Here is an 83,915-nt window from a genome sequence, read left to right as displayed (position 1 = left end):
ACGATGGGAACGCACCGTCGGCCGAAGCCGCCCAGCCGCGCCCGGATCGCCACGCTCGGCATGGCCGCCGGCGCCGTCAGCCTCCTGCCGACGCAGAGCCAGGCGGCCCCCAACCCCACCGTGGACGAGGTCCGCAATGAAGTGGAGCGGCTCTACGAGGAGGCCGAGGCCCCCACCGAGGAGTACAACGCGATCCGCGAGCAGCAGAAGAAGCTCCAGCGCGAGGCCGACCAGGCGCAGGACCGCCTGGCCCGCAAGCAGCAGGAGATCAACGAACTGCGCGAGGAGATAGGCCCGTTGGCGGCCGCGCAGTACCGCAGCGGCGGTATCGATCCGAGCGTGCAGCTCTTCCTGTCCGGCGACCCGGACGACTACCTCGACAAGGCCCAGATGCTCGACCGCACGAGCAACCGGCAGGCCGAGGCCCTGAGGGCGATGCAGAGCAAGCAGCGCGAACTCGCGCAGGAACGCCTGGCCGCCCAGAAGCGCCTGAAGGCCCTGGAAGACACGCGCACCAAGGCCGCCCGGACGAAGAACGAGGTCCAGGACAAGCTGGCGAAGGCCCGCAAGCTCCTGAACAGCCTGACCGCCGCACAGCGCGCCAGGATGGAAGCCGACCAGGAGCGGGACGACGCCGCCGCAGGCGCCAGCGACAGTGCGGCGACGTACAACGGCCCGGCGAGCGGCCGCGCCAAGGCCGCCCTCGACTTCGCGTACGCGCAGCTCGGCAAGCCCTACGAGTGGGGCTCCACCGGCCCCAACTCCTACGACTGCTCAGGCCTGACCGGCGCTTCCTGGCGCGCGGCGGGCGTCTCACTGCCGCGTACCGTCAAGCAGCAGTACGACGCGGGCCGGAAAGTGGCCAAGTCCGATCTGCAGCCCGGCGACATCATCTACTGGTACAACGACAACCAGCACAACGGCATGTACGTCGGCAACGGCAAGGCCATCCACGCGCCGCGCACCGGCAAGAACATCGAGATCGTCCCGCTGGACTCCATGCCGTTCTTCGCCGCCAGCAGGCCCTGAGCACCAACACCCCCACCGCCCGAGGAACGTTTGTGACGGCACGCCCGGCCGTCCGCCCTCTGCCCTCTGCCCTCTGCCCTCTGCCCTTCGAGCCATCGTGAGCTCCGGGAGATATTTACTAAGGTACTTAGGGCGATCGGGTAACGTAGACGCCGCAACCCCAAAGCGGGGGACCGGAGGGGGACATGACCGGATACAGCGACGCCTACACCCTGAGCGGCATCAGCGACACCATGTACATCGCGTCAGACGTCAAAGAGAACGAGGGCGGGCTCCTGTCAGGGCTCTCCACCGTCAATCTCATCACGATGGCGCTGGTCGTCGCCCTTGTGGTGATTCTGACCGCAGAGCTGATATGGAGGGAGAGGCGCCAGCGCAGGCAGGAAGAGCGGGACGACGCCGGCTCCTCAACCCGGTCCCGGCGAGAGTGACATCTCACCGCAACCGCCCGTGCGCCGACCAGGACAACGCACTGATGCACTTAGCGGAACGCAGCACCCGCCTCCGTCGCGCATCCCATTCCGCACGGAACGACGCCTTGCCGTTGATGACCCGTACTGTTCCATGCCGCCGGTCAGCTTGATCCGGTGCGGACGCCTGCCTTGACCTCTCGCCCATGTCCCCCATGCCGTGGCCCTCGCGCCGGGCGCGTCGGCGATGAAGCCGCGGTACGCAATCCCACCCGCCACCTGAACACCTTCCAACTCCGAAACGTACTAAGGGCACTAGCAGTTAATGCCCCACGCAGCGCCTCGCGGTGCTCCGTACGACGAGGCGGCGTCGGCAGCGCAGGCCCCGCCAGCTCGGACGAACGGGAAGGTGAAGATGGGAATGCTCGCGCTCAGTTGGGCCATCGCGTTGGTCTCCGCACTGGTGGCCGCCGTCAGCGCGGTCCGGGTGGTGACCAGCAGCGGCGAGACGCGGTTCTCGGCGTGCGGCGACCTGCTGATGGGGCTGTGCATGGCGGCCATGGCCCTGCCCGCGACGGTTGGCTGGTACGCGGGCTACGGCATGTGGTGGTCAGTGGCCTTCGGCCTCCTCGGGCTCGGGGCTGTGGCGATGGCGCTCAAGCACACGCGCTTGTCCGGGTGGAAGCGTGGCCGTCACTGGGTGCACCTCATCGTCGGCAGCTTCGGCATGATGATCATGACGCTGGCCATGACGAGCACGTCGTCCGGTCCGGTGCTCGCGCTGGGCAGCGGGCACTCCATGGCGCACATGCCGGGCATGGAGAACACGGCGAGCGCGCAGGGCGCAGCGGGCACGCACGAGATGGAGGGCATGGAGTCCATGGAGGGCATGGGTTCCATGCAGGGGATGGGATCCGCGCGCGGAATGGACATGCCCGGCATGACGCATGCCGCGGCTGGCGCCGGTTCCTCCGACGGGTCCGGTTCCGTATGGCGGTTCGTGATCGCGGCTCTCGCTGCCTACTTCCTGCTGTCGATCGTCGCGTCCGTGTGGGCCAGGGTCCGGGGCACCCGGCGAGGCGGCCGGAGTGCCGGCTCCCGGGGAGGCTGGACCCGCTGGCTGCTCGCCATGCCGGACACCGTGCTGGTCTATCTGGCGTCGTTGACGCTCTCGGTGTGGGACAAGACCAGCATGGGCCAGCCATCGGGACACGGACGGCGCCGCAAGCTCGGAGCCGCGCCGGACGCGGCGCTGGCAGCGCATATCGGCATGGGCGGGACCATGTCCGCGATGCTGCTGATGATGGTCGCGTGAAAGCCGGCCGAGTCGTCCGCGACCCGTAAACGCCGCGACGGGACCCGCGCGGCACCGCTGCCGGCACCAGCATCCGTGGAACGGAGCGGATTCAGCACGGACCCGCGCGGTTCGGCAGGAGCCCGTATCGCTCAGTACGGACCCGCACCTGCGAAGCCGTTTCGTGTCCATCACCCGGGACGGAGACAATGGACATACGCGATCCCCGCGCTCGGGCGGCCTCGGACTCCGTACCCCCCAGCCACAGGCCGCGTACGGGCGCCCGTCCGAAGGGGCCGGTCCGATGTCGCATCCATGCCTCCGCAGGCGCACCGTCCCGCTGGCGCTCGGAGCAACAGCCGTCCTGCTGTTCGCGACCGCCTGTTCCGACGGGGACGAGGAACCCGCCTCGACCGCACCCAGCGTCACGATGGAGAACTTCGCGTTCAGCCCGGCGAATCCGGAAGTGCGGCCCGGCGAGAAGATCACCGTGGTGAACGAGGACTCCTCCGCCCACACCGTCACGGCCGCGAAAGGCGACGCCTTCGACACCGGGAACATCGCCGGCGGAGATTCCGGGTCGTTCACCGCCCCCTCCCAGGCCGGTCGATACGCCTTCGTCTGCACCCTCCACCCGAACATGACAGGCACTCTGATCGTCCGCTGAGCCGACAGGACCCCGGTTGGCGCCCATCCACCCATCCCCTCCACGGACGCCGGCCGAGGTCACAGCCGAGCCAACAAGCCTGGAGCAGTCACCGGACACGACGAGCCGCAGCCTCAGACACAGCCCAACGCCCTCGTGAGCAGGACGACTTCGACAGACCTCACCCCGCACACCGACCGGCAGGGGCGGTCGAGGCAGTCAGCGGCAGCTCTCCCCACCGGCCGCGGCAAAGGCGGGAAAACCCCCTGGCCTACATACCCCCCTGGGGTATATAGTTCTCGACCGTGAGCCCGAGGACGGGCCGCTGTCGAGGGGAATGGGGATGAAGAACATGGACCACAGCACTCACCGCACCGGCACCGCGCACGACACGGCCGCCCACGAGGGCCACCACGGTCATGCCGACCACGCGATGTCCCACGGCGCGCACGGGAGAGTGTCCTGGGCCATGGCGGCGAAGGCGACACTGCACTGCCTGACCGGGTGCGCCATCGGCGAGATCCTCGGCATGGTCATCGGCACCGCCCTGATGTGGGGCAACGTGCCGACCATGGTCCTGGCGATCACGCTGGCGTTCCTGTTCGGCTACTCGTTCACGCTGTTCGCCGTACGCCGGGCCGGCCTGGACTTCAAGACCGCGATCAAGGTGGCGCTCGCCGCCGACACCGTCTCCATCGCCGTGATGGAGATCGTCGACAACACCATCATCGCCCTCACCCCGGGCGCGATGGACGCCCATCTTTCCGACGGGCTGTTCTGGTTCGCTCTCCTGGGCGGATTCGCCGTCGCCTTCCTGATCACCACGCCCGTGAACAAGTGGATGATCGGCCGCGGCAAGGGCCACGCCGTCGTCCACGCCTACCACTGACAACCTGCCCCACCCACGCGCCGCCCGGGACACCCCACAGCACAGGGGTATCCCGGGCGGCGCGTTTGCACCACCGCACCACCCTCTCCGGGTGGAACTGGCCCGTCGGCTGCGACTGCAGAAGAGCACCGTCAGTCGGCTTGTTGGGCAGCTGACCGCCCGCGGCCGGTGGAACACGCCCCGACCCCGACGACGGCCGCACCGTCGTCCTGCGCCTCACCGCCTCAGGACAGGATCCGGTCAACCGGCCGGTGCACCAGAAACTTCACCGACAGCAGCAGCACGACTGGCGGGCATCCGGCGACCAGCACCGGTTCCACTCCAGAGCCGGCGCCGCCGCGATGCTCGCGGCCGGCGACACCGCCTTGTCCCACAGAAAGGCGGACCACCCAGCGTGGACTGGGGAGCCCACCGCACCAGCATCATTCCTCGTCCGGCACCAACCGCAGCGAAACCGAGTTGATGCAGTACCGCTGGTCCGTCGGCGTCGGGTAACCCTCGCCCTCGAAGACGTGGCCCAGGTGGGAGCCACAGCGCGCGCACCGCACCTCGGTCCGCACCATCCCGTGCGAATGATCGGACACAAGTTCCACGGCATCCGAGTCGCGTGCGTCAAAGAAGCTCGGCCAGCCGCAGTGGGACTCGAACTTCGTGTCGGAGGTGAAGAGTTCGGCGCCGCAGGCGCGGCAGGAGTAGACGCCCTTCGTCTTGGTGTCGGTGTACTCGCCGGTGAACGCGGGCTCCGTGCCGGCCTGGCGCAGGACCGCGTACTCGGCCGGGGCCAACTCGGCCCGCCACTGCTCGTCCGGCTTTTCGATGTCGTACGACATGAAGCTCAGTCCCTCACTTCGACTGGAGGCGGTCCAGGATCCGCGGGCCCAGGTCGGTCACATCACCCGCGCCCATGGTGAGAACGAGATCGCCCGGCACGGCCATTCCCGCGACCACGGTGGGGGCGTCCGCCTTGTCATGCACCGCCGTCACCTCCGCGCCCGCCGCCCGTGCCGCGTCGACGATCAGCTCGCTCGTCACGCCGGGGATAGGGTCCTCGCGCGCCGGATAGATGTCGAGGACGATCGACGCGTCGGCCAGGGACAGTGCCTGGCCCATCTCCCGGCCCAGTTCCTGGGTGCGGGAAAAGAGGTGCGGCTGGAAGACGACGAGGATGCGGCCGGCGGCGCCCGCCCGCATGGCCTCCAGGTCGGCGGTCATCTCCGTCGGGTGGTGCGCGTACGAGTCGATGACCTGCACACCCGCCGCCTCGCCCTTGAGCTGGAGGCGGCGCTTGACTCCGGTGTACGCCCCCAGCGCCCCTGCCAGTTCGGCCGCGGGGACGCCGAGCGCGACGCCCGCCGCAAGCGCGGCCACCGCGTTGCCCGCGTAGTGCCGGCCGGGGACCGAGACCGTGAAGGTCAGCTCCTCGCCGTCCAGCAGGACCGTGACCTCGCTCTTCAGGCCGTCCGGCACGATCGAGACGATGCGTACGTCCGCGTCCTCGGCCTCGCCGTACGTCACGACCCTGGGCCCACCGGAAACTCGCGATGTCAGCTCCCGCGCGCCCTCGTGGTCCGCCGAGATCACCAGTGTGCCACCGGGCACGATGCGGCCAGCGAATGTCTCGAAGGACTCGTAGATCTCGTCCATCGAGGCGTAGTTGGCGTGGTGGTCCAGCTCCACGTTCAGCACGATGGCCACCTCGGGCGCGTACTTGTGGAAGCTGCGGTCGCTTTCGTCGGCCTCGGCGACGAAGATCTCGCCGTCGCCGTGCAGCGCGTTCGAGCCGGGGGCGTCGAGGTCCCCGCCGATCGCGTACGAGGGAGCCAGGCCGAGCTCCGACAGCGACACCGCCAGCATGGACGTGGTCGTCGTCTTGCCGTGCGTGCCCGCCACCGCGAGGGGCCGCAGTCCCTCCATCAGCGAGGCGAGTGCGTCCGACCGGTGGACCACCGGGATCCCGAGCTCGGCGGCCCTGGCCAGCTCCGGATTGTCCGCACGGATCGCGGACGAGACCACCACGCACGTGGCGTCATCGGCAAGGTGCTCGGCAGCGTGCCCGATGTGCACGGTCGCGCCCAGCGCCCGCAGCGCCTCAGCCGTCGCGGACTCCTTGGCATCACTCCCCGCCACCTTGGCCCCACGCTGAGCAAGAATCTTCGCGATCCCCGACATCCCGGCCCCACCGATCCCGATGAAGTGCGGTCGGTCCATGGCGGTAGGAAGGCCGGCTGCCATGCGTGTTTCTCCCAAGGGGTGCGGTACGACGACGATCGCGCCCACTCAGGTGGCGCGACCCCAGCCTATTCCGTGCCGCACTCGCCTACCGGCGGGAGGGGGCGTAGGCCGGTGCGTCGTATGCCCGTCGCTTAGGTTCGGTCCCGGAGAACCAGGACCTTGTACCAGGCCAGGGCCGTATGCCCACCCTGCGACGGGCTGACGCACCGGCCCACGGCCCCGCACCCACCACCCACCCCAGGGGCGCGGGGAACGGCGCGACCAGCCACGACGCACCCGCAGTCGGCATACGAACCCAGCCCCTACGGCGCTCCCTGCTCCAGCCCAGCGCAGCGGATGCGCGCTACACCTTGCTGTGCGAGAAAAGCTTCAAAACCGGCACCCCCACCTTGTGCCGAGCCCGCGAGGCCCAGTCGCGGTGGAAGAACTCCTCCACGTAGTGGGGATCGGTGAGCACGATCACCTCATCGGCGTCGGCCTCCTCGACAAGGGACTTGAGCGAATCCAGCGGATGGTGCTCGATCAACCGCCCCACCGCCTGCGCCCCCGCCGCCCGCAGGGCAACCAGCGAGACGTCGAGGGCCCGCTGCCCCTCACTGACCGCCTGCTCACCGGCGGGTGCCTCCAGCTCGCGCGCCGCCTCGTCCAGCGAGCCGAGCGCCACGTCGTCGATGGCCCGCAGCAGCCGGGCCGCCTGCTCGCCGCGGGGCTGGAGCAGCACATGGAAGGCCACCTCCTCGTCCCCGTGCAAACCGGTGACGAACTCCACGTCGGCGGACGTGAGGGCCTTCTCGATCATCAAAACGCTTGTGAACACGACAGGCGCCCCTTCTCCTCCGAGGGCCGTCGTTGGCCCTGCCTCCTCCGTGGACCCGTTCCAGGCCCGCGAAAAACATCCTGCCCCGTACCCGTACGGATACCGCGAGAACCAGTGTGCCCCCGCGAGCAGAACCGGAACGGTCAATTCCGCTGCGTCACGTCCGACGGTATCGACTGAACAGGAACCCGGCCTCCTCCAGCAGGGACGTCAGCTCGAACCGCCTGGGGACCGCCACCCGAGGCCCTCCGGCGATGCGCTGCGCGTCCCCCGCCGTGAGCATCGGCGAGACCGCGAGGCACAGCTCGTCGAGTACCCCCGCCGCGACCAGTTGACCGAGCAGCCGCGGGCCGCCCTCGGTCAGCAGCCGGTGCAGACCGCGTTCGCCCAGGGCGCGTACGGCCCGGGCGGGGTCCACACCCATGCCGTCCCCGGCGATCACCACCTGGACGCCGGCCTTCTCGGCGGTCGCGATCCGGTCGGGAGCCGCCGCGGCTCCCGTGAGCAGCAGCGTGGGCACCAGGGGCGAGGTGAACAGCGGCAGCGTGAAGTCCAGTTCGAGGCTTGCGCTCACCACCGCGATCGCGGGCGCCGGGCCCTGGCCTGCCGCCTCGCGGAGCGCGGCGAAGTCCTCACGCGCGCGTGCGGGCCGGTACCCCTCCTTCCGTACCGTCTCCGCACCGACCAGCACCACATCCGCGAGCCCCCGCAATGTGCCGAAGATCCGCATGTCGGTGGCGCTGGAGATGGGCTGTGAGCGGCCGTCGTGCTGGGCGGCGCCGTCGAGCGTGGAGACCATGTTGGCCCGCAGCCAGGGCTCACGGCCACCAGGACCGTGCTCGGGATACACATAGGCCGCGGCCAGCTCGGCCGGGCTCCACTCGCGGTCCGCGTCGCCCCCGGGGGGCGCTGTCTCGTCGGTCACAGGGAACAGGCGTCGCATATCGGCAGTGTGGCACGCCCCGTAGAGTGAGTAAGCGTGTCCACTTCCACCGCAGCCTCCGGGACCGGCCCGAGTGCCGATGCGACCCCGCTGTCCCTGTGCGCCCGCGAGCCGCACGTCCCCGCGGACCGGCTGGTCGCCGAGATGGTGCCGCCGCCGCGTTTCGACTCGGTCCGCTTCAGTACGTACATCCCGGATCCGAACCAGCCCAGCCAGAGCGAGGCCGTCAGGGTGCTCGACGGCTTCGCGACCGGGCTCGGCGGGGCGCACGCCAGTGGTGCGGGCAGGCGCCGCTGGTTCTCCCGCAAGCCGGAGGCCCGGCCTGAGGGCCCTCGCGGTGTCTACCTCGATGGCGGCTACGGCGTCGGCAAGACGCACCTGCTCGCCTCGCTGTGGCACGCGACCCCGGCGGAGCCCACGCTCAAGGCCTTCGGCACGTTCGTGGAGCTGACGAACCTGGTCGGCGCGCTCGGTTTCCAGCAGACCGTGAAGACCCTGTCCGGTCACCGTCTGCTGTGCATCGACGAGTTCGAGCTGGACGACCCCGGCGACACCGTCCTCGTGTCCACGCTGCTGGGCAAGCTGGTCGAGGCGGGCGTGGCGCTCGCGGCCACCTCCAACACGCTGCCCGGCAAGCTGGGCGAGGGCCGGTTCGCGTCGGCCGACTTCCTGCGGGAGATCCAGGGGCTCTCCGCGCACTTCCGCGCGCTGCGCATCGACGGCGAGGACTACCGCCACCGCGGGCTGCCCGAGGCCCCGGCGCCGTTCTCCGACGAACAGGTCACCAAAGCGGCGTACGCCACCGAGGGCGCCGCGCTCGACGACTTCCCGCACCTGCTGGCGCACCTCGCCCGAGTGCACCCCAGCCGGTACGGCGCGCTGACCGACGGCCTGAAGGCGGTGTGCCTCACGGATGTGGGGCCGGTCCCGGATCAGTCGACCGCGCTGCGGCTCGTCGTCCTCGCCGACCGGCTGTACGACCGCGAAGTGCCGGTCCTCGCCTCCGGGTTGCCCTTCGACCAGTTGTTCAGCGAGGAGATGCTGAAGGGCGGTTACAGGAAGAAGTACTTCCGTGCCATTTCCCGGCTCACCGCGCTGGCCCGCGACGCGAAGCCATTGGTGGAGAGCTGACCCCGGGAACTCTCACCGGCCCCTTCAGGTTCTCTTCAGGGTGAAACGCTAAGTTAACCCTGCAAACAACTTCACGCGTTAGCTTGGTTGTTGACGTGAGAAGCCTTGACCGGAGAGCGACTGAGAGGGGGCGCATGTTACGAGGCACGACGGCCCGGACGCTGTACTGCGTACTCGCCGCCGTCCTACTGACCCTGCAGCTCTTTGCTCCCACCGCCTCCGTCGCGTCCGCACACCCGAGGACCGAAATCGCGGCCGACGCCAAAGCGTTCGACTGCGGCGAGGGCAAGCATCTCAACGCCGAGACGCCACCCCTGAGGGTCCGCGACCGGCAGCGCTCCGCGGACTCCGCCCAGGAGAATCCGGCGCGCGCCCTGTGCGCCCGGAATCCCGCGGCCGAGCACGGGGACACGGCACACGCCGTGGCCGCCGAGTCGCTCCGTACGAGCAGATCGTCAAGAGCCCACTCCACGGCGGTACTTCAGGTCTTCCGTTGCTGATCTGACCGCCGGGAACGAACCGTTCACGACCCACCCTCACCACGCCACGTCTGCCGAGCGCGCGACGTGGGGGTCGTGCCGACGTGCCCGCATGCGCTCTGTCTCGTCAACCGACGTGCCGTCACGCACGCCAGGTACACACCGACGCGCCCTCATGGCGCGCCAGGAGGAACTGACACATGCAGCCCCTCATCGATCACGCACGCTCCTACCGCAAGCAGTCGGCTGAGCGCCCGGAGGAGTTCGCCCGCCTTGCCGAAGGCCAGTCCCCGCAGGTGCTGTTCATCACCTGCTCCGACTCGCGGGTCGTCCCGGCCCTGATCACCGGAGCCCGGCCCGGTGAACTCTTCGAGCTGCGCACCGCGGGCAACATCGTGCCCCCGTACGCCTCCGAGCAGCCCACCAGTGAGGCGGCCACCATCGAGTACGCGGTGGAGGTCCTCGGAGTCGACGACATCGTCGTCTGCGGCCACTCCCACTGCGGTGCCGTCGGCGCCCTGGTCCGCGACGAGGACCTGACCGCCGTACCCGCCGTCCGCGACTGGCTCGCGCACGCAACACCCAAGCCGACAGGCACGGTTGAGGACCCGACCGTCGCCGACGCCGTTCAGGGCCACGTACTGACCCAGCTGCTGCGGCTCCGCTCGTATCCCTGTGTGGAGCGACGCCTGACAGCGGGTGACCTACGCATGCACGGCTGGTTCTACGAGATCCACACCGGCTCCGTACTGGCCCACGACGCCCAGTCCGACGTCTTCACGGAGCTCTGAGGGCCACCATGCGCGACAAGTACCCCTATCTGCGGCAGGATTTCGCCGCCTCCCTCGTCGTCTTCCTCGTCGCCCTGCCGCTGTGCGTGGGCGTCGCCGTCGCCTCCGGCGTACCGGCCGAACTCGGCCTGGTCACCGGCATCGTGGGCGGGCTCGTCACCGGATTCCTGCCCGGCAGCAGCCTGCAGGTCTCGGGTCCGGCCGCCGGTCTGACCGTGCTGGTCTTCGAGGCCGTACGCGAGTTCGGGCTGCCCGTGCTCGGTGTCATCGTGCTGGCCACCGGAGTGATCCAGCTCCTCATGGGCGCTCTGAAGTTGGGGCGTTACTTCCGGGCCATCTCGGTGGCCGTCGTCGAAGGCATGCTGGCCGGCATCGGGCTCGTCCTGATCGCCGGGCAGCTCTACTCGGCGGCGGGCGTGGAGGCCCCGGCCTCCGGTCTGGCCAAGCTGGCCGGGCTGCCGGGGCTGCTCGCCGACTCCGCCGGATCCACCGAGGCGCTGGCCTCGCTCGGTCTCGGGGCCGGCACAATCGCCGTACTCGTCCTGTGGAAGCACCTGCCGAAGCAGGTGCGCACGGTGCCCGGGGCGCTCGGCGCGGTCGCGCTCGCCACGATCGTGGCGCTGGTGTTCTCGCTGCCCGTCGCGACCGTCGAGGTCCAGGGCCTGCTCGACTCGATCCAGCCGCCGGGGCTCGACGCCTTCGGTGAGCTGGCGAGCGTGGGCCTGCTCGGCACAATCGTGGCCTTCGTGCTGATCGCCTCGGCGGAGTCGCTCTTCAGCGCCGCCGCCGTGGACCGGCTGCACGACGGACCGCGCACCGAGTACGACAAGGAACTGATGGCGCAGGGCGCGGGCAACACCGTCTGCGGTGTGCTCGGCGCGCTGCCGATGACCGCGGTGATCGTGCGCAGCTCGGCGAACGTCCAGGCGGGCGCGCGGACGAAGGCGTCCCGTGTGCTGCACGGCGTATGGCTGCTGCTGTTCGCGGCGCTGCTGCCCGCGGTGCTCGCCTACATTCCGCTGCCGGCGCTCGCGGGCATCCTGGTGCACGCGGGCTGGAAGCTCATCCCGCTGCGGGGGATCGCGTCGATGTGGCGTGATCACCGGGGCGAGGCGCTGATCCTGTGCGTCACGGCCGTGTCGATCGTCGCGGTGAACATGTTCGAGGGCGTCCTGATCGGGCTCGGCCTGGCCGTCGCCAAGACGGCCTGGGAGGCCTCGCACATCAAGCTGGAGATCATCGACAAGGGAGCGGGTCCGGTCCAGGCGTACCTGTCCGGCAACGCCACCTTCCTGCGGCTGCCGAAGATCCTCGACAGCCTGGAGGCGCTGCCCCAGGACCGGCCGGTGGAGCTGGACCTGTCCGGACTGCACCACCTGGACCACGCCTGCCGTACGGCCCTGGAGAACTGGGCCGAGCGGCACAGCGCGACCGGAACCGAGCCGGTGAAGGTCAACACGCCCTAGCCGACCGTCCGCGCCGGCGATCAAGATCCTGGTCCGAGGCTCGACCGGAGCCTCGGGCCAGGCATATTGTGAAAAGAGCGACATAGGCCCACGTAAGCGACGACTCGAACGACGGGGCCTCGACCGGCAGGGGGTCGTCATCATGCTTGAGGAGTTGCTGGCCGCGGGCGTGGCGGCCGGGAGCGCGGGGCTGGTGTACCTCGCGGCGGCGGCACGGATCGTCAGGCAGTACGAGCGGGGTGTGGTCCTGCGGCTCGGGCGGCTGCTCGGTGAGCCGCGTCGGCCCGGATTCACCATGATCATCCCCGCCGTCGACAAGCTGCACAAGGTGAACATGCAGATCGTGACGATGCCCGTGCCCGCCCAGGAAGGCATCACACGGGACAACGTGACGGTGCGGGTCGACGCGGTGGTCTACTTCAAGGTCATCGACGCGGCCAACGCGATCATCCGGGTCGAGGACTACCGCTTCGCGGTCTCGCAGATGGCGCAGACCTCGCTGCGTTCGATCATCGGCAAGAGCGACCTCGACGACCTGCTGTCGAACCGCGAGAAGCTCAACCAGGGCCTGGAGCTGATGATCGACAGCCCGGCGGTGGGCTGGGGCGTGCAGGTCGACCGGGTCGAGATCAAGGACGTGTCCCTGCCGGAAACAATGAAGCGGTCGATGGCCCGGCAGGCCGAGGCCGACCGGGAACGCCGGGCCCGGATCATCAACGCCGACGCGGAACTCCAGGCCTCGAAGAAGCTGTCGCAGGCCGCCGGGGTGATGGCCGAACAGCCCGCCGCGCTCCAACTCCGGCTGCTGCAAACGGTCGTGGCGGTCGCCGCCGAGAAGAACTCGACGCTGGTGCTGCCGTTCCCGGTGGAGCTCCTGCGGTTCCTGGAGCGGGCGCAGCAGCCCCAGGCCTCTCCAGCCCTCGACGAACGGGGAGAGCCCACGACTCCGCCAACTGCCCCGCCACCCATCCCGTCTGACAACCAGTCATCCCCCGTGTCGCCCGACGATCAGTGAGACGCCACGCTACGCGCGTGGTTCACGCGGCCCCCACCGCGTGGTACACACGTGCGGATCACACAGTCCTGTCCGCCAACAGGAAGGCCGCCCCATGTCCGCCACACGACGGCAAGTACTCGCCCGCTCCGGTGCCCTGGGAGCGGGCATCGCGTTCTCCGGTGCCCTGTCCGAACTCTTCGCCGGTTCGGCCACCGCGCTCGGCCGCTCCGGATACGGCCCCCTCGTCCCCGATCCCAAGGGCCTGCTCGACCTGCCGGAAGGTTTCCGCTACCGCGTGCTGTCCCGCGAGGGCGACGAACTCCGCTCCGGCGAGGGCAAGGTGCCGAGCAACCACGACGGCATGGCCGCCTTCGCCGGAGGTTCCGCGGGTCGGCACTCAGGCCGCGTCCACCTGGTCCGCAACCACGAGAACCGCAACACCGCGACTCTCGCCGTCCCGACGGTCAAGGGGCTGACGTACGACCCGATGGGCAAGGGCGGCTGTACGACGCTGACGCTCGACGAGCACGGGAAGGTGCTCGGGGAACGGGTCGCCATCGCCGGTACCGCCGTCAACTGCGCGGGCGGACCGACCCCTTGGGGCACCTGGCTGACCTGCGAGGAGAACGAGGACAAGGCCGGCACGAACGGCTACACCAAGGACCACGGCTTCATCTTCGAGGTCGACCCGGCGGATCCGTACCGCACGGGTGCTGTGCCGCTCACCGCGATGGGCCGCTTCCAGCACGAGGCGATCGCCGTCGACCCGAAGCGCGGCATCGTCTACGAGACCGAGGACGCCTTCGAGAAGCCCTTCGGCCTCTTCTACCGTTTCCTGCCCAACAAGCCGGAGGGCGGCAGGAGTTCACTCCGCGCGGGCGGCCGGCTCCAGGCGATGCGCGTGCCGGGCGTGCCCGACCTGTCCACGATCCAGCAGACGGGCGCCACCTTCGACGGCGTCGAGTGGGCGGACGTACCGGACCCGCTGGCCGCCCAAACCCCCATCCGCCTGCAGGACTTCGGCCCCAAGGGCATCACCCACGCCCAGAAACTGGAGGGCTGCTACTGGGGCGGCCGGAGCGTGTACTTCGTCTCGTCCTTCGCCCGCAGCGCCGAGGGCTCCGCCGCCGATCACTACGGCCAGGTCTGGCGCTACGACCCCGCGGCCTGCCGCCTCACCCTGGTGATCGTCTTCGGCCCCGACACCGACGTACAACTGCCCGGCGAGTCCCCCGACAACATCGCCCTCGCCCCCAGCGGCGGCCTGATGGTCTGCGAGGACGGCGAGGGCGCCCAGCACGTGTACGGCGTGACGCGGCGAGGCGAGGTGTACGCGATGGCCCGCAACCGCCAGGCCATCGGTACGCCCGAGGAGCCCGAGTGGGGCGAGTTCGCGGGCGTCACCTTCTCCCCGGACGGCAGGACGATGTACGTGAACTGCTATCGACCGGGGACGACGTTCGCGGTGACGGGGCCCTGGCGAAGGTAGCCCCACCACGCGGTGCCGGGCCCGGGCCGTCGGCGGCTTCAACGACGAGCTGCCGGGCCCGTGGACGAGGCGTCAGGCCGGGCGCGTTCGATGGCTTTGTCCGCTGGACCGCAGCAGTGCAGCGCCCGTGGGAGTCAGGGTGTGCAGGACGGACGGCCCGTGGCGGCGGCTGATGAGGAGGCCCGCATCGCGCAGTACGGCAGTGTGGCGGGTGGCGGACGCTGCGGAGACGCCCGCGGCGCGGGCCAGTTCGCCGGTCGTGGCACCCACCGCGGTCGCTTGGAGAATGACGGCGCGCGTCGCGCCGAGGAGTGCGGAGAGCGGGGCCCGTGTCTGCTGGGCGTCGGCTTCGTCAGTGCGGGGGGCTGCGTGACGCAGTGGGTATGCGAGGACGGGCGGGAGGCCGGCGTCGGCCAATGACACCGGGTCGCCCCAGCAGAAGTACGAGGGCACGAGCGTAAGGCCGCGCCCCTGCAGGTACAGATCGCGGTCCTCGGCGTAGTCGACCTCCAGTGTGGGACGCCGCCAGCGCATATACGGCCCCAGCCCGGCCAGGAGCCCGTCGGTGCCGCCGTCCAGCAGGGCCCGGGCCCGGGCGGAGCGGTCAGCGTCGATATGCGCCTGTATGTGATCACTGTGGGGAAGGATGGCGACGTCGTAGTAGGTCCGGATCATTTGGACGAATTCGTTGCGTTTCCCGTTGTCGGCTAATTCCAGGACCCAGGCAGGAGCTCCGCTCACCCGGTCCAGGATGCTCAGTTCACGCAGCACCCGTCGGCGGGGGGTGCCGAGGATCGCTTCCAGGCCGGCGTCCAGGCCTTCGGATGCTTCGCCCGGTGTGAGGAAATCCGGGAAATAGGTGCCTCTCGGATAAAGGGGCAGCAATACGTTGCGGACGACGGGTGCAAGGCCCTTGTCGTGCAGATCCGCCCGAGCGGTCCGATGCCAGTCGGCGTACGACCACAGACCTTGGCGTCTTTGGAAGCGGAGCAGGCTGAAGAAGACTTCCCAGAGCGGATCCGGTCTGGACGCGACGTGGAGGCGCGCGAGATCGGCATCCGTGAAGTGGATGCGGAGCATTCAATTCCCCTCATTTACCAGGGCTTTTGCACTCAGGCGCAAAAGTATGTCGATGCCGCGGGAGAGCTGACAAGGTGCTCTCGAAACCCGTTCACGGGCTGACTCACAGCACCGCCGACAGGGTTCAACAAGGGAGGGGACTTGTGAGGAGTTCATCCGTTTTCGGCATTTGGGCACGGCGGACCGCGGTTACCGTCGCGGCGGTCGTCTTGGCAGGGGTGAGTTTGCCGTCGCCGGCACACGCGAGCGTATCTCAGGGTGGCGTGTACGGCTCCGGAGTGGTGACGGACGACTGGGGGGACGAAGGGCCGCTCTCCACCACGAGGAACTCGCACAACAGCGTGGTCGGCCTCTGGCAATGGGTCTTGTGGGCTGACGGATACCTGCCGGAATCCGGCGTCGACTGCCATTTCGGAAGCCAGACGCGAGCAGCAACGATGAAATGGCAGGACGACCGCGGCCTCGATGATGACGGGATCGTAGGCCCGGCGACGTTCGGCAGAGCGGACAACAACCTCTACTGGGACGAGATCGAGATCCGCTACAACGGAAAAGTCCGGGACCTGGGCAGCATATACAGGACCACCTCCGGCATGTGGTACGGCAGCGGCGTCGGACGCTTCGCGTACACCAATGCCGACATTTGCGGCTGAGCTTGAACAGATGGGCCCCGCCCGCCACCCGCACGTGGCGTCCGGGCCCATCGCCCGCATGCGTGCGGCCAACTGGCAACTCTGTGCGAGAGCGCTTCGCCCGGTCGAGAATCCTGGCCCCGTGGTCGCGCTCGCGAGCACCCTTCTTTTCCCTATGACCGCCACCCACGTTGGGGGAGACACCATGCGCACGCGCACCCACCGCTTGGCCCTCGTCTGCGGCACCGCCGTACTGGCCGCCGGAGGGCTCCTCACCGGCGCCCCAACGGCGAGCGCCGCGGCGGCCGAGGCCAACTGCAACTACATCGACGACTCCGCCCGGCCCACGGTCAGACCTGGTGACACGGGGGATGCGGTTCGCCAGGTGCAGTGCCTCATCAACTACTACAGCGGCTACTCCAACTGGCTGGAAGAAGACGGGGGTTACGGCTCGTACACCCTGGAGGCCATCCACTGGGTGCAGACCTGCAACGCCACCACGGGCGGTGCGGACGGCATCGTCGGCCCCAGCACATGGTCCCGGCTCTACACCCCCAAGCCCGACTGCGACCTCGACCTCTAGCCGCATACCGCGTATCCACACGCTGCCCACTTCCCGTTGTGGGAGCGGGCAGCGTCGCCCGGCCCGGAAAACCCAACAGGAAGAACCCCACGATGAGACTCTCGGACTTCCCTGGCTCCCGGAGCACAGGACAGGCGGCTTCCCCGTTGCCTCGGCGCACGTTCCTGACGGCCCTCGGAGCCGCTGCGGCGTTGAGTGCGGTGCCCCGCCCGCCCTCGGCAGCGGCTGCCACGTCCGCCGCGTACACCCTGCTGACCCGTGCGGACTGGGGCGCGGACGAAACACTGCGCTTCGCCGCCGACGGCACTGAACTCTGGCCGCCGCAGTACTACCCCGTCCAGACACTCACCGTTCACCACACCGACGACCGCAGCACCAACCCGGACCCGGCCGCGGTGATTCGCGCGATCTACCGTACCGACGTGCTCGTCGATGGCTATGGCGACATCGGCTACAACTACCTGATCGACAAGAACGGCCGCGTGTACGAGGGGCGCTGGTCCGGCACCGATGGCACGGCCGCGCATGATGCTGCGGGGCGGCTCGTCACCGGGGCGCATATCCAGGGGTACAACTCCGGCAACATCGGCATAGCCCTTCTGGGCACGCTGACCGCGACGCCCCCGTCGCCCGCCGCACGCAGCACGCTGGTCCAGCTCCTGGCCGAGCTCGCCGAGCGGCACGCGATCGCCCCGTTGGGCAAGGTGGTCTACCGCAACCCCGTCAGCGGAGTCAGCCGGCCCGCGCCGGCCATCGGCGGGCACCGCCATTGGGCGGATACCGACTGCCCCGGCACGGTGTACACCGCCATGCCGTCGATCCGCGAGGAGGTCGCCGACCTGACCGCCGGGTGACGCTCACCGGGCTTCTTCCAGACATACTTTTGCGCCTGGGCGTAAATGCCGTGGTCAGCGGCTGGAATTGAATGCTCGGCATCCAATTCACTGGTGCCGGGTCATGGCTTGCGTGATGCGTCTAGTGCTGAGACGCTCTCGCCGATGGGGAGGCGACGGCGAAGGGGGCGCTTCGGGGGCCGGATGAGGCGTGGCGGCGCCGGGGACGGCGCCTCTCGGACGGCCCGTCGAAAGCGGGAGGGCAGCCACGAGCGACCCTCACGAAACCGGAATTCTACCGAGGCCTGGAATGCCGAAATGTCCGCCCGGCCGCCCGGAGTTCTGCGATTCATCACCACTGCTGCTCAAAGCGATCGGATTCTCGTGTTGGACGGCAAAGACGTCGACGTGGAGGCTGGGGCGTGCCGAATGAATCCCCAGGAGGAACCTCCATGCAGACACGCACCATCGGCGAGGTCCAGGTCGGCGCGATCGGTCTGGGCGGCATGCCGATGTCCATCGAGGGGCGCCCCGACGAGCGGCGTTCGGTCGCGACGATCCACGCCGCGCTGGAGGTGGGCGTGACCCTGATCGACACCGCGGACGCCTACCACCTGCACGCCCACGAGGTCGGCCACAACGAGTCCCTGATCGCCCGTGCGGTGGCCGAGTACGGCGGCGACACCTCCGAGGTGCTGATCGCGACGAAGGGCGGTCACCTGCGGCCGGGCGACGGCTCATGGACGCTGAACGGCTCGCCGGAGTACTTGAAGAAGGCATGCGACGCGTCGCTCAAGCGGCTCGGCGTCGAGGCCATCGGGCTCTACCAGTTCCACCGGCCGGACCCGAGGGTCCCCTACGCGGAGTCGGTCGGGGCGATCCGCGATCTGCTGGACGCGGGAAAGATCCGCTTCGCGGGCGTCTCGAACGCTGATCCCGATCAGATCCGGCAGGCAGGCGAGATCCTCGGCGGCCGGCTGGTGAGCGTGCAGAACCAGTTCTCGCCCAAATTCCGCTCCAGCGAGCGGGAGTTGGAGCTCTGTGCGGAACTGGGCATCGCGTTCCTGCCGTGGAGCCCGCTGGGCGGGATCGCACAGGCCGGTGAGCTGGGCTCGCGGTTCGCCGTGTTCGCGGACGTGGCGCAGGCGCACGGAGTGAGCCCGCAGCAGGCGTGCCTGGCGTGGATGCTCGCGAAGGCGCCGGTGGTGATCCCGATTCCGGGTTCCTCACGCCCCGAGACCATTCGCGACTCGGTCGCCGCGACGGAGCTGAAGCTGTCCACCGAGGAACTGGCCCGACTCGACGCGGCGTGACGAGCTGACGAGGAGCGCGGCGGAGGCGGACTCACCGGTGCGGGCATCCGTCGCCGCGGGTCCGGCCTCGGCCTACGCTGGAGCCATGAGCGACTACTGCGGCACCGGTGGCTCTGAGGCCGCCCGGGAAGCCCCGGAAGCTCCGGCGAGGGCCGAGGGCCCGCCATTCGCCGAGTGCGTGCTGTGCCAGAAGCCCACGGAGTACCCGGAGTCGTACAAGGGGATCACGCTGTGCCCCGTCTGCGAGTGGCAGGAGGGGCAGCGCAACGCCTGCTCCGGGTGACGGCGATCAGCCTCGGCGGGTGGTGAGCGCGCAAGCCACCGCAATGGCCGCCGCTGCCATCGCGCCGGCACCGATCAGGCGTGCGGCAAGCTCCCTGCGGCCACCTACCTACCGCACGCACCCTCGACTCTCGACCTCTGATTCTGACGCTGGTGTCAGGTAATCGCTGCAGCTATCGGGCTTCTGGGCGATTTCGTCGCGCAAGCTGCGACTCCACTGTCGCGAGTCGTGCCGAGAGTTCCCCGCAGAGACTCTCAAGTCGAGCTACTCGGTGAGCGAGTTCATCGGTTGGTTCCAGCCCAACCCTCTCCGTGCCAGGGTCCAGGATGAATGTCTCCAAGTACTCATCGTGAAGCTGCAGACACCCTTCGCGTCGAAGGTGCTGAATTCCTTGTCGCACCTCATCGCTGGTGGCGCCGTAGAGCTCTTGGAGCTCCGACTCCGAAGGAAGGACATCTCCGAACGTGTACTGCCGGCTTCTCAAGCCTTCCTTCACGTGCCGAACCAAAGCTTCCGCACTCGGTGTCGAATCGGCTCCGGCACGCCCTGGAAGCCGTACCGGCAGTAGGTCCGGCGGCCGTTCTGTCTTCACTTCCGGCATGTCTCATGGCCTCTCGTCAGTGGACGCAACAGTCCCACGCCGAAGCGTTTCCCCAACGCTGAGGGTGGCCGGCACCGTGATGTTCAGGCTCCGCGGATGGCCGAAGAGAGCTGACTCGAATCCGATGAGCCTGTCGCGCCTCCGGACCCCCCGCCGCGCCCCGGTCCGGAACCGCAGCGGGGCAGGCTGACACAGTTGCCGTACCGGCCGCGCGAACACTGAGCGCCCCCAACTGCGTGAGCTGGGCCCGTAGTTGGGGCCTCGTGCTGGTGCGCCCCGACCTGCGGGTTTGCACGATGCGAGCGCAGAACTACGGAGGGTTGCACCCTTGTGTGGCTACTGAGGTGCACAAACCGTGGGTCGACTTGCCGTTGGCGCCCTCGACACGGACCAGTGTGCAGGGGGCCAGTGCCAGGTCGACGCCGCGCAGCACCCCAGGGTCGCCGAGGCCGTGACGGCGGCCGATTCCCTCCAGAGAAACTCCCGTTCCATGCGGACCATCCCCGCCCATACGTTCGGCCGCGCGCAGAGGAACCGATCTTCCGCCTGGCAGACTGGAGGGCGTGAGCAGCGACCAGACGACCACCCCGGGCGGCCAGGCCGGCAGTGAGGACACCCCCTTCCGCCATGAGTCGACCGCCCGCGACCAAGTGCCCCAGTTCGTACTGCCGTTGGTCGTCCGTATCGAGCGGACCGAGCCCCCGGCGCGTACAGACGCACTCGAAACCGCTGCCCGCGCCGTCCTGGTGATGCTCAGCGACGAGCGGTCGCTCGGGGACGGCGAATGGGCGCAGGCCATGCGGGACTGGGAGGACGCCCGGATCCGCAAGGTGGTGCGGCGGGCGCGCGGCGCCGAGTGGCGGCGGGCCGAGGCGTTGCCGGGTATCACGGTCATGGGCAGGTCTGCCGAGGTACGCGTCTTCCCGCCGGTCCCCCTCGACGGCTGGCCCAAGGACCTGGCCCGCCTCCAGGTCTCCGGCACGGATCTCGACGACCCGGAAGCACCGGGGGACCCCGACGCGACGGCCCCCGTGCTCTGGATGAGCCCCGATGTCGACATGTCTGCCGGAAAGGCGATGGCCCAGGCCGGTCACGGCGCCCAACTCGCCTGGTGGGAACTCCCCGACGAGGCCCGCAAAGCCTGGCGCGACGCCGGCTTCCCCCTCTCGGTCCGCACTTCGCCTCCCGCCCTGTGGGCCCAACTCACCACGAGCGGACTCCCGTTGGTACGCGACGCGGGTTTCACGGAGATCGCGCCCGGGCTGACGGTCGCAGTCGAGGGGTACGACCGGGCCGGCGCCCTGCCGGAAGGCGTGCGTCGACCGGCCGCCTGGCGCTGAGCAAAGGGCTTGCTGCGAGCTGCCGCTCGCAGCAAGCCTTCCTTCTAGCCCAGGGTGACCCGCAGGATGCGGTCCGCGCCGTCCGGCTGGCCTCCGGGGGCGTCGGCGTTGGTGGTCGTCAGCCACAGCTGCTCGCTGCCGGGCACCTTGAGCACCGTACGGAGCCGGCCGTAGGTACCGACGTAGTACGCCGTCGCCGTGCCCACGTTCTCCGTGTCGCCCTCGATGGGGATGCGCCAGAGGCGCTGGCCGCGTTGTGCGGCCATGTAGACGACGTTGTCGGCGATGGTGATGGCGCTGGGCGAGGCCTCGCCCGTGGTCCAGGTCTTCTTCGGGTTGGTCATCCCGGCGACCGAGCAGGTGCCCTCGCAGGTGGGCCAGCCGTAGTTGGCGCCGGGCTTGATCAGGTTGAGTTCGTCGAAGCGGGTGCTGCCGAACTCGGCCGACCACAGCCGCCCGTTGCGGTCGAAGGCGAGCCCCTGCGGGTTGCGGTGGCCGAGGCTGTAGACGTGGTTGCCGAAGGGGTTGCCGGGGGCCGGGTCCCCGGAGGTGGTCAGGCGCAGGATCTTGCCGTTGAGGGAGTTCGGGTCCTGGGCCAGCGCGGTGTTCTGGGCGTCGCCGGTCGTGGCGTACAGATAGCCGTCGGGGCCGAAGGCGAGCCGTCCGCCGTTGTGGTAGCGGGCCTTGCCGATGCCACGGAGGATCACCGTGTAGCCGCTGAGCGAGGTGCCGTCGTACGTCATACGGGCGATGCGGTTGCCCTCGGCGGCGGTGTGCATGAAGTACACGTGGTGGTTGGTGGCCCAGTCGGGGTCGACGGCGACACCCATGAGTCCGCCCTCGCCGTCAGTGGTCTGGCTCTCGGGAACGGTCCCGACCTGGGTCTTCGCGCCGTCGGGGGCGACCGTCCAGACCCGGAAGTCGTCGCGCTCGGTGACCAGGGCGCCTGAGCCGTCGGGCAGCCAGTCGACGCCCCAGGGGATGGTCAGCCCGGTGGTGAGGGGGGTCACGGATGTCGGTACGCCATCAACTTCCGTCGCGGCGGTGGAAGTTGCGGTATCGGCGGCCTGGGCAGGTACGAGTCCGGTGAGGCTCGCGAGTAACAACCCGGTCAAGGACAGAGCCGTGCCCGTGTTCAGCGCTCTACGGGTTCTGCGGGTTCTGCGCTTGTCGGTCGGTCGCATCGAGTCTCCAAGAGTGGGGGGCCGTCTCAGAATCGCGACCTGACGAGACACGGTCAATCGCTTGTACGAAATCGCTTGCCACGGGGAACCACGCGCCGCCAACCTCCCCGCGGTGCTCAGCGGTTGACCGCGAACACCGTGCCACTGTCGTTGCCCACATAGACCGTGCCGCCGGTCGCCGCGGGTGAGGAGCGGATGTCCGCGCCGGTGCGATACCTCCACCGCTGCTTGCCCGTGGCCTTTTGTACGGCATAGAGGTTGCCGCTCTTGCTGCCCACGTACACGACGTCGCCGAGGACGGTCGGCGAGGAGTAGACGATGCTGCCGATGGTGAACTTCCACCTCTGCTTCCCGGTGAGGGCGTCGACCGCGTACAGGTTGCCGTCGTCGCTCCCCACGTAGACGACTCCGTCGGATACCGCAGGCGAGGAGCCCACGCCGCCCCGTGTGGCGAAGGTCCACAGGTGTTCGCCGGTATCGCAGTTGACGGCGTAGAGGTTGCCGTCGTAGCTGCCCGCGTAGACGACGCGATCGGCGATCGCCGGTGAGGACTTGACGTCGCCGTCCGTGTCGAAGGCCCAGGCGCGTTCTCCGGTCGCCGCGTCGATGCCGTACAGCCGGGAGTCCTCGCTGCCGACGAAGATCTTGCCCCAAGCGACCACCGGGGAGGAACGGATCCGGCCCTCGGCGGCGAAGGCCCACTTCCGGTCGCCGGAACGGGCGTCCACGGCGTACAGCCGGCCGTCGTCGCTGCCCGCGTAGACCACTCCCCCGGCGACCACAGGTGAGGAGTTGACCTCTCCACCAGCGCTGAACTGCCAGCGCTGGTCGCCGGTCTTCACGTCGACGGCATAGAGGTGGTAGTCCGCGCTGCCGAAGTAGGCGAGGCCCCCGGCCACGGCGGGACAGGTGTAGACGCCGTTGCCGGTGCTGAACGCCCAGCGTCGCTTGCCGGTTTCGGCGTCCAGTGCGTACATGCTCCCGTCCTTGCTGCCGGCGAACACCAGCCCGCCCGCGGCGAGAAGGGCGGGCGCCACCGGGCCGCCGGTGCTGTACGTCCATCTCCGGTCCCCCGGGGCCGGGGCGGTCCCCGGGTCGTTCAAGGGGTCGTTGCTCGCGCTCTCATCGGGGTCGTCCTGGTCGCCGCGCCCCAGCCAGTAGGTGCCCGCGCCGACGGCGGCGACTGTGCCCGCTCCGGCGAGCGCGATCAGCACGCGGCGACGGGTGGGCGTATCGGGATCACGGTCTCCCCCGCCCCCCGGAAGCGGTCCGCCGGTCGGAAGCGGTCCGCTGCCCGACGGCCCGGGTGGTGACGGCTGCGGTCGCAATCGCGCGTCCGTCCAGGTGGGCGAACCGCTCGGGGGTACGGGGCCGGGGGCGCCCGGACCGGAGTACCGCGGGCCCTCGGGCGAGGCGACGGTCGGTGTCCGGAGCGCCTCGGGTGCCCCCGCGGTTTGCCCGGACGGCTCCTGCGGCAGGCGGGGATCCACCGCGACCCCGGCTCCCCCGGCCCCGGCTGTCGCGGGCCGCGGGCCCGTCGGTGACACCTCGTTGCCGATGCCGGCCTCCTCGGCCCGCCGCACCGAGGCGGCCACCGGCGCGGGCAGCCAGGCCCCGCCGTGCAGGGCGAGGGTGACTGTGTCCTTTCCGTACTGGCCGTACTGGCCGTACTGGCCGTACTGGCCGTACGCCGCCGTGGGCGACGGAAGGATGCGGTGGGCGAACTCCGTGAGCAGTTCCGCGACCGTGGGCCGGCGTGCCGGATCCTTCTCCAGGCAGTGGGCGAGGAGCGGGCGCAGCCCTTCCGGTACCGCGGACAGGTCGGGCTCGTCATGGACCACGCCGAAGCCGATCCCGGCCGCAGGGCCGGAGCTGAAGGGCGCCTCGCCACAAGCGGCGAAAACAAGCACGCTCCCGAGGGCGAACACATCGGCGGGCGGACCGGCGCGCCCACCCGTCAGCTGTTCGGGCGACATGAACGCGGGCGTGCCGACGACGACTCCGCTGCGGGTCAGCGAACTCGAACCGGCACTGATCGCGATCCCGAAGTCGATCACCTTGGGCCCGTCGGGAGCCAGCAGCACATTGGAGGGCTTGAGATCCCGGTGTACGAGTCCCGCCGCATGGATGGCCTGGAGCGCCTCGCTCAGACCGGCGCCCAGCGCGAGCACCGAGGATTCGGGCAGCGGACCGTGCCGCGCGATGGTGGCGTCGAGCGAGATACCCGCGACATGGACGGTGGCGAGCCACGGCGGGTCTCCATACGGATCCGCGTCGAGGACCGCGGCCGTGAACGCCCCGCTGACAGCGCGGGCGGCAGCCGCCTCCCGGGCGAACCGCTGCCGGAACTCGGGGTCGTCGGTGAGTTCGGGCCGGATCGTCTTGACGGCGACCGCGCGCCCGCCCGGTGACCGCCCCAGGTAGACGCGCCCCATCCCGCCGGCTCCGAGGCGGCCCATGATGTGGTACGGCCCCACCTGCCGCGGGTCGCTGCTTTCCAACGGCTGTGCCATGGGCCCCCCTGACCCCGCCGGAGGGTCTCGCCCCCGGATGTCTGTCCCGTCCATGATGTCCGGCAGGCGCAGAATACGCACCTCACTGTGCGCTCGGACGCGGGCGGACTACGCGGGGGTTGGGAACTGCTGCCGGTGTACTGAGCGGGTTCCACAGCACGCGGCACCACCCCTGCTGCTGAAGAGCCGAAGGGGCCTGGAGTTACGGTAAGTCGCCGTGAGTTGCCGGGAGTTGCGGTGGATGTCCCTGAACAGACCTTGTCACCCGATCTATAGCATTTCATTGCAACGGACACCCTTGACATCCTGCGGGCTGTTTCGCCACGTTTGAGCTCTGCCGAGTAGCAGAAAACGGCAGGACGGACGCGGAGAACGCGTGTTGGGGGAAACGGGGGGCGGTCGCCCATGCGATCGATCAGCAGTGATGGCGACATCACAGACATCAGCATCCACAGAGCCGAGCATCTCGACGCCTCGCTCAGCCGGGCCTGGCACAAGGCGATGGACGAGTCGCCCGACTACGCCAACCCCTTCCTGGCACCGGAGTTCGCGGCCGGGATCGGCGGTTGCCGCGGTGGGGCGCGGGTGGCGGTCCTGCACGAGAGAGGCGAACCCGTCGGCTTCTTCCCGTACGAACGCAACTCCCTCGGCGTCGGCCGGGCCATAGGTCTCGGACTCTCAGACTGCCAGGCCCTCGTGCACCGCCCCGGGATCACCTGGGACACCGAGCAACTGCTGCGCGCCTGCGGGCTGTCCGTCTTCGAGTTCGACCATCTCGTCGCGGAGCAGAAGCCGTTCGGCAGGCACGTCACGGGCACGTTCCCCTCACCGGTGCTCGACTTGAAGCCCGGCGACGGCGACTACGCCCAGTGGCTGCGGGCCACGTACCCGGGGATCGCCAAGACGACGCTGAAGAAGGAACGCCGCCTGGGGCGCGACCTGGGCGAGATGCGGTTCGTCTTCGACGAGCGCGACCCGCGGGTGCTGCGCACGCTGATGCGGTGGAAGTCCGCGCAGTACCGCAGGACGGGACGGATGGACCGGTTCGCGCGGCCGTGGATCGTGGACCTGGTGGACCATCTGTTCCAGGTGCGCGAGGAGCACTTCACCGGTGTGCTGTCCGTGGTGTACGCGGGCGACCGCCCGGTGGCCGCCCACTTCGGGCCGAGATCGCGCACGGTGTTCGCGGCCTGGTTCACCGCGTACGACCCCGAGTTCCGCTACTACTCGCCCGGCCTGATCATGCACCTGCGGATGGCCGAGGCGGCGGCCCGGGACGGCGTACGGCTGATGGACATGGGCCGCGGTGACAAGGAGTACAAGGACTGGCTCAAGACCCGCGAGCTGCGCGTCGCCGAGGGTTTCGCGACCCGCTCCCACCCGGTGGCGACCGCGCACCGGCTGTGGCGCAGACCGGTGCGCGGCCTGCGGAACACGGTCCTGGCCCATCCCACCCTGCGCGAACCGGCCGACCGGCTGCTGAAGACGGTCGGCACCTTGCGTACGTCGGGCCGGACGGGCTCCGGCAGCGCCGTCCCCCGCCCACGCTGAGCAGGCTTCTCCCCGCCCCCGGCCGTCCGAGGGCGGGGCGGGGCGGACTGATCGACGCGCACGCGAGAGCACTCGCCCTGCGAAAAGGCACCCTTGCACGCCCCCGTACGCCCCAGCGCACGACCCCTCGACGGCCCTTTGACGGCCCTTCGACAAGAAGAGGTGACCATGCCGTACGGATCGCGGCTCGCCGCGACGATGACACGGCGGCTCGGACGCGAATGCGTCTACACGCCCTCGGCACGGCTGGCGCTGTATCTGGCACTACGACGCTGGTGCCGGCCCGGCGCACGCGTGCTGATGTCACCGGTGAACGACGACGTGATCCTCTTCGTGGTCCTCGCGGCCGGGCTGCGCCCGGTGCAGGCCCCGGTGTCCATGTGGGACGGCAATATCGACCCCGCCGCCGTACCCGAGTCGACCTGGCGGAACGTGGACGCCGTTCTGACCACGAACCTGTACGGCTTGCCGGACCGCGTCGTCGAACTGCGGCGCCGCTGCGAGGAGTTGGGGATCCCCCTGCTCGAGGACGCGGCACACGCGATCGGCACGCATGTGGACGGGCAGCCGATCGGGACGTTCGGGAAGGCGGCGGCATTCAGCCTGTCCAAGCATGTGGCGGCGATGGCCGGCGGGTTCCTCGCCGTCGAGGACGCGCGCACCCGGCGGGAGATGGAGCTGCTGCGCGACGATCTGCTCGAACCGGCCCGCCTGCGCACCGACCTGGCCGCGGCACTGCGTCCGCTGGCGCGTTCCGCCGTACGCAGCCTCCATCTGGTGCGTCCCGCGTGGCGCACCATGCAGCGCCTCGGTCTGCTGGAACGCGACGACTTCCGCATGCCCCTGCACGCGCCACGGCTGGCCCGCAGCGCTCGCGAGGCGCCCAGCCTGAAGGCATACGAGCCATGGGTACGCGTAGACCTTCACGACTTCCGCTCCCGCCACGGAGCGCTGGTCCGCGGCCAGTTGAAGCTCCGCATGGCGGGCCTCGACGCGAACCTCGCCCACCGCAGGGTCGGCACCTCCCTGCTCTCGGGCACCGTCTGGGCCTCCCCGGCGCTGCGCGACCGAGCCACCCAGGAGGGCCTTCCTCCCGTCTTCCGGGTTCCGCTCCTGGTCCACGACCGCGACGCCCTCGTGGAACGCCTGGTGAACCACGGCGTGGTCGCCGGATACATCTACGATCCCCCGCTCGACGACTACGCGGGCTCGGAGTTCACCGAACCGTCCCCCGCCCCGTCGGCGGCCCGCTGGTTCGCCTCACACGTACTCCCGGCCGACCCGCTCCTGGCCCGCAGGATCACCGCCGCCCTGACCAGGGAGCAGGCGACGACCGCGTACCCGCCCCTCCTGGCGCCATTGCCGGGCCCGACGCCACGGACGCCCTTGGGACAGTGAGCGGCACCCCGGCCTCGGCTCGGCGTCGCCGAGATCCGGAACCTCGAAGCCGACCCCAGCGTCAGCGTCTTCAAAATGGAAGACACACCGTGATCGCGCCATGACGCCTTGTAGCTCCGCGTGGGACTGTGAACTGTCGGCGGTCCGCCGGCGGACCGCCGACACAGGAGGTCACGACCATGAGCGACGACACATCCGAGCAGACCCCGAACGCCGAACGGCTGGCCGAGGAGATCCTCACGGGCCTGCGCTCGGCCCTCGAGATCTTCACCGTCGAGGTCGGCGTACGCCGAGGCCTCTACGAGGCGCTGGCCGCGCACGGCCCCATGACGCCCCGCGAACTGTCCAGGACGGCGGGCATCCATGCGCGGTACGCCCGCGAGTGGCTGGAGCAGCAGGCGGTCGCCGGGATCCTGACCGTGCCCGGGCCGGCCACCTCCGCTCCCGACGACGGCTACGACCGGCGTTTCTCCCTGCCCGCCGAACACCGTCGCGTACTGCTGGACCGCGACGACCCGTGCTACATGGCGGCCGGTCCGCAGTTCATCGCCTCGATCGCCGAGACCCTGCCCGAGGTGCTGGAGGCCTTCGCCACGGGCGGGGGCGTGCCGTACGAGCGCTACGGCCGGGGCACCCGTGAAGGCATCGCGGGCCTGAACCGTCCCATGTTCCAACCGGAGACGCTCCGCTCCTGGGCCGCAGCCCTGCCGGACGTCCACCGCCGGCTCACCGACGGCTCCGGCGCCCGGGTGCTCGACCTGGGCTGCGGCCTCGGCTGGTCGACGATCGCCCTGGCCCGCGCCTTCCCGACAGCCCGGCTGATCGGCATCGACCTGGACCCCGCCTCCGTCGAACAGGCCCGGCGCAACGCCGACGAAGCCGGGCTCGGTGATCGGATCGCCTTCGTGCACACCGACGCGGCCGGGGCGGGCCTCGACGGCGCCGTGGACCTGGTCACCGTGTTCGAGGCGCTGCACGACATGGCGGACCCGGTCGGAGCGCTGACCTCGGTGCGCCGGCTGCTGACTCCGTCAGGCGCCGTGCTCATCGCGGACGAGAAGGTGAGCGAGGACTTCACCGCTCCGGGGCCGGACGTGGACCGCCTCAACTACGCCTTCAGCGTGCTGCACTGCCTCCCTGCCACCCGCGCGGAGGGCGCGAAGGTGGAGGCGGGCACCGTCCTGCGCCCCGCAACGGTACGCGCGTACGCCCGTGAGGCGGGATACAACTCGGCGGAGGTACTGCCCGTCGCCCACGACCTGTGGCGCTTCTACCGCCTTTCGCCTTGATCCACCCCGCCGCCCCTACCCGGCGAACCTCAAATGTTGCTCTGAACGTCCCTGCCGCTGGGTTCGCCCTCGCGTTCTGGGGCCATGACCCCGTCATGCATCGACTGGGTACGGGAATCGGATGGCGGCCAGAAATCGCCGAGGCCGTCGAGCGCATGTCCGGCATCGACTGGGTCGAGGCCGTCGCGGAGAACGTGTGCCCGGGACACATCCCGGAGTCACTGCGGCGCCTGCGCGACCGCGGCGTCACGGTCATACCGCACGGCGTCTCACTCGGCCTCGGCGGCGCCGAACGGCCCGACGAGGACCGCCTCACCGCCCTGGCCGAGCGCGCCGAGGCGCTCGCCGCACCGCTCGTCACGGAGCACATCGCGTTCGTTCGCGCGGGCGGCCTCCTCACCGCCTCGCCACGACTGGAGGCCGGGCACCTGCTGCCCGTGCCGCGTACCAGGGACGCGCTCGACGTCCTGTGCGAGAACATCCGCATCGCGCAGGCCGCCCTGCCCGTGCCGCTCGCCGTCGAGAACATCGCGGCGCTCTTCTCCTGGCCGGGTGAGGAGATGACCGAGGGGCAGTTCCTGTACGAACTGGTCGACCGTACCGGCGTACGTCTCCTCATCGACGTGGCCAACCTCCACACCAACCACGTCAACCGGGGCGAGGACCCCGCCAAGGCCCTCGACGAACTGCCGGTCGAGGCCATCGCGTACGTCCACGTCGCCGGCGGCTTCGAACGCGACGGCGTCTGGCACGACAGCCACGCCCACGCCGTACCCTCGGCGGTCCTCGACATCCTCGCGGACCTGGCGTCCCGGGTGCGCCCACCGGGCGTACTCCTGGAGCGGGACGAGAACTTCCCCGAACCGGCCGAGCTGGAGCGGGAGTTGGCGGCGATCAGGGAAACGGTGGAGAAGGCGAAGGCTCCGAACGCAAACGGCAAGCCTTCAGGCGTACGGGACGGGGGCGCCCCGCAGGACACCACAGGCACCGAAGCTCCCCGTCAGTGCCTCGCCGTCGCCCAGGCCGCCCTGCTCTCCGCGCTCGTCGCCGGAACCCCCGCACCCGAGGGCTTCGACCGGACGCGGCTGGCCGTGCAGGCGCGGGCGCTCGCCTCGAAGCGGGCAGACGTCGTCGCCAAGGTCGCTCCGGAACTGCCGGAGATCCTGGCGGGGGCGTACCGGACGGAGTTCCTGGCCTACGCGCAGGGCCACCCGATGACGGATGGCTACCGGCACGACGCGCTGGCCTTCGCCGAGCACCTGCTTCTGCACGGCCGCCTCGAAGACGCCGACGTACAGCGGGAGTTGAGCGACTGGTGGCTGGAGCGCTCGGGCCCCGCCCCGCTGTCGCGACGCCCGGCGGCCCGGCTGGCGCGGGCCACGCGACGGGTTCTGCTGAGGCGTTGAGGCGGCTGCTCAGGCCAGGCCCGCGACCAACTCGCCGATGTCCTTACGGCGCCCGGTGTAGAACGGGACTTCCTCGCGGACGTGCATCCTGGCCTCGGAGGCGCGCAGGTGGCGCATGAGGTCGACGATGCGGTACAGCTCGTCGGCCTCGAAGGCGAGGATCCACTCGTAGTCGCCCAGCGAGAACGAGGCGACCGTGTTGGCGCGCACGTCCGGGTAGCCGCGGGCCATCTTGCCGTGGTCGGCGAGCATGCGGCGGCGGTCCTCGTCGGGCAGCAGGTACCAGTCGTAGGAGCGCACGAACGGGTAGACGCTGATGTAGTTGCGCGGCGTCTCGTCGGCGAGGAACGCGGGGATGTGCGAGCGGTTGAACTCCGCGGGGCGGTGCAGCGCCATGTTCGACCAGACCGGCTCCAGGGCGCGGCCGAGCTTCGTGCGACGGAAGAGGTTGTACGCCTCCTGGAGCTGGTCGGAGGTCTCCGCGTGCCACCAGATCATGAGGTCGGCGTCGGCGCGCAGCCCGGACACGTCGTACGTGCCGCGGATCGTGACGTCCTTGGCGGCGAGCTGGTCGAAGAGCTCCTGGACCTCGTCCGCGTAGCCGGCGCGGTCCTCGGGGAGGACGTCTCGCAGCTTGAAGACGGACCACAGGGTGTAGCGGATGACCTCGTTCAGGTCCTTGGCCAGCTTGCCCTTGTTCGGGATCTTGGCGGGGTCGGTGATGGGGGCGTCGTCACTCATGGGGTTATTCTCCCGCTCCGCCGTGCAGACTCTGCACCGGGTTCTTGATCAGCTCGTCCAGTCCGCCGCGGTCGCCCTTCAGCTGGTCCACGGCGGCGTACGCGCTCGCGATACACGCCGGGATCCCGACTCCGTCGTACGCCGCTCCGCACACGGCGAGGCCCGGCAGCTTGCCGACGTGCTCCCGGATGCGGGCCACGCGCGCGTGGTGCCCGACGGGGTACTGGGGCAGGCCGTCGGTCCAGCGCGTGACGCCGGCCGCTATGGGCGTGGCGTCGAGGCCGGTGGCTTCGCGCAGGTCGTGGCGCGAGACGTCGACGAGCTCGCCGTCCTCGCGTCCGAGGATCTCGGTCTCGCCGAACCGCCCCACGGACGTCCGCAGGACCATCACATCCGGGTTCTCCTCGTCGATCCACCCCCACTTCTGGGAGGCGAACGTCGATGCCTTGATGGTCCGCCCGTCAACGGGCGGCACCAGAAAACCGCTCCCTTCAGGGAGGCGGATGTCACCGCGCCGGTAGGCGAGCGTGATGAGCGCCATGGAGGCGTAGTCGACACCGGCGAGCTCAGCCGCGGCAGCGGGCGCTTCGTCGCGCAGCAACGCGGCGGCCGCCACGGCGGGAACCGCGACGACAACGCCGTCGGCGTGCAGCACGCGCCCTGCGGCGACGACGCGCCAGGCCAGTCCACCAGATCGCCCAGCCGCCTCCCCCGCGGACCTGCGCAGCTCTGTCACCTGCGCCCCGGTGACGATCTCGCCGCCGCGCGCCCGCACCGACTCGGCCACCGCGAGCGGCAGTTGGCCGATGCCGCCCTCGATGCCCATGAAGACGGGGCCGGTCTGCTGCGCGGCAGCCGCCCGGGACTGGATGCCGCGGACCGCCTCCGTCAACGACGTGTGCGTACGAGCCGCCTCGAAGAGCTGGGGGACGGCCGAGCGCATGGAGATGCGGTAGGCGTCGCCCGCGTAGACGCCGCCCAGGAGTGGCTCGATCAGGCGGTCCACCACCTCACGGCCGAGGCGGGCCGCCACATACTCCCCCACTGCCACGTCTTCGCCGATCTCCGTGCGCGGCAGGTCGGCGTCGCGCTCGATGCGCTGCACGCCCTCCGCGGAGAGCAGTCCGGCGAGGGCCGACGCGGTGCCGGGCACACCCATGACGTGACCCTTGGGCATGGGTCGCAGCGCCCCCCGCGTCCAGATCGACGCGCTTGCCGTCGCGGGCGGCCGCAGCCGGGCGTCGAGGCCCACCTCGCGCGCGAGCGCCACCGCCTCGGGGCGCCGGGCCAGCATCGACTCGGCCCCGAAGTCGACCCGCGCACCCGCGATCTCGCCGGGGAGCAGCTTGCCGCCGAGCCGGTCCGAGGCTTCCAGGACGGTCACGCGCGCGCCGCTGTCCAGCAGCCGGTGGGCGGCGGCCAGACCGGCGATGCCGCCCCCGATGACGACGACGTGACCGGGTCCCGTACGAGTGTCTGCGTGCATGTCTCCACTGTCCCACTCCCCACTGACATCCCTTCGGCCCCCTTTCGGCCCTCCTTCGGCCCGCGGTGTCCATGACGAGTCCGGACCGTGACCTGTTCGGGACCGGATGCTTCCAACGTCCCGCCCCGCTCCGGCGTCGAAGGAGCGTCAGTCATCACGAGACTCTCGGGGGTACGCAGACATGCAGACGCGTGGCACCACGCCCAGGCACGAAACATCCAGGCTCCGATCCGTACGATCCCCACGGCCCGTCCGCACTCTCGCGACCCTCGCGGCACTACTGTTGGCCGCCGCCCTCGCGCTCACTGGGTGCACCGGCGCGAACGACGCCGGCTCGACCTCGGACAGCGGCGGTAAGCCCGCCGCCCGCGCCGACGCGGGCGCGGCCGGCCTCCAGCAGGAGGACAGCAGTGACAAGGACCAGAAAGCCACCGCGCCACCGAAGATGAGCGCCACCCACATCATCCGTACCGCTTCCCTGACCGTGCAGGTCAAGGACGTACCCAAGGCTCTCGCCGAGGCCCGTACCGCCGTCGAGAACGCGGGCGGCATCGTCGGCAACGAGACCACCGACCGCGACCGCAAGGGTCGTGAGCACTCGCGGGTTGTCCTGCGGGTGCCCACGGACCGGTACGAGGAGGTGCTCGCGGACCTGGAGGGCTCGGGCAGGCTGATCAACCGGACGGCGAAGGCGCAGGACGTCACGGACCAGGTCGTCGACGTGGAGAGCCGCATCAAGACGCAGCGCGCCAGCGTGATCCGGATCCGCGAGCTGATGGACCAGGCGACCAAGCTCAGCGATGTGGTCACGCTGGAAGGCGAGTTGAGCACCCGGCAGGCCGATCTGGAGTCCCTGCTGGCCCAGCAGGCGTCCCTGAAGGACCGTACGAGCCTTGCCACGATCACCCTGTCGCTGTCCGAGACGCCGGTGAAGGCGGCGGAGGACGAGGACCCGGGGCTGGCGGACGCGCTCTCGGGTGGCTGGAACGCGTTCGTCGCCACGTTCCGCTGGATCGCGATGGCGCTCGCCGCAGTACTTCCCTTCGTGGTGGGCGCGGCGCTGCTCCTACTGCTGTGGGTGCGTTTCCTGCGGCACCGGCTGCCGCGCCACCCGGCCACGGCGGACGCGGGAACGGGTACAGCGGGCATGCCCCTGCCGGCCGCCCGGCCGGCACCGGGAGAGGAGGGCCGGCAGGACTGAAATGCCGCACCCCCGTAGCGTGTTCGTATGAGCATGAGCCGTACGAGAGAACGCCTGGTGGTCGTCGGAGGGGACGCGGCCGGCATGGCCGCCGCGTCCCAGGCGCGCCGTATGAAGGGTCCCGACGAACTGGAGATCATCGCGTTCGAGCGCGGCCACTTCAGCTCGTACTCCGCATGCGGCATCCCGTACTGGGTGGGCGGCGACGTCGCGGACCGGGACCAGTTGATCGCGCGCAGCCCCGAGGAGCACCGGGAGCGCGGGATCGACCTGCGGATGCGTACGGAGGTGACGGCGCTGGATGTCGCGGACAGCCGGGTCCGCGCCCGTGACCTGGAGTCCGGGGCCGAGGCGTGGACGTCGTACGACAAGCTCGTGATCGCGACGGGCGCCCGGCCGATCCGTCCGCCGCTGCCCGGCATCGACGCCCCGGGGGTGCACGGCGTGCAGACCCTCGACGACGGCCAGGCCCTGATCGACACACTGGCCCGTACGTCCGGCCGGCGCGCGGTGGTGGTCGGCGCCGGCTACATCGGCGTGGAGATGGCCGAGGCTCTGGTGAACCGCGGGTACGAGGTGACGGTGGTCAACCGCGGCAAGGAGCCGATGTCCACGCTCGACCCCGACATGGGCCGGCTGGTGCACCAGGCCATGGAGGGCCTGGGCATCACGATGGTGAACGACGCCGAGGTCACCAAGATCCTCACCGGCGAGGACGGCCGGGTCCGCGCGGTCGCCACGGAGGACGCCGAGTACCCGGCGGACGTGGTGGTGCTCGGCATCGGCGTACGCCCGGAGACGACGCTCGCGCAGGCGGCGGGGCTGCCACTGGGCGACCACGAGGGGCTGCTGACCGACCAGGCCATGCGCGTACGCGGCTACGAGAACATCTGGGCCGGCGGCGACTGCGTGGAGGTCCTCGACCTGGTCTCCGGCCGCGAACGGCACATCGCCCTGGGCACGCACGCCAACAAACACGGCCAGGTGATCGGCGCGAACGCCGGCGGCGGCTACGCCACGTTCCCCGGCGTCGTGGGCACGGCGGTGAGCAAGGTCTGCGACCTGGAGATCGCCCGCACCGGCCTCCGCGAAAAGGACGCACGCAGGGCAGGGCTCCAGTACGAGAAGGTCATCATCGAGTCCACCAGCCGCTCCGGGTACTACCCGGGCGCCGCCCCGATGACGGTGAAGATGCTCGCCGAACGACGCACCGGCCGCCTGCTGGGCGTCCAGATCGTAGGCCGCGAGGGCGCGGGCAAACGAGTGGACATCGCGGCGGTGGCCCTGACGGCAGGCATGACGGTAGAGCAGGTGACAGCTCTGGACCTGGGCTACGCGCCCCCGTTCTCCCCGGTCTGGGACCCGGTACAGGTGGCGGCGCGCAAGGCGGTGGGAGCGATATTCGGCAGACGGTGACTGCCTGACTTGGGATCGGTGCGGGCGCGCCCCGTAGGGGCGCGGGGCTGTGACACATGCGGCTCCGCCGCGTGGGCGCGACCAGCCACAACGAGCCTGCGGCCGACAAACGACCCCTGCAGCTTGCCCAATGCGGACCCACACCTGAAAACGCAAACGAAACCCAAGCGCCCCCCTGCTCAACCGGCGGAGCGTACGCGTGGCCCTCCGCGCCGGCCACGCGCACGCGCTCACGGCCCAGGGCGCCGAAGACGCCTGGGGGACGTCGGGCCCCCGGTTGCCCTGAGGGCCCGGGGCCCTGACGACGTCTCAGGCACCCTGAGCCGCTCCAGGAGTGGTTCCGTTGATCTTCTCTATGGCCTGCCGAGCCTGCTCGCCGGGAGACCGCGGCAACGACGAGACCGGCGACACCTGCGGCGGCTGCGGCGCCGCCTGGGGCCGCGCGTGCGAACCGGGCTGACGGCTGCGCAGCCGGTGGCTGGCCGCCTCGTCGAGGGTCACGGGACGCTGCATGCTCGCGGCAAGCCGACCCGCTTCCTGGCCGAGCGCGGCCACGTCCTCCCACGACAGTCTGACCACGAGGGCTACTTCCGCCTCGCCGTCCGGCGTGGCGGTCATGGTCGGAGTGACTCGGTCGTTCATTGACCTGTTCCTCACGTGTTGCTGGGATCACGGCGGTTGCCGAAACATACGCAGACGCCCGCGCTCCCGTTCACACCCGTTCAGAGCGGCCCGGTCGCGGGCAGAAGTACCTTGTGGTCATCCCCGTCCATGATGTGAACCCGGCACGCCGCACACCGTTCGTGACGTACGCGCTGATCGGCGCCAACGTCCTTGTCTTCCTGGCCACCCCGGGCGTGGCCGCCTCGCTGGTCGGCGAGAGCAGTCTCACGCAGCTGTGCCAGCTCCAGGCGTTCCTGGACGAGTGGGCAGCGGTGCCGCGCGAGATGCTCCAGGACCGGACGCCGACCGTCGTGCCCACCGGCGATGTGGCCGTGGGCCCACAGGGTCCCGGCTGCGTGGTGGGTCCGCCCGACTACGACAAGTCGCCCCCGCTGTCGGTGCTCACCGCGATGTTCCTGCACGGCAGTTGGCTGCACCTGCTCGGCAACATGCTCTTCCTGCTGATTTTCGGCAACAACATCGAGGACCGCCTCGGCCACGTGCGCTACCTGCTGTTCTACGTGGTCTGCGGCTACGCGGCGGCGTATGCCTTCGCCCTCGTCAACGCCACCTCCGGCGACCCGCTGATCGGCGCGTCCGGTGCGATCGCCGGTGTCCTGGGCGCGTATCTGGTTCTGTATCCGAAGGCCCGTGTCTGGGTCCTCGTACCGTTCCTGATCTTCCTGCCGCTGCGACTGCCCGCCTGGCTCGTACTGGGCTTCTGGTTCGGCCTCCAGGCGGTGTACTCGTCCGGCGCCGGCGTCTCCGAGGCCGGCACCGTCGCATACCTGGCCCATGTGGCCGGCTTCGTGGCAGGCATGCTCCTCGCCTGGCCCCTGCGCCCGGGCACCCCGCCACCACCGGAGCCGCGCGGCCTTCTGTGGGGCAGGCAGGCCCGGCCGCGGCAGACCTGAGACCTCGCTAGCGGGCGGTGCGTGTGTGGACGTACTCGACGAGCCGGGTCAGCGCGTCCGGTTCCGTGCTCGGCAGGACGCCATGGCCGAGGTTGAAGATGTGGCCCTCCAGGCCCGCGGCGGCGTCGAGGATCTCCTGCGTCTTGGTCTCGACGGCCTCCGTGGTGGAGAAGAGGACCGCCGGGTCGAGGTTGCCCTGCAGCGCCTTGCCCGGGCCGACGCGGCGCGCGGCCTCGTCGAGCGGGACGCGCCAGTCGACGCCGACCACGTCCGCGCCCGCCTCGCCCATCAAGCCCAGCAGTTCACCGGTGCCGACCCCGAAGTGGATGCGCGGGACGCCGTACGACTTCACGGCCTCGAAGACCTTCGTGGAGGCGGGCATGACGGAGCGCCGGTAGTCGGCCGGCGCCAGCGCGCCGACCCACGAGTCGAAGAGCTGCACGGCCGAGGCGCCCGCCTCGATCTGCACCTTCAGGAAGGCGGCTGTGATCTCCGCGAGCCGGTCGAGCAGTTCGGCCCACAGCTGCGGGTTGCCGTACATGAGCGCCTTGGTGTGCTCGTGGTTGCGGGACGGACCGCCCTCCACGAGGTAGCTGGCGAGCGTGAACGGCGCGCCGGCGAAGCCGATGAGCGGGGTCTCGCCGAGTTCGGCGGTGAGCAGACCGATGGCCTCGGTGACGTACGCGACGTCCTCGGGCGTCAGGTCGCGCAGCTGCGCGAGATCCGCGCGGGAGCGGATCGGCTTCTCGACGACCGGGCCGACGCCCGGCTTGATGTCGAGGTCGACACCGATGGCCTTGAGGGGGACGACGATGTCGCTGAAGTAGATCGCCGCGTCCACGTTGTGCCTGCGCACCGGCTGCAGCGTGATCTCCGCGACCAGCTCGGGCCGCATACACGACTCGAGCATGGGGATGCCCTCACGCACCTTGCGGTACTCGGGCAGCGACCGCCCGGCCTGCCGCATGAACCACACCGGTGTATGCGGCACGCTCTCGCGCCTGCACGCCTTCATGAAGGCGGATTCGTACGTGGCTGTCGGCTGGCCCGTCGGGCGGTCGTTGGCACTCACGCCGAAAGTCTCGCACGCCGTACGGACACCAGGCCTCGCGGGGCAACGAGCGCCCCACAGGGGCGTGGGGCTGTATCAATTTTGCGGCTCCGCCGCGTGGGCGCGAGCAACCCACGACAACCGCAGCCGCCACACACCCGAACCACCTCCGACGAACCGCCCACGTCACAGCCAGGCAGGCCCACAAATACAACGAAACCGAACCGTTCCCCGCCCAACCGCCGGAGGCACGGGTGTCTGTCCCTGCACGAAGGCGTCGTTCCCCTTAATCTTCCCCGCATGGCTGCGGCTCAAGGACGACTGTCGGACGGCACTGGCGGAATGGACGACGCAAAGGAAGCCAGGGACGACAAGGAAGCAGTACAGAAGGGGGCGGACGCGACTCCGCTGCCCTTCCGCACGGCCGTCGACGCGCTCGGCACGGCACGGCTGCGGCCGGAGATCGAGATCGACCCGACCAAGCCGCCGCAGCGGCTCGCCCCGTTCGCGTACGCGCTGGAGGCCGCGGTCGTCGACGGCGACGAGGATCTGGCGGACGGCCGGCTCATCCTCCTGCACGACCCCGCCGGGCATGAGGCCTGGCAGGGATCGTTCCGCCTGGTCACGCTCGTACGCGCGGAACTGGAACCGGAGATCGCCGCCGACCCGCTGTTCCCCGACGTCTGCTGGTCCTGGCTGACCGGCGCCCTCCAGGCACGCGGCCTGTCGTACGGCGAACCCAGCGGCACCGTCACCCGGGCGAGCTCCCACTACTTCGGCGGGCTCTCGGAACGTCGCCCCGCCTCCCAGATCGAGATCCGCGCCTCCTGGACCCCCCGCGAGGGCCTGGGCGGCGTCCCGGACACGGCCTCCCATCTCGCCGCCTGGTGCGACCTGCTGAGCCAGATCGCCGGCCTGCCCCCGGCGGCTCCGGGTGACCCATCGGTCGTGACGCTCCCTCAGCGGCGCGGCCCCCAGGCCCGCTGAGCCCAACCCCGCTCCGCCTGATCACCCCTGATCGCCTCTTCTGATCAACCCTTCGGGTTTACCGCCCGGCCCCTCACCCACAAGCAGCAATCTCTTTGTCGATACGACCACTTTCAGCCGCGCAACGAAGCGGAGTGGACTCGTTCGGTCTTCGGGTGATCGACCATCCGTCCGAATTGCACGGATTGTTACTCACCAAATCGTGATCATTCTCTAAAGGCAGACGCGTTTGGTGCCGAAGACCTCTGTGACCTTGAAAGCACGGTTCCCCCCGGTTCCCTCCCCAGAGCCGGCCCCGTCCCACACCCCCCACCCCCAGGAGGCCTGGTGTCCGTTCTCCTCGAGCAGCCCGCAAGCCTGGTCGCCTACCGCCCGAACAAGCCCACCGCGATGGTGGTCGTGGCCGACCAGCGCGTGCGCTCCACCGTCACCCGCCACCTGTGGGCCCTCGGAGTACGCGATGTGATCGAGGCCTCGTCCGTCGCGGAGGCTCGTCCCCGCATCGGCAACCCCCGTGACATCTGCGTCGCGGAAGTCCATCTGCCGGATGGCTCCGGCCTCACCCTCCTCTCCGAAACCCGAGCCGCGGGCTGGCCCAACGGCCTCGCCCTCTCCGCCGCCGACGACATCGGCGCCGTACGCAACGCCCTGGCGGGTGGCGTGAAGGGATACGTCGTCACCGGCACGCGTACGAACATCGGCCTGCCCACCCGCCCCGGCGTCGCCCCCATCGGCTCGGCCGCCGCCGCCCGTATGCACCGCCGCCCCCCGGGTACCCCGAGCCACCCGGGCGGCTACCGCGAACTGTCCGGCCGCGAGGTCGAGGTGCTCCGGCTAGTGGCGGAGGGCCAGTCGAACAAGGCCATCGGCGTCTCGATGGGTCTTTCCGCCCTGACCGTCAAGAGCCACCTCGCCCGTATCGCCCGCAAGCTCGGCACGGGCGACCGCGCCGGCATGGTGGCGGTGGCCCTGCGCACCGGCATCATCCACTGACCTGACTGCTGTACACATCCCAGACGCCCGTCGACGGAACGTTCCGTCGACGGGCGTTGTGCATCTCCCCGACGACATCGCCCCTTGGGCGATCAGCGGCGTCGCAGTGACGGGTCGAGCAGCGCGGGCGGAGTGTCGTACTTCTCGTCCGGGGCCAGGTCGGTGCCGGGGGCGACGATGGTGTCGATCGCGTCGAGTACGTCGGCGGAGAGCACGGTGTCTGCGGCGGCGAGCTGTGCGTGCAGGTGGTCGAGCGTGCGGGGGCCGATGAGCGCGCTGGTCACGGCCGGGTGCGCGGTCGCGAAACCGAGTGCGAGCTGGATCATGGTCAGACCGGCCTCGTCGGCGACCTTCGCCAGCTGCTCGACCGCGTCGAGCCTGGCCCGGTTGGCGGGGATGCCGGTGTCGAAGCGGCCGGGCATGAACGTCGAGCGGCTGGTGGTGATGTCCCGGCCCGCGCGGATCGCGCCCGACAGCCAGCCCGAGGCCAGCGGGCTCCACACCAGCACACCGAGCCCGTACTCCTCGGTCACGGGCAGTACATGGGTCTCGATGCCGCGCTGGAGGATCGAGTAGCTGGGCTGTTCGGTGACGTAACGGCTCAGGTGATGCTCGCGGGCGGCCCACTGCGCCTGCACGATGCGGTAGGCGGGGAAGGTCGAGGAACCGAAGTAGCGGATCTTTCCCGCGCGCTGCAGGTCGGTCAGGGCCGACAGGGTCTCCTCGTCGGTGGTGCTCGGGTCCCAGCGGTGGATCTGGAAGAGATCGACGTGGTCGACGCCGAGGCGGCGCAGGCTGTTGTCCAGCGCGGTGACCAGCCAGCGGCGCGAGCTGCCCCGGTGGTTGCGCTCGTCGCCCATCGGCATGGTCGCCTTCGTGGCCAGCACGATGTCGTCGCGGCGGCCGGCGATGGCCTTGCCGACCATCTCCTCGGACTCGCCGTCGCTGTACATGTCGGCGGTGTCGATGAGGTTGATCCCGCCTTCGAGTGCGGCGTCGACGAGGGCGGTGGCCTCCTCCTGGGTAGTGCGGCCGATCTTGCCGAAGTTCATCGCGCCGAGCGCGAGGGAGCTGACCTGCACACCGGTGCGGCCCAAGGTTCGGTACTGCATGACCGTGTTCCTCCATGGCTCTGGCATCATGAGTAAACGGAACGGCGTTCCGGAATGACGGGAACGATACGGAACACTGTTCCGTTTTACAAGCTCGGCATGCACGGCAGTGGAGGGAGCGGCGCGGTGAACGACAGCGACGAGGGCTCGGGGCACAAGGCGGCCCCGCCCAGGCGGAAGGACGCCCGGCGCAACAAGGAGGCCCTGCTCGACGCGGCCGCCTCCGTCTTCGTCACGTCGGGCGTTGAGGCGCCCGTACGCGACATCGCAGCCGAAGCCGGCGTCGGTCTTGGCACGATCTACCGCCACTTCCCGACGCGGGCAGATCTCATCATCGCCGTCTACCGGCACCAGGTCGACGCCTGCGCCGAGGCCGGTCCGGCCCTGCTCGCGACCAGCGCGACTCCGCACGCCGCACTGGGCCAGTGGATCAACCAGTTCGTCGACTTCCTGGTCACCAAGCACGGACTCGCCGCCGTGCTGCAGTCCGACAACGCCGGCTTCGAGGCACTGCACGCCTACTTCCTCGACCGCCTCGTGCCCGTCTGCACCGGGCTGCTCGAAGCAGCGGCCGAAGCCGGCGAGATGCGCTCCGACCTGGAGGCCTACGAGCTCATGCGCGGCGTCGGCAACCTCTGCATCGGCGCGGACAGCGACCCCGACTACGACGCACGCCGGCTGGTCGAGCTCCTCATCGCGGGACTGCGCCACACGGAGACCGATTCTGGCCGGTCAGAGCCCGCGCCGACCGACAGTGCGGGTCAGGCGCGGGGCCGGGCAGATACGCTTGACATGTGACCGACGCCCAAGAGACCGCAGCAGACACATCACTGCGAACCACCGGAGGCGCCCCTCCGGACGACGGCGGATCCTCCGAAGCAGAGGTGCCGATTCCGTTGCTGGAGCCCCGGGACGGTATTCCGCCTGTGATCGCCGATGAGGCGTCGCTCGCCGAGGTGATCGCCGCGTTCGCCGCGGGCAGCGGTCCCGTGGCCGTTGACGCCGAGCGTGCTTCCGGTTACCGGTACGGCCAGCGAGCGTATCTCGTGCAGTTGCGCCGGGAGGGTGCGGGCAGCGCGCTCATCGACCCCGTCGCGTGTCCCGATCTGTCGGGTCTCGGCGAGGCGCTGGCCGGTGTGGAGTGGGTACTGCACGCTGCCACGCAGGATCTGCCGTGTCTCCGCGAAATAGGCATGATCCCCAGCCGCCTCTTCGACACCGAGCTGGCCGGACGGCTCGCCGGGTTCCCGCGCGTCGGCCTCGGCGCGATGGTCGAGGGCGTCCTGGGTTTCGTACTCGAGAAGGGGCACTCCGCGGTCGACTGGTCGACGCGTCCGCTGCCCGAGCCGTGGCTGCGTTACGCCGCGCTCGACGTGGAGCTGCTCGTGGACCTCAGGGACGCGCTGGAGAAGGAGCTCGACCGGCAGGGCAAGCTGGAGTGGGCCCGGCAGGAGTTCGACGCGATCGCCTCGGCGCCCGCGCCCGAGCCGCGCAAGGATCCGTGGCGGCGTACGTCCGGAATGCACAAGGTGCGCCGGCGGCGGCAGATGGCGGTCGTAAGGGAGTTGTGGCAGGCCAGGGACAAGGTCGCGCGGCGCCGTGACATCTCGCCGGGCAAGGTGCTCGGCGATGCGGCGATCGTCGAGGCCGCCCTCGCCCTGCCGACCAATGTGCAGGCTCTCGCCGCACTGAACGGCTTCGGGCACCGCATGGGCCGGCGTCAGCTGGAGCAGTGGCAGTCGGCCGTGGACCGCGCGAAGGCGCTGCCGGACCATGAACTGCCGCAGCCAGGGCAGCCGGTGACCGGGCCTCCGCCGCCGCGCGCCTGGGCCGAGAAGGACCCGGTGGCCGCGGCCCGGCTGGTCGCCGCGCGGGCGGCGGTGTCGGCGCTGGCGGAGACCCTGACCATGCCTCAGGAGAACCTGATCACCCCGGACACGGTGCGCCGCGTGTGCTGGGAGCCGCCTGCCGAAGTGAACGCCGAGTCCGTCGCGGCCGCGCTCGCCGGGTACGGAGCGCGGCCGTGGCAGGTCGAGCAGGTGACCCCGGTCCTGCTGCCGGCGCTCAATTCGTCGCACCCCGAGTCGAGCGAGTGAAGCCGTTGTGGATTTGACTTGCTCTTCCTTCTGAGGGAGGAAGATTCTGGCCTGCTCGCTCGGTGCTGTGCCGCCACGCGGCTGGGCATCGGGCGGGCTTCCTTGGCTTCCTGCTTCGTCGCACTGCGCCAAAACGGGTTCTGGTCCTACCGGGCCGCCTTGCAGGCGAGCGTGCCTGTGAGCATGGTCCGGCAGTACATCAAGCAACAGAACCAGCCAACTTGACCGGTCGATTCCGCACGGGCCGCCCTGTACGGCAGACCACATCTCGCGCCACCATCATGGACATCGACGCGCGCCGGTGCGCCCAAGCGGGCGCCGGGTCGCATGAGGCGCCCACCTCTGTTCTGACGCCGCGGGGGTCCACGGCACCGCCAGATCGCTCCACTCGTAACACCGGATGAGCTGACCGGCGCATGAACAGCGCGGGTGCGTTGTGGCTGCTCGCGCCCAGCGGCGGAGCCGCAAATCGACACAGCCCCGCGCCCTTAGTCGGGCGTGGTCACCCTGACGCGTAAAAGTAGTCGTGTGACCTTCACCGCTCCCGTGTCTTGGACTGGGCAGCACGGTTACCCGCAAGTAGCATGGGAGTGAGCGCGCGCTCAGGCGTGTGTGCCGCGCAGCAGTGCCTACCCCGCATCTGGAGGAGAGCCATCGTGCCTCGTACCGTCAGGGACGTCGTCTTTGTCGACGGCGTCCGTACACCGTTCGGCAAGGCGGGCCCGAAGGGCATCTACCACGAGACCCGTGCCGACGACCTCGTCGTGAAGGCGATCCGGGAGCTGCTGCGCCGCAACCCCGGTCTCGACCCGAAGAAGGTCGACGAGGTCGCCATCGCCGCCACCACGCAGATCGGCGACCAGGGCCTGACCATCGGCCGTACGGCCGGCATCCTGGCCGGGCTGCCGCAGTCCGTCCCCGGTTACTCGATCGACCGTATGTGCGCCGGTGCCCTGACCGCCGTCACCACGACCGCGGGCTCCATCGCCTTCGGCGCCTACGACGCCGTCATCGCCGGTGGTGTCGAGCACATGGGCCGCCACCCGATGGGTGAGGGCGTGGACCCGAACCCGCGGTTCGTGAGCGAGAAGCTGGTCGACGAGTCGGCCCTGTTCATGGGCATGACCGCGGAGAACCTGCACGACCGCTACCCGCACATCACCAAGCAGCGCGCCGACGAGTACGCCGTGCGCTCGCAGGAGAAGGCGGCGAAGGCGTACGCAAACGGCAAGATCCAGGCCGACCTGGTGCCGATCTCCGTGCGCCGGACCAATGAGGAGGCGGGTGAGACGGGCTGGGGCCTGGTCACCGCCGACGAGCCGATGCGTCCGGGGACCACCCTGGAGAACCTGGCCGGTCTGAAGACGCCGTTCCGTGTGCACGGCCGGGTCACGGCCGGCAACGCTGCGGGTCTGAACGACGGCGCCACCGCCTCGATCATCGCGTCCGAGGACTTCGCCCGCGAGAACGACCTGCCGGTCAAGATGCGCCTGGTCTCGTACGCCTTCGCGGGTGTCGAGCCCGAGGTGATGGGCTACGGCCCGATCCCGGCGACCGAGAAGGCCCTCGCCAAGGCGGGCCTGTCGATCGAGGACATCAACCTCTTCGAGATCAACGAGGCCTTCGCCGTCCAGGTCCTGGCCTTCCTGGACCACTACGGCATCGCGGACGACGACGCGCGCGTCAACCAGTACGGCGGCGCCATCGCGTACGGCCACCCGCTGGCCTCCTCCGGCGTCCGCCTGATGACGCAGCTGGCCCGGCAGTTCGAGGAGCAGCCGCACGTCCGCTACGGCCTGACGACCATGTGCGTCGGCTTCGGCATGGGCGCGACGGTCATCTGGGAGAACCCGAACTTCGAGGGGGACAAGTGAACACCACCGCTGAGCTTTTGAAGGGCGCGGCCGAGCTGTTCCCCGACGAGGTCGTCACGCAGGCGCACGTACGCCACTTCGACCTGCCCGCGGGCGCGGGCCGTTTCGCGCTCATCACGCTGGACAACGGCCTGGACCACACCAAGCCGACCACTTTCGGACCGCAGTCGCTGGCGAACCTGGACACCGCCATCGACCAGGTCGAGCGGGAGGCCGCGGCCGGCGAGATCGCCGGTGTCGGCATCACCGGCAAGCCGTTCATCTTCGCGGTCGGCGCCGACCTCAAGGGCGTCGAGCTGCTCAAGAAGCACGAGGACGCGCTGGCCATCGGCAAGGGCGGCCACGAGGTCTTCAAGCGCCTGGCCGCGCTGGCGGTCCCGACCTTCGCGTACTACAACGGCGCGGCGATGGGCGGCGGCGTCGAGGTCGGCCTGCACTGCAAGTACCGCACGGTGTCGAAGGCGCTCCCGGCGTTCTCGCTGCCCGAGGTCTTCCTGGGCCTGGTCCCCGGCTGGGGCGGCTGCACGCTGCTGCCGAACCTCATCGGCGCGGACAAGGCCGTCTCGGTGATCATCGAGAACTCGCTCAACCAGAACAAGCAGCTCAAGGGCCAGCAGGTCTACGACCTCGGCATCGCGGATGCGATCTTCGAGGACGCGGACTTCCTGGAGCAGTCGCTGCTGTGGACGGCCTCCGTCCTCAAGGGCGAGATCGTCGTGGACCGTCCGGTCATCGACCGCGGCGAGGCCTGGGACCAGGCTGTCGCCAAGGGTCGCTTCATCGCGGACGGCAAGGTGCACGGTGCGGCTCCGGCCGCGTACCGCGCGCTGGACATCATCGCCGCGGCCAAGAACGGCGACCTCCAGCAGGGTTACGACGCCGAGGACGTGGCCCTCGCCGACCTGATCATGGGCGGCGAACTGCGCGCCGGTATCTACGCGTTCAACCTGGTCCAGAAGCGCGGCAAGCGCCCGGCGGGCGCCCCGGACAAGAACCTGGCGCGTCCGGTCACCAAGGTGGGCGTCGTGGGCGCGGGCCTCATGGCCTCGCAGCTCGCCCTGCTGTTCCTGCGCCGCCTTGAGGTGCCGGTCGTGCTGACCGACATCGACCAGGAGCGCATCGACAAGGGTGTCGGTTACGTCCACGCCGAGATCGACAAGCTGCTCGGCAAGGGCCGTATCAACCAGGACAAGGCCAACCGCCTGAAGGCCCTGGTCACCGGTGTCCTCGACAAGGCCGAGGGCTTCTCGGACGCGGACTTCGTCATCGAGGCCGTCTTCGAGGAGATCGGCGTCAAACAGCAGGTGTTCGCGGAGGTCGAGGCGGTCGCTCCGGCGCACGCGGTCCTCGCCACCAACACCTCCTCGCTGTCCGTGTCGGAGATGGCGTCGAAGCTCAAGAACCCCGAGCGGGTCGTGGGCTTCCACTTCTTCAATCCGGTCGCGGTCCTGCCGCTCCTGGAGATCGTGCGGGGCGAGCAGACGGACGACGCCTCGCTGGCCACGGCGTTCGCCGTCGCCAAGAAGCTGAAGAAGACGGCGGTTCTGGTCAAGGACGCCCCGGCGTTCGTCGTGAACCGCATCCTCACCCGCTTCATGGGCGAGATCCAGAACGTCATCGACGAGGGCACCCCGGTCGAGGTGGCCGAGAAGGCCGTCGAGCCGCTCGGTCTGCCGATGTCACCGCTGGTCCTCCTTGAGCTGGTCGGCCCGGCGATCGGCCTGCACGTCTCCGAAACGCTCAACAAGGCGTTCCCGGACCGTTTCACGGTCTCCCCGAACCTCAAGGCGGTCGTCGAGGCGGGCAAGCGCGGCTTCTACGTCTACTCCGCCGAGAATCCTGCGAAGCCGGAGCTGGACCCGGAGGTCGCCGCGCTGCTGAAGCAGGGCGACACCGTCCTGACGGAGGACCAGGTCCGCGCCCGCGTCCTGGACGCGGTGGCCCAGGAGATCGGCCTGATGCTCGACGAGGGCGTCGTCGCCGAGGCCCAGGACATCGACCTGTGCCTGATCACGGGCGCCGGCTGGCCCTTCCACCTGGGCGGCGTCACCCCGTACCTGGACCGCGAGGGCGTCTCCGAGCGCGTGAACGGGAAGCGGTTCCTGGAGCCGGGCGTGGCCAGCGTGCCCGCTTAGCGCTCGGCTGGAGCAGTCGGGGAGCTGCGGGCCGTAAGTAACAGCCCCGCGCCCCTGAAAGGGGCGCTGATGCCCGGCACACCAACTGGTGTGCCGGGCATCGGTGTTACTCAGGGACGACCTTGCGCCACGCCTCCAGGGCGAGCCCCGGCTCTGCCTTCCTGCGGGTCATCAGGAGTTCCCCCTCGGCCCCCTTGTCCGGCTGGAGCGTTGCCGCCACGAGGTCGCCCTGGTGGTCCTTGCTCAGCGATACCTGGGCGTCCGGGGGGAGTTGAGGGCCCGACTCTGTCCACCAGGCGCCCGCGGACTCCTGCTCGGTCGGGTAGGCGGCGAAGGCGACGCGGCCGCTTCTGGAGCGTTGGGCGAGGAGGGTGCAGTCGACTCCGTCGAGGGTGAAGCGTATGGCGGAGACGGGTCCGGGGCCTGCGCAGGGCAGGAGCGCGATGGGCTCGGCGCCGGGGCGCCAGGCGCACAGGGTGTCCGACTCGTCCGTGAAGAAGAGGGTCACGTGCTCTTCGGAGGTGGCGAGGGCCCGCAGCGTGCCGGGGCGGGCCGACGCCTTCAACGGCTCGTCGTCGAGCGCGGGTATGTGGCCGGGACCCGCCTGCGTCCAGCGCAGGATCCCTGCCGGCGAGGTCGCGTACAGCTCGACGCGGCCTGACAACCTTGTCACGGCCGCCAGTTCGCCCTCCACCTCACGGCCTTTCAGATCGCGCCACGGGCCCCAGCCGCCGCGCTCCTTCTGGCCGCGCATACTGACGCCACCCCCCGCATTGGGCACGAAAACATGGGCGCGGCCCTCCGCGTCGACCGCGACGGCCGGAACGCCGGTCTGCACCCCCGCCTTGTTGGGGTGCCCGAGCCGGTTCCAGTCGAGCGCGGCGAGATGCGGGCGGAAGTGCGTGGTGTGGACGAGTCCCGCCTCCTGCGGGCCGGTGGGACGCCAGGCCACCAGGTGGGCGTAACCGTCGGTTCCCTGGCCCACGGCGAGCACGGGATGCAGACGCTGATCGCCGCCCACCGTACGGGGCGCGATCCACGAACCGCCCGGGGTTCGCTGAGCCCAGCACCACACCGCCTCGTCCCGCGGAGCGTAAGCGCTGAGCCGACCGTCCCGGCCGCGTATGAGCCAGGAACCGTTCACTGTACGGACCATCGACACTCCCCCACTCTAGTCGGGCCCACCAGGACCGCCCCGTGCGACCCTGGCCTCATGAACGCCCCTCTCCTCATGATCGTCGACGCCGCCAACGTGGTCGGTTCGGTCCCCGACGGTTGGTGGCGGGACCGCCGCGGAGCGGCCGAGCGGCTACGGGACATGCTGGTGCCGTACGCCGACGAAGGGGTGCCCGGCTTCCCCGGACCCCTGGACGTGGTGCTCGTGGTCGAGGGAGCCGCCCGCGGGCTGTCATCCGTTGCGGGCGTACGGGTCGACTCGGCGCCCGGCAGCGGCGACGACCGCATCGTGGAGCTGGCCGCCGAGGCTGCGGGTCGCCGCTGTCTGGTGGTCACGGCCGACCGCGAACTGCGGGGCAGAGTGGGCGTGTTGGGGGCGGAGGTCACCGGCCCGCGAACCGTCCGCCGCTGACCCGTCGTTCGCCGCCGGGCACGTCTGCGGCAGGACCGCGTCTACGGAGTCTCGCCGCCCGTCGGCGGCTTGAGCACGTCGTCGACCGTGGTCTCCCTCTCCTTACCGAGGCGGCTGCGCGTACGGCCGTAGAAGAAGTAGACGAAGAAGCCGGCCGCCATCCAGATGCCGAATCGCACCCAGGTCTCGGCGGGCAGGTTCAGCATCAGCCACAGCGAGGCGCACACCGACAGGATCGGGATGAACGGCACCCAGGGCGTGCGGAAGGCCCGGTGCAGGTCGGGGCGCGTCTTACGGAGGATGAGCACGCCGATCGCGACGACCACGAACGCGAAGAGCGTGCCGATGTTGACCAGCGCGGCCAGTTCGTTCAGCGGGGTGAAGCCCGCGAGGATCGCGATGACCACGCCGAGCAGGATGGTCGGCCGGTGCGGGGTCTTGAAGCGGGGGTGGACGCGCGAGAAGAAGCGGGGCAGGAGACCGTCGCGGCTCATCGCGAAGAAGACACGGGTCTGCCCCAGGAGAAGGATCATGCAGACCGTCGTCAGGCCGACCGCGGCGCCGAAGCTGATGAAGCCCGCGTACCAGGGGTGTCCGGTGGCCTTGAACGCGTCGGCGAGCGGGGCGTCGACGGAGAGTTCGCTGTAGTGCTGCATGCCGGTCACGACGATCGACACGGCGACGTACAGGGCCGTACAGATGAAGAGGGAGCCGAGGATGCCGCGCGGCATGTCGCGCTGCGGGTTCCTGGTCTCCTCGGCGGCCGTCGCCACGACGTCGAAGCCGATGAAGGCGAAGAAGACGACCGAGGCGGCGGTGAAGATGCCCATCACGCCGAAGTTGGAGGGCGCCCAGCCGAACATCAGCTGGATCAGCGGGGCTTCGAGGCTCTCCCCCGGCGGCACGTCCTGCGCCTTCGGGATGAACGGGTCGTAGTTGTCGCCCTTGATGAAGAAGGCGCCCGCGATGATCACGACGAGGACGACCGTCACCTTGATGGCGACGACGAGCGAGGTGATCCGCGCGGACAGCTTCATGCCGAGGACGAGGATGACGGTGAGCACCAGGACCAGGGCGGCGGCGAGGATGTCGAAGCCGAAGCCGTCGGCGCCCTCTCTGCTGCCCAGCGCCGCGGGCATCTCCCAACCCGCGTTGTCCATGAGCGACTGTATATAGCCGGACCAGCCGACGGCGACCACCGCCGTGCCCAGCGCGAACTCCAGGACCAGGTCCCAGCCGATGATCCAGGCGGGCAGTTCACCGAGGGAGGCGTACGAGAAGGTGTAGGCGGAGCCCGCCACCGGGACGGTGGAGGCGAACTCGGCGTAACAGAGCGCGGCGAGCGCGCAGACGACGCCGGCCGCGGCGAAGGCCAGGGCGACGGAGGGGCCGGCGTTGTTCCTGGCCACCGTGCCGGTGAGGACGAAGATGCCGGTGCCGATGATGACACCGACACCGAAGACGGTCAGATCCAGCGCGGACAAGGACTTCTTGAGCGCGTGCTCCGGCTCCTCGGTATCGAGGATGGACTGCTCGACCTTTTTGGTCCTGAAGAGTGTGCTGCTCACGGGCTTACCTCCCACGCGTGGCGTCCTCGACATGATCGAGAGGGGGCGTGGTGCGTATGCCCCGGCGCAGGGGTTTCACGCAAATGGGCCGGTTTCACCACCGCAACGGATAGGTGAGACCGGCCCATTGGGAGCCGCCATGTAGCCGTCAGTCGCGGGCCGGCTCCGCCGAGTCGATGCCGGCGGTCGTGCGCTCGGTGGGCCCGTCGAGCTTGGCGACCAGGCCGGTGACCTGGCGGGCGATGTCCGGGGCGGTCAGTCCGATCTCCGCCAGGACCTCCTTGCGGGAGGCGTGGTCGAGGAAACGCGGCGGGATGCCGAAGTCGCGCAGCGGGATGTCGACGCCCGCGTCGCGCAGGGCCTGCGCGATCGTCGAACCGACGCCGCCGACGCGGGAGTTGTCCTCGACGGTGACGACCACCCGGTGCTGCTCGGCGAGCGGGGCCATGGCCTCGTCGACGGGCTTGACCCAGCGCGGGTCGATGACGGTCGTGGAGATGCCCTGCTTGTCGAGCAGGCCGGCGATCTCCAGGCACATGGGCGCGAGCGCGCCGACGGAGACGAGAAGGACGTCCGGGGCGTCGGTGCCGGGCGCGCGCAGTACGTCCATGCCGCCGATACGGCCCACGGCGGGTACGGCTGGACCCACCGCGCCCTTGGAGAAGCGGACCACGGTCGGCACGTCGTCGATGTCGACGGCCTCGCGGAGCTGGGCGCGGACCTGGTCGGCGTCGCGGGGCGCGGCGAGCCTGAGGCCGGGTACGACCTGGAGGATCGACATGTCCCACATGCCGTTGTGGGAGGCGCCGTCGGTGCCGGTGATGCCGGCGCGGTCGAGGACGAAGGTGACACCGCACTTGTGCAGGGCCACGTCCATCAGGACCTGGTCGAAGGCGCGGTTGAGGAACGTCGCGTACACGGCGAAGACGGGGTGCAGGCCACCGGTCGCCAGGCCCGCGGCGGAGACGGCGCCGTGCTGTTCGGCGATGCCGACGTCGTAGACGCGGTCGGGGTACGTCTTGGCGAACTTCTCGAGGCCGACCGGCTGGAGCATGGCGGCCGTGATCGCGACGATGTCCTCGCGCTCCTTGCCGAGCTTGACCATTTCCTCGCCGAAGACGGAGGTCCAGTCGGCGCCGGAGGAGGCGATCGGCAGGCCGGTGTCGGGGTGGATCTTGCCGACGGCGTGGAAGCGGTCGGCCTCGTCCTGGAGGGCGGGCTGGTAGCCGCGGCCCTTCTCGGTGAGGCAGTGCACGATGACCGGGCCGCCGAAGCGCTTGGCGCGGGCCAGCGCGGACTCCATGGCCTCGATGTCGTGGCCGTCGATGGGGCCGACGTACTTCAGACCGAGATCCTCGAACATGCCCTGCGGGGCGATGAAGTCCTTGAGGCCCTTCTTGGCGCCGTGCAGGGTCTCGTAGAGGGGCCTGCCGACGACGGGCGTGCGCTCCAGCAGGTCCTTCCCCCGGGCCAGGAAGCGCTCGTAACCGTCCGTGGTGCGCAGAGTGGCGAGGTGGTTGGCGAGGCCGCCGATGGTGGGGGCGTATGAGCGCTCGTTGTCGTTGACGACGATGACCAGGGGGCGGTCCTTGGCGTCGGCGATGTTGTTGAGCGCCTCCCAGGCCATGCCGCCGGTGAGGGCGCCGTCGCCGATGACCGCGACGACGTGATCGTCCTTCTTCAGGACCTGGTTCGCCTTCGCGAGGCCGTCGGCCCAGCCGAGGACCGTGGAGGCGTGCGAGTTCTCGATGACGTCGTGCTCGGACTCGGCCTGCGAGGGGTAGCCGGACAGGCCGCCCTTCATCTTCAGTCTGGAGAAGTCCTGACGGCCCGTGAGCAGTTTGTGGACGTAGGACTGGTGGCCCGTGTCCCACAGCACCTTGTCCTTCGGGGAGTCGAAGACACGGTGCAGAGCGATGGTGAGCTCGACGACGCCGAGGTTGGGGCCGAGGTGGCCGCCGGTCTTGGAGACCGCGTCGACGAGGAAGGTCCGGATCTCCTCGGCCAGCTGGTCCAGCTGCTCCAGACTGAGCCGGTCCAGATCGCGCGGTCCCGTGATACGGGTCAGCAGCGGCACCCGTGCCTCCTTGCTGTAGAGCTGTTCGAGCTTTGCCGGGCTCGTCGAGTGTAAATGTCGCCCACGCACAGGGAAGAGCCCGGCACCGCCGTTGGTGCCGGGCTCTTGCTTGTAGGGGACTAAGCGCGACCGGCGGTCCGCTGTGTCTTCCGTGTGACGGAGTCGATCACGACCGTGGCCAGCAGGACACTGCCCGTGATCATGTACTGGATCGGTGTGGCGATGCCCTCGAGGGCGAGCCCGTACTGGATCGAGGTGATCACCATGACACCGAGCAGCGCGTTCCACGTACGGCCGCGACCGCCGAAGAGGCTGGTGCCGCCGATGACGGCCGCCGCGATGACGTTCATCAGAAGGTCACCGGCGCCCGCGCTCTGGTTGGCCGCGGCGATCTTCGAGGCCCAGAACAGACCGCCCACCGCCGCGAAGAAACCCGCGATGGCGAACACCGAGATCCGTACCCCCGTGACGTTGATACCCGCACGCCGGGACGCCTCGACGCTGCCGCCGAGTGCGAAGATCTTGCGGCCGTAGCCCGTACGGCGCAGCACGAAGTCGGTTACCACCAGGACCGTGAGGAACAGCAGCAGCGCCAGCGGCAGGCCCTTGTACTGGTTGAACATGATCGCGGCGGCGAACGCGACGACCGCCAGCAGGCCCGTGCGCAGCACGACGTCGACGAGCGGCCGGGACGGGACGCCCGCGGCCTCGCGACGGCGGCTGTCCAGGAACGACGTGACGAAGAAGACGGCGACCGCGACGGTGGCGAGCCCGTATGCGGCCGCGACGTCCGAGAAGTAGTACGTCGTCAGCTTGCCGATCACACCGTCGCCGTCGAGGTTGATCGTGCCGTTCTCGCCCAGGAGCTGGAGCATGAAGCCGAGCCAGAACAGCAGGCCGGCCAGGGTGACAGCGAACGCGGGCGCACCGATCCTCGCGAAGAAGAAGCCGTGGATCGCGCCCGCGACCGCGCCGCCCCCGAGGGCCATGAGCACGGCCAGCCACTCGTTCATGCCGTGCGTGACGCTGAGTACGGCGGCGATGGCACCCGCGACACCGCTGACGGAGCCGACCGAGAGGTCGATCTCACCGAGCAGCAGCACGAAGATGATGCCGACGGACATCATGCCGGTGGCGACCATCGCCACGGCGATGTTGTTGAGGTTCTCGGCGGACAGGAAGTTCGAGTTCAGGCTCTGGAAAATGGCGGCGATGGCGATCAGGCCGATGACGACCGGGAGCGAGCCCAGGTCACCGCCGCGGATCTTGCGCTTGAACTCGATGGCATAGCCGGCGAAGCCGCGTTCACGCACGAGCAGCCGTGGGTCGACGGCGACGTCCGCGCCGGCGGCGGCCTCCGGGTTCTCGACCACTACGTCGGTGGTCGTCGGGGCGGTGTCCTGTGTCTTGTCGATACTCACTTCTGTACCTCCCCGATGCCGCGCGCCGCGCGACGGGTCACGGCGTTGTCCGTGGCGCCCGTGATGGCGGAGATGATCTCCTCCTGCGAGGTCGACTTGACCTCGAACACGCCGTTGTTGCGGCCGAGGCGCAGTACGGCGACCTTGTCGGCGACGGCCTTCACATCGGCCATGTTGTGGCTGATGAGGAGCACCGCGTGGCCGCGCTCCCGCAGTCGCTCCACCAGGTCGAGGACCTGCGCGGTCTGCTCGACACCGAGGGCCGCGGTGGGCTCGTCGAGGATGACCAGCTTGGGCTCGCCGAGCATGGAGCGGGCGATGGCCACGGTCTGCCGCTGGCCACCGGAAAGCGAGGCGATCGGGATGCGCACACTGGGGATGCGGATCGACAGCGTCTGCAGCAGCTCGCGGGAGCGGCGCTCCATCTCGACCTCGTCGAGCACGCCTCGCCTCTTGAGCTCGCGCCCCAGATAGAGGTTGCCTACGACGTCGATGTTGTCGCACAGCGCGAGGTCCTGGTAGACGGTCGCGATGCCCAGGTTCTGGGCGTCGTGCGGCTTGTTGATCTGGACGGACCTGCCGTCCCACTCGATGACGCCCTCATCGATGGGGTGCACGCCGGCGATCGTCTTGACCAGCGTGGATTTTCCGGCACCGTTGTCGCCGACCAGGGCGACCACCTCACCGGCGTGGACCTCGAGCTCTACGTCGGTGAGCGCCTGGACGGCACCGAACCGCTTGGAGACCCCGCGCAACGCCAGCACAGGCGTAGCGGACACGTAAACCATCTCCTTCGCCGCCTGACCCGGCGGAGAGGTAGTGCAGAAGTTTGGGGAGTTGTTCCGTCCGGCGCCCCGCGCGAGCTTGCGGGGCTGTTGGTGGCGGGGCGCCGGAGGGGCTGCGAGGACCTGCTACTTGAGGCCGATCTTGTCGCAGGCGGCCTTGAACTTGGCCGTGCAGATCTCGTCGACCGTGTAGATGCCGTCCTTGATGACCGTGTCGTTGATGTTGTCCTTGGTCAGCGAGATGACCGGGACGAGGACCGACGGGACGCCCTTGGTGGTCGGGCTGTCGACCTCGGTCTTGGCGATGGAGTCGAGCTTCTCGCCCTTGGCGAGGGCGACGGCCATCTCCGCTGCGATGTCCGCCTCTTGCGGGTAGGGCTTGTAGACGCTCATGTACTGCTCACCCGCGACGATGCGCTGCACACCGGCAAGCTCGGCGTCCTGGCCGGTGACCGGCGGGATCGGGTTGACACCGGCGGCCTTCAGGGCGGTGATGATGCCGCCCGCCATGCCGTCGTTGGCGGAGTAGACGCCGACGATGTTGTTCTTGCCGATCGCGGAGATCGCGCCCTCCATGTTGGCGTTGGCGTTCTCCGGCTTCCACTCCTTGGTGTCGTACGACTTGGCGATGGCGACCTTGCCCTCGAGCTGGGAGAGGGCGCCCTTCTTGAAGAGGGCGGCGTTCGGGTCGGTGACCGCGCCGTTCATCATGACGATCTTGGCGGAGGGCGTGGCCTTGTCGCCGAGGGCGTCCAGGAGCGCCTTGCCCTGGACGCGGCCGACCTCTTCGTTGTCGAACGAGACGTAGCCGTCGATGTCGCCCTGGGCGAGACGGTCGTACGCGACGACCGGGATGTTCGCCTCCTTGGCCCTGTTGACGGAGTTCTCGATGGCCTTGGAGTCCACCGCGTCCACGATCAGCACGTCCACCTTGTTGGTGATCATCGTGTCGACCTGCTGGTTCTGGGTGGTGGCGTCCTGCTTGGCGTTGGCGTAGACGATCTCGCCCTTGTTGTTCGTGAGCTCCTTGACCTTCTTCTCGATCAGGGGCTTGTCGAACTTCTCGTAACGCGCCGTCTGGTTCTCCGGGAGAAGGAGACCGACCTTGATCGCGTCGCCCTTGTTCGTGGCGGCTTCGTCGCTGTCGCCGCCGGCTTCCTCGGCGCTGCCACAGGCAGCCAGCGAGATGGCCATCGCACCTGCGGCAACGGCAACAGCGGCACGACGCATACGCGTATTCACTTCAGATACCTCCCTGACGAGGCCGCGACAGTGCGGCCGAGGTGGCTGGCAGTCAACTCGGCCATTAGTGCGACGTCAAGAAGTAAATCCTTAACGAGATGGCAACGGTGCCATCCGTTCTCTAAGTGAAGGCAGGAGTGGCCGTGGGGAGGGTTCCATCCAAAAGGGTTGAATCCCCCATCTCGCTGAGTGCGAGAGCGAGAGCCCCGAGGACCTCCGCCCGGCCACCAAGTGCCCCTGGAAGAACGGATAGTTGACGCGCCGCGCTGGGGATCGCGTAACGGCCGACCGACTCCCTTATGGGCCCGAGCACCAGCTCACCGGCCTCGGCGAGATCACCGCCGAGGACGACCCGGCTCGGGTTGAGCAAGTTGCAGAGATTGGCGACTCCACTGCCGATGTGTCGGCCGACGTCGGCGATCACGCGACGGCAGCCAGGGTCGCCGTCCCGCGCCAGCCGTACGACGCCTTCCATGGTCAGATCCGTGCCGTGGCTGGACTGGAGCAGCGGCAGTACGTAGCGCGCGGCCGTGAAGGTCTCCAGGCAGCCCCGGTTTCCGCAGCGGCAGACGGGGCCGGACTCATCAAGAGTAATATGACCGATTTCTCCCGCCGTGCCACCCGGTCCGCGGTAAATACGTCCGCTGATCACCAGGCCGGCGCCGACACCGCTGGCGACCTTGATGTACGCCAGGTCCCGCACCCCCCGACCGCTGCCCCAGACGAGTTCGCCGAGGGCGCCGAGGTTGGCGTCGTTGTCCACGTGCACCGGTACGCCGAGCCGCCCCCGCAACTCCTCGGCGGGCTTGGTGCCGGTCCAGCCCGGCAGGATCGCGGTCGAGCCGAGGGTGCCGGACTCCACGTCGATCGGCCCCGGCACACCGAGGCCCACGCCCGCGATCTTGCCGCGGTCGACGCCGGTGGCCGCGATCAGCCTGCTGACCAGCTGTTCGGCCCGGTCGAGGCCCTGCGCGGCGGAGGCGTCCACATCGAGGGGTTCGGATTCCTCGGCGAGCACCTGATGCGCTAGGTTCCCGACTGCGACGCGCAAATGCGTGTGCCCGAAGTCGACCCCTATGACGATGCCGGCGTCACCGCTCAGGCTGACGCTGCGGGCCCGCCGTCCGCCCGCCGATGTGGGCGTGACCTCGACCGTTCCGCCTTCCTTGAGCTCGCGGACGATGTTGGAGACCGTCGCCGCGGACAGGCCGGTCGTCCTCGCGATCTCCGCCTGCGTGAGCGATCCGGCCAGGCGCACGGCGCGTACGACCCGCTCGAGATTGGCTCGGTGCAGCGACGACTGCGACCCCGGAGTCTCCACGACGACCTCCTGCGTACGGGGTCGCCTCGGCAAGACCCCGTCTATGTGCAACTAGTGAACTCTAAGCTGAGCTGTTTGGGCTGCCTCCCGTCAATAGGTTGAGCGGAGGGGCACGTGCCGGGGCGCCCGCACACGCGAGGGTGGCCCCGGCACCAATCCGGGACCACCCTCGCAAAAGCGACCGGACGGACGAATCCGCTACTTGAGCGCGCCCGCCGTCAGACCCGCGACCACCTGGCGCTGGAAGATGATGTACGCGGCGAGGACCGGGAGCATCGCCATGACCAGGCCCGCGAATAGTCCGGACCAGTCGCCCTTGTAGCCCTGGCTGACGGCGAGCTGCACGAGGCCCTGCGTGAGGACCTTGCGGTCCTCATCGGTGTTCAGAACCGTCGGCAGCATGTACTGGTTCCACTGTCCCAGGAAGTTGAAGATGCTGATGCTGATCAGTCCGGGCTTGGCCATCGGCAGCATCACCTGGAAGAACGTCCGCGTGTGCGAGGCGCCGTCCACGAATGCCGCCTCGGCCACCGAGGTCGGCAGCGTACGGAAGAACGCCGTCATGAAGAACACGGTGAACGGCAGCGAGTACGCGATGTAGACCAGGATCAGCCCGGGCAGTGTGTTCAACAGCGAAAGGTTCTGCATGACGTAGAAGAGCGGAACCAGCGCCAGGATGATCGGGAAGCTCATCCCTCCGATGAAGAGGAAGTAGATGAAGCGGTTCCCGGGAAACTCGAAACGCGCGAGGACGTACGCCGCCATCGAACCGAGCAGCATCGTGCCGACGAGCGAGAACCCCACCACGATCAACGTGTTGAGGAAGTAGTCGCTCATGTTCGCCTCGGTCCAGGCGCGCGACCAGTTCTCGAAGTGCAACGAGTCCGGCAGCGCCCAGGGCGAACTGAAGATGTCCCGGTCCGTCTTGAACGAGGTCATCACCGCCCACAGCAGCGGCATCACGACCATGAACGCCCAGAGGATGAGCATGCCGTGCGAGAAGAAGTTGAGGGTCCTGCCCTCGGACGGCTTGTCCAACGGCCCGGGTACGGCCGTCGTCTTGGTGACGGGCGGCCGCTCGTCCGGGGTGACGTCGGCGGGAGGGGTGTCGGTCGTCTTCATAGGTCAGTACTCCAACCGCTCGCGCCGGCCCAGCCTCATCACGACCGCCACGAACAGCAGCGTCACGATGAGCAGGGCAACACCGATCGTCGTCGCATAGGCGGCCTGGCCGTCACGGAACGCCTTCTGGTAGACGTACAGCGGCAGAACCGTCGTCGAATAGTCGGGGCCGCCGCCGTTCGGCCCCACGGTCATGATCTGCACCACCGCGAAGGACTCGGCGCCCAGCGCCAGGATGCCCATGTACGCCCAGCCGGACTGCACGGTGTCCCAGAGCAACGGCAGGGTGATCCTGAAGAACGTGGTGATGCGGTTCGCGCCGTCCAGGAGCGCCGCCTCGTAATAGTCCTTGGGAATGGACGCCATTCCGGCGGAGAACAGCACGACGAAGAATCCGACGGTGCACCAGACGAGAACCGCGAAGACGCACCACAGCGCGAGATCGGGATCGCCCAGCCAGTTGGGCTGGACATTGTCCAGACCGACCGCCTTGAGCGCGGAGTTGAGCGCACCGCTGTTGGGGTTGTACGCGAACTGGAACAACAGCGCGACGATCGCGATCGACAGCACCTGCGGGAAGAAGTAGACGACCTTGTAGAAGGCCGAACCGCGTACGCCCGCGATCGCGGCATTCTTCCTGCGCCGTCCGCCGACATTCAGCATGAAGGCGAAGAACAGCGCCAGTGTCAGCGTCACCAGCGGCAACAGCACCACGAACATCACGCTGTGCTGGAACGACTTCCAGAAAACCTCGTCGTCCAGCATTCTCGTGAAGTTGGCGAAGCCCACCATCTTGAACTCGGGGCTCAGACCGCTCCAGTCCGTGAACGAATAGTAGATGGACTGGACGAAGGGCCAGATGACGAAAAGGGTGTAAATCGCCAGGGGGGCCGACAAGAACCCCACGATGAAACGGTACTTACCGTGCTGCATTCCTACCGACCCGATCTTCCCGCGCCGCCGCCGACACCACGCATCGAGAGCGGGGGACCCCGGTCACGCCCCGGAGCCCCCCGCCGCGCTCACTGGTGCTTGTAGTGCTGGATGGAGTCGTCCTTGGCCGCCTCGTCGGCGTAACCCTGGATTTTCTTGATCGCCTCGGCCGGGGTGAGCCGCCCGGCCATCATCTCGCCGAGGCCACCAACGCCGATCTTCTCCTTCTGCAACGCCACGTACCAGTCCTGGAGGCGCGGGTTGACCACGTTCTCGCCGGCCTTCTCCAGGGCCGCGACACCGGACTTCAGACCCGGGGTCAGCTCGATACCGTCGGTGCCGCCGTTGAACGCGGACAGCGACTTGACGGACGTGGTGAAGTTCTTCGACGACTCCTCGCTGAGCATGATGCGCAGTTGCTCCATGCCGCCGTCGGGGTTCTTGGACTTGGCGGGGACGATGAAGGGCTCGCCGCCCGACGCCCAGATGGTGCCGAAGGGCATCTTGTCCGAGCTGTCGATGCCGGTGGGCGCGGACACCGCGAGGTCGAAGTCCTTCGGCATGGTCTTCGCCGCCTCGTTCTCCACCCACGAGCCGTTCGGGATGAAGAGCGCCTTGCCCTCGGTCCAGGCCGTCTGCGACTGGATGTGGTCCAGGCCGGGCGTGCCCTCGAGGATGTAGCCCTTCTTGTAGAGCTCGTAGTAGGCCTCGAAGCAGGTCTTGACCGCGGGGTGCTTCCAGGCGTTCGGCTCAAGGTTGTCGATGGCGTCGAGAGTCTCCCGGCCGCCGACCTTGGCGATCATCGGGTAGAGCGAGAAGGGGATGTAGTACGGGTGCTTGCCCGCGTACGTCCAGCCCGCCATGCCCTTCTTCTTGGCCTTCGCGCAGACCGCGAGCATGTCGTCCCAGGTCTCCGGGTACGTGGCGTCCAGCGAGTCCAGGGCCTTCTGGGAGTACCACACGCCGTACACGGTGTACGCGTAGTACATGATCCAGACCGGGTCGCCGTCGAACTGGCCCATCTCGACGATGCCGGGCCGCAGCGTGTCGCGGACCTTCTTGTTCGGGTCGTCTACGGACGGCGCGTCCAGCAGCGGAGTGAGGTCGGCGAGCTGCTTCTTGCCGACGAGGACGCCCATGTCCATCTGCTCGGCACCGGAGTTGTCGATCAGGTCCGGCGGGGTGCCCTGGTTGAAGCGCGGCTGGAGGACCGACTGGATCTTCTGCGTCGAGGAGAACTTGACCTTCGCGTCGGGGAACTTCTGCTCGTAGACCGCCTTCGCGTCCTCGGCGTACTTCGTACCGAAACCGCCGTCGAAGATGACGATCTCCAGCGGAGCGCTCTCGTTGACGGCGAGCGGGTTCTCCGCGGTCTTCTTGCCCTTGTCGACCTTCTCCTCGCCGCCGCTGTCACCACCGCTGGCGCACGCGGACAGGAAGCTCATCGTGGGCACGGCGATCAGGCCGAGTGCGGCGGACCGCTTGATCAGATCACGCCGGCCCAAACCTTCATGGCCGCTGTGGGCGGAAGTGGATCCCATGCTCAAGTCCTCGCCTTCTCCAGGACTCAGGCGGTGAACCGGATCCTCCCCGGCACCGCGATGATGTGCTGCTTTTTCCCGGCGACGCATGGCCGAAAGCGACTGCGTCACGGGCCGGACTCCCGGCCCTGAGGCCGGGTAGGACGACGTACTCGGTGCACCCCTGAGAGGGGTTTCGGTGGAACTCGGGTCGTGCGGTTGCCCCGCGGATGGAGGAGCGACCATGCGGACGCTGACAGGTATAGTCCACTTCACGATGCGGGGGCAAGATCGAATGCAGGTTCGGTCGGCAGTCTTTCCCGAGTTGAGATCTCGCGGATATATGACACACCCTTGGATTCCCCGTGGACCCTTTGAACCTCTCCTGACCTCGGCCAATTGAGTGATGCCGGCAACCTGCGGCTCCTGGCATCGCATACGCCTCTTCAACACTCTTGACACCACTGACCACTTGACGCCCTACTGGACCCCGCACAGCGGATTGACAACGTTGTCCACTTCGCGAGGGATTCTGGTAGATGCAGCGCAGATCTCGGCACAGATGGGGTTCCACGGCATTTCTCGGAGCGACGGCATTAGCCCTGGTGGTGGCCTCGCAGGGCGCCGCCGTCGCCCGGCCGGGCCAAGCGGCGGCGGCCGACCGGGAGTTCGCTTCCTCATTCGAGGCGGACGATCCGGCCCCGGACTGGCTCAATACGGTTGATACGGCACCTGACGGTACGAAACGCTCCTCGGGCGTGGACGGCGGCTACAGCACCGGCATCCCCGGCAATGTCACCGACCACGTCACCGACGTCCGGGCGAGCGGCGAGAACACGGGCGGCGGCGAGGTCAAGGAGAACCTCGTCGACGTCGAGTCGAGCACCAAGTGGCTGACTTTCGCCCCCACCGGCTGGGTGGAGTTCGATCTGGACGCCCCGGCCAAGCTCGTCACCTACGCGCTGACCTCGGCCAACGACCACGACGAGCGCGACCCCGAGGACTGGACGCTGCAGGGCTCCACGGACGGCAAGGACTGGAAGACCCTCGACAGTCGCACGGGCGAATCCTTCGGCGAGCGCTTCGAGACGAAGTCGTACGACCTCGCCGAACCGGCCGAGTACCAGCACTTCCGGCTCGACATCAGCAAGAACAACGGCGCCTCCGACGCCCTGCAGCTCGCCGATGTGCAGTTCTCGACCGGCGGCGGCGAGGAGCCCGCACCCAGGGACATGCTCTCGCTCGTGGACAACGGGCCGAACGCCTCCCCGACCGCCAAGGCACGCGCGGGCTTCACCGGCAAGCGGGCGCTGCGCTATGCGGGCAGGCACCAGGCGGACGGCCGCGCCTACTCGTACAACAAGGTCTTCGACGTCAACGTCGCGGTCGGGCGGAACACGGAGCTGGCGTACCGGGTCTTCCCGTCGATGGCGGACGGCGACCGCGACTACGACGCCACGAACGTGTCCGTGGACCTGGCCTTCACGGACGGCACCCATCTGAGTGACCTGCGCGCCACCGACCAGCACGGGTTCGCGCTGACGCCGCAGGGGCAGGGCGCCGCCAAGGTCCTGTACGTCAACCAGTGGAACAACGTCGTCTCGCGGATCGGCTCCGTCGCGGCCGGCCGGACGGTCGACAGGATCCTGGTCGCGTACGACTCCCCGAAGGGGCCCGCGAAGTTCCGCGGCTGGCTGGACGACATCGCGCTGCGCGTCAAGCAGCCCGAGAAGCCGAAGGCGCATCTGTCGGACTACGCCTCGACCACCCGCGGCACCAACTCCAGCAACGGCTTCTCGCGCGGCAACAACTTCCCCGCGACGGCCGTGCCACACGGCTTCAACTTCTGGACGCCGGTCACCGACGCGGGATCGCTCCGCTGGCTGTACGACTACGCACGGGCGAACAACGCGGACAATCTGCCCACCATCCAGGCGTTCAGCGCGAGTCACGAACCCAGCCCCTGGATGGGCGACCGGCAGACCTTCCAGGTGATGCCCTCGGCCGCCTCGGGCACGCCGGACACCGGCCGCACGGCCCGCGCGCTCGCCTTCAAGCACGAGAACGAGACGGCGCGCCCGTACTACTACGGGGTCCGCTTCGAGAACGGCCTCACGGCGGAGATGGCGCCGACGGACCACGCGGCGGCCCTCCGCTTCACCTATCCCGGTGACGACGCGAGCGTCCTCTTCGACAACGTCACCGACCAGGCCGGACTGACGCTCGACAAGGAGAACGGGGTCGTCACGGGCTACTCGGACGTGAAGTCCGACCTGTCGACGGGCGCGACCCGGCTGTTCGTGTACGGGGTCTTCGACGCGCCGGTGACCGACGGGAGCTCCTCCGGCGTCAAGGGCCACCTGCGCTTCGACGCGGGCGCCGACCGCACCGTCACCCTGCGCCTGGCGACCTCCCTCATCAGCGTCGACCAGGCCAAGGACAACCTCCGCCAGGAGATCCCGGACGGCACGTCCTTCGACACCGTCAAGTCGCGCGCCCAGAAGCAGTGGGACCGGATCCTCGGCAAGGTCGAGGTCGAGGGCGCCACACCGGACCAGCTCACGACGCTGTACTCCAGCCTCTACCGGCTGTACCTGTACCCCAACTCCGGCTTCGAGAAGGTCGGTTCGAAGTACCAGTACGCCTCGCCGTTCTCCCCGATGCCCGGCCCCGACACACCCACGCACACCGGGGCGAAGATCGTCGACGGCAAGGTGTACGTCAACAACGGCTTCTGGGACACGTACCGGACGACCTGGCCGGCGTACTCGCTGCTCACACCGGGCCAGGCGGGCGAGATGGTCGACGGTTTCGTGCAGCAGTACAAGGACGGCGGCTGGACGTCGCGCTGGTCCTCACCGGGGTACGCGGACCTGATGACCGGCACCTCGTCGGACGTGGCGTTCGCGGACGCCTACGTGAAGGGTGTCGGCTTCGACGCGAAGTCGGCGTACGACGCGGCCGTGAAGAACGCGACCGTCGTCCCGCCGTCGTCCGGAGTCGGCCGCAAGGGCATGACGACCTCCCCCTTCCTCGGCTACACGAGCACCGACACCAAAGAGGGCCTGTCGTGGGCGCTGGAGGGCTACCTCAACGACTACGGCATCGCGAAGATGGGCCAGGCCCTCTACAAGAAGACGGGCGAGAAGCGCTACAAGGAGGAGTCCGAGTACTTCCTCGACCGGGCTCAGGACTACGTCAGCCTCTTCGACTCGAAGGCCGGCTTCTTCCAGGGCCGCGACGAGAAGGGCGACTGGCGGGTCGAGTCGTCCGAGTACGACCCCCGCGTGTGGGGCTACGACTACACCGAGACGAACGGCTGGGGGTACGCCTTCACCGCGCCCCAGGACTCACGCGGCCTCGCGAACCTGTACGGCGGACGGTCGGAGCTCGCGGAGAAGCTCGACGAGTACTTCGCCACCCCAGAGACCGCCACGCCCGAGTTCAAGGGCTCGTACAGCGGCGTCATCCATGAGATGACCGAGGCGCGGGACGTACGGATGGGCATGTACGGGCACTCCAACCAGGTGGCCCACCACGTCAACTACATGTACGACGCGGCCGGTCAGCCCTGGAAGACGCAGAAGAACGTGCGCGAGGTGCTGTCCCGCCTCTACACCGGCAGCGAGATCGGCCAGGGTTACCACGGCGACGAGGACAACGGCGAGCAGTCGGCCTGGTACCTCTTCTCGGCGCTCGGCTTCTATCCGCTGGTGATGGGCAGCGGTGAGTACGCCATCGGCTCACCGCTGTTCACCAAGGCGACCGTGCATCTGGAGAACGGCAAGAAACTGGTGGTCAAGGCCCCGAAGAACAGCGCGAAGAACGTGTACGTACAGGGGCTGAAGGTCAACGGCCGTACGTGGACGTCGACTTCGCTGCCACACTCGCTGATCTCCCGCGGCGGCGTTCTGGAGTTCGACATGGGGCCGAAGCCGTCGTCGTGGGGCACGGGGAAGAACGCGGCGCCGCCGTCGATCACCCAGGACGACAAGGTGCCGTCGCCGCGGGCCGATGTCATCGAGGGGGAAGGGCCGTTGTTCGACAACACCTCGTCGACGGGTGGGGCTGCGGCCTCCGTCGATCTGCCAATCCCCAAGGTAGCTGAGGCAGTTCAGTACACGCTGACCTCCTCCGACCGCGCGAAGGCACCCAAGGGCTGGGTCCTTCAGGGCTCCCCCGACGGCAGCACGTGGAAGGACCTCGACAAACGCTCCGGCGAATCCTTCACCTGGGACAAGCAGACACGCGCGTTCTCGATCGCCAAGCCGGGGACGTATGACCGCTACCGGCTGGTCCTCGACGGCGAGGCGACGCTGGCGGAGGTGGAGCTGTTGGCCTGAGGTACGCCGGTCCAATCCCCCACGGGAAAGGCGGGCGCGGAGGAACTCTCCGCGCCCGCCGCGCGTCAACGGCGTGCCGTGGCAGTCTCACTTCGGGTGACGCTACCGTCGTACACAAGACCATGACGCGCACCGGCGTCCACACTCTCGTCCATGGGAGCAGTGATGACCACACCCCAGCGGGGACGGGCCACAGAGGACAACTGGATGTTCCCGCCGACCCTCGGTTGGACCTTCGACCAGGTCAAGCACTTGGAGCTGCCCTTCGACTGGGAACTTGTGGACGGAGTGATCGTGGCCCGTGGGCAGACCAACGTCTGGCACAACGAGGTACGGGACGGCATCGGCGACGCCCTCAAAGCGGCACGCGTATCGCCGTATCGGGTCCTGACCGAGGAGTGCGTGATGGTGGACGACCAGAACGTCTCCAAGCCCGACGTGATTGTCTACGATCCCCGGGAACTGAACCTCTTCGAGGCTGACTGCATCCCCGTGGCAAAGCTCGCCCTTGCCATCGAGGTGGTCTCCCCCGGTTCCCGCCAGGACGATCGGGTGCGCAAGCCCGCGCTCTTCGCCACAGCCAAGGTTCCTTGCTACTGGCGCGTGGAACTCGACCGGGATCAGCAGCTCACCGTGCACGAGTACTGGCTCAACGCGGACACGCGCTCGTACTTCCCTGCTCCCCTGCACCCAGTGCACCACGACAAGCTCGTCACCGAGATGCCGTTCCCGGTCGAGATCGATCTCGACGCACTCGTCGCGTTCTGACAAGCCGCTCCCGTCAGCCGACCCGACACGCGAGAGCGGTCGCCGGATCACCCCCGGAGCCCTCGACCACGTACCCGAACGTCGCGCTTTCTCCCGGATCCAGCGAGCCGTTCCAGTTGGCGTTGTGGACCATCACGTTCTGACCGGAATAGGTCGCGTTGCCGCTCCACAGGCTCTCGACCTTCTGACCACTGGGCAGCGTCCAGTCGACCATCCAGCCCAGCATCGGGACGTCGCCGGTGTTGGTGACGGTCACCTCGGACTGGTAGCCGCCGTTCCAGGTGCCCGTCGTACGGCGGGTCGCCGAGCACTGGCCCGGAACGGGCTCGTTCGGGTTGCCCGGCTCCTTGATGCCGGTCACCTCGCCGTTTCCGCCGTCGAAGACGACGTCGGAGCAGGAGTAGAAGGTCTCCTGGCTGTCGGAGCGCTGCCACACCATGTAAATGAGGTGGCGTCCTGACTTGCCGTCAGGGAGCTTGCCGGACCAGGAGTAGTTGGCTTCTACCGTGCCCGGGCTGCCGTTGAGCGGCGGGTGGTCGACGGTCAGGAACGGCTGCTCCTCCATGTCGTCCCAAGTGAGTGTCTTCTTGGGGTCGAAGCCGTCCTTGGTGATGTAGACGTAGAACCAACCGGGGTGCGCGGCCCATGCGTTGTACGAGAAGTCGACGGTCGCGCCCGAGGTCAGATGGGTCAACGGCCAGTTGTCGCTGGGGGTGTTGAAGCCGGTGAAGTTGGTGTTTCCGCCGCTGCACAGTTCGCCGTCGGGCACGAAGCCGCGGGTGCGGCCCGCACCGTCCGAGCGGAGTACGGAGAACCAGTTGTAGAACGGCGTCGTGCCGCTGACCTGCTGCGCCGCCTTGCAGGCCGGGTTGACGGGCTTGATCTCGCCGGTGTCGGTCAGGCCGTCCTGCCAGCACAGGAAGGTGCGACTGCCGGGCTTCATGGGGGTGCCGTGAGCCTCCGCCTCACCGCCGGACGCGACCACGAGGCCGAGCGCGGGGACGGTGACGACGAGGGCGAGCAGCACAAGGAGCCATGCTCTGAGGCGAGTTGGTGCCGGTAATGGAAGTAATCGAGGACTACTCATGACGTACGTCCCTTCGCGCTGCGGATGTGGGGTCGCTGCGGTTCTGTGAGGACGTGCGGGTGAGGTGGGAGCGCCCCGGTGGCTCGGGCAGGTTCCGGTCCGCCCCTCCATGGGAGCGCTCCCACCTCACTCGGGGTGAAAATAGCGCCGAGTGGCCGACTTGTAAACGCCTGGCGCACGAGGGCCGCACCTCGGTGGGTGCGGCCCTCGGGGTACTGGTGCCGTCAGTGGTGGTGCGGGGGAGGTCAGGAGGTGCCGGCGCGGTCCGGACGTACGGAGAAGGCCGTGTCGCCCGCCACGGCCACGATCGCGTCCTTCACGAGCAGCACGCTCGGGATCCTGTCCTGCGCCGACGTCCCCGGGTCGTCCAACTTGTCCGTGGTCCACCGTACGGCGCCGGTTTCCCGGTCGAGGGCGAGGAGACGGCCGTAGCGGTTGACGAAGTAGAGGCGGTCGTACGTCGTCGACAGCACCGGCACCGACAGGTTCTCGATCTGCGTCCCCCGCTGCCACAGCCGGGCGCCGTCGGTCACCCTGTTCGCGGTGACGGTTCCGTCGGGCCGGACGAAGTACACCACGCCGTCGATGAGGGTGGCCGTGCCGCGCGGGGTACCCGCCAGCGGGGTCCGGACGGCGGCACCGCTGGTCGGGTTCACCCGCACCAGGGTCTTGTACGCCTCGTCCCGCCCGTCGTTGGACTCCCACTCCGCCTGCTGCGGCAGCGCGAACAGCGGCTGCCCGTCGACGGCGCCGAGCGGCACCGCGCCCAGGGGCAGGGCGTCGAGTTCTTGGGGCGTGCCGTCGGCCGGGTCGAGGCGCAGCAGGCCGGTCTGGCCCTGGGTGGGGTCGTCCGCGTCGGCGCACACGCCGTAGGGGACGCCGCCCAGGACCAGCGCGTCGCAGGCGGTGCCGGCCGACGATGTCGCCGGTGTCCGCCACAAGTCCTTGCCCGTCCGGGCATTGACGGCGACGAACTCCGCTGCCCCCTCCGGCATCGCCAGGACGCCGCCGTCGAACAGGGCGACGGTGCGGCCCGCGTCGACCGCTCGTGTCCAGAGCCGTTTCCCGGTGTCGGCGTCGAGTGCGAACAGCCGCCAGGTCGACTGCACCTCCGTCACGTCCGGCATGTCGGCCCCGTACACGATCCCGTCCCGGACGCCGAGGGGCCGGTCCGTGGACTGGGGGCTGCTGCCGAAGCGCCACGCGACGCGGCCCGAGGCGGCGTCGATCCGGGCGACCGTGAAGCCGGTCCCCGCGCAGTACACCGAGGATCCCCCGGCCACACAACCGGAATCCACACTGTCCACGTTGACGATCACGGACTCGTCCTTCACGGCCCGGACGAGGCTCGCCTGCCAGGGCTGCCAACCGGTGGGAAGCGCCGGGCCGGGGGACGCGGACCTACGCGCACCGGGCGTGCCCTCGGTGGTCTTCACGTTCGACACCAGGTGGTACACCGACACGCCGACCACCGTCACGGCGAGGGCCACGGCCAGGACGACGAGTCGACGCGCCCGGCTGCCACGGGGGGCGGGACCTGCCACGGCCGTCGTGGCACCGTGCCGCCGCGCGGCCCGCCGGCCTCCCGGCACAGTCGGCGGACCCGCCGCTACCGAGGTGGCGGCCGCGGTGTCCGAGAGAGTCATGAACAACTGGTGCAGATCGGCCAGTTGGGGCCGCGCGGCCGGGTCCTTGTCCAGACAACGCTCGACGATGCCCAGCAGCGGCTCGTGCACACCGTCCAGGGCGGGTTGCTCGTGTACGACCTGATAACCCGTCATGTACGGGCTGGCACCGTCGAAAGGACGGTTGCCCGTGGCCGCGTACACCAGCAGTGAACCCAGCGAGAACACGTCCGAGGCCGCGGTGACGTCCCGGGGCGAGGCGAACTGCTCCGGAGACATGAAGGGCGGGGTGCCGATCAGTCGTCCGGTCACGGTGAGGGCCTGGTTGTCGGCGGCGCGCGAGATGCCGAAGTCGATGACGCGCGGGCCGTCCTCGGCCATCAGGACGTTGCTCGGTTTCAGGTCCCGGTGCACCACGCCCGCCCGGTGGATGTCCCGCAGCGCCTCGACAAGGCCCAGCGCCAGCGTGCGCAACTCGCCACCGGCCAGGGCGCCTTCCTTGGCAACGAGGTCCTCCAGCGTGCGGCCCGGCACGTACAGCGTGGCCATCCACGGGAGTTCGGCCTCGGGATCGGCATCCACCACCGGGGCGGTGAACGCCCCGCTCACCCGGCGGGCCGCCGCGACCTCTTGGCGAAAGCGGGTCCGGAACTCCTCGTCCTGCGCGTACTGCGCGTGGACGACCTTGACCGCGACATGGCGCCCGGAGGCGGCGCGGGCCAGGTAGACGACGCCCATGCCGCCGCTGCCGAGCCGGTCGAGCAGCGTATAACCGCCTATGGACCCGATGGGCTCCGATTCCCCGGTGCCCAGCGGCGTATGCCGGTCGCCCATCGCAAATCCCCTGTGTCGCACAGTTGTTCAGCCGCATCAGACTAGTGCCTGTGCCACGGGCGTGTCGCGGAGGCCGGTCGCCTGGACCGACGCCGGCCTGCTCCAGGCCGCCTGCACTCCCGTCGGATCGTCCGCCGCCGGGAGGTCGACGTGAACTCCGTGCACCCGGGGACGCTGTGTACCTCGATACGGCCGCCGTGCGCGGGCGTGATCGCAGCCCCGATGGCCAGCCCCGGCCCTCCGGCTCGCGCGTCCGTGCGGGAGCGGGACGTGTCGGCGCGGGTGAAGCGTTCGAAGACTCCGGGCAGGAGGGCGGGCGGGATGCCCGGGCCGTCGTCGCACGCCCTCGCGGGGGGCGCGCGGCCCGTCCTCCGGGCGCACGACGGGAGTGCGACGGGAGTGCGACGGGAGTGCGACGACAAGACCTGACGAAGACCTACGAAAGCGCCAATTCCCCTGGCCGAAGGGGGCATTGGCACTCCCCGGCCACAGGATTCCCTTGAGCCGCTTTGTGTGCGGCGCTCACTCTGATCACTGGCTTCCGCTCACCAGGCCGGAAGCGTCGTCAGCGTTCAGGGGAGGACGCCACCCATGCGAAGACTCCACGCCCTCTGGGCTGTGGCAGGAGCGGCAGGACTACTGACGGGCGCGATCACGCCCGCGGCGGCCGGTTCCGGATTACCGGTCACCGCACCGGACGCCACGCCCGTGCAGAGCGGCGCCAAGACCGGTGCCACGAACACGCAGACCGTCACCCTCATCACCGGCGACACCGTGTCGCTCAGCGCCGGCCCCGACGGCAAGTACGCCGTCGACGTCCAGCGCGGCAAGGGCCGTGAGTCCGCCACCTTCGTGTCGAGCGAGAAGGACGGCGAGGTCAGTGTTCTGCCGGCGGACGCGATCCCGCTGCTGAAGGCGGGCCGCCTCGACCCGGCCCTGTTCAACGTCACCCAGTTGGTGAAGCAGGGATACGCGGACTCGAAGACCGGCGCCACCCCGGTGATCGCGACGTACGAGAAGGGCAGCGCGACCCCCGACGGCGCGCGCCGGATGCTCGAGCTGCCCACGATCGACGGCGCCGCGCTGAGCGCGAGGAAGTCGACCGTCTTCTGGGCGGACATCGCCCCCGCGCTCGGCACCGAACCCACGGCGAAGGCCGCGCGGCAGCTCGGCGAGGGTATCGACAAAATCTGGCTCGACGGCAAGGTCAAGGCGTCCCTCGACGTCAGCGTGGCGCAGATCGGCGCACCCGAGGTGTGGCAGGCGGGCTACGACGGCAAGGGCGTCAAGGTCGCCGTCCTGGACACCGGCGTGGACACCGGCCATCCGGATCTGGCGGGGAAGCTCACTGAGACGCGGAGCTTCGTGCCGACCGAGACGGTGCAGGACGGCCACGGCCACGGCACCCATGTGGCGTCCACGATCGTCGGCTCGGGCGCGGCCTCGGACGGCAGGCGCAAGGGTGTGGCGCCGGGCGCGGAGCTGCTGGTCGGCAAGGTACTGGCCAACGACGGTCGCGGTCAGGACTCCTGGATCATCGCGGGCATGGAGTGGGCGGCGAAATCCGGCGCGAAGATCGTCTCCATGTCCCTGGGAGGCACCGCCTCGGGCCCCTCGGACGTGCTGAGCGAGACCGTCGATCAGCTGTCCGCGTCCACGGGCACCCTCTTCGTGATCGCGGCGGGCAACTCGGGACCGGGAGAGCAGACCGTCGGCACCCCGGGCATCGCCGACTCGGCGCTGACGGTGGGCGCGGTCGACAAGTCCGACAAGCTGGCCTCGTTCTCCAGCCGTGGCCCGCGCCTCGGCGACTCCGCGGTCAAGCCGGAGATCACCGCGCCGGGCGTGGCCATCACGGCGGCGCGCGCCTCCGGCACCTCGATGGGCACACCGGTCGACGACAACTACACGGCGGCGAACGGCACCTCTATGGCGACCCCGCATGTCGCGGGCGCGGCGGCGCTGGTCGCGCAGGCCCATCCGGACTGGACGAGCCAGCAGATCAAGCAGGCCCTGGCCACCACCGCGAAGCCGAACGCCGTCAACTCCGTGTTCGAGCAGGGCGACGGCCGGGTCGACGCCGTACGGGCAGTCCGGCAGGGTGTCTTCGCCACCTCGACGCTGAGCTTCGGCAAGTACGAGGACGGCGACACCGAGGCCGACAGCAAGGACATCACGTACACCAACACCACTGACAAAGAAGTGGAGTTGAAGGTCTCGTCGAGCCTCGCCGAGGTCGCGCTGGGCGCCGGCACGGTGACCCTCCCGGCGAAGGGCACCGCCACCGTCGCCGTCAAGGTCGACCCGGCCGAGGCGGCGGAGGGCCGGTACACGGGCCACATCACCGCGAGCGCCGACGGCGTCCAGGTCACCACCGCCATCGGCTTCGAGAGGCTGCCGAAGACCTACGACCTGAAGGTGTCGCTGGTGAACCGCGCCGGCAACCCGTCCACCGCCGCGTCGATCTTCATGCTGCAGGAGCTGAACGGCGCGTACCCGGACACGTACGGGTTCCTCGGCACGGGCTGGACCTTCAAGGTGCCGGCCGGTACATACTCGATGGCGACCTGGATCCCGGATGTGGACGCGGCCGGGCTGGCCGTCGGCACGTCGGTCGTCGGCGATCCGCAGATCAAGGTCGACGGGAACACGGAGGTCGTCCTCGACGCCCGCAAGGCGGTCGAGATCAAGCTGAAGACCAAGGAGAACTCCGAGTTCCAGGGCTTCAGCACCAACTGGCACCGGGAGGGGCCGGGCACCGCCTGGGGTCTGACCTACAGCCAGGGCTTCTGGACCGACCACGTCTATGTCGCTCCGACCGAGAAGGTCACGGAGGGCATGTTCGAGTTCTCCGCCAAGTTCCGGCTGTACGAGAAGGAGCTGACGGCGAAGGTCACCAGCCCCGAGCAGTACGCGCTGCCCCTCGACTACACGCAGACGTACACCGGCTTCCCGACGAAGATCAGCGGTAAGCACACGGTGCGGGCGGTGGACGCGGGCAGCGGCAGCGCGGCCGACTTCGAGGGTCTCGACGTCAAGGGCAAGGTGGCGGTGGTCCGGGTGGCCGCCGGGAAGACAGCGGACGAGGCTCTGGCCAACGCGACTGCGGCCGGGGCCGGTTACGTCATCGCCTACCACGACGCGCCCGGGTACTGGATCGCCTCCGTGAACAGCACGACCATCCCGCTGATGATCGCCACCGGCGAGAACGGCGCGAAGCTCGGTGCCCTGCTGAAGAGCGGGAAGAAGGTCAAGCTGAAGCTGGACAGCACCCCGGCCAGCCCGTATGTGTACAGCGTGATGTTCCCGCAGACGGGCGGCGTCTCGGCCGACCAGACGTACGACCTCAACAGCTCCAACACGGTGAAGCAGAGGGTTCGCTACCACGGGGCCGAGGAAGGTCGGATCGGCAAGGACGCCGTGTACCGGTACCGTCCCTGGCAGACTGCCGACATCGCGACCACCAACAATGTGCAGCTCGGCACGGAGCGCACGGAGTACTACAACGTCTCCGACACGCGGATCTGGCACGCCGTCTACCCCGACACGAAGGCGAACAAGCCTCAGTGGGATTCCCTGCAGACCTTCGACAAGGCGGGCAAGCTGCCCACCGAGGACTGGCTGCGCCAGGTCGTCCGCCCGGCGGCCAGTGAGCAGTACGGCCTCTCCCAGCGCACGGGCGACAAACTCACTTTCGCCATCCCGGAGTTGAGCGAGGCCACGCCGGGTCACTACGGGTCCGTGGACAACGTCCAGGACACCGCGAAGGGCACGCTGTACGCGGACGGACAGCAGGTCGGCGACACCGCACTCGGCGGACTCGGCACCTTCGACGTCCCGGCGGCGAAGGCCTCGTACCGCCTCGTGCTCGACGCTCGGCGCACAGCCGACTGGGCCGCGTACTCCACCAGCACCCGCACCGAATGGTCCTTCGCCTCGGCGCACACGGACCAGCAGACGGCGCTGCCGCTGCTCTCGGTCGACTATGACGTGGACGGGCTCGACCTCCTCAACCGTGCCAAAGCGAGGCACACGTCGAAGCTCGGACTCTCCGTCCGGAATCAGTCGGGCGGCGTCACGGCCGGTGACCTGAAGGCATGGGTCTCGTACGACGACGGCACGTCCTGGAAGGCGGTGAAGGTGAAGCACGGCAAGGCGGAACTCAAGCACCCGAAGGGCACCGAGTTCGTGTCGCTGCGCGTGCGGGCCGCCGACCGGAACGGCAACGCGGTCGACCAGACCGTGGTGCGGGCGTTCGGCCTGAAGTAGACGGTCTGAAGTAGACGGCATCCCAGGCCGGTACTAACAGCCTTAACAAACATTGCCTACCGTGCCGAGCCATGGCGAACACGGCATACGACACGGCAGACCAGACCCCTGCCGCGAGCCCCTGGGCCGCGGTGGGGGTCTCCGCCTTCGACGAGCTGGTATACCGGGCGATCCTCCACCAGCCCGATGCCGGCGCGGCCGGCTGGGCGCTCCTGACCGGCGCCTCCCCGGCCCGGGTGCGCGAATCCTGCAACCAGCTGCTCGCGGTCGGGCTGCTCCAGCCGCCGGATTCCATGGGGGGATTACGCGCGATCGACCCGAGAGTGGCGGTCCGCGGGCTGATCAGACGGCGCGAGACGGTGTCCGAACTGCTCGCCGCCACCGCCGAGGAGATGGCTACCGCGTACGAGGCCGGGCTGCTGCGTGAGGAGCCGTCCCGGCTGATCGAGGTCGCTTCCGGCGAGGGTGCCATCGCCGCTCGCCTGGAGGAGATGTACGCGCGCGCCGAGCACGAGGTGTGCCTCTTCGACACGCCTCCGTATCTCGCACCGCCCGCGGCGCAGGTGGATCTCCAGGCCGATCTGCTCAGCCGCGGGATCGTCTCTCGCGGGATCTACGCGGCGACCGGCCTTGAAGATCCGAACGTCCTCTCCCGCACCTGGAGGATGGTCGAACTCGGTGAGCAGGCCCGGGTGTTGCCCACCGTGCCGGTCAAACTGCTGGTGGTCGACGGCCGCAGGGCGATGCTCCCGCTGACCTCCTCCGTGGCGGGCGGCTACTGCGCCGTCGTGGTGTGGCACTCGGCGGTGACCGAAGCCCTGCAGAAGCTTTTCGAGATGGCCTGGCAGCAGGCGACACCGCTCGGCCAACCGGTCGGCGACGGTGAACTCCCCGAGGGCGAACGGGCGTTGATCAGGTTGCTGGCGGCCGGGTTGAAGGACGAGGCGGTGGCCCGCCATCTGGGGGTGAGCCTGCGGACCCTGCGGCGGCGGGTGAGTGAGCTGCAGGAGCGGCTGGGGGCGACGAGCCGGTTCCAGTTGGGGGTGCGGGCCTCGCAACGCGGCTGGCTCTGATCGCGAAGGGCCGCACCCCGTACCGGAGTGCGGCCCTCAACTGCCGTACGGGACTGCCTACTTGCGGATCAGCGAGCGCAGCACGTACTGAGACATGCTCCCGTTACACGGTAGTTCTGCAGGATTTCAAGCATGATGGCGTTCTGGCAATGATCCTCACATCAGATCGCCGCAATGACCATGGATTCCGGGCGTAGAGAGCGCATCTGGCCGAGTTTTCCTACCGCTAACGCAGCACCTCGACACGCTCGGCACGGCGAGTCAACGTGCTCCGTTGGCGGTTGCCCCGTGTACCGCTACCGGGCTGTCCGCGAAGTGCTCGGCGGGTCTCCGATCGGTGAGGTCGCGGCCCGGTACGGCACCTCGCGCCAGACCCTGCGCAGCTGGCGGCGGCGGTTCGAGCAGGAGGGCATGCCCGGTCTCCTGGATCGCTCCCGCCGGCCGCGGAACAGTCCCACGCGCCTGTCCGCCGAGGTTGAGGCCGAGACCTGCGAGCTGCGCCGCCGGCATCCCCGGTGGGGTGCCCGCCGGATCTCCCACGAGCTGTCCGGCCGCGGGCTGCAGGCGGCGCCGTCGCGGGCCACGGTCCACCGGGGGCTGTCCCGCAATGGCCTGGTCCGCGTCCAGGAACAGCAGCATCCGCGCAAGTACCGCCGGTAGCAGCGTGAGGCGCCGATGCACCTGTGGCAGATGGACCTGGTCGGAAGGAGGCAACTGCCTGGTTCATCAGCTGCAGCAGGCGACACAGCCGAGAACAGCAGCGATGTACCGCGGTCAGTTCGACGCTCGGCACGCACGACCGTGAGCGTGGAGCACGCCGACAATCAGAGCGCCTCGCGAACACGATGGCCGCGCCACCCGGCCTCTCCGGTCGTACTCGAGGACCTCCGGAAGGCGGGAGCCGCCAAGGCCGAGGGCGCGCCTTCTCTGTCACAGGCGCAAGTCGACCGGATCGTCGCCATCCTGCGCCGGGCAGGCTCTCAGGCCAGTGCACGTCGTGGACGCGGAGCGCCACACCGGACGGCTGGAGGCCGTGGGAGCGGTACTCGGCACCGGCGGCACGGGGTGCGGTTACGCTCCTCTCGCGTTCGCGCTCGCCCAGCGCCGCAGCGCGAGCCCGCTGGTCTGGTCCTCCCTGATCGCGACCGAGACGGTCTACTGGACCGGGATGGCACCGGCGATGCTGGTGATCGCCCTCGGCTTCGGGACCGGCGTCATCGCCCGGACCAGGCCGCAGTCTATGGAGTGGACCACGACAACCGGAGATCGCCTCGGCGCTGCTCACCTCCGCCCAGCACCTCGGCGTCGCCCCCGGCCTCGCGATCCTGGCGAGCGTCGCCGCTGCAGTCAACGCCGCGCCGCGACGGCTGGCGCGAGGACTTCGTCGAGTTCGTCCTGGGCGACACCAGTGGTCTGGCTCCGGATCAGCTCGCAGACAAGTGGCAGCAGGAGGCAGTGGCTGCCGGCAACGCTGCGTCGGCTACACCGGCAGCGCCAACCTCCGGGTCCACTACATCAACTCCGGCCGTGTCGAAGCCGACCACGCCGCCCTGTCCCCACGCCGTGTGACCCGGCTGCTGACCACCCGCCCCGACCGTCTCGACGACGATCAGTACGCCATGCTCGGCCAACTCACCGGCGTCTGCCCGGAGATGACGGCCCTGCCGCCCAGGTCCGCATCTTCGCCGGCCTGCTCACCCCGGCCACCGGCAACAACCTGCTCTTGACCGACTGGATCACCGACACCCGCGCGGCCGATCTGCCCTTTCTGCACTCCTTCACCAACGGCCTGGAACGCGACCGGGCCGCCGTCAACGCAGCCCTCACCCTGCCCCATCACAACGGCCGGACCGAAGGCGTCAACAACAAGATCAAACTCCTCAAGAGGCAGACCTACGGCCGCGCCGGACACGCTCTCCTCCGCCAGCGGATCCTGCTCAACTGACCGCAAGACCAAGACGATCAACACCTACGAGAATCTTGCAAGACCCATCTTTAGGACAGTCCCGGCCCCTGTGCCTTCAGTCCATGCGGATGATTCCCCTGCCCAGTGCGGCGGTGACGGCGGCGGTCCGGTCGCGGACGTCGAGCTTGGCGTAGATGTGCAGCAGATGGGTCTTGACGGTGGCCTCCGACAGGCGCAGGGCGCGGGCGATCTGTTTGTTGCTCTGCCCCCGGGCCACGGCGGACAGGACTTCGAGCTCCCTGCCGGACAAGCCGGCGCCCCGGTCGCCGCGCATATGGGCGAGGACCTTGGCGGCCACGGTGGGCGACAGTGCCGCGCCTCCCCGAGCCGCGGTCCGAACGGCCTCGCAGAGCTCGTGTCGTCCGGTGTCCTTGAGCAGGTAGCCGACTGCGCCGGCGTCGACGGCGGCAGTGATGTCGGCGTCCGTGTCGTAGGTGGTCAGGACGAGTACCCGCACCTCGGGGTGGGCGGCACGGATGGCGGCGGTCGCGGTCGTGCCGTCCATGCCGGGCATCTGCAGGTCCATCAGCACGACGTCGGGTGCGAGTGAGGCGGTCTGGCGCAGTGCCTCGGCGCCTGTGGCGGCTTCGCCGACGACCGTGAGATCGGGCTGGGTGGAGAGCATGGCGGCAAGCCCGTCACGGACCACGGGGTGGTCGTCGGCGAGGAGGACTCGGATCGTGGGACCGGCCGACGTTCTCATGACGCCGGGGCCATCCGCTCGGTGCCCGACACGGCTGAGGGGGCGGAGGCGGAAGGCTCGACCGGGAGTGGCACCGTGACGGCGACGGTCGTACCCTCGCCCGGGGAGCTTTCGACCGCGAACGTGCCGTGCAAAACGGCAATGCGCTCCCGCATGGTGATCAGGCCAACGCCCGTATGCCGGGCAACGGGTGAGAACCCGGTGCCGTCGTCCTGGATATCGATCGCCAGGACGTCGCCGAGGTACGACAGCGTGACCGAGACACTCATCGCGCGGGAGTGCCGCCGGGCGTTGGTCAGTGCCTCCTGCACGACCCGCAGCAACTCGCCCTCGGTGCTGGGAGGCAGGGCGGCCGGGCGGCCGGTCACAACCGTGTAGGCCTCGGTGCCGGTCTCCTCCGCGAGCCGGGCGGTGAGTTCACGGACCGCCTCTGCCAGGTGCGTGCGGTCCAGTGACGCCGGGCGAAGAGCGTGCACGAGGCGGCGGCTCTCTGCGAGGTTGTCCCGGGCCGTGCGCATGGCATGCTCGACGCGGCGGGCCGCAGGGGAGTCGGGTGGCAGGTCGTCGCGTGCGGCGTCCAGCAGCATGGCGATGGAGGCGAACCCCTGGGTGAGCGTGTCGTGGACCTCGCGGGCCAGGCGCTGGCGTTCGGCCAGGGTGCCCGCCTGGCGTTCCGCTGCCGCGCGTTCGGCCTGGGTGGCGGTGAGCTCGTCGAGGAGCCGCTGCCGCTTGTGACTCTCGTGGTCGAGGGTCGCGACGTAGCAGGTGATCGTGACCGCCACGGCGGTACCAAGTACGCATCCCGTGAGCGCCCGCACGTCGACGGAGCCGTCCGTGGTCAGGCTCTGCCACGACCAGGCGGCGCCCAGCACCAGCACCCCGCCGGCCGACCACCAGGCCCACCGCAGCAAGTACGGGCTCAGCACCGCCATGGCGACCGGGAGGAACGCGGGGTCCACCACGGCCATGACCGCCCACCCGGACAAGGCCCCGACGAGGTAGGGCAGCGGCGGGCGGTCGGCGCCACCGCGCAGCGCGATCCAGTACGCGTACCAAAGGGCGAGCCCCACTGCCGGGCCGATCCGCGACAGCGCGGCGCCGGTCGTCATGTTCGCCCCGGCCAGCGCACCCGGCACGGACAGGGCGAGCACGGTGACGAAGAAGGCGTGCTGCCCCATGGTCTTCCACCGCTGCCGGTCCCACGCCTGTTGCAGTGCCATGGCCTACAGAGTAGGTGCAGCCGCGTAGCGGCAGAATCAGCCGACCAGCGGGGCGGGTTCACCGATCGGTGGACGAAGGACGCGTCGATCGGTCGATGTGCGGGAGGGGCGCGGGCGGCGACGATCGGCCCCGCAGCCGACGGCCGGCTGTTCCACCGCCCCTTGTGAGGAACTACCCGTGACCCTGGCCTTCATTCCCAGCCCGTCCGTCGGCGAGGTCCAGCTGGGGCCGCTGCCGCTGCGCGGTTACTCACTGATGCTGATCCTCGGCATCGCCGCCGCCGTGTGGCTGGGTGGCCGTCGATGGGCCGCACGCGGCGGAGAGAAGGCCGTCGTGACGGACGTCGCTCTGTGGGCGGTCCCCTTCGGCGTGGTCGGCGCCCGCCTCTACCACGTGATCACCTCCAGCGAGCTGTACTTCGGCAAGGGTGGTGATCCGGCGAAGGCCCTGTTCATCTGGGACGGCGGTATCGGTATCTGGGGCGCCATCGCCGGCGGTGCCGTCGGAGCCTGGATCGGCTGCCGCCGGAGCGGCGTTCCGCTGTCTGCGTACGCCGACGCCGTCGCTCCCGGCATCGCACTGGGGCAGGCCATCGGCCGCTGGGGCAACTGGTTCAACCAGGAGCTCTACGGGCGGGCCACCGCCCTCCCCTGGGCCCTGGAGATCGACCCCGCGCACCGCCCTGAGGACACCCCGAACCTGGCCACTTATCACCCGGCGTTCCTGTACGAGTCGTTGTGGTGTCTCGGCGTGGTCGCCCTGGTCCTGTGGGCGGATCGCCGTTTCCGTCTCGACCGGGGGCGGGCGTTCGCGCTGTACGCCGCCGCGTACAGCGCAGGTCGCTTCTGGATCGAGTACCTGCGGGTGGACGAGGCCCACCACATCCTCGGCCTGCGCCTGAACGACTGGACCGCGCTGCTGGTTATCGCCGTTGCGGTCCACTACCTCGTGGCTACGACACGGCGCGCAGCCGGCAGGCGTGACGGCGTCGACGTCGGCCGTCTCTTTCAACAAGTGAATGCAACCAGTAGCCCCAAGAACTGACCAATGTCCCTCGCATCCGTTTGGAGTTGCCATGTCCCGTGTCTCTGAGTCGCTCCCCTCACGTCGGGGTCCGATCACGGTGGCGGGAGGTGTATTCGTCGCCTTCCTCCTGTCCTCTCTGGTGAACGCGTTGATCGCCGTACTGGCGCACGCGCTCGGTGCACCGGAGGACTTCGGCCCGTTGGAGCCCTCGTCGTACGTCTTTCTGACCGCGCTGGGAGTGCTGGGAGGATCCGTCGGGTGGACCCTCGTCCGCAGGTTCTCCCCCGATCCCGAACGGCTGCTCCGCCGAATCGTCCCGTCGGTCGTCGTGTTGTCCTTCGTGCCGGACTTTTTCCTGTTCGGCGAGGGCGAGGTGACCGGTGTGGTGGCGCTGTTCCTGATGCACGTCGCGGTCGCGGTGATCGCAGTGCCGACGTACTACAGGGTCATGCCACTGAGCTCGGTTCGGTGACCAGGCGCCAGTCGGCACCTGGGCCCCGCTGGTCGCGCTCACGCGCTCCGTGAACTCGGGAACCCGTACGTCCCTAACCTCCGACCGGCGCCTTGTTGCGAGGTGCCTCTGCCGCCTGCCGGTGCGCTCATCGCTGAAACGACTGGACCCGTACCGGCCGCTGACACTCGTCTCCGGCCCCTCGGCCACCAGCGACATCGAACTGGACCGGGGGGGAAGGCGTGCACGGGCCGCGTGTCCTGGACATCGTCGTGGTCGAGGACGCGTAGCGGCCCGCCGGCGGACAGTTCGAAGCCGAGAGGGCGACAGGAGGAGTCCACCGTCCTGTGGTCACTGGGCGGCGGCGCTCTTCAGCGCCGCCGCATCTGATGTGACCGCTCAGCTGTGTTCTTGAGTCGCTTGTGCAGCCACCGACCCAGTCAGCCGACTAGCCTGATCGTCCACAGCAGGTTGGTGCTCTGCTGCCACGTCCACTGCTTGGTCACGGACCCTGAGGCGACCATACCGCCGCCGTCGAGGACCAGTCCCGTACTGCGGTTGGCGATGGAGTACTGGCCTTGGCCTCGGTGGACGATCTGCCATTGCTGCGTGTTGCTGCCGTCCCAGGCCTTCTGCCGGGCCGGATCGCCGTTGCGAGTTGCGCCCCAGCCGTCGGCGACCATACCGTTCGTGCGGTTGACGAGCCTGTAGTAGCCGTTCCCGAGTTCGATCGCCTGCCACTGGAGATTGGCGTTGTCCATCGACTCCCACTGCTTCAGGGGCGAGCCGCTCGCGACATTGCCGCCGCTGTCCAGCACCAGGTGGTTCGTGACATTGGTCAGGCTGAAGTATTTGTCGGGCCTGAACGTCACCTTCAGCGAGGCGATGACGTCGTTGTTGCCGGTCACCCGGAGGTCGGGGGTGTTCGAGGTGAACGTCCAGGCGGTGCCGGTGAAGTTGTCGCCGGAGTAGCCCGTCACCTGGTAGCCGTCGGGCACCAGGAGGGAGGAGGTCATGGCAGGTCCCAGGCCTGCGGCGGACAGCTGGGAGGAGGTGTAACCGCCCAGCGGCAGGACGGCCCGGGCACCTTCGTAGTTGACGTTCTGGAATACCATCGCCGCGACCCTCACGGGCATGCCCTGCACCTCGACGCACACCACGGAGTCGATGGCGTTCGGCGCGGTGGCGGGGACGGTGACGTTGATCTGGTCGGTGACCGTGTACGGGAGCGAGACCGAGGGGTTGTTCAGCAGATAGACGCGGCTGATCGTGTTGTCGATCGCCGGGATCCGCAGCTGCCCGTTCGTGGGCCAGGTGAAGACGTGGGCGAAGAGCTTGCCGTTCTTCTTGGTGATCTTCCCCCAGGCGGGTTCGGTGGCGAACGGGCTGCCGCTGGTGCCGTGAATGCTGTCGCTGTACGTCGACATCCATGAGGCCAGGCCGTTCAGTACGGTTTGGGTTCCCGCGGTGACCGAGCCGTCGCCCTTGGGGCCGATGTTCAGCAGGTGGTTGCCGTCTCGGGAGACGACCGTCACGAGCTCTCGAACGATGTCCGTGACTGATCTGTAGGAGTTCTCCTTCGACGCGTTGTAACCCCAGGCGCCGTTCATGGTGGCGCACCGCTCCCACGGCCGGCCCATCGGCCCGCTGGGCATCTCGAACTCCGCGACCGCGTAGTCGCCGAGGCCGTGGTCCCGCTTGACCCGTTCGTTGACGATGAGGTTGGGCTTGCGGGCGATCAGCCAGTCGTAGAGGTCTTCGCCGTCCGATGTCAGCCACCAGTCCTCCAGTGTGGGGCTGGAGGGCTCGCCGAACCAGTCGCCGTCGAACCACAGCAGTGCCGGGTCGTAGCGGTCCAGCAGTTCCTGAAGCTGTGCCTTCATGTCGGCGATGTAGGCGGTGCGGGCGGCCTGCGACGACATCGTGGTGAGACCGCCCTCGTGACGGTCGGTCTGGGACGGGTGGTTCCAGTCGAGGATCGAGTAGTACAGGCAGAACTTGATGCCACGGCTCTCGCATTCCGTCTTGAGGTCCATGAGCAGGTCGGTCTGAATGCCGTTGTAGTCGCGCAGGTTGTACTGCTTGGTACCCGTGGTGTCGGTGAAGCCCGCCACGTCGGAGTTCCACATCGCGTAGCCCTCGTGGTGCTTGGCGGTGATCACGAGGTACTTCATGCCGGCGTTCTTGGCCAGTTCGGCGATGGTGGCGGCGTTGAACTGGTTCGGGTTGAAGTTCTTGGTGACCTGGGTCTGGTAGTCCGCCTTGCTCCACTGCTGGTTGTCGAACGCCCACTCGCCCTGGCCGAGGTACGAGTACGACCCGAAGTGGATGAACATCCCGAACCTGGCCTGGTACCACCAGTCCATCTTCGAGGGGACGGTGTACGCCTCGGCGGTGGAGGGCCACAGGGCCTGGGGCAGCCCGAAGGCCGCCACTCCTCCGGCAAGGGCGGCGGCCTTCATCAGAGAGCGTCTGCTGAGGGAGGCAGAGGACATGGTGCGGCTCCATGGGTCAAGGGGGGATGACAGGGCGTCAGGAGCGGAACGCCGACATGACGGCTGTGCTTCGCGTCGCCCTAAGGAAGACATCGGATGGATTTATAGGAGCCCAAAGGCGGCCGCGTCTATAGCTGAGACGAGATTCAACCAAACCAGCACATTGGACAGGCGATTTCTAGAGGCCCGCCGAGCCTGGAAAGGCCACCCTCCATCCTCAGGAACCTCCACACATCGGATCTCTTGAGTTGCACTCTTCCCGATCCGAGCCAGAGTCCAGGCTGAACGGCTCAGTCGAGCGGCGGACCCCCTGAAGCGCCCTCGGTGTGGACTGTCCAGGGTGGCGTGGCGATGCCCCCCACGAGCTCCTGGGCGTGCGTGACGGGGGTGGCCACGTCGTGGACACCCCCGACGACGAGCGTAGGGGCGGAGATACGCCTCAAGTCCCCGCGTATGTCGAACATGGCCCGGGCGTCGCAGCACGCCGCGTACCCCACCGGGTCGGCGTCGGCCAGGTCGCGGAGCAGCCTGCGGCCGAAGGGGGTGTCGGCGGTGGCCGGGGTGGCGAACCAGCGGGCCGGACTGGTCGCCAGCAAGGGGCCGGTTCCCCCGGACCTCACAAGGGCCGCGCGCTCATGCCAGGGCCCCCGGTGCCGAAGTGCGCGGAGGAGCAGACCATGGCCAACGACGCGACCCGTTCGGGCCGATGGACCGCCAGGTGCGCTCCAATGGCGCCGCCCAGGGAGATGCCCGCGTAGTGGAACCGGTCCCAGCCGTGGTGGTCGGCGACGGCAAGGACCAGCGAGGCGAGGTCGTCCATCCTCGTTCGGCCGGGTCCGGGGTCGCGCAGGAGACTGGTCCTGGAGCCGCCGTGTCCGGGCAGGTCGAAACGCAGTACTCGGAAACCGCGGGTCAGGAAGGGCGGCTGGGGTTCCCAGAGCGCCTTGGAGGTGCCCGGAGACGGGCCCAGGATCAGCCGCGGCGCATCGGGCGGGCCGATGATGTGACGGTGCAGCACGACGGCTCCTGACAGCTCAGCGTTCGAGGACGAGCGCGAGGCCCTGGCCGACGCCGATGCAGAGAGTGGCCACGCCGACGCCGCTGCCTCGACGGGCGAGTTGGTGGGCGACGGTACCGGCGAGGCGGGCGCCGGACGCACCATGGGGGTCCCCCCGCTCGAGCGAAGCCG

The 83,915-nt window shown here is 69.2% G+C and carries 71 protein-coding genes and 2 pseudogenes (1 of these 73 cut by a window edge); 41 read left to right on the top strand and 32 right to left on the bottom strand.

Annotated elements, in window-relative coordinates:
* Positions 1–3: 3 nt before the first annotated feature.
* From ACFYO0_RS31110 to ACFYO0_RS31090, 5 genes are all read left to right on the top strand, one after another.
* The gene (locus ACFYO0_RS31110; RefSeq protein ID WP_388682713.1) at positions 4–1,029 is read left to right on the top strand and encodes an NlpC/P60 family protein; all 1,026 of its coding nucleotides are present in this window, start codon (positions 4–6) and stop codon (positions 1,027–1,029) included.
* Positions 1,030–1,214: 185 nt separating this feature from the next.
* On the top strand, positions 1,215–1,460 hold the full coding sequence (locus tag ACFYO0_RS31105; protein ID WP_388682684.1) for a hypothetical protein: 246 nt from the start codon (positions 1,215–1,217) through the stop codon (positions 1,458–1,460).
* A gap of 400 nt (positions 1,461–1,860) precedes the next feature.
* Positions 1,861–2,754: a DUF5134 domain-containing protein gene (locus ACFYO0_RS31100; protein ID WP_388682682.1), complete on the top strand. Its 894-nt coding sequence runs from the start codon at positions 1,861–1,863 to the stop codon at positions 2,752–2,754.
* Positions 2,755–3,037: 283 nt separating this feature from the next.
* Positions 3,038–3,400, top strand: a complete 363-nt coding sequence (locus tag ACFYO0_RS31095; protein WP_388682680.1) for a cupredoxin domain-containing protein — start codon at positions 3,038–3,040, stop codon at positions 3,398–3,400.
* Between the two features lie 331 nt (positions 3,401–3,731).
* Entirely contained in the window at positions 3,732–4,268 is a 537-nt protein-coding gene (locus ACFYO0_RS31090) for a DUF4396 domain-containing protein (RefSeq protein ID WP_388682677.1), read from the top strand.
* 422 nt (positions 4,269–4,690) lie between these two features.
* On the opposite strand, the gene msrB is transcribed toward ACFYO0_RS31090, so the two are convergent.
* From msrB to ACFYO0_RS31070, 4 genes are all read right to left on the bottom strand, one after another.
* Complete coding sequence (msrB, locus tag ACFYO0_RS31085) at positions 4,691–5,098, bottom strand: peptide-methionine (R)-S-oxide reductase MsrB (protein WP_388682675.1); 408 nt, start codon at positions 5,096–5,098, stop codon at positions 4,691–4,693.
* 13 nt (positions 5,099–5,111) lie between these two features.
* A complete protein-coding gene (murC, locus tag ACFYO0_RS31080; RefSeq protein ID WP_388682673.1) occupies positions 5,112–6,500 on the bottom strand; it encodes a UDP-N-acetylmuramate--L-alanine ligase in 1,389 nt (462 codons plus the stop codon).
* A 343-nt stretch (positions 6,501–6,843) separates the two neighbouring features.
* A complete protein-coding gene (locus ACFYO0_RS31075) occupies positions 6,844–7,317 on the bottom strand; it encodes an indole-3-glycerol phosphate synthase (protein ID WP_386356077.1) in 474 nt (157 codons plus the stop codon).
* Between the two features lie 157 nt (positions 7,318–7,474).
* Entirely contained in the window at positions 7,475–8,260 is a 786-nt protein-coding gene (locus ACFYO0_RS31070; protein WP_388682672.1) for a pyrimidine reductase family protein, read from the bottom strand.
* Positions 8,261–8,296: 36 nt separating this feature from the next.
* On the opposite strand from ACFYO0_RS31070, the gene zapE reads away from it, so the two are divergent.
* From zapE to ACFYO0_RS31040, 6 genes are all read left to right on the top strand, one after another.
* On the top strand, positions 8,297–9,391 hold the full coding sequence (gene zapE / locus ACFYO0_RS31065) for a cell division protein ZapE (RefSeq protein WP_388682670.1): 1,095 nt from the start codon (positions 8,297–8,299) through the stop codon (positions 9,389–9,391).
* A 134-nt stretch (positions 9,392–9,525) separates the two neighbouring features.
* Positions 9,526–9,891, top strand: coding sequence for a hypothetical protein (locus tag ACFYO0_RS31060; protein ID WP_388682669.1), 366 nt, complete (start codon positions 9,526–9,528; stop codon positions 9,889–9,891).
* Between the two features lie 179 nt (positions 9,892–10,070).
* Positions 10,071–10,661, top strand: coding sequence for a carbonic anhydrase (locus ACFYO0_RS31055; RefSeq protein WP_388682667.1), 591 nt, complete (start codon positions 10,071–10,073; stop codon positions 10,659–10,661).
* An 8-nt stretch (positions 10,662–10,669) separates the two neighbouring features.
* A complete protein-coding gene (locus ACFYO0_RS31050; protein ID WP_388682665.1) occupies positions 10,670–12,127 on the top strand; it encodes a SulP family inorganic anion transporter in 1,458 nt (485 codons plus the stop codon).
* 142 nt (positions 12,128–12,269) lie between these two features.
* Complete coding sequence (locus ACFYO0_RS31045) at positions 12,270–13,142, top strand: slipin family protein (protein ID WP_388682663.1); 873 nt, start codon at positions 12,270–12,272, stop codon at positions 13,140–13,142.
* 94 nt (positions 13,143–13,236) lie between these two features.
* Positions 13,237–14,613, top strand: a complete 1,377-nt coding sequence (locus ACFYO0_RS31040) for a PhoX family protein (protein ID WP_388682660.1) — start codon at positions 13,237–13,239, stop codon at positions 14,611–14,613.
* Positions 14,614–14,685: 72 nt separating this feature from the next.
* On the opposite strand, the gene ACFYO0_RS31035 is transcribed toward ACFYO0_RS31040, so the two are convergent.
* Positions 14,686–15,693, bottom strand: coding sequence for an ArsR/SmtB family transcription factor (locus tag ACFYO0_RS31035; RefSeq protein WP_388682658.1), 1,008 nt, complete (start codon positions 15,691–15,693; stop codon positions 14,686–14,688).
* A 278-nt stretch (positions 15,694–15,971) separates the two neighbouring features.
* Between ACFYO0_RS31035 and ACFYO0_RS31030 the strand changes: the two genes are divergently transcribed.
* The 5 genes from ACFYO0_RS31030 (at position 15,972) to ACFYO0_RS31010 (ending at position 19,337) form a co-directional block, all read left to right on the top strand.
* Positions 15,972–16,346, top strand: a complete 375-nt coding sequence (locus ACFYO0_RS31030; protein ID WP_388682655.1) for a peptidoglycan-binding protein — start codon at positions 15,972–15,974, stop codon at positions 16,344–16,346.
* Between the two features lie 184 nt (positions 16,347–16,530).
* On the top strand, positions 16,531–16,908 hold the full coding sequence (locus tag ACFYO0_RS31025) for a peptidoglycan-binding protein (protein ID WP_388682654.1): 378 nt from the start codon (positions 16,531–16,533) through the stop codon (positions 16,906–16,908).
* A gap of 92 nt (positions 16,909–17,000) precedes the next feature.
* On the top strand, positions 17,001–17,762 hold the full coding sequence (locus ACFYO0_RS31020; RefSeq protein ID WP_388682652.1) for a peptidoglycan recognition family protein: 762 nt from the start codon (positions 17,001–17,003) through the stop codon (positions 17,760–17,762).
* 431 nt (positions 17,763–18,193) lie between these two features.
* Positions 18,194–19,054 carry an aldo/keto reductase gene (locus ACFYO0_RS31015; RefSeq protein ID WP_388682650.1) on the top strand — a complete coding sequence of 287 codons (861 nt, stop codon included), beginning with the start codon at positions 18,194–18,196 and terminating at the stop codon, positions 19,052–19,054.
* 85 nt (positions 19,055–19,139) lie between these two features.
* Entirely contained in the window at positions 19,140–19,337 is a 198-nt protein-coding gene (locus ACFYO0_RS31010) for a hypothetical protein (protein ID WP_388682648.1), read from the top strand.
* A 172-nt stretch (positions 19,338–19,509) separates the two neighbouring features.
* Here the strand turns inward: ACFYO0_RS31010 and ACFYO0_RS31005 are convergent, their stop codons facing one another.
* Complete coding sequence (locus ACFYO0_RS31005) at positions 19,510–19,938, bottom strand: GntR family transcriptional regulator (protein WP_388682646.1); 429 nt, start codon at positions 19,936–19,938, stop codon at positions 19,510–19,512.
* Positions 19,939–20,501: 563 nt separating this feature from the next.
* Between ACFYO0_RS31005 and ACFYO0_RS31000 the strand changes: the two genes are divergently transcribed.
* The gene (locus tag ACFYO0_RS31000) at positions 20,502–21,278 is read left to right on the top strand and encodes a peptidyl-tRNA hydrolase (protein WP_388682644.1); all 777 of its coding nucleotides are present in this window, start codon (positions 20,502–20,504) and stop codon (positions 21,276–21,278) included.
* Positions 21,279–21,322: 44 nt separating this feature from the next.
* Here ACFYO0_RS31000 and ACFYO0_RS30995 read toward each other — a convergent pair whose 3' ends face one another.
* Positions 21,323–22,288, bottom strand: coding sequence for a PQQ-dependent sugar dehydrogenase (locus ACFYO0_RS30995; protein ID WP_388682642.1), 966 nt, complete (start codon positions 22,286–22,288; stop codon positions 21,323–21,325).
* Between the two features lie 290 nt (positions 22,289–22,578).
* On the bottom strand, positions 22,579–24,975 hold the full coding sequence (locus ACFYO0_RS30990; protein ID WP_388682640.1) for a PQQ-binding-like beta-propeller repeat protein: 2,397 nt from the start codon (positions 24,973–24,975) through the stop codon (positions 22,579–22,581).
* Positions 24,976–25,380: 405 nt separating this feature from the next.
* On the opposite strand from ACFYO0_RS30990, the gene ACFYO0_RS30985 reads away from it, so the two are divergent.
* The 4 genes from ACFYO0_RS30985 (at position 25,381) to ACFYO0_RS30970 (ending at position 30,619) form a co-directional block, all read left to right on the top strand.
* Positions 25,381–26,526, top strand: a complete 1,146-nt coding sequence (locus ACFYO0_RS30985) for a GNAT family N-acetyltransferase (RefSeq protein WP_388682637.1) — start codon at positions 25,381–25,383, stop codon at positions 26,524–26,526.
* Positions 26,527–26,694: 168 nt separating this feature from the next.
* Positions 26,695–27,924, top strand: coding sequence for a DegT/DnrJ/EryC1/StrS family aminotransferase (locus tag ACFYO0_RS30980; protein ID WP_388682635.1), 1,230 nt, complete (start codon positions 26,695–26,697; stop codon positions 27,922–27,924).
* 179 nt (positions 27,925–28,103) lie between these two features.
* Positions 28,104–29,213, top strand: coding sequence for a class I SAM-dependent methyltransferase (locus tag ACFYO0_RS30975; protein ID WP_388682632.1), 1,110 nt, complete (start codon positions 28,104–28,106; stop codon positions 29,211–29,213).
* Between the two features lie 95 nt (positions 29,214–29,308).
* Complete coding sequence (locus tag ACFYO0_RS30970) at positions 29,309–30,619, top strand: DUF692 domain-containing protein (protein ID WP_388682630.1); 1,311 nt, start codon at positions 29,309–29,311, stop codon at positions 30,617–30,619.
* A 9-nt stretch (positions 30,620–30,628) separates the two neighbouring features.
* Here ACFYO0_RS30970 and hemQ read toward each other — a convergent pair whose 3' ends face one another.
* Both hemQ and hemG read right to left on the bottom strand, forming a co-directional pair.
* Positions 30,629–31,360, bottom strand: a complete 732-nt coding sequence (hemQ, locus tag ACFYO0_RS30965) for a hydrogen peroxide-dependent heme synthase (protein ID WP_388682629.1) — start codon at positions 31,358–31,360, stop codon at positions 30,629–30,631.
* A 4-nt stretch (positions 31,361–31,364) separates the two neighbouring features.
* Positions 31,365–32,846 (bottom strand): protoporphyrinogen oxidase, encoded by a 1,482-nt coding sequence (gene hemG / locus ACFYO0_RS30960; protein WP_388682626.1) that lies wholly within the window; start codon positions 32,844–32,846, stop codon positions 31,365–31,367.
* A 181-nt stretch (positions 32,847–33,027) separates the two neighbouring features.
* Here hemG and ACFYO0_RS30955 point away from each other — a divergent pair, with 181 nt between their 5' ends.
* On the top strand, positions 33,028–34,047 hold the full coding sequence (locus tag ACFYO0_RS30955; protein WP_388682625.1) for a DUF4349 domain-containing protein: 1,020 nt from the start codon (positions 33,028–33,030) through the stop codon (positions 34,045–34,047).
* A 27-nt stretch (positions 34,048–34,074) separates the two neighbouring features.
* Positions 34,075–35,463, top strand: a complete 1,389-nt coding sequence (locus tag ACFYO0_RS30950; protein WP_388682623.1) for an FAD-dependent oxidoreductase — start codon at positions 34,075–34,077, stop codon at positions 35,461–35,463.
* Positions 35,464–35,772: 309 nt separating this feature from the next.
* Here ACFYO0_RS30950 and ACFYO0_RS30945 read toward each other — a convergent pair whose 3' ends face one another.
* Positions 35,773–36,105 carry a hypothetical protein gene (locus ACFYO0_RS30945; RefSeq protein WP_388682621.1) on the bottom strand — a complete coding sequence of 111 codons (333 nt, stop codon included), beginning with the start codon at positions 36,103–36,105 and terminating at the stop codon, positions 35,773–35,775.
* Between the two features lie 113 nt (positions 36,106–36,218).
* Between ACFYO0_RS30945 and ACFYO0_RS30940 the strand changes: the two genes are divergently transcribed.
* Complete coding sequence (locus ACFYO0_RS30940; protein ID WP_388682619.1) at positions 36,219–37,040, top strand: rhomboid family intramembrane serine protease; 822 nt, start codon at positions 36,219–36,221, stop codon at positions 37,038–37,040.
* A 7-nt stretch (positions 37,041–37,047) separates the two neighbouring features.
* Here ACFYO0_RS30940 and hemE read toward each other — a convergent pair whose 3' ends face one another.
* Complete coding sequence (gene hemE / locus ACFYO0_RS30935) at positions 37,048–38,112, bottom strand: uroporphyrinogen decarboxylase (RefSeq protein ID WP_388682617.1); 1,065 nt, start codon at positions 38,110–38,112, stop codon at positions 37,048–37,050.
* A 279-nt stretch (positions 38,113–38,391) separates the two neighbouring features.
* On the opposite strand from hemE, the gene ACFYO0_RS30930 reads away from it, so the two are divergent.
* Positions 38,392–39,078 carry a DUF3000 domain-containing protein gene (locus ACFYO0_RS30930; protein ID WP_388682614.1) on the top strand — a complete coding sequence of 229 codons (687 nt, stop codon included), beginning with the start codon at positions 38,392–38,394 and terminating at the stop codon, positions 39,076–39,078.
* Positions 39,079–39,405: 327 nt separating this feature from the next.
* Positions 39,406–40,071: a response regulator transcription factor gene (locus ACFYO0_RS30925; RefSeq protein WP_344388965.1), complete on the top strand. Its 666-nt coding sequence runs from the start codon at positions 39,406–39,408 to the stop codon at positions 40,069–40,071.
* 92 nt (positions 40,072–40,163) lie between these two features.
* Here the strand turns inward: ACFYO0_RS30925 and ACFYO0_RS30920 are convergent, their stop codons facing one another.
* The gene (locus ACFYO0_RS30920) at positions 40,164–41,183 is read right to left on the bottom strand and encodes an aldo/keto reductase (protein WP_388682610.1); all 1,020 of its coding nucleotides are present in this window, start codon (positions 41,181–41,183) and stop codon (positions 40,164–40,166) included.
* Positions 41,184–41,309: 126 nt separating this feature from the next.
* On the opposite strand from ACFYO0_RS30920, the gene ACFYO0_RS30915 reads away from it, so the two are divergent.
* The 4 genes from ACFYO0_RS30915 (at position 41,310) to ACFYO0_RS30900 (ending at position 47,288) form a co-directional block, all read left to right on the top strand.
* A complete protein-coding gene (locus tag ACFYO0_RS30915) occupies positions 41,310–41,981 on the top strand; it encodes a TetR/AcrR family transcriptional regulator (RefSeq protein ID WP_388682609.1) in 672 nt (223 codons plus the stop codon).
* Positions 41,978–43,279 (top strand): HRDC domain-containing protein, encoded by a 1,302-nt coding sequence (locus ACFYO0_RS30910; protein WP_388682606.1) that lies wholly within the window; start codon positions 41,978–41,980, stop codon positions 43,277–43,279. The genes ACFYO0_RS30915 and ACFYO0_RS30910 overlap by 4 nt, the downstream gene beginning before the upstream one ends.
* A 656-nt stretch (positions 43,280–43,935) precedes the next feature.
* A complete protein-coding gene (locus ACFYO0_RS30905) occupies positions 43,936–45,153 on the top strand; it encodes a thiolase family protein (RefSeq protein ID WP_388682603.1) in 1,218 nt (405 codons plus the stop codon).
* Complete coding sequence (locus tag ACFYO0_RS30900; protein ID WP_388682601.1) at positions 45,150–47,288, top strand: 3-hydroxyacyl-CoA dehydrogenase NAD-binding domain-containing protein; 2,139 nt, start codon at positions 45,150–45,152, stop codon at positions 47,286–47,288. The genes ACFYO0_RS30905 and ACFYO0_RS30900 overlap by 4 nt, the downstream gene beginning before the upstream one ends.
* A gap of 106 nt (positions 47,289–47,394) precedes the next feature.
* Here ACFYO0_RS30900 and ACFYO0_RS30895 read toward each other — a convergent pair whose 3' ends face one another.
* Positions 47,395–48,432: a hypothetical protein gene (locus ACFYO0_RS30895; protein ID WP_388682711.1), complete on the bottom strand. Its 1,038-nt coding sequence runs from the start codon at positions 48,430–48,432 to the stop codon at positions 47,395–47,397.
* A gap of 69 nt (positions 48,433–48,501) precedes the next feature.
* Here ACFYO0_RS30895 and ACFYO0_RS30890 point away from each other — a divergent pair, with 69 nt between their 5' ends.
* On the top strand, positions 48,502–48,876 hold the full coding sequence (locus ACFYO0_RS30890) for an NTP pyrophosphohydrolase (protein WP_388682599.1): 375 nt from the start codon (positions 48,502–48,504) through the stop codon (positions 48,874–48,876).
* 41 nt (positions 48,877–48,917) lie between these two features.
* On the opposite strand, the gene ACFYO0_RS30885 is transcribed toward ACFYO0_RS30890, so the two are convergent.
* The 9 genes from ACFYO0_RS30885 to ngcE all read right to left on the bottom strand — a co-directional run bounded on the left by ACFYO0_RS30885 (position 48,918) and on the right by ngcE (position 60,886).
* The gene (locus ACFYO0_RS30885) at positions 48,918–50,444 is read right to left on the bottom strand and encodes an amino acid permease (RefSeq protein WP_388682597.1); all 1,527 of its coding nucleotides are present in this window, start codon (positions 50,442–50,444) and stop codon (positions 48,918–48,920) included.
* Between the two features lie 148 nt (positions 50,445–50,592).
* Positions 50,593–52,521 (bottom strand): 1-deoxy-D-xylulose-5-phosphate synthase, encoded by a 1,929-nt coding sequence (gene dxs, locus ACFYO0_RS30880; protein WP_388682594.1) that lies wholly within the window; start codon positions 52,519–52,521, stop codon positions 50,593–50,595.
* A gap of 119 nt (positions 52,522–52,640) precedes the next feature.
* Entirely contained in the window at positions 52,641–53,942 is a 1,302-nt protein-coding gene (locus ACFYO0_RS30875; protein WP_388682592.1) for a sugar ABC transporter permease, read from the bottom strand.
* Positions 53,939–54,730 (bottom strand): ATP-binding cassette domain-containing protein, encoded by a 792-nt coding sequence (locus ACFYO0_RS30870; RefSeq protein WP_388682590.1) that lies wholly within the window; start codon positions 54,728–54,730, stop codon positions 53,939–53,941. Before ACFYO0_RS30870 ends, ACFYO0_RS30875 begins: the two co-directional genes overlap by 4 nt.
* Before the next feature lie 123 nt (positions 54,731–54,853).
* Positions 54,854–55,957, bottom strand: a complete 1,104-nt coding sequence (locus ACFYO0_RS30865) for a sugar ABC transporter substrate-binding protein (protein ID WP_388682709.1) — start codon at positions 55,955–55,957, stop codon at positions 54,854–54,856.
* 133 nt (positions 55,958–56,090) lie between these two features.
* Positions 56,091–57,290, bottom strand: coding sequence for an ROK family protein (locus ACFYO0_RS30860; RefSeq protein ID WP_388682588.1), 1,200 nt, complete (start codon positions 57,288–57,290; stop codon positions 56,091–56,093).
* A 198-nt stretch (positions 57,291–57,488) separates the two neighbouring features.
* Complete coding sequence (locus tag ACFYO0_RS30855) at positions 57,489–58,412, bottom strand: carbohydrate ABC transporter permease (protein WP_388682587.1); 924 nt, start codon at positions 58,410–58,412, stop codon at positions 57,489–57,491.
* 3 nt (positions 58,413–58,415) lie between these two features.
* The gene (locus tag ACFYO0_RS30850; RefSeq protein WP_388682585.1) at positions 58,416–59,345 is read right to left on the bottom strand and encodes a carbohydrate ABC transporter permease; all 930 of its coding nucleotides are present in this window, start codon (positions 59,343–59,345) and stop codon (positions 58,416–58,418) included.
* A gap of 89 nt (positions 59,346–59,434) precedes the next feature.
* Complete coding sequence (gene ngcE, locus ACFYO0_RS30845) at positions 59,435–60,886, bottom strand: N-acetylglucosamine/diacetylchitobiose ABC transporter substrate-binding protein (RefSeq protein ID WP_388682583.1); 1,452 nt, start codon at positions 60,884–60,886, stop codon at positions 59,435–59,437.
* 518 nt (positions 60,887–61,404) lie between these two features.
* Here ngcE and ACFYO0_RS30840 point away from each other — a divergent pair.
* Positions 61,405–65,208 (top strand): GH92 family glycosyl hydrolase, encoded by a 3,804-nt coding sequence (locus ACFYO0_RS30840; protein WP_388682581.1) that lies wholly within the window; start codon positions 61,405–61,407, stop codon positions 65,206–65,208.
* 165 nt (positions 65,209–65,373) lie between these two features.
* A complete protein-coding gene (locus tag ACFYO0_RS30835; protein ID WP_388682579.1) occupies positions 65,374–65,976 on the top strand; it encodes a Uma2 family endonuclease in 603 nt (200 codons plus the stop codon).
* A gap of 13 nt (positions 65,977–65,989) precedes the next feature.
* Here the strand turns inward: ACFYO0_RS30835 and ACFYO0_RS30830 are convergent, their stop codons facing one another.
* The 3 genes from ACFYO0_RS30830 to ACFYO0_RS30820 form a co-directional block, all read right to left on the bottom strand.
* Complete coding sequence (locus ACFYO0_RS30830; RefSeq protein WP_388682576.1) at positions 65,990–67,063, bottom strand: lytic polysaccharide monooxygenase; 1,074 nt, start codon at positions 67,061–67,063, stop codon at positions 65,990–65,992.
* A gap of 245 nt (positions 67,064–67,308) precedes the next feature.
* On the bottom strand, positions 67,309–69,522 hold the full coding sequence (locus tag ACFYO0_RS30825) for a PQQ-binding-like beta-propeller repeat protein (RefSeq protein WP_388682574.1): 2,214 nt from the start codon (positions 69,520–69,522) through the stop codon (positions 67,309–67,311).
* 41 nt (positions 69,523–69,563) lie between these two features.
* Positions 69,564–69,995 carry an ATP-binding protein gene (locus ACFYO0_RS30820; protein WP_388682572.1) on the bottom strand — a complete coding sequence of 144 codons (432 nt, stop codon included), beginning with the start codon at positions 69,993–69,995 and terminating at the stop codon, positions 69,564–69,566.
* A gap of 118 nt (positions 69,996–70,113) precedes the next feature.
* Here ACFYO0_RS30820 and ACFYO0_RS30815 point away from each other — a divergent pair, with 118 nt between their 5' ends.
* The 5 genes from ACFYO0_RS30815 (at position 70,114) to ACFYO0_RS30795 (ending at position 76,809) form a co-directional block, all read left to right on the top strand.
* Positions 70,114–73,791, top strand: a complete 3,678-nt coding sequence (locus ACFYO0_RS30815; protein ID WP_388682571.1) for a S8 family serine peptidase — start codon at positions 70,114–70,116, stop codon at positions 73,789–73,791.
* A gap of 71 nt (positions 73,792–73,862) precedes the next feature.
* The gene (locus tag ACFYO0_RS30810; RefSeq protein ID WP_388682568.1) at positions 73,863–74,864 is read left to right on the top strand and encodes a response regulator transcription factor; all 1,002 of its coding nucleotides are present in this window, start codon (positions 73,863–73,865) and stop codon (positions 74,862–74,864) included.
* A 288-nt stretch (positions 74,865–75,152) separates the two neighbouring features.
* Positions 75,153–75,524, top strand: coding sequence for a helix-turn-helix domain-containing protein (locus ACFYO0_RS30805; protein WP_388682566.1), 372 nt, complete (start codon positions 75,153–75,155; stop codon positions 75,522–75,524).
* Between the two features lie 779 nt (positions 75,525–76,303).
* Positions 76,304–76,591: a hypothetical protein gene (locus ACFYO0_RS30800; protein WP_388682564.1), complete on the top strand. Its 288-nt coding sequence runs from the start codon at positions 76,304–76,306 to the stop codon at positions 76,589–76,591.
* Positions 76,588–76,809 (top strand): transposase, encoded by a 222-nt coding sequence (locus ACFYO0_RS30795; RefSeq protein ID WP_388682561.1) that lies wholly within the window; start codon positions 76,588–76,590, stop codon positions 76,807–76,809. The genes ACFYO0_RS30800 and ACFYO0_RS30795 overlap by 4 nt, the downstream gene beginning before the upstream one ends.
* Positions 76,810–76,885: 76 nt before the next feature.
* Here the strand turns inward: ACFYO0_RS30795 and ACFYO0_RS30790 are convergent, their stop codons facing one another.
* Together ACFYO0_RS30790 and ACFYO0_RS30785 are read right to left on the bottom strand one after the other, a co-directional pair.
* The gene (locus ACFYO0_RS30790; protein WP_133916588.1) at positions 76,886–77,533 is read right to left on the bottom strand and encodes a response regulator; all 648 of its coding nucleotides are present in this window, start codon (positions 77,531–77,533) and stop codon (positions 76,886–76,888) included.
* Positions 77,530–78,753 (bottom strand): sensor histidine kinase, encoded by a 1,224-nt coding sequence (locus tag ACFYO0_RS30785; protein WP_388682558.1) that lies wholly within the window; start codon positions 78,751–78,753, stop codon positions 77,530–77,532. The genes ACFYO0_RS30790 and ACFYO0_RS30785 overlap by 4 nt, the downstream gene beginning before the upstream one ends.
* A 178-nt stretch (positions 78,754–78,931) precedes the next feature.
* On the opposite strand from ACFYO0_RS30785, the gene lgt reads away from it, so the two are divergent.
* The 3 genes and pseudogenes from lgt to ACFYO0_RS30770 all read left to right on the top strand — a co-directional run.
* The gene (gene lgt / locus ACFYO0_RS30780; protein ID WP_388682555.1) at positions 78,932–79,798 is read left to right on the top strand and encodes a prolipoprotein diacylglyceryl transferase; all 867 of its coding nucleotides are present in this window, start codon (positions 78,932–78,934) and stop codon (positions 79,796–79,798) included.
* Between the two features lie 31 nt (positions 79,799–79,829).
* Complete coding sequence (locus tag ACFYO0_RS30775; RefSeq protein ID WP_388682553.1) at positions 79,830–80,252, top strand: DUF6069 family protein; 423 nt, start codon at positions 79,830–79,832, stop codon at positions 80,250–80,252.
* Positions 80,253–80,316: 64 nt separating this feature from the next.
* Positions 80,317–80,521 (top strand): annotated as a pseudogene (locus ACFYO0_RS30770) (lactate utilization protein C); the annotation flags it as partial.
* A 150-nt stretch (positions 80,522–80,671) separates the two neighbouring features.
* On the opposite strand, the gene ACFYO0_RS30765 reads toward ACFYO0_RS30770, so the two are convergent.
* The 4 genes and pseudogenes from ACFYO0_RS30765 to ACFYO0_RS30750 form a co-directional block, all read right to left on the bottom strand.
* Entirely contained in the window at positions 80,672–82,726 is a 2,055-nt protein-coding gene (locus tag ACFYO0_RS30765; protein WP_388682551.1) for an alpha-L-fucosidase, read from the bottom strand.
* A 290-nt stretch (positions 82,727–83,016) separates the two neighbouring features.
* Positions 83,017–83,322 (bottom strand): hypothetical protein, encoded by a 306-nt coding sequence (locus ACFYO0_RS30760; RefSeq protein WP_388682549.1) that lies wholly within the window; start codon positions 83,320–83,322, stop codon positions 83,017–83,019.
* Positions 83,323–83,342: 20 nt separating this feature from the next.
* The gene (locus ACFYO0_RS30755; protein WP_388682547.1) at positions 83,343–83,744 is read right to left on the bottom strand and encodes an alpha/beta fold hydrolase; all 402 of its coding nucleotides are present in this window, start codon (positions 83,742–83,744) and stop codon (positions 83,343–83,345) included.
* A gap of 16 nt (positions 83,745–83,760) precedes the next feature.
* Positions 83,761–83,915 (bottom strand): annotated as a pseudogene (locus ACFYO0_RS30750) (3-oxoadipyl-CoA thiolase); its annotated part runs 483 nt beyond the window's last position; the annotation flags it as partial.

Origin of the sequence: Streptomyces sp. NPDC006365 (assembly GCF_042870755.1) — a bacterium.
In the GTDB taxonomy this organism is placed as follows: domain Bacteria; phylum Actinomycetota; class Actinomycetes; order Streptomycetales; family Streptomycetaceae; genus Streptomyces; species Streptomyces xiangluensis.
The sequence above is the reverse complement of the archived record's forward strand: the minus strand, read 5'-3'. Positions and strand labels throughout refer to the sequence as shown.

What these genes read in the sequence shown, in the direction of transcription:
- ACFYO0_RS30835 (WP_388682579.1), top strand. Translation starts at nt 65,374, where the DNA reads ATGACCACACCCCAGCGGGGACGGGCCACAGAGGACAACTGGATGTTC.
- ACFYO0_RS30840 (WP_388682581.1), top strand. Translation starts at nt 61,405, where the DNA reads ATGCAGCGCAGATCTCGGCACAGATGGGGTTCCACGGCATTTCTCGGA.
- ACFYO0_RS30830 (WP_388682576.1), bottom strand. Translation starts at nt 67,063, where the DNA reads ATGAGTAGTCCTCGATTACTTCCATTACCGGCACCAACTCGCCTCAGA.
- ACFYO0_RS30765 (WP_388682551.1), bottom strand. Translation starts at nt 82,726, where the DNA reads ATGTCCTCTGCCTCCCTCAGCAGACGCTCTCTGATGAAGGCCGCCGCC.
- ACFYO0_RS31015 (WP_388682650.1), top strand. Translation starts at nt 18,194, where the DNA reads ATGCAGACACGCACCATCGGCGAGGTCCAGGTCGGCGCGATCGGTCTG.
- ngcE (WP_388682583.1), bottom strand. Translation starts at nt 60,886, where the DNA reads ATGGGATCCACTTCCGCCCACAGCGGCCATGAAGGTTTGGGCCGGCGT.
- ACFYO0_RS30975 (WP_388682632.1), top strand. Translation starts at nt 28,104, where the DNA reads ATGAGCGACGACACATCCGAGCAGACCCCGAACGCCGAACGGCTGGCC.
- ACFYO0_RS31055 (WP_388682667.1), top strand. Translation starts at nt 10,071, where the DNA reads ATGCAGCCCCTCATCGATCACGCACGCTCCTACCGCAAGCAGTCGGCT.
- ACFYO0_RS31060 (WP_388682669.1), top strand. Translation starts at nt 9,526, where the DNA reads ATGTTACGAGGCACGACGGCCCGGACGCTGTACTGCGTACTCGCCGCC.
- hemG (WP_388682626.1), bottom strand. Translation starts at nt 32,846, where the DNA reads ATGCACGCAGACACTCGTACGGGACCCGGTCACGTCGTCGTCATCGGG.
- ACFYO0_RS30855 (WP_388682587.1), bottom strand. Translation starts at nt 58,412, where the DNA reads ATGAAGACGACCGACACCCCTCCCGCCGACGTCACCCCGGACGAGCGG.
- ACFYO0_RS31045 (WP_388682663.1), top strand. Translation starts at nt 12,270, where the DNA reads ATGCTTGAGGAGTTGCTGGCCGCGGGCGTGGCGGCCGGGAGCGCGGGG.
- ACFYO0_RS30955 (WP_388682625.1), top strand. Translation starts at nt 33,028, where the DNA reads ATGCAGACGCGTGGCACCACGCCCAGGCACGAAACATCCAGGCTCCGA.
- ACFYO0_RS31110 (WP_388682713.1), top strand. Translation starts at nt 4, where the DNA reads ATGGGAACGCACCGTCGGCCGAAGCCGCCCAGCCGCGCCCGGATCGCC.
- ACFYO0_RS30930 (WP_388682614.1), top strand. Translation starts at nt 38,392, where the DNA reads ATGGCTGCGGCTCAAGGACGACTGTCGGACGGCACTGGCGGAATGGAC.
- ACFYO0_RS31095 (WP_388682680.1), top strand. Translation starts at nt 3,038, where the DNA reads ATGTCGCATCCATGCCTCCGCAGGCGCACCGTCCCGCTGGCGCTCGGA.
- murC (WP_388682673.1), bottom strand. Translation starts at nt 6,500, where the DNA reads ATGGCAGCCGGCCTTCCTACCGCCATGGACCGACCGCACTTCATCGGG.
- ACFYO0_RS30815 (WP_388682571.1), top strand. Translation starts at nt 70,114, where the DNA reads ATGCGAAGACTCCACGCCCTCTGGGCTGTGGCAGGAGCGGCAGGACTA.
- ACFYO0_RS30970 (WP_388682630.1), top strand. Translation starts at nt 29,309, where the DNA reads ATGCATCGACTGGGTACGGGAATCGGATGGCGGCCAGAAATCGCCGAG.
- ACFYO0_RS31025 (WP_388682654.1), top strand. Translation starts at nt 16,531, where the DNA reads ATGCGCACGCGCACCCACCGCTTGGCCCTCGTCTGCGGCACCGCCGTA.
- ACFYO0_RS31105 (WP_388682684.1), top strand. Translation starts at nt 1,215, where the DNA reads ATGACCGGATACAGCGACGCCTACACCCTGAGCGGCATCAGCGACACC.
- ACFYO0_RS30825 (WP_388682574.1), bottom strand. Translation starts at nt 69,522, where the DNA reads ATGGGCGACCGGCATACGCCGCTGGGCACCGGGGAATCGGAGCCCATC.
- ACFYO0_RS30985 (WP_388682637.1), top strand. Translation starts at nt 25,381, where the DNA reads ATGCGATCGATCAGCAGTGATGGCGACATCACAGACATCAGCATCCAC.
- ACFYO0_RS30820 (WP_388682572.1), bottom strand. Translation starts at nt 69,995, where the DNA reads ATGCCCCCTTCGGCCAGGGGAATTGGCGCTTTCGTAGGTCTTCGTCAG.
- ACFYO0_RS30810 (WP_388682568.1), top strand. Translation starts at nt 73,863, where the DNA reads ATGGCGAACACGGCATACGACACGGCAGACCAGACCCCTGCCGCGAGC.
- ACFYO0_RS30920 (WP_388682610.1), bottom strand. Translation starts at nt 41,183, where the DNA reads ATGCAGTACCGAACCTTGGGCCGCACCGGTGTGCAGGTCAGCTCCCTC.
- ACFYO0_RS30775 (WP_388682553.1), top strand. Translation starts at nt 79,830, where the DNA reads ATGTCCCGTGTCTCTGAGTCGCTCCCCTCACGTCGGGGTCCGATCACG.
- ACFYO0_RS30785 (WP_388682558.1), bottom strand. Translation starts at nt 78,753, where the DNA reads ATGGCACTGCAACAGGCGTGGGACCGGCAGCGGTGGAAGACCATGGGG.
- ACFYO0_RS30870 (WP_388682590.1), bottom strand. Translation starts at nt 54,730, where the DNA reads ATGGTTTACGTGTCCGCTACGCCTGTGCTGGCGTTGCGCGGGGTCTCC.
- ACFYO0_RS30945 (WP_388682621.1), bottom strand. Translation starts at nt 36,105, where the DNA reads ATGAACGACCGAGTCACTCCGACCATGACCGCCACGCCGGACGGCGAG.
- ACFYO0_RS31090 (WP_388682677.1), top strand. Translation starts at nt 3,732, where the DNA reads ATGGACCACAGCACTCACCGCACCGGCACCGCGCACGACACGGCCGCC.
- ACFYO0_RS30990 (WP_388682640.1), bottom strand. Translation starts at nt 24,975, where the DNA reads ATGGCACAGCCGTTGGAAAGCAGCGACCCGCGGCAGGTGGGGCCGTAC.
- ACFYO0_RS30850 (WP_388682585.1), bottom strand. Translation starts at nt 59,345, where the DNA reads ATGCAGCACGGTAAGTACCGTTTCATCGTGGGGTTCTTGTCGGCCCCC.
- ACFYO0_RS31050 (WP_388682665.1), top strand. Translation starts at nt 10,670, where the DNA reads ATGCGCGACAAGTACCCCTATCTGCGGCAGGATTTCGCCGCCTCCCTC.
- ACFYO0_RS30950 (WP_388682623.1), top strand. Translation starts at nt 34,075, where the DNA reads ATGAGCATGAGCCGTACGAGAGAACGCCTGGTGGTCGTCGGAGGGGAC.
- ACFYO0_RS31010 (WP_388682648.1), top strand. Translation starts at nt 19,140, where the DNA reads ATGAGCGACTACTGCGGCACCGGTGGCTCTGAGGCCGCCCGGGAAGCC.
- hemQ (WP_388682629.1), bottom strand. Translation starts at nt 31,360, where the DNA reads ATGAGTGACGACGCCCCCATCACCGACCCCGCCAAGATCCCGAACAAG.
- ACFYO0_RS31020 (WP_388682652.1), top strand. Translation starts at nt 17,001, where the DNA reads ATGAGACTCTCGGACTTCCCTGGCTCCCGGAGCACAGGACAGGCGGCT.
- ACFYO0_RS31100 (WP_388682682.1), top strand. Translation starts at nt 1,861, where the DNA reads ATGCTCGCGCTCAGTTGGGCCATCGCGTTGGTCTCCGCACTGGTGGCC.
- ACFYO0_RS31035 (WP_388682658.1), bottom strand. Translation starts at nt 15,693, where the DNA reads ATGCTCCGCATCCACTTCACGGATGCCGATCTCGCGCGCCTCCACGTC.
- ACFYO0_RS30865 (WP_388682709.1), bottom strand. Translation starts at nt 55,957, where the DNA reads ATGCGTCGTGCCGCTGTTGCCGTTGCCGCAGGTGCGATGGCCATCTCG.
- ACFYO0_RS31070 (WP_388682672.1), bottom strand. Translation starts at nt 8,260, where the DNA reads ATGCGACGCCTGTTCCCTGTGACCGACGAGACAGCGCCCCCCGGGGGC.
- ACFYO0_RS30890 (WP_388682599.1), top strand. Translation starts at nt 48,502, where the DNA reads ATGAACGCCCCTCTCCTCATGATCGTCGACGCCGCCAACGTGGTCGGT.
- ACFYO0_RS31005 (WP_388682646.1), bottom strand. Translation starts at nt 19,938, where the DNA reads ATGCCGGAAGTGAAGACAGAACGGCCGCCGGACCTACTGCCGGTACGG.
- ACFYO0_RS30790 (WP_133916588.1), bottom strand. Translation starts at nt 77,533, where the DNA reads ATGAGAACGTCGGCCGGTCCCACGATCCGAGTCCTCCTCGCCGACGAC.
- ACFYO0_RS30980 (WP_388682635.1), top strand. Translation starts at nt 26,695, where the DNA reads ATGCCGTACGGATCGCGGCTCGCCGCGACGATGACACGGCGGCTCGGA.
- msrB (WP_388682675.1), bottom strand. Translation starts at nt 5,098, where the DNA reads ATGTCGTACGACATCGAAAAGCCGGACGAGCAGTGGCGGGCCGAGTTG.
- ACFYO0_RS31040 (WP_388682660.1), top strand. Translation starts at nt 13,237, where the DNA reads ATGTCCGCCACACGACGGCAAGTACTCGCCCGCTCCGGTGCCCTGGGA.